At 35.2% G+C, this 94,293-nt stretch carries 113 protein-coding genes, 1 pseudogene and 1 riboswitch; of the genes and pseudogenes, 79 read left to right on the top strand and 35 right to left on the bottom strand.

The annotated features are described in order from the left end of the window. Window positions 1-106: 106 nt before the first annotated feature. Window positions 107-475, bottom strand: coding sequence for a hypothetical protein (locus ACVWXS_RS05000; protein ID WP_374966372.1), 369 nt, complete (start codon window positions 473-475; stop codon window positions 107-109). 173 nt (window positions 476-648) lie between these two features. Between ACVWXS_RS05000 and dacB the strand changes: the two genes are divergently transcribed. The 5 genes from dacB (at window position 649) to lepB (ending at window position 5,271) form a co-directional block, all read left to right on the top strand. Beyond that, a complete protein-coding gene (gene dacB / locus ACVWXS_RS04995; protein WP_456956564.1) occupies window positions 649-2,082 on the top strand; it encodes a D-alanyl-D-alanine carboxypeptidase/D-alanyl-D-alanine endopeptidase in 1,434 nt (477 codons plus the stop codon). A gap of 284 nt (window positions 2,083-2,366) precedes the next feature. Further along, complete coding sequence (locus tag ACVWXS_RS04990) at window positions 2,367-2,801, top strand: MarR family winged helix-turn-helix transcriptional regulator (RefSeq protein WP_456956562.1); 435 nt, start codon at window positions 2,367-2,369, stop codon at window positions 2,799-2,801. Window positions 2,802-3,064: 263 nt separating this feature from the next. Continuing rightward, window positions 3,065-3,997 (top strand): LCP family glycopolymer transferase, encoded by a 933-nt coding sequence (locus ACVWXS_RS04985; protein WP_368635088.1) that lies wholly within the window; start codon window positions 3,065-3,067, stop codon window positions 3,995-3,997. A 328-nt stretch (window positions 3,998-4,325) separates the two neighbouring features. Next, window positions 4,326-4,436: a transcriptional regulator gene (locus tag ACVWXS_RS04980; RefSeq protein ID WP_423471825.1), complete on the top strand. Its 111-nt coding sequence runs from the start codon at window positions 4,326-4,328 to the stop codon at window positions 4,434-4,436. 277 nt (window positions 4,437-4,713) lie between these two features. Beyond that, the gene (gene lepB, locus ACVWXS_RS04975) at window positions 4,714-5,271 is read left to right on the top strand and encodes a signal peptidase I (protein WP_068984571.1); all 558 of its coding nucleotides are present in this window, start codon (window positions 4,714-4,716) and stop codon (window positions 5,269-5,271) included. A 55-nt stretch (window positions 5,272-5,326) separates the two neighbouring features. On the opposite strand, the gene ACVWXS_RS04970 is transcribed toward lepB, so the two are convergent. Then, the gene (locus ACVWXS_RS04970; RefSeq protein WP_368635087.1) at window positions 5,327-5,533 is read right to left on the bottom strand and encodes a hypothetical protein; all 207 of its coding nucleotides are present in this window, start codon (window positions 5,531-5,533) and stop codon (window positions 5,327-5,329) included. Between the two features lie 220 nt (window positions 5,534-5,753). Next, window positions 5,754-5,853, top strand: a riboswitch (purine riboswitch). 91 nt (window positions 5,854-5,944) lie between these two features. Here ACVWXS_RS04970 and ACVWXS_RS04965 point away from each other — a divergent pair. The 3 genes from ACVWXS_RS04965 to ACVWXS_RS04955 all read left to right on the top strand — a co-directional run bounded on the left by ACVWXS_RS04965 (window position 5,945) and on the right by ACVWXS_RS04955 (window position 10,647). Further along, on the top strand, window positions 5,945-7,135 hold the full coding sequence (locus tag ACVWXS_RS04965) for an MFS transporter (RefSeq protein WP_374966376.1): 1,191 nt from the start codon (window positions 5,945-5,947) through the stop codon (window positions 7,133-7,135). Window positions 7,136-7,408: 273 nt separating this feature from the next. After that, window positions 7,409-7,663 (top strand): hypothetical protein, encoded by a 255-nt coding sequence (locus ACVWXS_RS04960; RefSeq protein ID WP_456956559.1) that lies wholly within the window; start codon window positions 7,409-7,411, stop codon window positions 7,661-7,663. Window positions 7,664-8,040: 377 nt separating this feature from the next. Continuing rightward, window positions 8,041-10,647, top strand: a complete 2,607-nt coding sequence (locus ACVWXS_RS04955) for a cation-translocating P-type ATPase (protein ID WP_456956557.1) — start codon at window positions 8,041-8,043, stop codon at window positions 10,645-10,647. A gap of 43 nt (window positions 10,648-10,690) precedes the next feature. Here ACVWXS_RS04955 and ACVWXS_RS04950 read toward each other — a convergent pair whose 3' ends face one another. The 3 genes from ACVWXS_RS04950 to ACVWXS_RS04940 all read right to left on the bottom strand — a co-directional run bounded on the left by ACVWXS_RS04950 (window position 10,691) and on the right by ACVWXS_RS04940 (window position 12,578). After that, entirely contained in the window at window positions 10,691-11,176 is a 486-nt protein-coding gene (locus ACVWXS_RS04950; RefSeq protein ID WP_456956555.1) for a DUF3231 family protein, read from the bottom strand. Window positions 11,177-11,507: 331 nt separating this feature from the next. Continuing rightward, window positions 11,508-11,795: a hypothetical protein gene (locus ACVWXS_RS04945; protein WP_456956553.1), complete on the bottom strand. Its 288-nt coding sequence runs from the start codon at window positions 11,793-11,795 to the stop codon at window positions 11,508-11,510. 114 nt (window positions 11,796-11,909) lie between these two features. Then, a complete protein-coding gene (locus ACVWXS_RS04940) occupies window positions 11,910-12,578 on the bottom strand; it encodes a cupin domain-containing protein (protein ID WP_402985848.1) in 669 nt (222 codons plus the stop codon). Window positions 12,579-12,987: 409 nt separating this feature from the next. Between ACVWXS_RS04940 and ACVWXS_RS04935 the strand changes: the two genes are divergently transcribed. The 6 genes from ACVWXS_RS04935 (at window position 12,988) to ACVWXS_RS04910 (ending at window position 16,545) form a co-directional block, all read left to right on the top strand. Next, window positions 12,988-13,209, top strand: a complete 222-nt coding sequence (locus tag ACVWXS_RS04935) for a transcriptional regulator (RefSeq protein WP_368635080.1) — start codon at window positions 12,988-12,990, stop codon at window positions 13,207-13,209. A 41-nt stretch (window positions 13,210-13,250) separates the two neighbouring features. Next, the gene (locus ACVWXS_RS04930; protein WP_456956551.1) at window positions 13,251-14,465 is read left to right on the top strand and encodes a Y-family DNA polymerase; all 1,215 of its coding nucleotides are present in this window, start codon (window positions 13,251-13,253) and stop codon (window positions 14,463-14,465) included. A gap of 57 nt (window positions 14,466-14,522) precedes the next feature. Then, window positions 14,523-14,861 carry a YolD-like family protein gene (locus ACVWXS_RS04925; RefSeq protein ID WP_456956549.1) on the top strand — a complete coding sequence of 113 codons (339 nt, stop codon included), beginning with the start codon at window positions 14,523-14,525 and terminating at the stop codon, window positions 14,859-14,861. Continuing rightward, window positions 14,854-15,201, top strand: a complete 348-nt coding sequence (locus ACVWXS_RS04920) for an aconitate hydratase (RefSeq protein WP_368635077.1) — start codon at window positions 14,854-14,856, stop codon at window positions 15,199-15,201. The genes ACVWXS_RS04925 and ACVWXS_RS04920 overlap by 8 nt, the downstream gene beginning before the upstream one ends. Window positions 15,202-15,429: 228 nt before the next feature. Beyond that, complete coding sequence (locus tag ACVWXS_RS04915) at window positions 15,430-15,828, top strand: VOC family protein (protein ID WP_456956547.1); 399 nt, start codon at window positions 15,430-15,432, stop codon at window positions 15,826-15,828. A 306-nt stretch (window positions 15,829-16,134) separates the two neighbouring features. Further along, on the top strand, window positions 16,135-16,545 hold the full coding sequence (locus tag ACVWXS_RS04910) for a DUF6508 domain-containing protein (RefSeq protein WP_456956545.1): 411 nt from the start codon (window positions 16,135-16,137) through the stop codon (window positions 16,543-16,545). Between the two features lie 568 nt (window positions 16,546-17,113). Here ACVWXS_RS04910 and ACVWXS_RS04905 read toward each other — a convergent pair. After that, on the bottom strand, window positions 17,114-17,590 hold the full coding sequence (locus ACVWXS_RS04905; protein WP_456956543.1) for a GNAT family N-acetyltransferase: 477 nt from the start codon (window positions 17,588-17,590) through the stop codon (window positions 17,114-17,116). Between the two features lie 508 nt (window positions 17,591-18,098). On the opposite strand from ACVWXS_RS04905, the gene ACVWXS_RS04900 reads away from it, so the two are divergent. Next, the gene (locus ACVWXS_RS04900; RefSeq protein ID WP_456956541.1) at window positions 18,099-18,266 is read left to right on the top strand and encodes a hypothetical protein; all 168 of its coding nucleotides are present in this window, start codon (window positions 18,099-18,101) and stop codon (window positions 18,264-18,266) included. Window positions 18,267-18,649: 383 nt separating this feature from the next. On the opposite strand, the gene ACVWXS_RS04895 is transcribed toward ACVWXS_RS04900, so the two are convergent. From ACVWXS_RS04895 to ACVWXS_RS04885, 3 genes are all read right to left on the bottom strand, one after another. Then, window positions 18,650-19,198 (bottom strand): hypothetical protein, encoded by a 549-nt coding sequence (locus ACVWXS_RS04895; RefSeq protein ID WP_456956539.1) that lies wholly within the window; start codon window positions 19,196-19,198, stop codon window positions 18,650-18,652. Window positions 19,199-19,209: 11 nt separating this feature from the next. After that, a complete protein-coding gene (locus ACVWXS_RS04890) occupies window positions 19,210-20,445 on the bottom strand; it encodes a DUF6138 family protein (RefSeq protein WP_456956537.1) in 1,236 nt (411 codons plus the stop codon). An 87-nt stretch (window positions 20,446-20,532) separates the two neighbouring features. Further along, window positions 20,533-21,396: a YwqG family protein gene (locus ACVWXS_RS04885; RefSeq protein ID WP_456956536.1), complete on the bottom strand. Its 864-nt coding sequence runs from the start codon at window positions 21,394-21,396 to the stop codon at window positions 20,533-20,535. Window positions 21,397-21,707: 311 nt separating this feature from the next. On the opposite strand from ACVWXS_RS04885, the gene ACVWXS_RS04880 reads away from it, so the two are divergent. From ACVWXS_RS04880 to ACVWXS_RS04835, 10 genes are all read left to right on the top strand, one after another. Continuing rightward, the gene (locus ACVWXS_RS04880; protein WP_456956535.1) at window positions 21,708-22,079 is read left to right on the top strand and encodes a hypothetical protein; all 372 of its coding nucleotides are present in this window, start codon (window positions 21,708-21,710) and stop codon (window positions 22,077-22,079) included. 202 nt (window positions 22,080-22,281) lie between these two features. After that, window positions 22,282-23,214 (top strand): hypothetical protein, encoded by a 933-nt coding sequence (locus ACVWXS_RS04875; RefSeq protein WP_456956533.1) that lies wholly within the window; start codon window positions 22,282-22,284, stop codon window positions 23,212-23,214. A gap of 54 nt (window positions 23,215-23,268) precedes the next feature. Beyond that, window positions 23,269-23,643, top strand: a complete 375-nt coding sequence (locus tag ACVWXS_RS04870; RefSeq protein WP_456956531.1) for a DUF4240 domain-containing protein — start codon at window positions 23,269-23,271, stop codon at window positions 23,641-23,643. Between the two features lie 322 nt (window positions 23,644-23,965). Continuing rightward, window positions 23,966-24,586: a hypothetical protein gene (locus tag ACVWXS_RS04865; protein ID WP_456956529.1), complete on the top strand. Its 621-nt coding sequence runs from the start codon at window positions 23,966-23,968 to the stop codon at window positions 24,584-24,586. A gap of 294 nt (window positions 24,587-24,880) precedes the next feature. Then, on the top strand, window positions 24,881-25,483 hold the full coding sequence (locus tag ACVWXS_RS04860) for a hypothetical protein (protein WP_456956527.1): 603 nt from the start codon (window positions 24,881-24,883) through the stop codon (window positions 25,481-25,483). Between the two features lie 67 nt (window positions 25,484-25,550). Continuing rightward, window positions 25,551-26,090, top strand: coding sequence for an SMI1/KNR4 family protein (locus ACVWXS_RS04855; RefSeq protein ID WP_456956525.1), 540 nt, complete (start codon window positions 25,551-25,553; stop codon window positions 26,088-26,090). Between the two features lie 325 nt (window positions 26,091-26,415). After that, window positions 26,416-27,045: a hypothetical protein gene (locus ACVWXS_RS04850; protein WP_456956523.1), complete on the top strand. Its 630-nt coding sequence runs from the start codon at window positions 26,416-26,418 to the stop codon at window positions 27,043-27,045. Between the two features lie 111 nt (window positions 27,046-27,156). After that, on the top strand, window positions 27,157-27,687 hold the full coding sequence (locus ACVWXS_RS04845) for a hypothetical protein (RefSeq protein WP_456956521.1): 531 nt from the start codon (window positions 27,157-27,159) through the stop codon (window positions 27,685-27,687). Between the two features lie 296 nt (window positions 27,688-27,983). After that, entirely contained in the window at window positions 27,984-28,541 is a 558-nt protein-coding gene (locus ACVWXS_RS04840; RefSeq protein ID WP_456956519.1) for an Imm26 family immunity protein, read from the top strand. Between the two features lie 170 nt (window positions 28,542-28,711). Next, a complete protein-coding gene (locus ACVWXS_RS04835) occupies window positions 28,712-28,771 on the top strand; it encodes a hypothetical protein (RefSeq protein ID WP_456956583.1) in 60 nt (19 codons plus the stop codon). Window positions 28,772-29,014: 243 nt separating this feature from the next. On the opposite strand, the gene ACVWXS_RS04830 is transcribed toward ACVWXS_RS04835, so the two are convergent. Genes ACVWXS_RS04830 through ACVWXS_RS04820 form a run of 3 tightly spaced genes read right to left on the bottom strand, consistent with a single transcriptional unit; the run spans window position 29,015 to window position 32,243 of the window. Beyond that, entirely contained in the window at window positions 29,015-29,956 is a 942-nt protein-coding gene (locus tag ACVWXS_RS04830) for an alpha/beta hydrolase (RefSeq protein WP_456956517.1), read from the bottom strand. Window positions 29,957-29,986: 30 nt separating this feature from the next. Then, a complete protein-coding gene (locus tag ACVWXS_RS04825; protein WP_456956515.1) occupies window positions 29,987-31,060 on the bottom strand; it encodes an LLM class flavin-dependent oxidoreductase in 1,074 nt (357 codons plus the stop codon). Between the two features lie 22 nt (window positions 31,061-31,082). After that, entirely contained in the window at window positions 31,083-32,243 is a 1,161-nt protein-coding gene (locus ACVWXS_RS04820; protein ID WP_456956581.1) for an MFS transporter, read from the bottom strand. Window positions 32,244-32,552: 309 nt separating this feature from the next. Between ACVWXS_RS04820 and ACVWXS_RS04815 the strand changes: the two genes are divergently transcribed. The 22 genes from ACVWXS_RS04815 to ACVWXS_RS04710 all read left to right on the top strand — a co-directional run bounded on the left by ACVWXS_RS04815 (window position 32,553) and on the right by ACVWXS_RS04710 (window position 49,970). After that, window positions 32,553-33,134, top strand: coding sequence for a TetR/AcrR family transcriptional regulator (locus ACVWXS_RS04815; RefSeq protein ID WP_456956513.1), 582 nt, complete (start codon window positions 32,553-32,555; stop codon window positions 33,132-33,134). Window positions 33,135-33,685: 551 nt separating this feature from the next. After that, window positions 33,686-34,087 (top strand): DUF2750 domain-containing protein, encoded by a 402-nt coding sequence (locus ACVWXS_RS04810; RefSeq protein WP_374966405.1) that lies wholly within the window; start codon window positions 33,686-33,688, stop codon window positions 34,085-34,087. Between the two features lie 281 nt (window positions 34,088-34,368). Beyond that, window positions 34,369-34,674, top strand: coding sequence for a hypothetical protein (locus tag ACVWXS_RS04805; RefSeq protein WP_456956512.1), 306 nt, complete (start codon window positions 34,369-34,371; stop codon window positions 34,672-34,674). Window positions 34,675-34,901: 227 nt separating this feature from the next. Further along, entirely contained in the window at window positions 34,902-35,420 is a 519-nt protein-coding gene (locus tag ACVWXS_RS04800) for a hypothetical protein (protein ID WP_456956510.1), read from the top strand. Between the two features lie 482 nt (window positions 35,421-35,902). Then, window positions 35,903-36,295 (top strand): DUF4240 domain-containing protein, encoded by a 393-nt coding sequence (locus ACVWXS_RS04795; RefSeq protein WP_456956508.1) that lies wholly within the window; start codon window positions 35,903-35,905, stop codon window positions 36,293-36,295. A gap of 87 nt (window positions 36,296-36,382) precedes the next feature. Continuing rightward, window positions 36,383-37,237: a hypothetical protein gene (locus ACVWXS_RS04790; protein WP_456956506.1), complete on the top strand. Its 855-nt coding sequence runs from the start codon at window positions 36,383-36,385 to the stop codon at window positions 37,235-37,237. A gap of 70 nt (window positions 37,238-37,307) precedes the next feature. Beyond that, window positions 37,308-37,811: a DUF6630 family protein gene (locus ACVWXS_RS04785; protein ID WP_456956504.1), complete on the top strand. Its 504-nt coding sequence runs from the start codon at window positions 37,308-37,310 to the stop codon at window positions 37,809-37,811. Between the two features lie 226 nt (window positions 37,812-38,037). Beyond that, window positions 38,038-38,565 carry a DUF4303 domain-containing protein gene (locus tag ACVWXS_RS04780; RefSeq protein ID WP_456956502.1) on the top strand — a complete coding sequence of 176 codons (528 nt, stop codon included), beginning with the start codon at window positions 38,038-38,040 and terminating at the stop codon, window positions 38,563-38,565. A gap of 59 nt (window positions 38,566-38,624) precedes the next feature. Next, window positions 38,625-39,083, top strand: coding sequence for a hypothetical protein (locus ACVWXS_RS04775; protein WP_402985607.1), 459 nt, complete (start codon window positions 38,625-38,627; stop codon window positions 39,081-39,083). Window positions 39,084-39,155: 72 nt separating this feature from the next. Continuing rightward, window positions 39,156-39,482, top strand: coding sequence for a DUF5713 family protein (locus ACVWXS_RS04770; RefSeq protein ID WP_456956499.1), 327 nt, complete (start codon window positions 39,156-39,158; stop codon window positions 39,480-39,482). A 990-nt stretch (window positions 39,483-40,472) separates the two neighbouring features. Beyond that, window positions 40,473-40,769 (top strand): DUF2089 family protein, encoded by a 297-nt coding sequence (locus ACVWXS_RS04765; RefSeq protein ID WP_068984527.1) that lies wholly within the window; start codon window positions 40,473-40,475, stop codon window positions 40,767-40,769. Further along, entirely contained in the window at window positions 40,769-41,053 is a 285-nt protein-coding gene (locus ACVWXS_RS04760; protein WP_456956497.1) for a hypothetical protein, read from the top strand. The genes ACVWXS_RS04765 and ACVWXS_RS04760 overlap by 1 nt, the downstream gene beginning before the upstream one ends. 710 nt (window positions 41,054-41,763) lie before the next feature. Further along, entirely contained in the window at window positions 41,764-42,102 is a 339-nt protein-coding gene (locus ACVWXS_RS04755; protein WP_456956495.1) for a DUF4870 domain-containing protein, read from the top strand. A 21-nt stretch (window positions 42,103-42,123) separates the two neighbouring features. Continuing rightward, window positions 42,124-42,900, top strand: coding sequence for a MerR family transcriptional regulator (locus ACVWXS_RS04750; RefSeq protein ID WP_456956493.1), 777 nt, complete (start codon window positions 42,124-42,126; stop codon window positions 42,898-42,900). Between the two features lie 402 nt (window positions 42,901-43,302). Next, the gene (locus ACVWXS_RS04745; protein WP_368635045.1) at window positions 43,303-43,887 is read left to right on the top strand and encodes a hypothetical protein; all 585 of its coding nucleotides are present in this window, start codon (window positions 43,303-43,305) and stop codon (window positions 43,885-43,887) included. 390 nt (window positions 43,888-44,277) lie between these two features. Further along, a complete protein-coding gene (locus tag ACVWXS_RS04740) occupies window positions 44,278-45,078 on the top strand; it encodes a hypothetical protein (protein WP_456956490.1) in 801 nt (266 codons plus the stop codon). A 37-nt stretch (window positions 45,079-45,115) separates the two neighbouring features. Further along, window positions 45,116-46,177 (top strand): suppressor of fused domain protein, encoded by a 1,062-nt coding sequence (locus tag ACVWXS_RS04735; RefSeq protein WP_456956488.1) that lies wholly within the window; start codon window positions 45,116-45,118, stop codon window positions 46,175-46,177. Window positions 46,178-46,261: 84 nt separating this feature from the next. After that, window positions 46,262-46,963 carry a DUF4274 domain-containing protein gene (locus tag ACVWXS_RS04730; protein ID WP_456956486.1) on the top strand — a complete coding sequence of 234 codons (702 nt, stop codon included), beginning with the start codon at window positions 46,262-46,264 and terminating at the stop codon, window positions 46,961-46,963. A gap of 91 nt (window positions 46,964-47,054) precedes the next feature. Next, window positions 47,055-47,708, top strand: coding sequence for a hypothetical protein (locus tag ACVWXS_RS04725; RefSeq protein ID WP_456956484.1), 654 nt, complete (start codon window positions 47,055-47,057; stop codon window positions 47,706-47,708). A 73-nt stretch (window positions 47,709-47,781) separates the two neighbouring features. After that, the gene (locus ACVWXS_RS04720) at window positions 47,782-48,579 is read left to right on the top strand and encodes a hypothetical protein (protein ID WP_456956482.1); all 798 of its coding nucleotides are present in this window, start codon (window positions 47,782-47,784) and stop codon (window positions 48,577-48,579) included. Window positions 48,580-48,606: 27 nt separating this feature from the next. Next, a complete protein-coding gene (locus tag ACVWXS_RS04715) occupies window positions 48,607-49,449 on the top strand; it encodes a metallophosphoesterase family protein (protein ID WP_456956480.1) in 843 nt (280 codons plus the stop codon). Between the two features lie 125 nt (window positions 49,450-49,574). Further along, complete coding sequence (locus ACVWXS_RS04710; protein WP_456956478.1) at window positions 49,575-49,970, top strand: DUF4259 domain-containing protein; 396 nt, start codon at window positions 49,575-49,577, stop codon at window positions 49,968-49,970. A gap of 147 nt (window positions 49,971-50,117) precedes the next feature. Here ACVWXS_RS04710 and ACVWXS_RS04705 read toward each other — a convergent pair whose 3' ends face one another. Beyond that, complete coding sequence (locus tag ACVWXS_RS04705) at window positions 50,118-50,822, bottom strand: hypothetical protein (protein ID WP_456956476.1); 705 nt, start codon at window positions 50,820-50,822, stop codon at window positions 50,118-50,120. Window positions 50,823-50,874: 52 nt separating this feature from the next. Here ACVWXS_RS04705 and ACVWXS_RS04700 point away from each other — a divergent pair, with 52 nt between their 5' ends. Continuing rightward, window positions 50,875-51,348 carry a hypothetical protein gene (locus tag ACVWXS_RS04700; protein WP_456956474.1) on the top strand — a complete coding sequence of 158 codons (474 nt, stop codon included), beginning with the start codon at window positions 50,875-50,877 and terminating at the stop codon, window positions 51,346-51,348. A gap of 35 nt (window positions 51,349-51,383) precedes the next feature. Here the strand turns inward: ACVWXS_RS04700 and ACVWXS_RS04695 are convergent, their stop codons facing one another. Continuing rightward, window positions 51,384-52,541, bottom strand: coding sequence for an immunity 26/phosphotriesterase HocA family protein (locus ACVWXS_RS04695; protein ID WP_456956472.1), 1,158 nt, complete (start codon window positions 52,539-52,541; stop codon window positions 51,384-51,386). A gap of 291 nt (window positions 52,542-52,832) precedes the next feature. Here ACVWXS_RS04695 and ACVWXS_RS04690 point away from each other — a divergent pair, with 291 nt between their 5' ends. Together ACVWXS_RS04690 and ACVWXS_RS04685 are read left to right on the top strand one after the other, a co-directional pair. After that, window positions 52,833-53,117: a GNAT family N-acetyltransferase gene (locus tag ACVWXS_RS04690; protein ID WP_456956470.1), complete on the top strand. Its 285-nt coding sequence runs from the start codon at window positions 52,833-52,835 to the stop codon at window positions 53,115-53,117. 161 nt (window positions 53,118-53,278) lie between these two features. Then, a complete protein-coding gene (locus tag ACVWXS_RS04685; protein WP_427500445.1) occupies window positions 53,279-53,758 on the top strand; it encodes a nucleoside 2-deoxyribosyltransferase in 480 nt (159 codons plus the stop codon). A gap of 320 nt (window positions 53,759-54,078) precedes the next feature. On the opposite strand, the gene ACVWXS_RS04680 is transcribed toward ACVWXS_RS04685, so the two are convergent. Further along, window positions 54,079-54,858 carry a DUF4085 family protein gene (locus ACVWXS_RS04680; protein ID WP_456956467.1) on the bottom strand — a complete coding sequence of 260 codons (780 nt, stop codon included), beginning with the start codon at window positions 54,856-54,858 and terminating at the stop codon, window positions 54,079-54,081. Between the two features lie 409 nt (window positions 54,859-55,267). On the opposite strand from ACVWXS_RS04680, the gene ACVWXS_RS04675 reads away from it, so the two are divergent. Continuing rightward, window positions 55,268-56,245, top strand: a complete 978-nt coding sequence (locus ACVWXS_RS04675; protein ID WP_374966427.1) for a helix-turn-helix transcriptional regulator — start codon at window positions 55,268-55,270, stop codon at window positions 56,243-56,245. 104 nt (window positions 56,246-56,349) lie between these two features. Here the strand turns inward: ACVWXS_RS04675 and ACVWXS_RS04670 are convergent, their stop codons facing one another. Continuing rightward, entirely contained in the window at window positions 56,350-56,778 is a 429-nt protein-coding gene (locus ACVWXS_RS04670; protein WP_456956465.1) for a hypothetical protein, read from the bottom strand. A 93-nt stretch (window positions 56,779-56,871) separates the two neighbouring features. Here ACVWXS_RS04670 and ACVWXS_RS04665 point away from each other — a divergent pair, with 93 nt between their 5' ends. The 6 genes from ACVWXS_RS04665 to ACVWXS_RS04640 all read left to right on the top strand — a co-directional run bounded on the left by ACVWXS_RS04665 (window position 56,872) and on the right by ACVWXS_RS04640 (window position 63,150). Continuing rightward, window positions 56,872-58,560, top strand: coding sequence for an AAA family ATPase (locus ACVWXS_RS04665; RefSeq protein ID WP_456956463.1), 1,689 nt, complete (start codon window positions 56,872-56,874; stop codon window positions 58,558-58,560). Window positions 58,561-58,823: 263 nt separating this feature from the next. Next, on the top strand, window positions 58,824-59,348 hold the full coding sequence (locus ACVWXS_RS04660; RefSeq protein ID WP_456956461.1) for a TetR/AcrR family transcriptional regulator: 525 nt from the start codon (window positions 58,824-58,826) through the stop codon (window positions 59,346-59,348). Window positions 59,349-59,439: 91 nt separating this feature from the next. Further along, the gene (locus ACVWXS_RS04655; RefSeq protein ID WP_456956459.1) at window positions 59,440-59,862 is read left to right on the top strand and encodes a DUF3995 domain-containing protein; all 423 of its coding nucleotides are present in this window, start codon (window positions 59,440-59,442) and stop codon (window positions 59,860-59,862) included. A gap of 29 nt (window positions 59,863-59,891) precedes the next feature. Beyond that, window positions 59,892-60,506 carry a histidine phosphatase family protein gene (locus ACVWXS_RS04650; RefSeq protein WP_456956457.1) on the top strand — a complete coding sequence of 205 codons (615 nt, stop codon included), beginning with the start codon at window positions 59,892-59,894 and terminating at the stop codon, window positions 60,504-60,506. Window positions 60,507-60,595: 89 nt separating this feature from the next. Continuing rightward, the gene (locus ACVWXS_RS04645; RefSeq protein ID WP_456956455.1) at window positions 60,596-61,432 is read left to right on the top strand and encodes a D-alanyl-D-alanine carboxypeptidase family protein; all 837 of its coding nucleotides are present in this window, start codon (window positions 60,596-60,598) and stop codon (window positions 61,430-61,432) included. Between the two features lie 452 nt (window positions 61,433-61,884). Then, entirely contained in the window at window positions 61,885-63,150 is a 1,266-nt protein-coding gene (locus ACVWXS_RS04640) for a polysaccharide deacetylase family protein (RefSeq protein WP_456956453.1), read from the top strand. Window positions 63,151-63,211: 61 nt separating this feature from the next. Here the strand turns inward: ACVWXS_RS04640 and gltS are convergent, their stop codons facing one another. After that, complete coding sequence (gene gltS / locus ACVWXS_RS04635) at window positions 63,212-64,396, bottom strand: sodium/glutamate symporter (RefSeq protein ID WP_368635023.1); 1,185 nt, start codon at window positions 64,394-64,396, stop codon at window positions 63,212-63,214. Beyond that, on the bottom strand, window positions 64,396-65,358 hold the full coding sequence (hutG, locus tag ACVWXS_RS04630; protein WP_456956450.1) for a formimidoylglutamase: 963 nt from the start codon (window positions 65,356-65,358) through the stop codon (window positions 64,396-64,398). The genes gltS and hutG overlap by 1 nt, the downstream gene beginning before the upstream one ends. Before the next feature lie 140 nt (window positions 65,359-65,498). Here hutG and ACVWXS_RS04625 point away from each other — a divergent pair, with 140 nt between their 5' ends. Continuing rightward, window positions 65,499-66,383: a LysR family transcriptional regulator gene (locus tag ACVWXS_RS04625; RefSeq protein WP_456956448.1), complete on the top strand. Its 885-nt coding sequence runs from the start codon at window positions 65,499-65,501 to the stop codon at window positions 66,381-66,383. 478 nt (window positions 66,384-66,861) lie between these two features. Here ACVWXS_RS04625 and ACVWXS_RS04620 read toward each other — a convergent pair whose 3' ends face one another. Both ACVWXS_RS04620 and ACVWXS_RS04615 read right to left on the bottom strand, forming a co-directional pair. Beyond that, window positions 66,862-67,347 carry a tetratricopeptide repeat protein gene (locus ACVWXS_RS04620; protein ID WP_456956446.1) on the bottom strand — a complete coding sequence of 162 codons (486 nt, stop codon included), beginning with the start codon at window positions 67,345-67,347 and terminating at the stop codon, window positions 66,862-66,864. 82 nt (window positions 67,348-67,429) lie between these two features. Further along, complete coding sequence (locus tag ACVWXS_RS04615) at window positions 67,430-67,651, bottom strand: hypothetical protein (protein ID WP_456956444.1); 222 nt, start codon at window positions 67,649-67,651, stop codon at window positions 67,430-67,432. 378 nt (window positions 67,652-68,029) lie between these two features. Between ACVWXS_RS04615 and ACVWXS_RS04610 the strand changes: the two genes are divergently transcribed. From ACVWXS_RS04610 to ACVWXS_RS04600, 3 genes are all read left to right on the top strand, one after another. After that, complete coding sequence (locus ACVWXS_RS04610) at window positions 68,030-68,890, top strand: metallophosphoesterase family protein (protein WP_374967543.1); 861 nt, start codon at window positions 68,030-68,032, stop codon at window positions 68,888-68,890. Between the two features lie 311 nt (window positions 68,891-69,201). Continuing rightward, the gene (locus ACVWXS_RS04605; RefSeq protein WP_456956442.1) at window positions 69,202-69,528 is read left to right on the top strand and encodes a hypothetical protein; all 327 of its coding nucleotides are present in this window, start codon (window positions 69,202-69,204) and stop codon (window positions 69,526-69,528) included. 294 nt (window positions 69,529-69,822) lie between these two features. After that, on the top strand, window positions 69,823-70,527 hold the full coding sequence (locus ACVWXS_RS04600) for an alpha/beta hydrolase (RefSeq protein WP_456956440.1): 705 nt from the start codon (window positions 69,823-69,825) through the stop codon (window positions 70,525-70,527). A gap of 215 nt (window positions 70,528-70,742) precedes the next feature. Here the strand turns inward: ACVWXS_RS04600 and ACVWXS_RS04595 are convergent, their stop codons facing one another. Then, the gene (locus tag ACVWXS_RS04595; protein WP_456956438.1) at window positions 70,743-70,898 is read right to left on the bottom strand and encodes a hypothetical protein; all 156 of its coding nucleotides are present in this window, start codon (window positions 70,896-70,898) and stop codon (window positions 70,743-70,745) included. Between the two features lie 276 nt (window positions 70,899-71,174). Between ACVWXS_RS04595 and ACVWXS_RS04590 the strand changes: the two genes are divergently transcribed. Then, window positions 71,175-72,023 carry an alpha/beta fold hydrolase gene (locus tag ACVWXS_RS04590; protein WP_456956436.1) on the top strand — a complete coding sequence of 283 codons (849 nt, stop codon included), beginning with the start codon at window positions 71,175-71,177 and terminating at the stop codon, window positions 72,021-72,023. A 194-nt stretch (window positions 72,024-72,217) separates the two neighbouring features. Here the strand turns inward: ACVWXS_RS04590 and ACVWXS_RS04585 are convergent, their stop codons facing one another. Next, entirely contained in the window at window positions 72,218-72,733 is a 516-nt protein-coding gene (locus ACVWXS_RS04585) for an excalibur calcium-binding domain-containing protein (RefSeq protein WP_456956433.1), read from the bottom strand. A gap of 513 nt (window positions 72,734-73,246) precedes the next feature. Between ACVWXS_RS04585 and ACVWXS_RS04580 the strand changes: the two genes are divergently transcribed. Next, window positions 73,247-73,855 carry a DUF4304 domain-containing protein gene (locus ACVWXS_RS04580; protein ID WP_456956579.1) on the top strand — a complete coding sequence of 203 codons (609 nt, stop codon included), beginning with the start codon at window positions 73,247-73,249 and terminating at the stop codon, window positions 73,853-73,855. A gap of 99 nt (window positions 73,856-73,954) precedes the next feature. Here the strand turns inward: ACVWXS_RS04580 and ACVWXS_RS04575 are convergent, their stop codons facing one another. Both ACVWXS_RS04575 and ACVWXS_RS04570 read right to left on the bottom strand, forming a co-directional pair. After that, a complete protein-coding gene (locus ACVWXS_RS04575) occupies window positions 73,955-74,149 on the bottom strand; it encodes a hypothetical protein (protein WP_456956431.1) in 195 nt (64 codons plus the stop codon). 64 nt (window positions 74,150-74,213) lie between these two features. Continuing rightward, window positions 74,214-74,426 (bottom strand): hypothetical protein, encoded by a 213-nt coding sequence (locus ACVWXS_RS04570; protein ID WP_456956429.1) that lies wholly within the window; start codon window positions 74,424-74,426, stop codon window positions 74,214-74,216. A gap of 104 nt (window positions 74,427-74,530) precedes the next feature. Between ACVWXS_RS04570 and ACVWXS_RS04565 the strand changes: the two genes are divergently transcribed. Together ACVWXS_RS04565 and ACVWXS_RS04560 are read left to right on the top strand one after the other, a co-directional pair. Beyond that, window positions 74,531-74,887, top strand: coding sequence for a hypothetical protein (locus ACVWXS_RS04565; protein ID WP_456956427.1), 357 nt, complete (start codon window positions 74,531-74,533; stop codon window positions 74,885-74,887). Window positions 74,888-75,030: 143 nt separating this feature from the next. Then, a complete protein-coding gene (locus ACVWXS_RS04560; RefSeq protein WP_456956425.1) occupies window positions 75,031-75,492 on the top strand; it encodes an NUDIX hydrolase in 462 nt (153 codons plus the stop codon). 65 nt (window positions 75,493-75,557) lie between these two features. On the opposite strand, the gene ACVWXS_RS04555 is transcribed toward ACVWXS_RS04560, so the two are convergent. Both ACVWXS_RS04555 and ACVWXS_RS04550 read right to left on the bottom strand, forming a co-directional pair. Then, window positions 75,558-75,800, bottom strand: a complete 243-nt coding sequence (locus ACVWXS_RS04555) for a hypothetical protein (protein ID WP_456956423.1) — start codon at window positions 75,798-75,800, stop codon at window positions 75,558-75,560. Window positions 75,801-75,900: 100 nt separating this feature from the next. Further along, window positions 75,901-76,293, bottom strand: a complete 393-nt coding sequence (locus ACVWXS_RS04550) for a ribosomal maturation YjgA family protein (protein WP_456956577.1) — start codon at window positions 76,291-76,293, stop codon at window positions 75,901-75,903. Between the two features lie 143 nt (window positions 76,294-76,436). Here ACVWXS_RS04550 and ACVWXS_RS04545 point away from each other — a divergent pair, with 143 nt between their 5' ends. After that, a complete protein-coding gene (locus ACVWXS_RS04545) occupies window positions 76,437-76,757 on the top strand; it encodes a hypothetical protein (protein ID WP_456956421.1) in 321 nt (106 codons plus the stop codon). A gap of 299 nt (window positions 76,758-77,056) precedes the next feature. On the opposite strand, the gene ACVWXS_RS04540 is transcribed toward ACVWXS_RS04545, so the two are convergent. Both ACVWXS_RS04540 and ACVWXS_RS04535 read right to left on the bottom strand, forming a co-directional pair. Continuing rightward, on the bottom strand, window positions 77,057-77,263 hold the full coding sequence (locus ACVWXS_RS04540; RefSeq protein WP_456956419.1) for a hypothetical protein: 207 nt from the start codon (window positions 77,261-77,263) through the stop codon (window positions 77,057-77,059). Between the two features lie 204 nt (window positions 77,264-77,467). Beyond that, window positions 77,468-78,052, bottom strand: a complete 585-nt coding sequence (locus ACVWXS_RS04535) for a GNAT family N-acetyltransferase (protein ID WP_456956417.1) — start codon at window positions 78,050-78,052, stop codon at window positions 77,468-77,470. Between the two features lie 412 nt (window positions 78,053-78,464). Here ACVWXS_RS04535 and ACVWXS_RS04530 point away from each other — a divergent pair, with 412 nt between their 5' ends. Continuing rightward, a complete protein-coding gene (locus ACVWXS_RS04530) occupies window positions 78,465-79,223 on the top strand; it encodes a class I SAM-dependent methyltransferase (RefSeq protein ID WP_456956415.1) in 759 nt (252 codons plus the stop codon). Window positions 79,224-79,301: 78 nt separating this feature from the next. Here the strand turns inward: ACVWXS_RS04530 and ACVWXS_RS04525 are convergent, their stop codons facing one another. Then, the gene (locus ACVWXS_RS04525) at window positions 79,302-80,054 is read right to left on the bottom strand and encodes a DUF1266 domain-containing protein (RefSeq protein WP_456956413.1); all 753 of its coding nucleotides are present in this window, start codon (window positions 80,052-80,054) and stop codon (window positions 79,302-79,304) included. Between the two features lie 599 nt (window positions 80,055-80,653). On the opposite strand from ACVWXS_RS04525, the gene ACVWXS_RS04520 reads away from it, so the two are divergent. From ACVWXS_RS04520 to ACVWXS_RS04505, 4 genes are all read left to right on the top strand, one after another. Next, a complete protein-coding gene (locus ACVWXS_RS04520; RefSeq protein WP_456956411.1) occupies window positions 80,654-80,788 on the top strand; it encodes an MBL fold metallo-hydrolase in 135 nt (44 codons plus the stop codon). A 197-nt stretch (window positions 80,789-80,985) separates the two neighbouring features. Beyond that, window positions 80,986-81,534, top strand: coding sequence for a PadR family transcriptional regulator (locus ACVWXS_RS04515; protein ID WP_368635013.1), 549 nt, complete (start codon window positions 80,986-80,988; stop codon window positions 81,532-81,534). Window positions 81,535-81,671: 137 nt separating this feature from the next. Next, on the top strand, window positions 81,672-82,367 hold the full coding sequence (locus tag ACVWXS_RS04510; RefSeq protein WP_456956409.1) for an ABC transporter ATP-binding protein: 696 nt from the start codon (window positions 81,672-81,674) through the stop codon (window positions 82,365-82,367). A gap of 11 nt (window positions 82,368-82,378) precedes the next feature. Then, entirely contained in the window at window positions 82,379-83,089 is a 711-nt protein-coding gene (locus ACVWXS_RS04505; protein ID WP_456956407.1) for an ABC transporter permease, read from the top strand. A 434-nt stretch (window positions 83,090-83,523) separates the two neighbouring features. Here ACVWXS_RS04505 and ACVWXS_RS04500 read toward each other — a convergent pair whose 3' ends face one another. Further along, window positions 83,524-84,723, bottom strand: a complete 1,200-nt coding sequence (locus ACVWXS_RS04500; protein WP_456956405.1) for an alpha/beta hydrolase fold domain-containing protein — start codon at window positions 84,721-84,723, stop codon at window positions 83,524-83,526. A gap of 412 nt (window positions 84,724-85,135) precedes the next feature. On the opposite strand from ACVWXS_RS04500, the pseudogene ACVWXS_RS04495 reads away from it, so the two are divergent. Both ACVWXS_RS04495 and ACVWXS_RS04490 read left to right on the top strand, forming a co-directional pair. Next, a pseudogene (locus ACVWXS_RS04495) lies at window positions 85,136-85,562 on the top strand (VOC family protein). Then, window positions 85,555-85,932: a VOC family protein gene (locus ACVWXS_RS04490; protein ID WP_456956403.1), complete on the top strand. Its 378-nt coding sequence runs from the start codon at window positions 85,555-85,557 to the stop codon at window positions 85,930-85,932. The pseudogene ACVWXS_RS04495 and the gene ACVWXS_RS04490 overlap by 8 nt, the downstream one beginning before the upstream one ends. A gap of 178 nt (window positions 85,933-86,110) precedes the next feature. Here ACVWXS_RS04490 and ACVWXS_RS04485 read toward each other — a convergent pair whose 3' ends face one another. From ACVWXS_RS04485 to ACVWXS_RS04475, 3 genes are all read right to left on the bottom strand, one after another. Then, window positions 86,111-86,464, bottom strand: coding sequence for a cupin domain-containing protein (locus tag ACVWXS_RS04485; RefSeq protein ID WP_368635007.1), 354 nt, complete (start codon window positions 86,462-86,464; stop codon window positions 86,111-86,113). A gap of 22 nt (window positions 86,465-86,486) precedes the next feature. Continuing rightward, window positions 86,487-87,401 (bottom strand): class I SAM-dependent methyltransferase, encoded by a 915-nt coding sequence (locus ACVWXS_RS04480; protein WP_456956400.1) that lies wholly within the window; start codon window positions 87,399-87,401, stop codon window positions 86,487-86,489. Window positions 87,402-87,689: 288 nt separating this feature from the next. Further along, the gene (locus ACVWXS_RS04475; RefSeq protein ID WP_374966459.1) at window positions 87,690-87,839 is read right to left on the bottom strand and encodes a penicillin-binding protein; all 150 of its coding nucleotides are present in this window, start codon (window positions 87,837-87,839) and stop codon (window positions 87,690-87,692) included. Between the two features lie 580 nt (window positions 87,840-88,419). On the opposite strand from ACVWXS_RS04475, the gene ACVWXS_RS04470 reads away from it, so the two are divergent. Beyond that, on the top strand, window positions 88,420-88,977 hold the full coding sequence (locus ACVWXS_RS04470; RefSeq protein WP_456956398.1) for an isochorismatase family protein: 558 nt from the start codon (window positions 88,420-88,422) through the stop codon (window positions 88,975-88,977). 215 nt (window positions 88,978-89,192) lie between these two features. Here ACVWXS_RS04470 and ACVWXS_RS04465 read toward each other — a convergent pair whose 3' ends face one another. Beyond that, a complete protein-coding gene (locus ACVWXS_RS04465; protein ID WP_456956396.1) occupies window positions 89,193-89,498 on the bottom strand; it encodes a hypothetical protein in 306 nt (101 codons plus the stop codon). Window positions 89,499-89,983: 485 nt separating this feature from the next. Between ACVWXS_RS04465 and ACVWXS_RS04460 the strand changes: the two genes are divergently transcribed. From ACVWXS_RS04460 to ACVWXS_RS04440, 5 genes are all read left to right on the top strand, one after another. Further along, window positions 89,984-90,451 (top strand): GbsR/MarR family transcriptional regulator, encoded by a 468-nt coding sequence (locus ACVWXS_RS04460; RefSeq protein WP_456956394.1) that lies wholly within the window; start codon window positions 89,984-89,986, stop codon window positions 90,449-90,451. Window positions 90,452-90,462: 11 nt separating this feature from the next. Then, window positions 90,463-91,281: an alpha/beta fold hydrolase gene (locus ACVWXS_RS04455; RefSeq protein ID WP_456956392.1), complete on the top strand. Its 819-nt coding sequence runs from the start codon at window positions 90,463-90,465 to the stop codon at window positions 91,279-91,281. Between the two features lie 24 nt (window positions 91,282-91,305). After that, window positions 91,306-91,872, top strand: a complete 567-nt coding sequence (locus tag ACVWXS_RS04450) for a DUF1697 domain-containing protein (protein WP_456956390.1) — start codon at window positions 91,306-91,308, stop codon at window positions 91,870-91,872. Window positions 91,873-92,181: 309 nt separating this feature from the next. After that, a complete protein-coding gene (locus ACVWXS_RS04445) occupies window positions 92,182-92,925 on the top strand; it encodes an amidohydrolase family protein (RefSeq protein WP_456956388.1) in 744 nt (247 codons plus the stop codon). Window positions 92,926-93,380: 455 nt separating this feature from the next. After that, window positions 93,381-93,593 (top strand): hypothetical protein, encoded by a 213-nt coding sequence (locus tag ACVWXS_RS04440; protein ID WP_368635000.1) that lies wholly within the window; start codon window positions 93,381-93,383, stop codon window positions 93,591-93,593. A 99-nt stretch (window positions 93,594-93,692) separates the two neighbouring features. Here ACVWXS_RS04440 and speG read toward each other — a convergent pair whose 3' ends face one another. Next, window positions 93,693-94,208, bottom strand: a complete 516-nt coding sequence (speG, locus tag ACVWXS_RS04435; RefSeq protein WP_368634999.1) for a spermidine N1-acetyltransferase — start codon at window positions 94,206-94,208, stop codon at window positions 93,693-93,695. Between the last annotated feature and the right edge of the window lie 85 nt (window positions 94,209-94,293).

Below are 94,293 nucleotides of genomic sequence, written 5' to 3'. Positions count from 1 at the left end.
CTTTGCGTTATTCATCTTAATTGAACCGCCGTATACGGATCCGTACATACGGTGGTGTGAGAGGTCGGGAGCTAATCACTCCCTCCTACTCGATTTGAGATGTACATTATTTTACATGTTTAAAGACATTGACAACAAAGAATAGCACTGAAATTGCTACAGCGATACCGCCACCAGATACGAACAGCTCAAATAACCAGTGTGGCACATCCATATGAACCATCATCATACCGATTAAGAGGAACGGCAAACCGAGATTGTAAAACCAAAATTGTGCTTTGGCCAGCCCCGTTTCCGCTGCATCTTTATAAATTGAATAAATTAAACCGATAAATCCAGTTGTCAGCCAACCTACTACACCAATGTGGGCATGTGTAGCCGTCCATTGAAGTTGAATTGTATAATGCATAAATAGTCCAAAAGCGAAAACAAGCATCAAATACATGACTGAAATTTTTATCCATTTAGCACCCATCGTAACCAACTCCTTTCTCGAAAGTGATTTAGCTAGCTACTACAGTTTATTCTGTCGAAAAAAAAAGATGACATATTATACTCTGAAAAATTAAAAAGTGTTTCATTGTAAAATACTAAATTTTTCCGTAGAATAGAAGCGTGAAAAGGAGAAATTTGTTATTAGGAGGTACTATGAAAAAGAAAATAATTTTATTAACGATGATTTTGACGGTTTGCTGCTTACCAATAACCTTTCTCGAAAAGGCTGAAGCAAGCGAGCAAACCATGACAACAAAGGTGGATAGTGTCCTTGCGAAAAATTGGAAGAATAATGAGTACAGCATTACCGTACGAGATATGGAAACCGGGGATGTACTTTACAATAAAAACGGTGAAAAAATGATACGTCCTGCTTCTACTCATAAGCTTTTGGTTAGTGCTGCTGCATTAGATTTACTTGGACCTGATTATCGCTTTGAAACGAAGGTCTATGTCGATGGTCCAATTGAAAACGGTGTACTTCAAGGTAATATTTATTTACAGGGTGGGGGAGATCCAACGCTGTTGCCTTCTCATCTAGATTCTTTTGCCAGTGGATTGAAAAAAATGGGCATATCGAAAATTACAGGTTCCTTAATTGCGGATGATACGTGGTTTGATACAGATCGCTTACCGAAGGGAATTGTACCGCAAGAAGAAGCATTACCTTATGCCTCACGTATTTCTGCATTAACGATTTCGCCAAATGAGCAATACGATATTGCGACTGTCCAAGTTAAAGTGACTGGTTCAAAGGTCGGCACTACAGCGAATGTTCAGCTTGTACCGTTTGCTAGTACAATTCCCATTGTTAACAAAACAAAAGTTGTTAAAAAGGGCGAGAAAAGTACGGTAAAGATTACACGAGAGTATGGTAAAGATCGAATTGTTGTGACAGGGAATTTACCCGCAGGTTCAGAGAAAAGTACATATGTCACTGTCTATGACCCAACCTTGTATACACTCGATGTATTTCGGGAAAAATTAGTGGCAAAAGGTATTCAAACAATGCCTCTTAAGATGGGACAAGTACCTGAAAATGCTCAGCAAGTAGGTATTTCTTATTCAAAGCCATTAAAAGATATTAACTTTAAATTTTTGAAGTTAAGCAATAATGGTATGGGTGATATGTTTACAAAACAACTTGGACGAGAACTACTTGGAGAAGGAAGCTGGTCTGCTGGCATTCAAGCAATTCGTACATACGGTAATGATATTGGGCTAAATATGGATCAATGGGTTTTTGAAGATGGTTCAGGTTTAAGTCATCAAAATCGAGCAAGTAGTATGCAAGAAAGTTTATTATTATATAAAGTTCGAAGTAAATCCTGGTATTACTCATATTTAGATGCATTACCGCATGCAGGGAGAAAGGGTAAGCTTGTTGGTGCAACTTTAGAAAATCGTATGAAGGGCTATAGTGTATCTGCAAAAACAGGCTATATTTCTGGTACACATTCTTTAAGTGGCTATGTAAAAGGAAAAAGTGGCAAATGGTATATTTTTAGTATTTTAACACAGGGCAATAAAACTTCAGCAATCCCAACTATTGATGAGATTGTCAAGCAGATTGCAAATGAAATGTAAGGATGTTGAACAACGTAGTTTCATTACATTTAGTTTAATGTTAAACTAAATGATGAAATTAGTTACTTGCTAATTGATCAGGTGTACAAGGGTTGAAAAAACAGACATTGAGTATTACGAAGTGGCTAAAAATAAGATCCCTTTAGTTGCTTTGGTGATATTCAATAAAATTAGATGTGCAGCTGTTTTCTTAGCTCCAGATAATTCTCAATATATCACTCAATTATTGTGGACAGGGAGTCAGTAAGCTTCATTAATTTCTCAGGTGTTTGAGGAGGATTTTTTTGAAAGAAACAAATATTTTTAAGCTTATCCATATGGTTGAACAGATGAATAATGCCAATATTATACGTTTTACAAAAGCGTTTCCGTATCCGTTAGGGATCTCACCAATTTTAGTATTAAATGAGTTACACGCGAAAGGTCCGCAAAAGCAGGCTGAGTTAGCAGGAACGCTCGGCTATACAAAAGGGGCAATGACGAGTATTGCTGAAAAATTAGTAAAGCTCGGTTTAGCGGAAAGACTGTATGACTCATCTGACCGTCGTATTATTCGATTACAAATAACGGATGAAGGTGAAAAAGCCTTAGCGAAAGCCCAATCAATTGGCCAAGAGGTTTTTATGCAGCTTTTTGATGTATTGACTGATGAAGAAATTGCGCAATATTTGCTGATTCAAGAAAAATTAGTGCAAGGAATACAAGACAAAAGCTTATAGAAAAAGAAGTTTTACTCAGTAACATTAAAGACAAGTAATGGATTATGATGGTTTATTTCCTCATTACTTGTTTATCGGATTATGATCAATGTTAGTTGAATGAGGAATAATTTGCAAATAGAGGAAGCCTGTCGTACATTTAGTAAATACTAGTGTACGTCTTTTTTTCGTCTAGTATGCATATAAATAGACCATATAAACTTTTTTTCAACTTAAAACGTCAAAAAGAGGGGTAAATTTGGTCAGTAAGAAAGGACTTATGTATGGAAAAAAACATGAAGCGCTCTAAGGAAAAAAAGAGCAAGAAAAAAATCTGGCTTTGGATAGTAGGTAGCTTAATAGCAATTTTTTTAATTTTTATAGGTACTGCTTATTATTCGATCCATAAAACGATGAATAAAATAAATACACCATTAGAAACGACAGATAGTGGAGAAAAAGAACAAAAAACAGTGACAAAAAAAGAGCCGTTTTCTGTGTTAATGCTTGGAGTGGACGAACGCAAAGATGATAGTGGACGTTCAGACACGATGATTGTCGTTACTGTAAACCCTGAGAAACAAACGATGAAGATGCTTAGTATACCTCGAGATACTCGTACAGAAATTATCGGCCATGATTCCGTCGATAAAATTAATCATGCTTATGCATTTGGTGGTGTCCCAATGGCGGTGGATACGGTGGAGCATTTTTTAGATATTCCTATTGATTATTATGTGTATATCAATATGGATGGCTTCCTGCAAATTATCGACACGATTGGTGGGATAACAATCGAAAATGACATGGATTTAACCTATGATTCGTATCATTATCCAAAGGGAGAGATTACTTTAAACGGTGAGGAGGCATTAATTTTTTCACGTATTCGTTATGAAGATCCTCGCGGTGATTTTGGTCGTCAAATTCGCCAACGACAAATTATTGAGGCGGTCCTGAAAAAAGCTTCAACGACACCATCTATCTTATTAAAGGCTACAGATATGCTTGATGTAGTAGGCGATAATGTCCGTATGAATTTTACGATGAAGGATTTAATCCAGCTACAAAGTATTTATAAAAAAATGGATCGCAATATTGATCAGCTGTCATTTGAAGCGGAGGGTGGCGAAAGAATTAATCACATATGGTATTACATCCCTGATGAGACTGAGCTAGGCAAAATCCAATCGGAATTAAAAGCCCATTTGCAATAAATTATAAGAATGAATTAATTCGGTATGATAGCTGTAAATCTTTTGGCAAAGAAGGGAGGGAGATGAATGAATGCGAGGACCCAGGTGCTTAGGTATACAGCTCTCAATAATTGCATGCAAAGCTATGTACCTAAACGAAAAGTTCAAAAAAATCCAGTCAGTTCAGCTATACGACATTTACAACTATTGTGCTTAAAAATTTTCATGTGAAACATAAAAAATCATTCAGGTAGTGTGCATGCCTAGTTGAATGATTTTTTTATTTTGTTTGAAATATCAGAAAATTGGGTGTATAATAATATTAGAAATGGTTGAGGGAGTGATTGTGATGATTATAGGCACAATTTTATTAGCAGTTGCATTACACGCAGGGATTGTTTTAGCAGTAGATTTATTGAATGAGCAGCATCACTCTACTACGCAAAGTAACCATTCATAATCGTGAAAACAAAAAATAGAAGACATCTAGACAAAGTGATCATGTAGCTTTGTCTATTTTTTGTGGCTCATCAGCAAAAATTGACGACGACATTTGATAAGAAGTATGCCTTATATCAGGCATGTTGATTAGGGAAAAAATAGGTTTATTATTGAGCGACTCCTTGGGGATCAAGGTGATGAACCTTTTCTGTGAACTCGAAACTATTTATGTGATTCATTCGTCAATATACTGTATAAAATGTTATACTATAAAAAAACAGTATCGGGGAATGAACATGCAAGAAGAGAAAACAAGTTTTAAAAAAGAGTTACTATCCTATCTTAAAATTATTGTCATTACAGCTATAGTTGTTTTAGGATGTAAGCAATTTTTATTTGCACCGATTAAAGTGCAAGGGGCTTCTATGTACCCTACTTATCATGATAAGGATATTATTATTGTAAGTAAAATGAGTAAAATTGATCGCTTTGATCAAATTGTTTTTCAATCACCAACAGAAGATGAACTATATATTAAACGAGTAATTGGCCTACCAGGTGATACAGTTGAAATGAAGGACGATGTTTTGTATGTAAATGGTAAAGCCTATAAAGAAGATTATGTGAATCGTCAAACAGATGATCCTAATCAATTACGTATTACAGAAAATTTCACGTTAGAGCAATTATTAAAAGAGAAAAAAGTGCCTGAAGGTATGTATTTTGTACTTGGGGACAATCGACTAAAAAGTTACGATAGCCGCCACTATGGTTTAATTTCTGAGGATGCCATTTACGGTGAAGCGAAAGTAACACTTTATCCGTTTAGTAACTTCCATCTTGGCTCAAAATAATAAAGACTTTCAGTAAGAAAGAGGCTACGCATGAGTGGCCTCTTTTTTTGATTTTTTAGTTAGCGGATAATGCCGTACAAACTTTATAGTCGGGATAATGGACACAAACTGTTGAATTTTCAACAGTTTCTTTTATGGGGATTTGCTGTTTGCTCAGACTAGGGGAAATGATTGTTGGCTCATCGATTGTGAGCTCTTCTACTACTAGTTCTACGCCATAAAACAACATCAGAAAATAGCATACTAAACCTAATATACGCAAACAATCACCTCGCAATTTTCCGTTCTATTATTATGTATGGTCAAACTTTAAAAAATATAAGTAAAATCTAAAATTTCTCTCTTTTGCATGGACTTTTTTTACGGAATGATTGGCGTTTAATGAGGGAAAGTGCTATAGTGAAACGATTTTATGGATGATAAAGAAGAGAGAAGAATGACAATAAAAAATTGTTGTCATGTAAAATTCAATATGCTACTATAGCTAAAGTAAATATTTGAACTGTATAACCTCAATGATATGGATTGAGGGTCTCTACCAGGAACCATAAAATCCTGACTACAAAAATTTTGCTTCATTTTTGTAGTCAGGATTTTTTTGTCTTTATTCGGTAGGTGTTTAGACATATTGAAAACCCTCTCTACAAAAATGAAGGTTAGAAGGGTGATTTTTATGAATTGGAGAGTTTATATTCTTGCCGTTACTACCTTTACAGTAGGACTGGTGGAATTGATTGTTGGAGGTATATTACCAAAAATTGCAGAGGATTTAAATGTGTCCTTAGCAACAGCAGGACAATTAATTACTATTTTTGCTCTCGTCTATGCAATATCTGCGCCTGTCCTTTTATCATTAACGGCAAAAGTGGAAAGGAAGCGCCTTTATCTTATTTCTTTGTTTATTTTTACTTTAGGAAATGTGATGACTTTTTTTAGTACGACATTCTTGACAGTTATGATTGCTAGAATTTTTACCGCGATGAGTACAGCGTTGGTCATTGTGTTATCCTTAACGATTACAACAAAAATTGTTGAGCCAAGACATCGTGCAAAAGCTCTAGGTCTTGTTTTCGTAGGTGTAAGTTCGGCACTTGTCATCGGTGTCCCAGTGGGGATATTTGTGACAGAGGCATTTGGTTGGCGAGCTGTGTTCTTAGGGATCGCTCTTCTTTCAGCTATCTCCATGATTCTTAATGCGTTACTACTTGAAAAAATGCCAGTTGTAGAAGTTGTTCCATTAAAGGCACAAATTAAATCATTAGCAAATTTAAAAATCCTTAGTGCGCAATTAACAACAATGTTTATGCTAGCTGGTCATTATATGCTATATGCTTATTTAACACCATTTTTAGTAGAAGCATTTGATATGAACGCCTCTTGGATTAGTATTTGCTATTTGATCTTCGGGATCTCTTCTGTCAGTGGGAATGCTCTCGGTGGTTGGTTAAGTGATACAATTGGTACTGGAAAAGCAATTTTAATTGTTGTTTCAACATTTGTGCTTGTATTATTTAGTATCCCTTATACGATTGTCGCTTTACCACTCTTTTTAATCGTGACGGTTTTATGGGGTGCACTTAGCTGGGCACTTACACCTCCATTACAAAATTATTTAATACAAATTGATCCAAAAACATCGGATATTCAGCAAAGCTTAAATACAGCTGCGTTACAAATCGGTATATCCATAGGGTCAGCTGTTGGTGGAGCTATGTTTACTGTTACTGGTTCTGTTATGCACTTAGCTAGCTTCGGTGCCATTTTAGCTTTATGTGCTTTAGGCTGTGCTATTTTCTCTCTAAAAAGAGCACCAGTTTCACATGACACTGAGCTAGGGTTGAACTCCGCTCACAATAACTCATAGTTTAAAGTAGAAAATTTTTGGCTGAAATATCCAAAAATACTACTGGAAAAGAAGGACAATCTTATAGAGAGGTAGAATGTAAGTTTAGGAGGAGGTTGGTAAATACATGCAGATAGATTTAACTTCTTTCAGCGGTTCCAAACATCCGCTGAAAGAAGTTAAAGCCTCCGGCGGATGTCAAGGAATCGGAAAGGAGTTCTTTGTGCAAGCACAAAGCCGATTCCGGACGCAATTATGCCGAGGCATAATTGATTAGAGTTTAAAAGTTCAAATGTGAAAGTTGTCGCAACAATTGACCAGACGCTTTATCGCAATGTGGGTGCTATTATTTTATATGAAGAAGATTCCCACACTTTATCTGTACGAAAACTAAAACGAAAAATCGCTGATGAATATATACCAACAGACGAACTCGAAAACTTCATGTTTGACTCTCAAGCGGATGCTATAAAGTTCACGCATAAACTTACTAGAATGAGTGCACTTGATTATTTATTAGTAGCGAATAAAGAGAAACAAGTAAAATAATAAAGTAATTGCAAGACTGGCCTAATAGGGAGTCCATGCATGTGACAAAGGCATTTGGAATAGCCATATTCCAAATGTCTTTTTTTAGTGTTATAGCTAGCAAGAGTAGATTGAATTTACGTCATATTTTCACCTATCTGACAAATAATTAATTTCCCTATCGATTATTATCATACTGGAATAGGACAAGGAATAGATTGTTGTAGTTACAGTATTTTAGAGGCCAAGTAGATAGAGATTCTGATGATTGATGACTATTTTTAGGATGTATATTCAAGCGAATTTATACTCTCCCTAAGAGTTCAGAATAGGGTGGATACTGAGAGTTTCTTTAATTGGCAGGATCATCTAATCATTTCAAATGGAGGGGGAATCGAATGTCAGAATATCATCAACAATCGTCAGCTGAAGTTATGAAAACTTTGAACGTGACAGATCAAGGATTGAGTGATTATGACGTTCAAAAGAGACAAGAAGTATACGGCTATAATGTATTAGAGGAAGGCAAAAAAACAAGTACATTTGCCGTTTTCTTTGGACAGTTTAAAGATTTATTAGTCATAATTTTAATTATTGCTGCTTTGGTTTCATTTCTATTAGGGGAAGTAGAAAGCACGATTGTGATTATGATTGTCGTTATTTTAAATGCTATTCTAGGCACTGTACAACATGTCAAGGCAGAACAGTCTTTGGATAATTTAAAAGCCTTAACTTCTCCAATTGCAAAAGTCATGCGAAATAATCAGCTAATAGAGGTTTCTTCGGAAGATATAGTCGTAGGAGATCTTCTTTATTTGGAGGCTGGCGATTATATAAATGCGGATGGGAGATTATTAGAAAGTTATAATTTGCATATTAATGAAAGCTCACTAACAGGTGAATCAATTGCTGTCGCGAAAATGATAGACCCCATCAAAGAAAACAATATAACTGTTGCTGATAAAAAGAATATGGTATACTCTGGAAGTTTTGTGACGAATGGTCGCGGTATCGTCATGGTTACAGCAATCGGTATGCAAACTGAAATCGGTAAAATTGCCAATTTACTAGATACGGCGAAAGAGAAGAAAACGCCTTTACAAATAAATTTGGATCAATTTGGCGAAAAATTAGCTTTAGGTATTACGCTAATCTGTTTAGCTATTTTCACAATTGACCTTATTCGAGGACGTGCATTAGTAGAATCATTTATGTTCGCCGTTTCACTTGCTGTTGCAGCTATTCCAGAAGCATTAAGCTCGATTGTTACGATCGTACTAGCTTTTGGGACACAAAAAATGGCCAAGGAAAGTGCCATTATACGAAAGCTCTATGCCGTTGAAAGTCTTGGAAGTGTATCTGTCATTTGTTCAGATAAAACAGGAACATTAACTGAAAATAAAATGGTTGTGCAAGAAGTATATGTGGACGAAAAAATTATTCCATATGATCGTTTAAACACTAGAAATGCAGTTGAGAAAAACCTTATGGTAAAGGCAATATTATGTAATGATGCTGTAGAAAGGGACCGTAAAGAAATCGGTGACCCTACTGAAATTGCTCTTGTTAAATTAGGGAAGCAATATGACTTGGACGAATTACTGGTAAGAGATCATTATCCAAGAATGGCCGAAATCCCTTTTGATTCAGATAGAAAGCTTATGAGTACGGTAAATACTTTCAATCAGCAAACCATCATGATTACAAAAGGAGCATTAGATGTCCTTTTACCTAAAATTGTAAAAATTGAAACTTCAAATGGTATTTTTAATATTACAAAACAACAGCGTCAAAAAATCGAAGCAGTGAATCGCGATTTCTCGATGAATGGGTTAAGGGTGCTAGCTATTGCCTACAAAGAGGTAAAGGGAAATCAAGCAATTGATGTAAGAGCGGAAAAAGATTTAATCTTTGTTGGCTTAGTGGCCATGATGGATCCTCCAAGAAAAGAATCCAAAGATGCGGTTGAAAATTGTATAAAAGCGGGTATCAAACCGGTGATGATTACTGGTGACCATAAAATTACAGCAATGGCCATTGCTAATCAAGTCGGTATTTTAAATGATCCCTCAGAAGCGATTGAAGGTCATGAAATTGCAGGATTAACGGATCAACAACTACAAGAAAAGGTGAAAGATTTCTCTGTTTATGCCCGAGTCACACCGGAACAAAAAATTCGTATCGTTAAAGCATGGCAGGAAACCGGCAAGGTCGTTGCCATGACAGGAGATGGTGTGAATGATGGCCCTGCCTTAAAACAAGCCGATATTGGTGTGGCGATGGGCATCACCGGCACAGAGGTGGCAAAAGATGCCTCTTCTATGATCTTAACGGATGATAATTTTTCAACGATCGTCAAAGCTATTGCAAACGGCAGAAGCATCTATACGAACATTAAAAATGCTATTTTGTTCTTATTATCGGGGAATGCTGGTGCCATTTTTGTTGTTTTATATGCAACAATATTAGGCTTGCCAGTTCCTTTCGCACCTGTACATCTTTTGTTTATTAACTTACTAACCGATAGTCTGCCAGCGATTGCAATCGGTCTAGAGCCGAATAATAAAAAAACAATGAAGGACAAGCCTCGAAATATTCATACACCATTATTAAATAAAGCATTTACTACTCAAGTGGTGCTCGAAGGATTACTAATTGCTATCTCTACAATTATTGCTTTTCAGATCGGATTGTCAACGGGAGATACGTTAACGGCGAGTACTATGGCATTTACAACATTATGCTTGTCACGATTAGTGCATGGCTTCAACTCCAGAGCTAAAGAATCGATCTTCGCCATTGGAATATTTTCGAATAAATATACTTGGCTTGCATTTTTAATCGGTTTATTAAGTTTACACGCAGTATTGTTTATTCCAATGCTGACAGGTGTGTTTGAAGTTGCTATCTTAAGCCCTGCGCAATTAGGTTTTATTTATAGTTTGTCTGTGTTGCCATTCCTAGTGAATCAGTGGTATAAGCTGTTGTTTGTGAGAAAAAGATAATATGTAAAAGAGCTCTCGTTGTGGAAACGAGAGCTCTTTTACATTAAGTTATAGCAGGGGCCATTAACCACCCTTTATCTTTACTTAGCTGTATCAGTTTAGCACCGAGTATGGCATACCTCATATGAAGCTCTCCATATTTTGTAGTATGTTTCTTCTTAACAGATATTTCTAAAGTTTGGCTGACTGTAATAACAGAAGAAGCAATATTCATCGATAAGATGGCGCTAATTTCGGTATCATTAATAGCCGTTTTTCCTCGAATATCTCTCATTTTCAACTTTTCGTATTCGATTGCTGTAGGTGGGGCCAGCACGCCATTGTCCTTTAATAACGCTGTTAGCTGTTTATTTTCCTCTTTTAAACATTGAATAAATTCTACGATGATAGCCTTCAAATTTTTATCAACAGCGTGTTTGAAAAATGCATGATTTGAAGCTATGTAACCATTATTAACGCCGAGCTGTGTCCAAATCTTAAAAATCTCTTTAAAACGTAATGATTCTAAAGTTCCGTTTGCCAATTCCATAGTGACACTTCCTAACACATGTTATCGTTCATTTATTTGAGATTAGGATGTGCTGATAAATGGAATTCTAATCATATTTTACAATAAAAGGTTCTGGTAGGGGCGTCCGATGAGCTGCGTAAAAACTGAAATTGTTCCGATGAAACAAGAAAATATACCGATAAAAGCTAAAATTGTTCCGATAAAATGAGATTTTGTTCCGACAAATCTTAAAAGTATTCATATAAAAATGAATTCACCACAATAACGTGGAGTTGATTTCCGTTCCGACTGAGTCTCTTCACTGCAGGGTCCATCTGTGACGCTAATCCTCAAACACTCCAATCAACAATTATTCCTTTAATTTCTTGCTTTTAAAGCTATTAATGGTTGTTTTTAATGCAGCAAAGTTTCCGATAGCTGCGTACCCATAAAAAAAGCCCATAAATATTCCTGCAATAAGATTGTGTCTATGGCTAATGAAGATAGAAATAATCAAGCCAATAGCCAGAGCGATTGCTGGAACATATTTAGGCTGAACATGCATTAATACCTTAATGAGCTGTGTAATAATCAACACAGCTGGAACGGCTATTACGGCATCCCAAAAATTTGTATGGATCACTGGAAATAATTCCATTTTCTACACCTCTTTTAAGTAGTCACAAAGCTATAACTTTAAGTTATGGTTTTTCCTGTTTACTTATTTTTATTCGATGAAGGTGTAGAGCCGTTAAGCTATATTGTTTAGCAATTAATAATAGGAGCCATAAGGATACACATATGGGTAGTGATATGGATATGGGTTCATATAATTTGGCTGTTTAGGCTTAGGTTTATGTTTACATTTACAATCAGATTCTTTTTGTTTTTCAGAAGCCGATTTTACACGATTGCAGTTTTTAGGCGGACCAATATATGTTGACGGTACAATTGGCGCAATGGTTTTCTTCCACTGTTTTTCATCTAAACAATAAGTGTGAGCCATAATATTGGCAGGTGTAAATGTTAATATATCTGAACCTAAAATGACTTCAGGAGTTGGAGCATCAAAAATAGCTAGTAAATGCGTGTCATCCTCAGTAGCTACTTCATAATGCCACCAGCCTTGCGGTACATTGGCAACTTGACCAGGCTTTATAGGATAATTCTCAATTTTTTTTGTAAAGGGATTAAGTATAGATACGATAGCAGCACCCGAAATACAATAAACAAGTTCGGCTGCATTTTGATGATAGTGAGGTTCTACCACATTGTCCTTACTTAGGAAAATATCAAGCAAGGACGTATTTTCTAATGTATTTAATTGTTCTACACCTAAGATATTAATATAATTCTGTTGATCTTTTTTAAAAAGAGTACTGTCATTTACATCAAAAGTGAACTGTGTTGACGGAGAAGTATAATCAATATTTGAGCTAATAATTACATCCTTTCTAATTAATTTTCAATACTTGTCATCAGCACAGAATATGTACCAACGTTAGTTTAGGCTTACATGAACGCCCATTTTATTTTCATTCAGAGAAGACTCCTATCACTGAAGGTGTAGAGATGAATGGGGATGTGGTTTCTTTTCAGTGGATATCCAAACACCTACTGAATGAAAATAAAGCCTCCGGATGCAATTACGCCAAGGCGAAATTGAATTGTCCTCTTGAAGACCTCCTTTAAAAATTAGTTTAAATTACCACTTCTAATTAAGAACATATGTGCGTATAATGGATATACAAACATTTGTTCTGTAATGAAAAACAGCTCTGTTATACTTACTTGTTTTTTGGGGGAGGGAAGTGAAGATCTAACAGAGCTAGTGAAAAGGAGCAACTAAGATGAAAGAACAGTTAATAAAAGCAATGCAGCGTCAACAAGTAGTTCGCATGATGTATGTAGCCAAGTCTGGTGCCATTACGAAAAGGCGTGTGAAAATCATGAAGATTGTTGGTGATTCCTTTACAGCATTTTGCTTTACGAGGCAGGCAAAGCGTACATTTATTATTAACAATGTTCTAGCAATACTCCCGGTTACACATCGGAAGCGTGAGGTGATTTGAATTACGACAATCTGCCACACAAGGACATTTTTTGTATTGACATGAAATGCTTTTACGCAAGCTGTATTGCCATGCTAGAAGGTCTAGATGTCTTGAAAGATGCTATTGCAGTTATTGGGAATTTTGAGCAACCAGGTAGTATCGTACTCGCAGCTTCACCAGTGATGAAGGAAAAATTTAAAATCAAAACGGGAAATCGTCGTTATGAGATACCTAAGCATCCAGATATTAAGCTTTTTGAGCCTAAAATGTCATTTTTTCTCGACATGTCAATGGCAATCACTCGCCTTATAGCTGAGTATGTACCTGCTGAGGCGATTCATGTCTATAGTGTCGATGAAAGCTTTGTGGATTTAACTGGTACAGAATGCCTTTGGGGTTCGCCTGAGCAAACGGCCAAAACGATTCAACAGGCGATTTACGAGCAATTTCGCATTCCCTGTGCAATCGGTATGGGACCCAACATGCTAATAGCGAAATTAGCGTTAGATTTAGATGCGAAAAAATCTGGCTTTGCTAAATGGACATATGAAGATATTCCTAAAAAACTTTGGCCGGTACGACCTCTGTCCGAAATGTGGGGCATTGGCAAACAGATGGAAGCAAACTTGAAAGCAATGGGGATACAAACAGTCGGTGGGTTGGCTAATGCGGATTTAGAGGAATTAGAAAAGCGCTTTGGTATTATGGGCAATCAATTATATTACCATGCATGGGGGATTGATCTTTCCACATTAGGAGAGCCTTTAGTGAAGAATTCAGCGTTAAGTTTTGGTAAAGGACAAATGTTAATGAGAGATTATCACACGCGAAAAGAAATTGCCGTCGTCCTACTTGAAATGTGTGAGGACGTTATGAGACGAACACGGGAAGCGGGATATGTTGGGCGTACGATCAGCTTAGGCCTTTCTTATAGTCGAAATGCTATGACAAAAGGATTTCATCGCTCTAGGACGATGGAAGTCCCAACAAATGAAACCCTTGTTATGTATAAAGTCTGTCTTGGGTTACTGGATGAGCACTTTGCTGGTGAGCCAGCACGTCAATTGTCAGTGAGAGTAACGAACTTGGAGCCAGAGTGCAGTATCCAATTGGATTTATTCGATGAGCGCAAGGAGCAACGTCAGGTAATTGGTCATGTGATGGATGCCATCCGCAGAAAATATGGCGCTGTGGCATTATTAAGGGCAGTATCTTATACGCAAGCTGGCACAGCCATTACACGTAATCGCTTAGTAGGCGGGCACTTAGCGTAAGGGGGGAATGAGAGAAGAAGAGATAGGAGAACGATTAAGAATTCGAGGAGTGTTTAGATGATACGTGACCGTGGATCAATGAAATGGACGGCGATGATGCTTCCTGAGCATCTTGGCCTCATTAAAGAGTGGAAGCAAGAGCAATTTTACGATAAAAAGCGAGAATTAACTGAGTGGGAGTTAGAAGAAATAGAACAGACCATACAACGTGCTTTTAAAATGCAAAAACCGATTACATTAACGCTATGGAACAACCATAATTTGCACGACGAGACAGGGCTAGTTACAGGAACTGATATATTCAAAAAGGAATTGCTACTAGAGACGGATGTAGCTATCAAGCGTATTGCATTTGATAAAATCAAAGACGCAAAGATGGTGGACGTTGATGATTAATGGTGAGGATCGCAGTATTTTGTATGAGTTTATAAAATTAGATATGGCAATCAGGTCATTACAACAAGACTATTCGTCGCTTGAAAAGTTAAAAATGTCCAAAATCTACATCCAGATTGTAGAAGGTTTATTAAAAGATATAAGAAATGATTTCTACAACAAAAAACGAGCCTTAGTTAAGAAAAATATTGCCGTTGTAAAATGGGTTAAAATTGATGAATATTTCAGCGATGTAATCATCAAAACAGCCGGTGAGGATGAGGTGCTACGTTATGCTAATCAAGCACTAAAAGCACAGGTAGAGGAGCTCATTCATAGCCGTTTAAACAAATGTGTGTAGAGATAGTTTGAAATCGCAGAAAACGACCCTATGGGAATAGGGGATATACAAAACTGGTCTGATGTCCAACTAAATACGCACCATTTTTAAAACCTTCTTATCACATTTACTGATACAGTTAAAGTTGACGAACCAAAGAAAAAAGTTATAATCCAAAATTACGTTTAATAAAGGGTTTTTAATCAACTGTATTGAAAAATATATATACCATAATCTGGAGGGGGTAAAATGATTTTTGAAATGACTACTCAAGTACGAGTATCTAATGTCGAAGAAGGGCATAAATGGTATGAAACACTGTTAAACAAAAAACCTGATTTCATACCACACGATGGTTTTGTAGAGTGGGAACTCATACCTGGTTGTTGGTTACAAGTAGCAGAGGGTAATTTTACTGAAGGAAATGGTCCTTTACGTTTAGGGGTTACAAATATCGAAGCGGAAAGAGAAAGACTAATAAAAGAACTTAACATTGATAACTTTGAAATTTACTCAAGACCAGAAGTTTCAGCTAAATGGGGAACATTTACTGACCCTTGGGGAAATCGTCTTGGTTTTTTTGAATACTTAGATAAGACTGAAGAACAAGCACGGATAAAAGCTATTATGAGAAAAGAGGGAGTTTAAGTATTGTATTAACGGGTGCTTTACGTCAAGACGGTTTCTTTAGATTTGGCATTTGCAAGGTATTTTGCGATATTTTCCAAAACCTTTTTAAGACTAAAAAGAAGAAGGTTATATATTGGAGAATTTACTAGAAATGGAACTAATAGAATCCACTCAAAGAATAGAGGTTGCAAATAAAAAAGCAACCTCTATTGCGGAATAGTAGAAAACGCTAAAAACTAAAAAAGACTCTCAATTTCAAACTGGAATCTAATGGAGTGTTGTTCAAGATGTTATTTGGCATGGACGATACTGAGGAGGACGATGATGAGTAAATTCAATATTTTGGCGAAATATATACCTATGATCCAGACAGCGAGCATAGGTGAATGGATTATTGATAAAGAAAACGATGGAACGCCAGAGCATCCGATACATACGCCTTTTGTGGGCTATTCCGAAATGGTGCATAACTTCATCAACGATGTTTACACCTTTGAAGAAAATAATAAAAATATGGAGCTTACCCGCTATGGAGATATTCTCAAAGATAACGACCTTGAATGGGATACGGATTCTATGAAGAATGCGGACGTTTCAAATTTGAATGCACAGTGTGTGCTTGCGCTTATTATGGGTGCTGTTAGAGCTGAGCGCTTTTGCGAGGGTGCATTATTAGATTTCTTTAAGAGTGGCTGCATATTGAAGTGGCTTGAAAGATTAAACAGTATTGAGTAAAGAAGGATTGACTTTGGATATAAACAAAATGAAAGTCCTATCGTATGATAAATTGCGTGCTTCTTATAGGAACTTCCTACATAGCCATTGTTGGAGTTAGTATAAAAATAGATATAGAACGAATTCCTATTATTGGAATTCGTTTTTTAGTTTGTGGAACATATTGAACTTATGGTGCAGGTTAGTAGAAGGTTATAGCTGCTTATGACGGTGGGGGACAGCGATGTTACCGATTCAGATTAAACTTCTTACGGAGTGGGAGCAAGAGAGTTACCACGAGAACCTGCCAAATAGAGGGATGATAGAATAAAAATATTATGTAAACTATTAGAAAGAACTTAAAGATTTGATATGAAGTGGAATAATTCAATTAGAACATCCAAAAGAGTATGTAATACTTACACATATCATTGACATTTTCTTCTTTAAAATAGCTGATTATCAAAACAGTATATCCGCAATGACAATCATATGTGTAGGTTCAAATTCCTTATATCCTGATGCCCGTCAGTAAGGGGTAAACAGAAAAAAATCACTCATGTCATGACGAGTGATTTTTGAAAATCTATTAGAAGTTTAGGTTCATAACAATTTGCTCGCCAATAGGTCCCATTCTTCTTTCCCCGTTATCGACAAAGCCAACTTTTAAATATAAATTTTGAGCGGGAATATTTTTATGGTTGACCACTAAAACCACTTCATTACATTCTTTAAATACTCTCTTAATAAATTCAGATAATGCCAGCATCCCTTTTTTGGCATACCCATTTCCTTGCTGTTTATGATCAATAGATAATGCCGTTAGCAGCATAGCATTTGGATTGTTAGAATACTCTTTTACTCTTTCTGTTGCGTGCAGGACAAAAAATCCTACAGGTACATTATCGCTCAAAATAACAATTGGATACTGTCCAACCATTTCAATCGAAATCTCTTTTGGAAGGGCGGTAAATTGACATTGTTCTTCCGGAAGTTCAAAGTCATTCAAAACATCCACAAAGTCTTCTGAGAAATGTACTAATTCAATGGTGTTAGTTTTTTGCATAAAAAATTGCCTCCTTTGTAATCATTTTAACAATAGAACAAATGTTCGTCAAGGTACATAAAATGAATCCTAACCAAATTCGTATAAAGGCAATGCCGATCTTCACATAGTGCTGCTAACTAAACAAGCTTCCAAAAAATAATATAAAGGATATGATGCTAGCTAGAAGCAATGTGAGAACGATTGAAATAAAGCTTCTAATCATAGACGTTATATTGTTAACATCTTTCATTCCAATGAGAGTTAAGAAAAAACATAGGATTGTTAATAGTAAAACAACACTCAATGGATGGAAATGAAGATAGGAGACAAAAAGGTTTATAAAAGTGGCAGAAAAACTTGCTATGAAGAATAAAAAAATGCAGCATAAAGACATGAAGAATGACCACAAATTTAAATTGATTCCCATACATTTCCTCCTTTTTTACTTAAACGAACTTAAATGAATCTTTGTTCCTGAAGTTCTTTCCATTCAAAAATGATCAATAAAAAAGACGCATGATAAAAAATGGCTAAAATACTACTATCATATGTTTATCCAGAGGCAACGATAGAGGATGTAATGAAGAGGCTACATTTACCTATTTTAAAGGTGGATGAAGTGGGCGGACGCTTTACCTACATTGAATTTGTGGGTGTAATGGAAAGCTTTTTTTCTGTAGAGGTGGATGGCTAAAATATATTAAAAACCAGTAAGCTTAAGCTCGTAGTCAACTAATGCATTAACACTTGTCATGTAACACTAAATCCTTTCATTTAGAAACCTTCAATAGAGGTGCATTAATGGAAATTATTGTACAAAAGAAATCATTAGAGCGGAGGTTAACAGGTGTGGCGTATGAGTTGCCACAGAATCCAAATACGTTACGCGAACAACCTTGCCGATGTGCCAACAGTGCAAAAAATGGCGAATAGCATTCCACATTTGACTGTCGAATAGGTGTAGCAATATTTTATAGTGATTGTGTCAGCATATATGCAAAATAGCCAGCTATCCGAAAAAAATTCAGATAACTGGCCATTTGTTGTGCGTATCATAAAGGTACGCTCTTTTTAATGTTAAATAGTTTCCCATAGCTTTTGGCGGTTCGCCAATAGCTCAAGTAGCTCTATCAAACTCGGAGCTAAATCTTTTCGCATATTTGCGATATTTTGGAATAAGGGTATCGCTGAACGCATTTGATATTCACTGTAAACATAGTAGCTAATAAAAGCACATTCTCCATAGCCGCGTGGTTCATTCTCTTCCCATTCTTCCTCATCTTCCTCTTCAACTACTGAACAAAGCCATTTTTCCTGTAGCAATTCATCCATATGCTGCACAGGGATAGATGTCAGCTCCTCCCAAGTAAAAGCAGAAGCAACTGCAATATATAACTGTATTTCTTCCTTCTTTACACTTTCTACAGATCGATTCGGCAATGTGTGTAAAAGCTGTTGAATAACCCATGGTGTAACCTGCCATAGCGTGCCTTGATGTTCAATTAATTGTGCAAGCTTATCATATTGCTCCATCTTTATTAATTCTGGAATTTTTGTACCTCTTCCGTATGCAGTTGTTAAACAATGCCAAGGTAAAGTTAGCATTTCTTGATAGGCAATTTGCATGAAAATACTCCTTATATAAGTTCTTTTATAATCGCCTCAAAGCGTGTGCGATATGGTTCTGGGATGCGCATGAATGCTGAGCTTGTAAAGTCATTCAAATGGATGATGCCAAAGCATGTATATAAAAGCTGCGCTACAGCCAGATCTTTAAATTCCTCAATTTCTTCGTTTTGTTCGAGAGGAATATATGGACAAAGCTCTATAAGTGGTGTCGTCATAAATTTTTCGAACCATAGTAAGTTATCATCTGTGCTCATAGCTTGTTCAAAGAAAGCATCATACGGAACTTCTTGTACAGATTGTACCGTACATACAAAGACGGGTAATGTTTCCGGTGTTAGCCCAAATGTTTCAACATAGGCTTTCGCAAAGTATTCAGGCATTGGTGAATGGTCACCATCGCATTCATACATATAGTCGATAACGAGCTTGCTATAGGTTTTATCGTATAAACCAAGACCAAAAACGGCGAATGTACTTGGCATCGCAGCCTGTTCCTCATCGACATCTTGATAAAAATGATATTGTGCCATCGCCTTATAGCTATACTCGGCTAGTGCGGCATGTAGGCTAGGGTAGCTGACAGCTTTAGCGAAGAAGTGATGTGATGATGTCACAGGTAAATGCTCGATTGGTAGCACTAAGTTACTCTTACCTTCATAATGAATGCTATAGCTTTTAGGGAAATCTTCTTCTAATAAAGCATTCAAGTAGGCTAATACTTGGCGATAAGCCTCTTCGCTTTCCTCTTTAATTTGAATCGTAATCTTTGCCAGCACATCATTTGCTTGGCAAAAAATTAGATCGGATTCCATTTGTTGTTTATGTACTGGCAAAGTGCCAGAGCCAATTGTGATTAATGAGTTGTAAGTTTCTGTATCTAATTCTTTAATGGTTGCTAACAATTCTTTAACTGTTAAATATTCAAAACTTGCACCATACTTTCTTAGATTTATTGCATAGTAGCTTAACAATGGTAGGTAGGCTAATGATTGGTGCTTGTTAGTGAAATTAGAAAGGCAGTAGCGCTGTGTCTCAAAGCCAAGCTCTTGACGAAATGCATCTAACAATGCGAGCTGCTGATAGTGGCAAAGTACTTCATGCAGCGTGATGTCGTTTAGTGAAAAAGAAGGGGTGATGATTTCAGAAGTATAGACGTCTGTTTCAATTTTATATTGTTTAGAAAGTAGCTCTTGCTCAAGTTGTAGCCATACTGTTTCATTTTTGGTGAAATGTTCAACTTTCATGGTATTGCCTCCCTCTGTAAATTAAATGAGTTAATGCCTGATGTAACATCACGATTAAAGCCACTGAAAATCATTACATACAACTAGTCAATAGCACTGCAAAACAGTCCATGCTTTATCGAATTTTTTATTTTTGCAGTCTTCCTTGCGAATCCAGAAGTATAATTTCCCGCTATCGCCCCACATATAGCCGAGGTCATCTTCCGAATCAAGCTGTAATAGGAGATGCCAATCCTTTACGTGTGGTTCAAGCTCCCTGCGTAACGGATGATTGTAGGCTGTTGAATCCCCACAATATAAACCATTTGTGACAAGCTGGCATTGTAAATACATATCCCCTTGAATCGTATCAGGATGACCATCTATGCGATGTGTCGTTTGTTCCATTGACTCTTCATCGACCCAATCATATAAAAAATCATTGTAGGCATCCTGTTGTTCCTCTGTTAAAAGGTCTTCTAAATTTTCAGCATAGGGAGACTCCCCTGAGGGTAGTGTCCATTCATTTCTAAAGTGTAACGCCGCGCTATTAATATGCTCATCTAATGCTGCGGGTTGCTGCATTCGTTGTAAACGGTCAGGCGTTTGTGTGAAATGGAAAACGTGAAAGCCATCGCCATTATTTGGATCATAGCCCCAAGGCTGTCCAGCAGCATCATAGAAAAAGGATAACAGCCCCTCGTCTGGTAATAAATTGTATGAATCATAGGGCTTTACTTCCATTAAATTGAGCTGACATAGAAAGTATAACGGTTGATTATTATTTGTATAGGGCCATACAAAATCTGTCGGTACATCGGGAGCACCGCCAATTTTAGAATGTCCGATTTGAATGGCGTCATCTGCTGTTGGTGTTGTCGTAGCACGAATTGAATTTTTTGCGAACTGCAAAATTTGCTCTGCCACCTCTCCAAGCTCGAAAGCATGCAATGCAGCACGTAGCTTTTCCATGTGTATTCCCCCTCATTTTTGTCTAATATCAATATAGCACATACGTTCTTGTTTTGTAAAATTTGTATTTTGAATTATGGGAATATTGTTGAATCAATAGCTAGAGAATAAAGGTGGCGCATTTTGAGTATATAAAGATGATTTATGTCAACTTGAGATGGAAGGATGGAATGAAAATAACAAATATTTAATGGCTAATAGATTGGAAGCGATGGAACGTTGATGATAAACCGATTATTCAAATATTACAATTCCTACCTTTATATGATATAAATAACATAACATGCATTCAGTTTAACGGAGGTTTTTATTTGAAAAGAATTATAACTATTTTAGGGATATTAATTGTTGTTTTGGTACTATTTTTAATAATTAGACACCAGCAACTTGAATTTCCTACAAATGAGATAAACTCTTCAGATGCAATGGATAAACTTGAAAAATCTAATAAAAAAATCGAAATAGTTGGAGAAACAGAGGAATATGATTGGTATCTTACTTTTTTCGAACAAGGTGATGGACAAAAGAGATTTATAGAAGAAATAGAGAAACAAGGATGGATATTCGATTCTCAAGAAGGAGCAGGGCTGATATTTAAAAGAGATAATGAAACATTAATAACAAAATGCGGTCTTTGGAATAGTAATAAATATCTCGTATGTAGCGCGCCTTCAAGAAAATAAATGCCTAGCTTTGTCAAATTACCTTTGAAATAGTTTATTTACATAGGTAAACCTAAATTTGCTCTATAACAAGTAGTAGATTCAAATAAAGATTTAACGTAACTAAAGAAAGCCGCAGCGTATTGTTGCAGAAAAGAAATAATCATTGGTATGTATATGTAAGTGATCAGAATAAATGTGGATAAGAGGAGGGGAAGATTAAGTGCAAGTAAAACAATACAATCATAAACTTATTCAAAAGGCTTTAAGAAGGTACAAATATAACGATGATATTAACCAAGAGGAAACAAATGAAGATTTTTTGCATAGGTATTCTTTTTTTACAAAACGAAGAAAAAAAAATCTCAATGATCTCTATATTGTTTTAGGTGGTACACCAAATTGTAATCATATTGCAGCTAAAAATCTTCTTTTTCAAGGTAATGATGAATGCTGGAAATTCTTTGAACGGACTGCACTATTCTGGGCATACGAATATACAGGTGGTAGTTTTCCTTTTATTGATCCAGTTGCATCATTATTAAATTATGCGCTATATGTGGAAAGAATAGATTTAATAGAACTACTATTAACAAAAATTGTTGATGATTTAAAAAGAGATGAGTATAAGAATAACAAGGAATACATTAAGCAAAAGGTATACCCAAGTACATATTTGACACACTTCTTAATTGAGAAATTAGGGATAGCGAATCCTGTAAAAGATAAGGTCATGCAATACGGTGATGGATTAGGGATCTATGAGCGAATTGTAGCTGAGTGGGATACTCAATTCAATGAAATTGAGGATGAGTATTGGAATAGCTTATGTGAGTATCATTTAAATGGAATTGGTGTTTCGGGAACTAAATGGAAAAATGAGGAGTTTCTATATTTTGGTCTTGTTCCTATGGAATTAATTAATCTGTTTAAAGTGAGACAAAAGCTAGGATTAGATGTCCCTATAATTAAACATGAGTTATTTTCGACGCCAATGGCTACCTATCCCACGATTCCTACTGGTTATAGTTCAGACCTAGACGTAAAGTTTCAACTTGTTGAGAGAACTATGGAAGATGCAAAGATCTATACATTTGAAGAAATAGCGGAGCAATTAAAAAATGAGCATGGGGAGAATGCTGATCTTTTTTACTAAACTTCTCAACTAATAAAAATTGAAGAAAAAGATTTAAAAGGTGGTTTAAGATGGATGGCTGAACGAATTGGACGAATAAGCGATTGGTTTTGGGATATAGTAAATGAGTCAGATCAGGATGAGAACAAGCTCCAAGAAATACTAACAGGAATGGATAAAAATGATATATATAGGTTTCAAGATCTTTTTGTTGAGGCTGCAGTTGAATTAAGATACGAGCCGTTCACAAACTTTACTGAGAGTTCGGAAGACGGCATTGAGGATATTAGCAATTGGGTTGTGAGTCAAGGTAAAGCCTACTATGCTGAAATTCTAAAACACCCTGAAAGAATCCCTTATTCCGTAGAAGATAGGACAAATGAAAGTATTGCCCATGTTGCAGATAAGGTATATTTTGACAAGTATGGTGAAACTACAGGTATTTATTAGATGGTGGCTTTGTAAACAAAATAGTAGCATTTGGTGGATATATTTGTAATAATTACCTTATCAAAGAGTAGCGTAAAATTCCTTAAAATTGGATTTTTATTGCTACTCTTTTGTCTCTAGTTCAACTTTAAATACTAATGGTACATAAGTTTTTGTTAGAAATGGAATTGTACGATACGTTTCCCCTAAGTGCATAAGCAAAATGGGAGGATAAAACGGTACTTGTTCGATGGAACTTAGGACTACAGCTATCGAGCATGGAAAAAAGGAAAAAGCATGGGCTTGTACCATGTAATGCGAAAAATATACGAGGGGGATTATAATGGGAGATTTAAAAATCCTTAAAGAACGAAAAGAGTGTATGATTTTTCAAGCGAGTGAAAATGATAGCAGCAATGGATGGATTGGAGGGAATGCACCAACTTATTTTGATGAATTGGAAGCCAAAGTAAATAAAGAAACTGAGTTGCATTTTTATTTGTCTATAGTTAATCCTTTTGATAAAAACGAAATGATTTCCATTTTTGCTCCTAATAATTTTGAAGAACGTATTTCTAAAAATAAGTATCCAAATTGTTCATTAGTAACAATTAAACACCCTAAAACAGAAGAAAGTAAATTTGATACTTTTACCAACCCTGATTTAGTGAAGCATTTTATTTCGGAAGCTAATATTGTAAGCGATAAAAATGCATTGAAAGAAAGTTTTCTTATCAAATTTTTGGGAACTCCAAAGCATATTCAGCAAGAAGACTATTATTATAAGGAATTGCATGATGATGGGTTTAGTTTCATATTCCAGGTCGATGAGGAAGGGTATCCAGACACTCTGATAAAGCCAAGAAAAAGTTATCCCTTTGCGTTCGGTGCTATATATTTATATGCACAGATTTTAGAAGATTCGATTGAGAATCCCATAAAAAGTTATTGGCAATATTCTTAATGTGAAGAGATGAAGAATACGTTCACACGAACTACTTTTACATATGTTTTTTTAAGTCGCTAGAAGTTTTGAGATATTAAAGCGTTCGCAGAGTATTAATAGCTTCGGAGCAAAAGTGTTGGAATATATCCAAATTGGACTTACTGGTGGAAATCCGACTCTACATGCATAGGTAAGAATAGAAACTAGATCAGTAAACTCTGGATATTAATATTCATATAATTCACAAACGCTAGGGGAAGGCAGGGATGAAAAAGGGAAAACAGTTCATATAGATGGAAAGGAGGATATTAAATGTCCAGGTTAGAATACGGCAAAGAATTTTTAAAACTACTTGATGAATTAGAAGTGACTTCACCAACCGAAGTTCTCCCGCTAATAAAAAAAATTAATAGAGAAACATGTGTGGAGATGGGAGTAGAGACAATTACCTTCTTTTCCAATACGTTCGTTGTTGAAAAATTAATAGAAATAGCATACAAATATGAGTCCGATGAAAAAATTTTAGTTTGGTTTTTAAGGTCGATAACGAGAATTTCTCAAAGATATAATGTTAATACCCAAGAGATCTACGATTTTTTGTTTAAACATTTCAAGTCCAGTAGTAAGGAGATAAAGTTCGTAGTCGCATCACGAATAATATCCATGCCTCAATTTGATAGATATGAAGGAAAATGGGATTATATTATTTCGACTGCAAAGATTCCACCGAAAAGATATTCCATGGACAATTTTTTATTTGAAATTGAAAAGAAAATTAGTGAAATTCCTATTGAGAAAATAGAAATCATTACTAACATTTTGGCAAAATATATTAATTCTTCAAAACTGGATATAACTACACATAATCGTTATGTTGATGTAATAGAGAAGTTAAAAATAATAAAAAACTTGTAAAAAGGCTACAGAGGGTATCAGTTTAGCAGATGAAATTAGCAGTATCACGAAATGTTAGGAGGAAACGATGTCTTTTGAAAAATTAAAAACCATTCTACCGGTACCTAATTTAGCAATTTCTTCAGATAACTCTTCGAAATGGAGTGAAGTTGAAAATAAATTAGGTGTAGTATTACCTTCTGATTATAAAGAGTTGATCGCTTTATATGGTTCAGGTATTATTGGAAACTTTATAATGATATACTCTCCAGTTACAGAAAATGAAAATATGAATTTTTTTATTCAACAAAATTTGTATAAAGATGCATATCTAACTTTAAAAGTGAGTTTCCCGGTGGACTTTCCATATGAAGTATTCTCAACAAATGGAGGAATACTGCCTTGGGGACGAACTGAAAATGGAGATACATTAAATTGGATTGTGGATACTAATCAAGGTGACTGGGCTATTTTGGTAGATGGTGGATCAGGTGATTATTTTGAATATAAAGGTTCTATGACTGGATTTCTCTATGATGTATTAAGTGGGAGTATTGTTTGCCCTATATTTCCAAAGGATTTTCCTGATAAAGATAGCAAAATTACGTTTGTTGGTTTAAAGGATTAATGCTTATATGGTTGTTCGGCGATATTCTTCTACTATCTGATTGAGCTGGTAGGAATGGCTACCTATCCCACGATTCCTACTGGTTATAATTCCGACTCAGACGTAAAGTTTCAACTTGTTGAGAGAACTACGTAAGATGCAAAGATCTATACATTTGAAGAAATAGTGAGGCAATTAAAAAATGAGCATGGGGAGAAAGCTGAAATTTTTTACTAAACTTCTCAACAAATATCGCAATTAGTGGTAAAAAACATGGTCTTAATCCTTGTAATGCTTAGAAAGGGAGAAGAAGCCAGTTAGTGAAAATATGGTTTCGAATAAATAGATGGAAAATTTGAATTATTTACTAAGTGATAGGTCAAAAGCGCTTGTTTTTATGGGAAGAAAATTCAATGACGGTGATACTAGCTGGATTGGAGGGAATGCCCCAACGTACTTTGATGATCAGGAAGATTTTCAAAGCAAATACGGGTCTAAATATTACTTTTACTTATCATTAGTAAATCCACTAAATCCAACTATGATGTTTACAATTTTTTTTCCTAGAGATTATGATGAATACTTAGAAAATAACAAGTATCCTAATTGTGCAATTCTACTAGTTGAGCACCCTGTATCTAATGAAAGTAGCACAGATGTGTTCACTAATTCAAATATGAAGAAGTATGCAATTGGTAATTGTGGAGTAATAAATAACGATACAAGTGAAAATCAAATTTTTTTGGTAAAATTCGGAGGAACTCCAGAACACATCCAAAATAAAAACTTTTATACTAAAGAGTTAGTAGCCGATTCGTTTGAGTTTTTATTTCAAATTGATGAACAAGGGTATCCAGAAGAAGATGATTTTATCCAAGGGAACTATCCATTTTCATATGGTGCCCTATACATATATGCACAAATTAAGAATGAAAATGTTACAGATCCTGTTGTTGGATATTGGCAGTTCTCTTAAATGATTTAGACATTAAGATGGTGGGGAAATACTTCCATAGAAACTAAAAGTAATCCGATTATTGTATGAAAGGAAGTGTTTACAGTGATATTTAATGAATTTAAAAATACAATGGATAATCAAACATTGGGGATAAAAGATGAAAACGCTCTATTCTGGAAACTGTGGTGCCTAACTTTTGCATTTGACAAAATTGAAAAAAATTATAGTAAATATAAAATCATTGAAGATTGTTATAAGTTTCTATGGCAGATAAATGATGGTGAAAACAAGAATCTAAATCTTAAAAATAGCCCTTTAGATTCAATGGGGAAATTTGGAGATATGGAATATGAGGATTTAGACGATTTTGATGTTTCAGAGTGTGCTGTAAAAGAATTTATTAATGGCGCTGATGTAATTAGTAGAGATTTAAAAAATGGCCAAGTTAGTAATGGAGGACAAGCAATTTATTTAATTCCATTAAATATTATTGATATTATCCTTCAAGATGATGGCACGGATATTCTTGATGAAGATGGTTTTAATACTCCCATTTGTTTGAATGAAATTAATGCACAGTTAAAATTATCTGTGGAACTTTCACATAATAATAGGGAATTTTCGTTTTCAGATAGGAATATTTTTAGGGCTACTACGTGATTATGAATATGAATATATACGAAGATCCTTTTTTAAAAATTTTAGTGGATAAACTTAAATAATATATTGTTAAAGTAGTTTGTTTTATTGAGTAGAACACTTATACAATACAAGAAAATCAGGAAAAGTTAGATGAAATGACTATAGCTATCAATGAGCTACAAAAAGAGTTTTATCAAAATGATAGCGAACTAATTCTCTATTAAAATATTTATATAGTATAGATGAACTGTATTAAATTTGTGTTTATCAATTTAAAAATCCTACAAAATAAGGCTTAAAAAGGAGTGCAAGCGATGAAAACGCCTAAAAGTAAGTTTCAAGTGGGAGATATTTTTAGTGTAAAACAAGATAATCGTGAGTACGCATTTGGACGCTGTATTTCTCAAATAAGTGTAGGACATATCGTTGAAATTTTTGATTATTTCTCAGAAGAAAATATTTTTGATACAAATATCACCACCAAAAGGCTTTTTGAGCCAGTTCCTATAGATACTTGGGGATTATTCGGTAAAAGAAAGAGAGAAGGAATTTGGAAGGTAATTGGTCATGAAGATCATTTCATACCTGAAAATGTTGATCATTTGCGCTATTGGGGGATGGCTGCTGAAAAGGGTACAGATACGAAACTAATGGGTGTTTTTGATAATGATTGCGGAGATATAAAATACTCTATAGTTAATGGCGATGAACATCGAATTCAATCAGTAGGCTTACATTTTAAAATTAAAGGTAGAGAGAATGAAGTGTTTTTACTTAGAAGTCAATGGGGAGACATACAGGTTAAGGAAGAAATTAAAAAATATAGACAAGTGATCAATCAGTTGTTGATTAACGGTGAAGGGAAAAAGTAAAAAACAGCTTGATGAGCCATCATTTGATTATTCTGTACTTTTTAAGGAGTTTATTAAGATGGAAATTTGTGCAGGAAAATAACCTTTTGACTTGTGATAATATAAATTTTAAAGTCTATCATTAAAAGTAATGTAGCTACAGATGGCTTTAAGAAAAACCTTTCTTCTTAATTTCAATTGGATTTTTATTGTTCTTCTTAGGTATTGTGTCATTAGTGGTGTGGCTTTGATTTCAATGTTTAAGAAGACACAAGTTTCAAACTAATAAGATTCATTTTTGTAAAAAAGGCTACAATCATTTAAACAAAAGAACCAGGCACTCATGAAAAGCTGAGTACCTGGTTTTTAGATTAGTATATAAGGATTTCCTCTGTGAAGTTGCCAATAAAGTTGAACTAGTTAATTACAGTCCGACTTTTTCAAATCAGTCAGTAAGGAAGAGGGCTTCATTTGAAGTTTCGGGTTATCCGATATTAAGAATGAAGAGCGTGTGCCATGGCATCTAAATAATTCTGACTAGCTCGTTGACTTACTTCCGCATCTGGCACAAAGACTTCAAAGCAATGGAAGCTACCAGGGTAGAGTTGGAATTCAACATCTACTCCTGCTTGGGCAAGACGTGTCACGTAGTCAATGGTTTCATCTCGGAATAAATCGAGTTGACCGATACATGTATAAGCTGGAGGTAATCCTGCTAAGTTATCTGCTCTTGAAGGGACCGCATACGGAGATAGCTCATGGGTGTCCTTTTCCTCACCTAAGTACATACGCCAAGCGGTTAAATTATTAGTTCTATTCCATGTTGCATGATCCTCAGTAATCTCGTAGCTGGAAGGTGCTTCATTTCGATTATCAAGCATTGGATACAGTGGCATCTGGAAGATAATTGAGGGTCCTCCTTTATCGCGAGCCATTAATGCTAGAGCTGCTGTTAGCCCTCCGCCACTACTTGCACCTGCAATCGCCACCCGGTTGACATCGATGCCAAGTAATGGTGCCTCGGTTGTCATCCATACTAACCCTGCATAACAATCTTCTATAGCTGCCGGGTAGGGATGCTCAGGAGCCAGTCGATAATCAACCGAAACGACCACGCAATTAGCAGTCTGAACAAAGCGTTCACATAAAATATCATCCATATCAGGGTGTCCCATAATGAAACCACCGCCATGAATCCAAAGCATAGCTGGAAGTTGATCAATATTTCGTTCAACTGGTTCATAAATTTTAACCAACATCTCGTCTCCATCACCTCTAGGAATCATACGATTTGATGTGTGTACAAGTTCTGATTTCTCCGAAGGTGGGTTGGACAAGAGACTTCGACTCCACGCTAAATCTTTCTCCAACCGAAAACCTGGAAATTGGGAGTAAACCTGTCTTAATTCTGGCAAGACTCGGTTGTTGATCGTCATATAAATTCCTCCTGTTTAAATAATGATATCTTAAAGAAATGGAAGTCCTTCTAGTGCCATTTCCGCCTCCCATTTGGCAACTTCCTCACGTACACGAGGAGCAACTTTTGTTCCGAGCAATTCTATAGCTTGCATGACTTGATCATGTGGCATTGTACTTAATGGTACGTACAGCATAAAACGTGTAATCCCTACATGTTTACGAAGATGGATGATTTTTTCAGCAACAGTATCTGGATCACCTACATATAACGCCCCTTCAAAACTTCGTGCAGCATCGTAGCTAGAGCGATCATAATATCGCCAACCCCGTTCTTTGCCCAATTTATTCATGCCTGCCTTTGTTGATGGGAAAAATGTATCTGCTGCCCATTCAGTATTCGGGCCAACAAAACCTATTGAATGAGATCCCACCTGAAGTTTTGATAGATCATGTCCTGCTTGAGCAGCTGCCTTTTTATAGAGCTGTACGATTGGTGCAAACTGCATTGGACTGCCACCAATGATTGCTAGCAAAAGTGGTAATCCTAAAAGTCCTGCACGGATGGCAGATTGTTGATTTCCTCCACTACCAACCCATATTGGTAAGGAGTTTTGAACGGGTCTTGGATACACACCTAAATTATTGATTGCTGGTCGATGTCTACCTTCCCATACTACTTTTTCTGATTCGCGAATTTTGAGGAGTAAGTCCAAATGTTCCTCAAATAGTTCATCGTAATCATTTAAATTGTAGCCAAACAAGGGGAAGGATTCGATAAAGGAACCACGACCTGCCATAATCTCAGCACGCCCATTTGATAGTCCATCTAATGTGGAAAAATCCTGAAAGACACGTACTGGATCAGCTGAAGATAGAACTGTTACAGCACTTGTAAGTCGAATCTTTTTTGTTTGTGGAGCTGCAGCAGATAGCACCATTGCTGGAGAGGATGCAGCATAATCTTCTCGATGGTGCTCGCCAACACCAAACACATCCAGCCCCACTTGATCTGCAAGTATGATTTCTTCTACCACTTCACGTAAACGTTGTGCATGACTAACCACTTCACCACTATGAACATCTGGTTTTGTTTCTACAAAAGAGGTAATTCCTATTTCCATTCTTTATCTCTCCTAATCAAATTTAATTTTTTGTTAACCGTTTAGTCATAGCCCAAAAAATAAGAGCAATTGCACTGATTAAAGCTCCGAGGAAACAAACCCCTCCCCAACCAAAGTGTGCATACATCTGTGTAGAAGCAATTGAGCCACAAGCACCGCCGATGGAATAAAACATCATATATCCGGCAGTAAGTCGACTCCGTGCCTCTGTACGTAATGGAAGAATCATCGTCTGATTAGTGACATGTACTGCCTGCACGGCCAAATCAAGCAACACAATACCTACAATTAATGCCAATAACGACTGTTCTAGATAGTTGATAAACAACCATGAAATCAGTAATAGAACTAAGGCAATACCTGTTGTTCTTTGTCCGTAACCTCGATCGGCCAGTTTCCCTGCCTGTGTTGCAGCTAACGCACCAGCTACTCCAACAAGACCAAATGCGCCAATGACACTATGTGAAAGAGCTAATGGTGGTGCACTAAGTGGAAGAACAAGTGAAGTCCACAAAATACTGAAATCAGCGAAAATTAGCATGGCTAGAATTGAGCGGATGCGTAATGTTCTTTCTTGCACAAACAGAGTGAATACGGATTTTATTAGCTGATGATAGGGGAGTGATTTTACTTCACGCTCCACCTTTGGTAACACCTTTAGAAACATACAAACCATTACAAGCATAAGGGCGGCAGAGACTAGATAGACGGAACGCCACCCTGTAAGGTCTGTTAATAGACCAGCGAAGGTTCGAGCGAGCAGAATGCCAATGACAATCCCACTTGTGACGATCCCAACGACACGTCCGCGCTCTGTAGGGGAAGCCATAGTTGCTGCAAATGCTACAAGTGTCTGCGTCACAACTGCAAGTAGACCTACTAAGGCCATACCTGTAAAAAGCACCACGCTAAAAGAAGCAGTACCCACTATAACCAAAGCCGTTGTGGATAATAGCATCTGTCCGATAATCAAGCGTCGTTGGTTAAGTAAATCTCCAAGAGGCACTAGAAGTAATAAACCCAATCCATAAAAAATCTGCGTGATGGTAATTACAACACCAATTATCGAGTGATCAATATTAAACTCATTAGACAATTGATCAAGCAACGGCTGTGAGAAATAAATATTAGCGACAGACATTCCACAGGCTGTTGCGAATAATAAAGTTACAGCTCTAGACATAGAAGGCTGTAGATTCACCACAGATGCACCAACTTCTTGCTTCGGATCATTGTCCACACCGTATCCTCCTTTCATCATTGGTTTTTAATTATAACATACCGTTCGGTACAGTATAATTATTGGTAAATATATCTTAGGGTTGTTTATAATGTCAAGGATTTATTTGAAATTATTTTACTCTTCATTTACCTAATACAACGAAAATTGACAATAAAAGCAGCTGATTATACAATGTTTACATACTGTTTGGTATTTAAAATTTTATAGTCACCAACTCACTAACCCTTAAATAATGGAGGTGGATTTTTTATGGCAAGAACCCGTGAATTTGATGAGGAAAAAGTATTAGAGGCTGCCATGCAGTTATTTTGGGAGAAGGGATATGAAGCTACTTCTTTAAGTGATCTCACTGCTAGAATGGGGATTCAACGTCCGAGTATTTATTCAACCTTTGGTGATAAAAAGGAACTATTCGAAGCAGCACTTCGTAGATATACGACATCTCGTGCAGCTGATATACGTGCTAGACTTCAAAATCATACCTCTGTAAAACAGGCATTTGCTATTTTTTTTGAAGAAGTGATTGCTGCTGAATATACGAAAGATCTTAGTAACGGCTGTTTTTGCATTAATACAATGGTTGAACTAGCTCCGCATGATGGGAGATTTGAAATCTTAACGAGAGAACATCAACTTTATCTAGCTGTCATTTTTCAGGAGACAATTGAACGTGGAATCCAATCGGGTGAGTTAGAGAAAGACACGGATGCAAAGTATTTAGCACAGGCTCTAATTGTGGCGTTAATTGGATTAACGGTCATGATGAAATCTCAACCACAAAAATCATTTGTTGACAATGCAATCGCAACAACTCTCACATTACTTAAGTAAATTTTGTAAACTATTAAATGAATAAAAATCAACTAAAATATGCGACAAGATGGTAAAGTCTTGTCCATCTTTCAAAAAAGTGAAATCGACGACGCGATTTCACTTTTTTTACTTCTTCTCGAAACTATTTATGTCCCAGTTTCCTTTTTTTTGATGGAATTTATTTTCTTTTTTGGTAAGTGATTTTCTCGTATGTTATCCTTAAAATAAACTAATATCATAATAATTTGATAATTTAACTAATGATTAAACAGGAGTCCCGAGTATACCTGTTTCATTAGATTGTGAATAGTTATGATGATTAGGCAGTAGTTCACAGATCAAGAGTAGCTTAGGTAAGTGCAAAAATTGATGTGTAGCTCGTAATGAAAAGGGGGAATGTGTCTCCAATCATTGCTTCTCGCTTAGAGCAATTGGATAGTAACTTTACAGTACAATGAACTTGATAAGAAATTGAGAGAATCATCACTTGACGAAAAAAGAAGAGAAAATAACAAAGGCGCAGGTAACAAAGCCCCTTGTTTAATAAAAATAGAAATGAGGAGTTTACTATGGGTAAGGGATTTGAATCGAGTCCAGAGTTTAAAGCCATGATAAAAAAATCAGCTAGGGATAGATATATTTACTCTGTAAAACGTATTGCAGACTGGGAAGAGGCATGGTCTTTGAAACTAAATGAAGGGTTTGTTACAACTTCAGATAAAGAGGGAAATCTGTCTATGCCTATTTGGCCATTTAAAGAGTATGCTATGAAATGTGTAGGAGATGAATGGGAAAACTGTAAAACACAAAAAATAGATTTACATACACTCATAGAAGAAATATTACCTAATCTATCAGAAGAAGGAACGCAAGTAGTTGTATTCAAAGTTCCGGAGAATCCAGAAGTTGTAAGAGTATCTGCTGATGACTTTAAGAATAATTTATTATATGAATGTTCTCAATTAGAATAGAATATGAAGTGAAAATATGGATATCAAAACTTTTTAATAAAATCCACATAGAATAACTCGCAGGCTTGAAAATTTTTTGACAAGCTTTCAATCAAGAAAATGACTAACTTACTGATAGTGTTGACATAACACCACAGGATAGAAATGTTTATGAAAAGATATAGTCAGAAACAGTTAAAAGTTTTGTTGAGTAGACCTGCTATAAAATCAAAAGAAGGATTAGTTCAAAATCAAGTACCAGCTTCAGCGATTACATAATATCAATAAAGGGGGAGAAGTCAATGAGTATAGATGAGGCACTTAATGTAGTTTATGATTACACAATTGGTGATCAATCAATACTGGTGGAGTTACGAGCGGGGGAAGGATTAAACCAAGAAAGCTATAAACTCTTAATTGAAGCAATGACAAAACTGATTGAAGAATATAAAGATCAATCTGAAGTTCCTAAAAAACTCGCCTTATGCTTTGTAGATATAAGTAATTATTTTTATTTTCACGAGGGCAAGTACACTAAAGAAGAAGAAGAGCTATTTGAAGATGCAGTTCACGAAATATCTAGATTGGCTGAGATGCTATTTGAATAAAGTGTAGAACCATATTTTTAGTTTCGAATTACAGAGAGTTATACCATATAAGGCTATGTTGAAGGATATATGAACATTTATATGGTGAGAGAGGCCATATAAATGTTATGGCAATGCAACTACGACCGACTAATTGATTGCCAAGCAATGATAGAAAACCACCGTGGGGGGCTGTAAAAAATGAATTACCTAGCTCATTCGATTTCTAAAAATGAAATGGGAATCCAGTGATTGCAGATATAAGTAAAGTTGAAACTCCAATTTATTATGATTATATTGGAGGAGAATTTTCCCCAAAACTCTTAGTAGATTCACTGGAAAAGTTCGACTATTTTTTAGCTGTGTGGCTTGATAAACATGATGATAGGTACTATAAAAGTGGAGAATATCAATCTAATTTTTATGAAGTAATGGAGAAGGAATGGAAAATTAAATTAACGAATGAGGAAATTAAAAATATCTGCGAATTCCTTCCTATTGCAAAATCAAAAGAAAATTTCTCTCCAATTGAGCAACGAATTAAAGAAAAAGTAAAAAAATATTTTGTGTATCTTGATGATCCAGGTGAAAATAAATCAAAAGTGATTTTAGCAATAAAAAAAGAAATGGGTCTATCATTCGATGAAATACGAAGCCGATTAAATAGTTATGAGTTTCTTATAGCTGAGGGATATGGGGAAAATACTTTAATTTTAGCTGACTATTTTATGACGTTGGGTGCAAAAGTAAGAACTGAGACAAAATAAAATATTTTAATGAAAATACGTGCTTTCCTTGACGAAAACAATTAATAAAAGTTTTGTAGTAGTAAGTAAGTAAGTAAGTGCAAGTGAGCTAGATGGAAGCAGTGATTTTTAAATACTGTGCAGAAATGATTATAGTACTTTATTCTATTAGTACCTTCTGAATTGAATCGATTCAATTCCAAAAAAACACCTAGAACTTTCAATTGTTCTAGGTGTTTTTTTGCTATGCAGAGATTGGAATAAAATCAAAGTAATAAACTAGTGGGATCAACAATTCCGATACTAATTAGCAATGCTGAAAGGAAGATACTAATAGGACATTATGGCTTTGGATAACACAAATTGTAGACTCAGAAGACTAGGTCAAGTAGTGCTATCTACTAGACTATCAGGAAAACTTGTAAAAATCATGATTGGGATGGAAAAGGTGATTTTGTTTGCGGAAAAATGGTAATATTAAGAAAAACCAAATGGAGTATATTATGGGAAATTTTAATTTTATTTTATCAGAAGAAATCAGTGACATTGTAAGCGATTGGTTTTGGGATATTATTAGGAACGCAAATCAAAATGCGGATACATTAAGAGAAATATTAAGAGAAATGGATCAAGCGAGTATTATAAAGTTTCAGGAACAATTTTTAGATGCGGCAGCTGTATTACAAGACGAACCATTTTTGAATTATATAGAAGAGTCAGAGGATGGAATTGAAGATGTAAGTTATTTGGTAGTAAGTAGAGGGAAGAAATACTATGCAGAGATACTTAATAATCCTGAGAAAATCCCTTTTACAGCTGAAAATTGTGAAATTCTATTTGGTATCGCAGATGAAATATGTATTGAAAAGTTCGGCGAGTCAACGGAGGTATATTAACATTTAATCTGTCAAATTAGATGACAATAAAATAAACCTTAAAATCAATTTTTTATTGTTGAATGGACATCAAAAAGAGGTGGAAATATGCGTACCAACAAGTATTGGAAGTACTTTAATCGAGTGATGAAAGATTACAAAAAAAGAGTGGTTTCAGACGAAGAAGTGAAAGAAATACTAGATGATCGAATGAAGGAAATGAAGGACTTAATTCAAAAAAATGAACGAAATTGTTTAGCTGAGAGCTTAGGTTTATTAATAGGTGTACATCTTGAAATGAATGCAAAAAATAGAATACTAAATGGAGAAGCATCAGCATGGATTTTATTAGAGCAGCAACTTTTTTGGTTAAATCAAATCATCAAAAGCAATCCAAGTGAAAGAAATGTATCGGACAGGGAAATAGGAGGACTGATTGGGCTTTCTTTATTATGGGGTTATGAAGATATTGCTGAGCTAACATACAAATATGCAACTAATATGATCACGAAAGATCGAGATTTTTATTCTGAGAATAAGACACATCATGTTTTTATGACATGCCTATATCATTATTGGAAAACTGGGGAAATGCCTGAATTGTTTAATATTTTACCAGAAGATCATGTCTACCAAAAATTAATGCGCAGTTGGAACAATACAAATGATTTTGGAGAGCATCTTTATGAACTATGTGATTTTCACATCTATAGCCTAAGCGACACACCAGATAAATCAAGTGAAATTTTATCATTCGACTGTATTCCTTACGATTATTATTGTATTCAATTAATAAGAGAAAAAGAGGGACTAGCCACACCTAATATAGGGCATCCTTTGCTTCAAACACCCCTGGCAGAAATTCCAAAGGATAAACCTGGGTACAAATTTGAAGAGGATGAAGTATTGCAATTCGTCATTCAAAATGAAAAAGTACCGGATGCACAACGAATTATACGTTAAAGGCATTTGATTGTGAAATTTAAAAGAATATGAGATACCTTAAACTGTTAGGTGGAAAAGGAGTAATTGTATGAATGCAATGTTATTACTTGTGCAAAAGCTTTCATGTGATGCGGAAGAACAAATTTATTCAGAGGTTTCATTAGCTATAGAAAAGCCAGAAGCCTATTTCGAGAAGTTCAAAGACCGACTTGATGAAAGAGGAATAGATAGTCCGATTGAACAAATGGCATGGATTTCTTTAGTGGATGCACTTCTTGAACAAGATTTAGCATATGAAATCGATTGGAAAGAAACAGGGTTATACATTTGCGATGTTGTTGACGAATTATTGGATAGGAAAAAAATGGAGTGCGTAAGCTGGGAAGAGTTTGAAGATGGAGAATTTGATGAGCTGCCAACGTCTGAGTTTTTAAATGAAGTTTCCAAAAAATTAAAGGAAAAGGGAATATCGTTGGCATGTTTAGATATTGAAAGTGACTGTTACGTTCTGATCACTGTTCCATCATCTGACATCGATGAAATTGAGAAGTTGGCACAAGAAGCGGGATATAGAATTCAAGATTCATTTTGAAGTAGCGAGCCTCATTGTGGATTGAGTTTGGTGTAAATTCCTTTTTAAACATTTGAAATACGATAAGTAGATGGAATGTGGTAAACCCTTTGCAATAGTTGAAAATATGGCACTTGCGGTGAAATCAAGAGCTCCCACTGGGATATATTCAAAGAGGTACTTTTCATGCTGAAGTATTAAAGCGTCTTCAATATGACGAATTCAAAGTGAAAAAGGGGAAATGTAGATGGATAAAGATATAAAATTATTAGTTGATGAAATAGCGCGCGCTACAGAAAAATCCTTTTTAAATTTATTTCAAAACAAAGAAATTTATTATTATTGTGCACTGGTGACCACAGGGGAGGCTGTTGCACCAGCTATTTCAGCATGGTCTTGGGAAGCATCGGAGAATGTCGCAAAAAAATATTCAATGGAAGATGCAGATTTAATAAAATGGTCCTATGCAGATTCACCATATTGGAATTTTGGTTGCGAGAATTTTGAAACTGTAAGAAAACTATTTAATGAGCGTTTACTTGACTATACTGATGAAATTAAATGGTTTAAAGAAATAGACTTTAGATTAGAAGCTATGGTTTTAGCTTTGGAAAAATTAGATAAAAAAGAAATGTTTTCTTTAAATCAACCAAGAAGTAAAGTGTATGTGAACGTTGAGGTGATGCCTCCTGATGAAACAAACACAATCAGAGCATTACGTCTAAATAAAAGAGAAAATATTTTGGATTGGCTTAATGAAGCTGCAGAAGAATAGTATTTTTTGTAGTTGGAATCTTTATAACCTACGGGAATAAAAATGGAGGAGTGCGTTAAATGGATTTTTCAATAGTTACAGACACTGCAGGTGCAAGAGTTGGTGAATTAGCTAGTGAATTAATACACGCATTGGAATCTAATATAAATTCAAAATATAGGAATGTCGATGTTTCGATCGGAATAGCCTTTAGATGCTTACCTGAATCCTATGGAAGAAAGTCATTTATTCGATATACTAAAAAAGATAACTATTTGACAATCGATATGGCAGTTACGGTAGAAGAATATGAAAAAATGTATAAAGTAGAGCAACGGTATCATTTGGGGAATCTATTTTTAGAGTTTCTAAACAGGGCGTTAGAAAAACACAATTTTGAAGGGCTTGAAAAAGAGATGTTCATAAGTGATATTAAAATGTGGGCAAGAGAAATCCCTTTGAAAATGGATAATGGTTCAACAAAATTGTGTAATTGGTTTAATGAAGAGGTTGATTGGTCTGTAGATCTTGATAAATAAAGATAGTTTTAAAATAGTAGAAGAAATGTGGTATTCTACTACTGATTACATCAACAACGAGGAGGAAACATTGTGAAGAAACTTAATTCTGAATTCAAATATTTAGTGGATATGTACGAAGATCCTTATTTTCCAACATTTTTAGTGGATAAACTTAAATTACATATTGTTAAAGTAGTTCATTTTATTGAGGAGAACACTTATACAATAGAAGAGATTCAGGAAAAGTTAGATGAGATGACGCTAGCTATCAATGAACTACAAGATGAGTTTGATCAAAATGATAGTGAAATTGAAACGGTTGCACGTGATTCAATTGGTACAACTGTAGAAGAAATTTTACAATATTTTGAGCTGGATATCGATATTGAAGAAGCTATTAGAGAACGCGAATGGTGAATTAAGTTCGTATATATTTTGTTTAGAAACTCTTGTTAGGGCATAACAAGAGTGTAAATAAAACAAAAATGTAGTCAAGAGAAATCCCTTTAAAGTCAATTTATGAATGCTATTTTTTAACATCCTTCAAAAGAAAAGCTGTAGCGTACGGTATCGCTACAGCTTAAAATTGGTTTTTGTCTTACATAGGTTAGTCAGTAAAGGAATTATAACATATATTAAGGCAAACTAAAAATAACAACAGCTATTTTGGATGAAAAAGCACAGGAAAAAGAATCGATATTATGTAGAGATAATAGCTATAAATTTGCCGCTCTAACGTTTTTCTGCCCCTTTATTATTAAACCTTGGTATAAAAATCTAATTCCTTCTACCAGTTATGTTCAAGAGACACTACAGGGGAAAATGTAGTTAGAACGTGATAAATTTGAACTTGAAGAAATAGCATATGCATTAAGAGAAGCAAAAGAAGAAGGTAAAAATAAGTTTTCACAGTCTATAAATTTCGTACGCATGATATGGAATGAGGTGAAAATTAAAAAGGGTCACTGGACCAGAGTGACCCCAGCCAACAAATCGGAAGGTGCAAAGCTGAATTGCTTTACACTACTATTATTATGCTTCGAATGTTATGTTTATATAGTGAATTGCCTGAGAAATAAAATTAAAATAAAAAGTAAGTATAAAATAGATATTTATAATTTAGAAGTAAGCAAAAAAGGAGCAGTACTCGATTAAATATGAGTATCTGCTCTTTTTTGTAAATGGAAAACTTTATTACATTGGGTGATGAAAAAAGCTGGATGGTACAAGCATCGCATTAAGTGGAACAATGGAGCGGATCCTAGGATTGTACATGACGATTCTGAGCGATGTTATTAGCAAAGAATGAAGTATTCTTTTTAAAAAAAATAAATAAAATTAAATAAAAGTTGAATAAAGTTAAAAATAATGATGAAGTAAAGTTAAATAATGTGAAGGAGGGGTAATTTGAATAATAATGAAATTCCAAGTTGGCTTTTATCTTTAGAAAAGGAAGATGTGGAGTTTATTAAAAATTTTGTAATAAATTCAGGTTCATTGAAAGAGATAGCGAAATATTATAACGTTTCCTATCCTACTGTAAGAATTCGGTTAGATAAGCTGATAAATAAAATTAATGTGAATGAGAGTTCTGAAAATGAAGAATTCATAAGTTTTATAAAGAGGCTGTCAATTGATGATCGAATTAGCTTAGAGGACGCTAAATTAATAATTGAAAAATATAAAATGGAGGTACAAAAATAGTGAGCGATTGGTATAGATTACTATTAATTTTAATTGTTTTTGCAGTGCAACATTTTTTATCTACTAGAAATAATGTGTATTGGGGAGGTTTGTTACCAATTATATACATAGCAACGCTAATAAGTGTACAGTTTTACGGGATATTTGAATGGTCTATGATGCAGTTCATTTTATTTGCAATTGTCGGTGAACTATTTTTAGTAGGATATTGGATGAGTGGCAGAAAAATTTTAGCTAGTAAAAGACAGAGAGAATTAGAAAAGATGAAAGCTTTTGACTTATAATCGGTAGTAATGACTAAGACCAAGATGCTAAACTGCACCCTTTGTTAGATTTGTCTAGCAATGGGGGGCAGTTCCGTATCTTGTCTTTTTTATTTTCATCTAGTGAGTGTTGAATAACAAAAATTATACAATTAGATGATTGAAGTCCAAATGAAACATCAGGATTTTTTACCATCAGTCTGGCGACAGCAATAAACACATCTGAGTTTATAAAAATTAATCACCGAAAGATAGATACAAATCACTAAAACCCAAACGCTAATTCTGTTATTTGAGAGTTTAATAAAAAAATTCAGGCGTGTTGATTAGGGAAAAATAGGTTTATTATTGAGCGATGAAAAGATTTTTTTGTTACCACTTTGCCAATATATTACCCTTTTAACTGATTGTAGTGTAGGGCTACTCGACTCCCGCGGGAAAGCGAGACAGACGAGACCCTGCACGGAGCGGATGTTTTCTGTGCGAAAGCGTGAGTGCTAACGTAGCGGCAGCGACACAAGCGGAGGAAGCGGCTCGACGCTCGCCCGCAGGAAAGCGAGTAGCCCGTAACGGAAATCAGCCTCTTCGAATGTATAAAAATGGTTAATCAACACATCTGAAAAAAATTATCATTTATCCTTGAATCTCCAGTAACGTCACCTTTTATGATGAATTTGGTTACTTACTTTAAAAGGTAAACAATCAAATAATGATATTGGAGGAACAGCACGATGAAAAAAGAGAGTTTATTGAACCGAGGATTGGCAAGTTTAATGCATCTGTTCTCGCTAGTACTAACTTTTGTTTTACCTATATTGGTATACTTAGTAACAAGGAATAAGAATAAATATTTTGCTGATCATGCAAAAGAAGGGATGAATCTTCATTTTACTTTCTTCCCAGTATTTTTGTTATTAACTTTTATTTCCGAAAAATGGAGTGCAGCTTCTACCCTTTCTTTTGTCCTTATTATACTTGAAACAATATTAATCGTAATTGCAGCAATTTATACTTTCAATGGAAAAAAGTTTTCTTATCCCGTTATCCGTTACTTTAAAGTCAATCATTAAGTGAATAGAGGAGAGAATAATTTGTCGGGAAAAGGTATATTTACGATAGGTGAACTTGTGCAAAAGTCTGGTGTTAGTATTAGGACACTTCGATATTATGACAGTATAGACCTACTTAAGCCAAGTGATTATACAGAGGGTGGACATAGACTTTATTCAAATGAGGATTTAACTATTCTACAAAACATTAAGTCATTACAGTTCCTCGGTTTGTCGCTAAAAGAAATTAAAGACATGCTTCAAAAAAATACTGTTAAAGGCGAAGTGATCTTAAAATCTCTAATCGATCAAAAACAGTTATTTGAAGCAAAAAAACTTGAAATTATTAATACATTATCTGATTTAAATCATCTTATTGAAACAGTAAAAGATGAGGAAGTTATCAATATCGACATATTTTGTGCGATGCTACAAAAATTAATATTTGCTGAAAATACTGAAACATGGTTTAAAGAACACTTTTCACAAGATATAACTGATGAATTATTTAATATAAATAAATCCGAAGAAATCGATTTAGATAAAAAATGGACAAAGGTATTATTTGAAATTAAACATTTAACGCTCACTGAAGCCATACCTTCTTCTAAAGAATCCCAAGAAACTGTTGGAACACTTTTAGTACTTATGAATGAAACCTTGAAAGGAAAGTTAGATTTGATTGAAGAAAAACTACCATCCACAGAATCATTCAAATTTCCGAATCCTTTTACAGAAAAAGAACAAATATTTTTAAAAGAATCGATAAAAATTTATCAAAATAATTGTAGCAACACTCAGGAAACGATGAAGAATTAAGATATGACAATCCTGCATTGAAAACACAAGTTGAAAAATTGCTAATATGAAGAAGTCACTCATTTTTTGAAAAAATAATGAGTGACTTTCTTTAATTTATAAATATCTACCGTAGCTATCTGATTAAGTTACATGCCTGATAGGATATTTTTTATACCCAACTCCCCCAGTAAAAAATCATTCACACCCCATCTGTGCACCACATAAGATTAAGATTCAAGACATATAAATAAAGGTAGTAGAAAAATAAAAGGCATGCAAACATTGATTCCTGAGTTAGTAGATTAAAAATACAAAAAAATTAAGAAATTTTTAAGTTTCTATAGAGGAAAAAATTAAGATTTGAATTATATACTTATAAAAAAATGGAATTTACGAAACTATTTGAAGATTTAATCCGTATTGGTAGTAGTAAAGAATATTGAAGTAGGTGAAGAAATGGCATACACCATTTACATAGTATTAACAAAAACAGGAACATTATTATCAAAAGCTATTGGAATGTATACTGGGAAAGAGATGAATCATGCATCTATTGCGTTCGATGAGGAGCTTTTCGACATGTATAGCTTTGGACGTAAGCAGCTAAATAATCCTCTAAGCGGCGGTTTTTTGCGAGAAGATGCAGAAAGAGGATTGTTTGAGACAGCAGATTGTGTCATTTATCGTTGCAGAGTTTCACATTATCAATACTTAGAAATGATGAAATTTGTACGTTATATGTATTGTAATCGAGATCGCTATAAATATAATTTTATTGGACTCTTTGGGGTTGTCATGCAAAAGGAGGTTCGAAGAGAGCGTGCCTATTTTTGCTCACAATTTGTGGCGATGCTTTTAAAGGTTGGTGGTTTGAAAATTTATCAAAACCCAGCATTAATGACACCACATTGTATCGCACAATTACCCTATTTAGAAAAAGTATATGCTGGGAAGCTTGCAGACTATTTACAAGGTGTTCGTGCACCAGCCATGTTATATGGATAAAACTTACATCATTAACCTTATTTTTTACCTCGCTTTCAAAAAAGCCTCGGAGAGATTAGCAAAATTCTAACATCTACCGGGGCTTACCTCTTTATAATCTCACTAGCATTTTACCTCATATCGCTAAGTGAACATTTTTCCTTTAAGTGGTTATACCCTTGAATCGCACTTATTTACCAGATGTCCGCTAACGAATACATGAAATTAAACCTATTCCGTTATAATATTGAGGTAATGGAATGGGTAATATTCTCTTTAATGTGTAAATCAATGTTTAATTAGTAGAATTCTAGGGGGAAACCATGCTTTAATTAATCATATGAAAGATATACATAACGAGAAATCCTCCGTAGTTAAGCATTTTTCATTTTTATGAAGGAGGTAATACATTTGTGTACAGGTGTTGCGCTTTACGACACGAGTGATAGTAGTCCATTGGCCGCTTTTCACATTGGAACATCTTTTTTTGCTGCCATTGGAATGCCTATTACAGGAGCTAGCTATTACGAGTATTTAAGTGATGGGGATCATGAAGGGGATCATGATCTTTTTGAGGTGCCTATAGAGGAACTAGAAGAGCGAATTATAAATGGAAAGGTTACTTCTTACTGGATTTACAGTGATTTACGAGGTGGATTACCCTGGGATGCCGCTTTTACCTATCAAACTGGTGAATATGGTAATTTTCCGCATATAGGAGCACATTGTGACGGGAACATTGAAGAGGTTTACGGGGCAATAACTGATTGGCTTAATAAAGTAGTGAAGCCATTTCATGTTCCATATGGCATTGTATATACAGCAGAAAAAATCACAGCTGCATTGCATTATGCAGCGGGAGAAAATTGCACATCTATGTTCCCGTTTGAGAATGGCTTTGCTTTTCAAAAAGAAGCGCCTGGAATGTATGCCGGTCTTGGGCGATATACGACAAGTATGCTGAGAATGGTGTATTCATACAATGTGTTAAATGGGAAGCATTTGCAAATCAAAGTAGTTCATCAAACATTGCTCGATTGGATCCATGATGACAAAGAGCGAGGAGTACTTCGTCTACTCGGCAAAGATCGCTGGATATGGGAAGTGAAGGACGAGCATCTGACGGCTGTTAATATGGCATTAGGTGAAATAGGAATTTTAGTAGCCTGGCAGCCTGAAAGATCAAAAAAACGAATTCGTAAATTACCTTAAAACAAAAAATTTTAAAAATACATAGGAGGCGTTATTGATGAGCGAAGAGGTAAAGGCAACTGGCTGGGACGCAATTGATGAGGAGTTATTAAAAATTTACGGGGAACAGGAGCCAAAGCATTATGGAACCATTCTTCCATATTCATTAGGAGGCGACGATCCACTGCAAGGAATCAGCGCTTATAAAAGTGAGACACCAGTTCCGCACTGGCATTTTGTAACATATGGGTTTTCTGAGTTATATGAAAAAGAATCAGAGGATGCTGACTACAGTGGATATGGGTTTGAGCTAACATTTCGTCTTGCGCGTAATGAAGATGAGGAGGAGCCACCAGCTTGGGTGTTGAATTTGCTACAAAACATGGGAAGATATGTTTTTAATAGTGGCAATGTTTTTAAATCTGGTGATTATTTGGATGCAAACGGTCCAATCTGCCTAGGTGAAGACACGCTTTTAACGGCTCTTGCCTTTATTTTTGATCCTGAGTTGCCTGCTATTAATACACCAAATGGACAAGTGGAGTTTATTCAAATGGTAGGTATTACAGGTGATGAGCTTGAAGCGATGCAAACATGGAATACATTAGGTGTGCTAAATGCAGGTCTAGCGTATATCCCAAGCTACGTTACTGATTTAGATCGGGCATCTCTTTTACAGATTTCATCAATTGCAGAAGCAGTAGAAAAAGGAATGAATGAAGAAGGCTCGAACACCGGCTTTTTATTCGTGGACCAACTGGCATGGGAACAAGGGAAAAAGGGATGGTTCAGCAAACATCCTGATAAAGTCATGCTAGGGGCAAAGCAGGCAGGAATCATTGGCAAACTACTGCGCGGCAGAATTTTAAAAGGAAAAAACCTCACTCTCGTTGGTCGGGAAATTCGAGTTGTATTTAAACCAGGGGAAAAATCCGAGTTCCGTGTAGAGGATCAGGATATTATCATTTCGTTGAATGAAAGGGCCGCTATGGAACTTGGCCAAAGCTTGATACCGCAGGAAAAAGAATTCGAATTATCTTCTATAACGGGGCTTTCGTTCCAAATAATGAAAACCTACATTAAAGATCAGGAAGGAAACGTTGTAGAAACAATCGGATAAATATGAAGAGAATGGTCTCCCGCTAGTAGATTTAATTTGTGCGGGAGATTTTTTCATCAATGATTGACAGGTAAGGGGAGACAAATGGACTGGTTAGAAGTTAGTCAATCTAAAGATATTGAAATTGTTCGTGCAGGCGTGAATCAGCTTGATCCGAATGAACGGGATGCAAGGGGAAGAACGCCTATAATGCTTTTTGTCACGAATCGAATGCCGTTTGAAGGGATTAAACTTCTCCTTGAGAGAAACGTAGAGTTAGAGGCGGTAGATAAGTTAGGAGATACGGTCTTAAAGAAAGCGGTCAAGTTCAAGCAAGTAGAGGTAATTAAGCTACTACTTGAGTATGGAGTGGAGTTGAATTCCCCTAAAGGTATTTTGGCGACAGCTTGGAACGCAGCAAGAATAAACAATGTCATTGCTGATTTATTGCTGAATACCAAAGGGGCTATCCGACTCACGTTAGATTCTGAAGAACAACGCAAAGTAGATAATATTTTATATGAAGAATCGCTCGATAAGATGAGTAATATGATCAGAAAACTTTCTTCTCCGGTACTACTGCACGCAGTTGTTAACGGCTATAACTGGGATGACGGACCAGAGCCGATGATTGCAGCTTTTGAAAATCCAACTTGTGCAGAGATTACCCTACTTGACATGTATGAGCTGCTGGATGGCGATTATTGGCTGGAACAAGATGAAGAAGAATTGGCGAAGTCCTCGTGGAAATATTCTTGGAGAAGACTAGCAGAGGAGCTGGCGAAGAAAAGTCAATCTGTTAAATAATCGCATCTAGTGTTCAAAAAGAGAAAGATTTGTATAGGCATGAATGGGGCAAGGGATTAATGCTATAAAATTGATTAAATGTAGGTGATTTGTGAATATGAGATTGGATGCTGAGCTTTTTGAGCAGTTAAAACAATTGAAGATGGTAAGTGAGCAACTTGCAGCATGGATCGATGTTGAAATGTTTGATCCAGAATATTTAGAACGTGAGCAGTTAGGATATAGCATTGATCTGGAAGGGAACTCTCTTATTCATGATGAAGAGGGGTCATGGCAGGCTGATTGGCTTGTGATTGGGCATATGAAACTGACAGGCGATCCAATGATTATAGAGACTGCCGAACCTGGGCAACCAGTAGCTGTTCTCATGCATGGTATGGGAGACTGGGATGCAGGCAGTTATTTGGCTGGTTCAGTTTTAAAGTTTCAATTAGCTCTACAGCGGTTTCTACAGCTAATTGCTCAGAAAAATGATAATCAATCGACATGGAAAATAACGTGTATGGAGCTTGAACGAATAATTGAAGAGATTGTAACAGCAGATGAATATGCCGACAAAGATTTATGGGAGTCTCTATTGAACCCTGCTTTTCAAGCGGCCCGAGGCATGGAAGCTGAATTGACTAAGCAAGTGCTGATAATGAGCAAGCGTGGAATGTCGATCAAAGAAATTGCTGACATGCTGCAGTTACCGCTGAAAGAAGCGTATGGTTATTTGAAAAAGGCTAAAGAGCTTCAGTGTTGAAGTTGTAAAAATGAGCAAATGAAAGATAATAGAGCGCTTTTTGAGTTTTGAACCAATGAAAAGAGGGATATGAATGGATCGCAAAGCAAAGAAAATTCTGTTTAATACATTTTGGCAATCAGGCGGTTGGAGGCAAGGAGGATATACGTTTACAGATGAAGATTTCCAGTATGCCAAAAATCATGGACTAATGTTTGATCCACTAACGCTGACACATGGTGAATGCGTAAAAAGACTTCGGCAACTTCATCAAGAAGTCATTACGAAGGAAATTGTAGTGCAAGCATTTTTACATAGTTTATCTACTCGTAAAGTTCATTTACGCAGTGCTCTGTCAAGTTGGGCCCTCACGCATAAATTGCCTGAACATACATACTATGAATGGTTAGCAGAACAGCCATCTTACAGTGCCTGTGGGTATTGCAATGACCACAAATTGATGTCAGATGAAACTTATATTGACGAAGATTTGAATGTACTGAATTTCGAGCGTGTAAAGTGGGGAGGCGTTCGTTTAAACTGGCTGGTTTATTGTCTGTTGGATCTTGAATGTCTTAGCAAAGAACAGATGTTTACAGTTAGTGAGGAAGATGTGGACATATTGAAGCGGATGATTGAGGCTGTTGAATCTTGTGAAGATAAAGATGCAGCTCGACAGCTTGAGAAACGTTGGAAGGATATTTTACCGTCGAATCAGCATGAACGTGACGTAGTGCTGGAGATTTGGGGATATATCGGTTTACTAGAATCTAAGGATGATTACCGTAAGGAGCGTGGACGGGGTACCGATTTTATGTCAATGGCAACCTGGAGAGGTATAGACGGTTATTCGCAAGAAAAGATGAAACATTACTTTGGCACTTATTTGTAAGGGGAACTTTAAGAGTGATGTATTTAAATGAAAAAACATACTAAAAGAGCATTGAAAATTGTTGATATTGCTAGGAAGCCTTTAGAGAAAATACCATACGTTACCGCAACATCAAAGGGAACAGGGATTTCTTCTGAATTGCTTCCCGTTTATTGGGGAGAGATACTTGGATTGCCAGAGGAGCTAGATGCCCTAATTATTGCATCTGATTTACAAGGCATCGTGGATTATAAGCAAGAGCAGGTGGAAGAAGCACCAAAGTTACTAGGTGAGGAACTTGCGGAAGTGCTTTCCCTTTTGTTCCAAATCCATTTGTCAGATTTGGACCCAGCTAAGGTGATGGTGTGTTTATGTGGAGACTTGTATACTGATCTAACCAAAAGGGGTGCTAGTGGAAATCCTTTGCCTGTATGGAGTGCTTTTAGAAATTATTTTGGATTCGTCACGGGAGTAGCTGGGAATCATGATCTATTAACAAATGAGGAACAAGCTGAATTGGGTTCTACCACAGGTATTCATTACTTTTCGGATGGAGGGAAGATGATGTACGCTAATCTTGCAGTAGCAGGACTCGGAGGAATTATTGGTAGAGTAGATAAACCAAATCGAATGGAAGAAGACGATTATTTAGCAAGACTTCGACACATTTTAAGGCAAGTTCCTGACATCCTGCTACTTCATGAAAGTCCGAAGATTAGCTCACAAGGTCTACCTGGAAATCCACATATTTGGAAAGAACTACAGAACTCTGCTGAGCTTTTGGTCTGCTGTGGACATGTTCATTGGGATACACCATTGGTTGAAACGAATAACGGGCTACAGATTTTAAATGCGGATGGACGTGCTTTTATCTTTACAGCTCCACACTAGTTTAGAAATAATTCACAATTGAGTGAGCAACCCCATAATGTATATGATCCTAGCTGTTTCTCTCATAGTTTTTAGAAATGGTTAATCAACACACCTGATATTTTAAATATGAAAGGAGTCTTAATATGGGGGCATGGGGATACAAACCATTAGAAAGTGATGAGGGCTTGGATGTAGTCGATTTTTTAGAGGACTATATACATACTTTACAATCAAATCAGATGGAGCTGTCTGAGGTTATTAATGCGATGAAACAAGAGGGGTTTTTTGGAGAAAGCTTCAATGAAGTAGATTTCTTTTTCGATATAAGTGCAATGGCGCTTGCAGAGCTCTATGTTACGTATCTTGATACAGGGAAATTATATGACGCTGAAGACGAATTTGAAAAAATACACTCCATAAATGCGGATGAAGAATCATTGAAGTTTATAGTAAGATATTTAACAGATATTAGAGATGAATTTCCAGATGCTGATGGTATTAGGGAAATCGTTGAATTGTGGCGTGAATCAGAATGTTAGACTGAATGGAAATCTAACTTAGAGTTTCTAATCAATAGAGTTGAAAAGGAAATGATCCATTCTCTTAAATGACATTGGTATGGGTACCCAACATAGTGCTAATTTCCTCCCTTGAAATCTTATAGTGATCAAGGGAAGAAAAGCTCTTTACTTTTCCAACAAGGGAACAGAACTTTGCATTAGCTTATTTAACTCGTCTTCAGAGATGATTTTATTTCCGCCATATACGATGTTGTAATGAAACCCCCATTCTCCTAATGCAATAAGATGGTGGCGTTCATTTTTCTTTTTAATTAGAGCCCAAGTTCCTAAATCGCCTTGTATATTTGCGCTAAACATTAGCCATTCGTTGAAATGGATCATATGAATATCTCTAAACATATGAAAAGAGTCCATGCAACCAGTATCGTCTGAATCAGACCAAACATCGCAAGCTTCTTTTAAGAGAACAACATCCAGAATTCTGATTTCAATCCATGCGCACTCCTCATTTCTAGACAAAATCTGCTCAAAGCAACATTGAACAAATGCTGAGGAATCGATTTCACTAGGATGCTCTTCCCATCCGTTAAAGTATGAGAGGGAAGGCATAAACAACATCCAAAAGTTTTCACCTACTGTCATCTGAAACGGATAGTGAGCTAATACGATTCTTCTGCTTCCTTTGAGAGGAGGATTACTTGATCGTGCCCATATTTTTTCATCAAGAGAAGGCAAATTGTTGGCTTGAAAATCGGACCATTCAATTCCTTCCTCAAATCCTACGATTTCGAAATTATTTTTGTTTAATTTTATTTTCTCAGGTATTTCATTACATGCCGAACATGGAAAAGCTATACGGTTAACGTACATTATTAATCACCATTTCATTCTGTTTTATTAATTGGAAAAGGAGAGATTTATTTTGAATTATGAATTTTGGATTATGACATCGATTTCAGAACTAGTTCATTATCCCGACGAATGGAAAGATGAATACATACCTCACCCGAACTTTAAAGCGATTATGGATGCTATTGGTATTCGTGCACCAATCGAGGATATTTACGAACGTTATCTTAACCAGCCTGTACATACTGGTCATGTACTAGTGTTTTCCAATAAACATGAGCCAGATACGTGTATTGTTTTTGATACTTATCGAGACGCATTGGACCAGAGCGATATGATTAGATTCGGATGGAGAATCAGTGGAAAAGAAGCTATTGAATCAGTAAAACAATTATCACGGCACCTTTATGATGAATGCGAAGATGTTACCGTATTCTACAAGGAAGGTCAATGTGTTCTTTACGAGGTACTGAAAGAAGAACGTTATCCACGTAAAATTTATTATAAAAAGGTATTTAATCAGCAAATCAAAAGGTACCTAGTTTAAGATAATTGTCCTGACTACATGTGCATATAAATTTTTTATTTACGGGAGCGGGCATATTTTTTCGATAAGTAATCTAAATACTCCAGCCTAGTGAGCCCACCTGTTTGACGGTTGAATTCATCATATGTAATATCCTTTGGAAAGCCAAATTCCTCCAGTGCCTGTTTACGCTCCTTTGCGTATAACGGATTATCCAGTGAACGAGACTGAGAAGAAGTATCAAAGCACTCGACATCGATGCCTGCATGTACGTCGTAATTAGAATAACTGCTACCCGACTTAAAAGAAGTTTCTTGTTCCGACTTGCTAATTGTTCCTGTGCCCCAGGAAAGACGGTAGCGCTCTTCTTTTCCATAATCGATGCTTATACCGTAACCAAGTGGCAGGAGAATATCGGTTTCAGTTAGCGTTTTGTGTCCAACTTTTTCATAGCCACCGCGCATAAATAGATCGTCCATTACAATCAAGGTTTGTTCAGATAATTGGACTGATGTAATATCCTCAATACTTTGGAAACGATTTGTTGTTTTAAACAGATAAGGTCGAATAAAAAGTGGCATCGTCATGACATCGTTCCATAGGCTATCTTTCGAAAACAGACCATCTTTTTGCATTTGGCGTAAATCTCCGATAACAAGCACAAAGCCGTCTGTGAATAAATCAATTTCAACTCGGAAAATATCTCCTGGAACAGCTTTATAGCGCAAGCTTTTTTTCCTTGTGAGCTTTTCTAGGTGTAGATCATAGTCTGGAGGCAAATTTGAAGGATACTGATGTAGCCACTCAACGATTTCCTCTTTGCTTGTTAAATTCTTCATGTTGGCCAGTGGCAGTTCAAAAAAGGTTTTCATATTGCGAGCGGTAATGTAGCTGGATGGCTGGTCCTCGGTACGCACGCCAGCAGAAAAAACAACCCCGCTCGCTTTAACACTGGAAATATTGGTATAATTCATTTTTTTCTCTTTACCGCGGGCAGTTTGAGGGAGAATTACTTCACAATTTCTTGTCGTAATCTCTACATCTGCTTCTTGATAAGCTTGCTCATTAACGAAGATACGTTTTTTAATGATATCACCGTCCATGCAAATGTAATAATCATTTCGGATTTCCATTGTCCTCCAATGCTCTTCAATGGGATGTAATCCGAAATAAGGACGAAGCTTATTTGTTAGCCAACTGTTTAATGGTGTCATAAAATTACCTCCTTTTATTAATCAAACGTGATTATGTCAAGTATACTTAATGCGACTTGAAACGAAAATATATAATATAAAAATATCCATAAAATAGTTAATTTTGATTATTTAGAATGATCGCAGGAGGGCAAGGTAGGAAAAATAAACTAAGAATAACCCCTCAGCACTATGAGTTTAACTTTTGATGAAAACTTTTTTGCAGAAAACTAGAATGAATATGCAATGTTCAACTTTGTAGTTAAACCTTTTCTGCTATAATTAACGACTATACAGATAGGGGTGATACAAATGCATATCGTTACAATTGACGGTGTACCATTTGATTGGTTGAAGCAATTGCAGGATATTCATGCACATGTATTTGATGGAGCCAATCTACCACTAGAAAAACTGGAAAGTAAAGAAGGGTTAATTTGTTTATTAGCCGTAAAGAACGAGGATATAATAGGTTTTAAACTAGGCTACACTCATCCTGATGGTGTTTTTTATAGCTGGTTAGGTGGTGTCCATGAAACGCAACGTGGTCAAGGAATTGCAAGTCAGTTAATGAGACGGCAGCATGAACATTTATAGATTCTTGGCTTTAAAAAAGTTCGTACATATGGTAGAAATGAGCGAAAGGAAATGCTTATCACAAACCTTAAACATGGATTTGACATTGTTTCAACATTTGTTGATCATAAAGGTCGACATAAGATAGTGTTTGAAAAAAATATTGGAATAGGAGTTTTATCATGAAAGCATATTTAGCAAATGGATTATTTTCTTTAGGAGATCGTTTAGTCAACGAACAACTTGCTGCGGCAATTAGAGAGGCAGTGCCAGGTATTGAATTATATGTACCACAGGAGAATGATGCGATCAATGATAAAACCGCATACGCAGATAGTTTGGCGATTGCACAAGCGGATTTAGAGATGCTACAAAATAGTGATGTATTAGTAGCCGTTTTAGATGGTGTTGAGATTGATTCGGGTGTAGCAGCGGAGATAGGTGCATTTGCGATGCTGAATCGACCAATCGTTGGCGTATTTACAGATGTTCGTCAACAAGGTCGAGACAATATGATGAAAATCGAGGCACTTGTACGTGACGGAATGGAAAATCAATTTGTTTATCGCAATTTATTTGTCATAGGCTTGATTAAACGTAATGGAATCATTACATCTTCCATTGAAGAAGCTGTCCAAGCCGTTCAAAAATATAAAAAATAGAAGTTTTGTATGCTCAATAACAGATATTGTGGCAAGGTTTCATAATATGGTTGGCGCTTCATGGATGGCACATCAGAAGTATTAGCATACGGAACAGCAGTAAGAATAGAGGAATAATCCGATAAGGGCTTCAATCAACGAGATTGGAGCCCTTACTAATGTTGAAAAACAAAATGGTCAAGGATTTTTCCACAAATTATAAAAACACCCCCGCTAGCCCTACATGAAAACAAGACTTCACCACAGAGAGGGAAAAATAATTTCATTCTATCATGGTAGTTTAATGAGATTAGTAAAAGGCGATCCCTATAGTCGGGGAATTAAAAATGAATTTTTTTGTTACTTTTAAAGGAAACTTGATCCGCTGAAATAATAAAGTCGATTAATCCCATCTCTCCATTTTGAAGCAAGATGTGAAACTCATATTTGTCATTTACTTTATATACTTCCTCATACAGCCACCATGCATCTTCCAATAAATCATCTTGCTTTATTATATTAAAATTTTCAAAAGTAACTTCATCTATATCTGTAAATCCACCTGTATTATCAAGGAGTAATGTTAAGGACATGTCATTCTGAACAGATTTTATAATCGTACAATCGTGAAATCTAAACTTCTCAATAATATCTTTATCAAGTGTATTAGAGGCTGCTCTCATATATCTTCTATATTTCTCACTTGTGGCTGTTACAGACCTATTATTTTCCTCACAAAATTTAGTTACAGCGTTAATAACCGTACGAGTTGCTTTATTTAAAGCGAATACCCGTATATCAGCTATCTGTTTTAATGTAGTTTCTGGTAATTCCTTTTTCAAACGCTCTTGATCATAGATGAAACCATCATGAAAATGTTCTATTGCCTGTTCTCTATTAAAAGGTTCATATTCGTTATTACCGTCTGTATTTACTGTTTCGGTGGCTTCCATTATATGAGCAATTTCTTCTTGTAAATTAAGCCAACTATCTAACTCGGTGTGATAAAGTTGTTGAAAATATTCTTCTGAAAATGTTTCAGTTTGCTTTTCTTCCTCTAATTGTAGGTGGAAACTTGTTTTTTGACATAGTTCATACCATTCTTTAGTAAAATATTTCATTTTATTATCCTCGTCTCTCTAATGGTTTAAGGTTAGCATCCTCTTTGGCTCTTGTATTTTAATAGAAACTCTTTTTTGAAAAGATAATTGAAATCAATTATTGGAGTCTTCCCTTTTAGGTTTTGATAAATTTAGAACTGATATCAACTTACACCTTCACCTGGTGAACTAATGAAAGATGAATATCATTGCCCTCCAATATTCCTGGTCATTGTGTAGGGTTAATTGTAAAATTAAAGTTAATTATAACAAAAATATAGTATGTTTAGTCTGTTTAATGGTGTTTTGTTGATAAATTAGTATAGTACCAATTATACCTATAATATAGAAATTCCATAGTTAAAAGGACTAATAGTGTCCAACTCATTTTGTATAATGGGGAAGTAACTATGAAGAAAGAGTGGGATATATGGTGGATTCACAACAGAATAAAGGCTATCGTGTCATTTCGATGTTTGACAGACTGATGGATGGTCAAGGAATTAACAAAAAACAAGAAGCATTTACACATAATGTTGGTGAAAAAACCATACAACGAGATTTGAATGAAATTCGAGATTATATTGATAAAGCTAAATTAGATTGCCATTTAGAATATGTGCGAGTAGAAAAAGTGTACAGGCTGACGAATACAGGGAAAAGTATTTTATCAAAAGAGCAAGTGTTGGCGATTGTCAAAATTTTGATTGAATCTAGAGCCCTTCTAAAATCAGAAATGAGTGATATTATAGATAAACTTATTTCGATTGTTGCAGCCGATAAACAGGAGTTTATTCACAATATTATTTTAAATGAAAAACATTTGTACGTAGATTTAAATCATAAAAAATCTTTATTACATTTAATTTGGGGTCTTTCAGAGGCCGTTCAAAAAAAGAAAATCATTAAAATTGATTATTTGCGTGAATGTGAAACAATTCCTAGAGAAAAGATTTTAAAACCGCTCGCCGTTATTTTCTCAGAATACTACTTTTATTTAATTGCTTATGATAATAAACATGAAAAGGATTCGCCCATTGTCTATAGAGTCGACCGTATACAACATTTTCTTGAGCTCAATCAAAAGTTTCAAATACCTTATGCCGAACGTTTTCAAGAAGGAGAGTTTCGTAAACGCATCCAGTTTATGCATGCTGGCGAGCTGATGCGTATAAAATTTGTCTTTAAAGGAGCTTCTCCGCAGGCTGTATTAGATCGCTTACCAACTGCAAAAATAGTATCCAAGAAAGATGGACAATGTTTATTTGAAGCAGAAGTTTTTGGACGTGGCATTAAAATGTGGCTGCTGAGCCAAGGAGCAAACATAGAGGTGTTAGAGCCAATTGAGCTTAGAGAAGAGATCATTGAAACGATTCAATCGATGCAGCAAAACTATCGCTATATATAAACATTCGGACAGTCCATAAGTATGCTAGAAGCTTCCTATGTAAATGGTAAAAATCCGCGTAGACTTGAAGCGGATTTTTACCATTGGTATGGTATTTATAGTTCTTAAAAAAGTTCCTCAATAAAGGTCGTATTTAAATCCCCTAAAAGCTCATAATCTTTCATATAGTTTTCCTCATATAAATAAACAAATAGATGCTTTGCGTCATCCAAACGTAAGCCAATCTCACGATTATCGTTAATATGTAACGTTAACCAATAAGCCTCATCATAATCCGCATTAGCAAAATATACTTTGCGAAGTGGCTGGGCATCAAATTGTTGCATAATTTGATTGATTTTATTCGTATCTGTAATCGTGATTGTTTTTTCATCCGAAGCTCGAATTACTTCAATTTCCTTAATTTCCTTGATATCAAGTCGTTCAATAACCTCTTCATCAAAAGTTGAATCGCGAGTTAGTAGCAATGTTGAAACAAATAAAATGATAAGAGGTAATAGGATCGCAATTAGTATTTTGTATCTTTTTTTCATGTTAAACTCCTTAAATTCTAAAAAATTGCACATATGAATTATTTTCCACACTATAATTGAGCATATACTGAATTGATAAAGGATGGCAATCAAATGACACATAAATATGAAGAAAAAGAGATATTTTATCCAAATGGTACATTAATGTATCGTGGCGGTGTGAAGAAGAACGACTTTGGACATGACATTTATGATGGAAAGGGGACGATATTTGACCAGGAAGGTGAATTATTATTCGAGGGTGAATTCGCCAATCATATGAAGCAAGGTAACGGAATCATGTATTTAAAAGGACAAATGATATTTCAGGGCGAATTTATTCAAAATAAAAAACAAGGGAATGGAATTTTATATAAGGACGGAAAGGTCTATTACGAGGGACATTTTCGCAATGATTTAATGGATGGTTACGGAATTTTGTATTTTGAGGAAGATGTTATTACCCCATTTAAAGAGCTTCGTACACAGCATCCACATTTAAATCAGCCACTATTTGAGGGTGATTTTGTCCATGGCATGAAAAAAGGCAAGGGGAAGCAATATTATCCTAGTGGTTTTTTACAATATGAAGGTGATTTTATTTGGCACCATATGCAAGGAGCAGGAAGGCTTTACTATGCACCTGAGTCGCCAAGTGCCGAGGAGCTTGCAAATGGTGTAACAACACTTCAGTATGAAGGCTATTTCTTTGAGGATATGAAGCATGGAAAAGGAAAAATCTATTCTAGACTAGGTGAGCTCGAAGCGGAGGGTCAATTTAAAGAGGATGCGATGACAGGACATGGTACGCTTTATTATGCTAATGGACAGGCTTGTTATATCGGGGAACTTGTAAATGGCGAAAAGCATGGTCGTGGAGATTATTTTAATGAAGCAGGGAAGATTATTTATAGTGGTGAATTTATCAATGGTGAACGTTTACGAATAACACCAGAAATTGAGCGAGAGATTAAGAAACTACAAAAGCAGCTGGATGGGCTTGTGGGGCTTCCTAATGCCAAGAAGGAATTACATAATCTTATTAACTTCATTAAAATTCAAAGCTTGCGTGTCGACCATGGCTTAACAAGCTTCCCGATAACCTATCATCTTGTGTTTTCTGGGAATCCAGGCACAGGAAAAACAACAGTGGCGCGTATAATAGGTCAACTATATAAGCATCTTGGCGTACTTTCAAGCGGGCATTTTGTGGAAACAGATCGTGCGGGCTTAGTAGCAGGATATGTTGGTCAGACGGCATTAAAGGTCCAGGAAGTCGTGAGTAAAGCAAAGGGTGGCGTGCTTTTTATTGATGAGGCCTATTCACTAATTAATGATAAACAGGACGCATTTGGGAAAGAAGCGATTGATAGCCTTTTAAAGGCGATGGAAGATTTACGTGATGATTTAGTGATCATCGTTGCTGGTTATACAGAGCTCATGGAGGAATTTTTGCTTGCCAATCCAGGGTTTAAATCACGCTTCAATCATTTTGTCAAATTCGATAATTTTAGCACGGATGAGCTTTATGATATTTTCGCCATGCTATGTAAAAATAATGATTATCAATATGGTGAAGCATTTGCACACCATATGAAGGACCAGTTACATCAAATTCCAGTCGAGTCGATTCCAAATTTCTCAAACGGTCGTTATATCCGAAACTTATTTGAAAAGCTTGTGACCATTCAATCCAACCGCCTCATTCAACAGGAGAATATTACGAAAGAGGAATTAATGGAATTTAAAGAGGAAGATATTTTACTGGGCATAACAGAAAATCTATTTGATAATACATTCTAGTTGTTGTGAACCATGGCCAAGGTTTTTAAGTTACCTTGGCCATGGTTCACAAAGAAATAAGAAAAGAGGATGAATAATGAAAAAACTTGTGTCAATAATTTTACTATGTGCTTGTATTTTACCAAGGGTGATAACGATCAATGTTACGATTAACAATAACATTAAAGTTCATAAAAATAATCAGAATGAATAATTGACAAAAAATGAAAATAATTGTAATCTAACGTAAAACATACGCTACCGTATTTTATTGGAGAGATGACATGCAATTAACGAGGGAAGATTGGATAAAAGCAGGATTACAACAATTAGCTGAAGAAGGAATACATAAAGTTCGCATTGAAGCACTTGCTCGATTGCTAAAAATAAGCAAAGGGAGCTTCTATCACTATTTTCGTGATCATCAAGAGCTGTTAGATTCTATGCTCGACTATTGGGAAATGCATACAACAAAGCTAATTGTTCAAAGTATGGAGCAACAGGATGCATCATTAGAACAGCTACTACAGATTAGTTTTAATCGAGATAAAAAAATGGAAATTGGCATTTATACTTGGGCTAAATATGACCCTGTTGTGGCAGCGCGATTAGTGGATATTGAAGAACAGAGAATTTCTTGTGTTGCAAAATTGTATCAAAAAATCGGCATAAACGAGACTGAATCCATTGATCGAGCGAGACTTGCCTATTTAACGTATGTAGGATGGATGACAAGGTTCGAAGCAAATCCTAATTTTGATATTGATAAAATGGTTGAGCTTTTAACATTCGATAATAAACGTCCCTAATAGGGTTATAAAACCTGAAGGGACAAAATTTTTTACTATAACATACGGTAGTGTATGTTTTGTTTGAACTTATGACATGGGGGGCGAACGAATGAAATTATTATTAATATTATTAGCTTTAGGGCTTCTGTGGTTAATCAGTTTGTTGCATATTTATTGGGCTTTTGGAGGTCGTTGGGGTTCTGCTGTTGCTATTCCTGTAAAAGAGGGGGAGCAGAAACCTGCCTTTACCCCGAGGAAATGGGGAACATTAATCGTAGCTATTCTCATTCTACTGGCTAGTGTCATAATTGTTGTGCAAGCAGGTTATTTGCAGGAGTTCCAAACAAATAATTTATCTAAAATTGGAAGTATTGTTTGTGCTTTCGTTTTCATATTTAGGGCAATTGGTGATTTTAAGTATGTTGGGTTTTTCAAAAACATTAAACATTCGCAGTTTGCTAGATATGATACTTGGTTCTATAGTCCATTATGTTTGTTTTTGGGATTTGTCTATATTATTCTGTTATTTTAATAGTAGTAATAATTAGGGGGGAAGCAACATTGAATCAAACGATATACTTACTTCGTCATGGTGAAACTGAATACAATACACAAGGACGATATCAAGGAGAGTTGGATTCTCCGTTAACAGAATTTGGTATACACCAAGTTCAGCGAAACGCTCTAATGCTGAAATGTTTGATTGGCGATCCTAACGAATGGAAAATTGTGTCGAGTCCATTAGGAAGAGCCATGCAAAGTACTGAAATAATTTGTGAAACAATTGGATTTGATTTGAAGAATGTTAAAAAAGATGATCGTTTAACTGAGGTTGCTGTGGGGCAATGGGCTGGGTTAACAACGAAAGAAATAGAAAGTTCTTGGCCAAACCTTTTTCATAACACAGACGTGTATAACTGGTATTTTAATGCTCCTCAAGGAGAAGCCTATGACTCGGTAGTGAGAAGACTAAGTGCTTGGCTAGAAGACATTCAACATATACCGAAAGTTATTGCTATTTCACATGGTCTAACAGGTCGCATCTTACGTGGCGTATACGTTGATCTAAAAAAGGAAGATGCACTGAAGCTAGAAGTATCTCAGGATGTATTTTTTAAATTAGCGAATAAAACAATCACGAGAATTTGTTCAGATTTCGATGATTTTTATGAATGAAAAAATCAATTCTTAAGAATTTCTTCATAAATCTCCTACAGGAATATTCAGAAATGCCTCCTATTATAATGTGTGGGAGGCGTTTTTTTATGAAAAAATTTATCTTATTTTGTTGTATATGTGTGGCAGCAATCTTTTTTTATTATACAAATAACACAACGGAACAGTCGCAAATAGACCTATCTTCGTTACATAGCAAAAATGCTTTGTTACTGAATAAAAATGGAGATGTATTATACGAAAAAGATGCAGATGCCATTATTTATCCTGCATCATTAACGAAAATTATGACAGCAATCGTTGCCATTGAGATGAGTCCTGATCTACAGAAGCAAACAATTGTAGAAGCACAAACGATTTCAAAATTTACTGCTCAAAATGCATCCATGGCTGGCTTTCAGGCAGGGGATTTTGTGACGATAGAGGATTTATTATATGGGACATTGCTTGCCTCTGGGGCAGATGCTACAGGTACGCTTGCCGATGCCATTGCAGGTAGTGAAGAGGCATTTGTGACGTTAATGAACAATAAAGCGCAAGAACTCGGGATGGACGATACGCATTTTGTAAATGCCAGCGGATTGCATGATGACGCTCATGTCTCAAGTGTCCGTGATATTAGTAAGCTATTTCGTTATGCTATGGAAAATCCTACATTTTATCAAATTTTGACTTCTAAAAGCTATATAACCCATGTACCAAATGAGCTAACAATATCAAGCTCACTTTTTACTAAAATTCCAAGTGGAGAAAGTGCAATATTGGGGGGGAAAACGGGCTACACACCTGTGGCTGGTCTTTGCTTAGCCACTATTATCGAAAAACATGGTGAACAATATATTTTCGTTACGACTAATGCGGCAGGGCAAGCTTGGACACCACCACTTCATATTGAAGATGCACTTACAGCGTTTGATGCACTATAAGAGGAAAAAAATATGAAAAAATTAATAACTTTTTTAAGCCCTACAATCGTCTTATGAATAGGGTGACTTCATGCACCCAAAAAGAGAAGGCATTTTGGGAGCCTTTGATCGGCACAAATGTTGGGAATCATTTGGATGTCGATAAAATAGCTAACAATGTATTCACGCTAGGGGATACAATCAACCATTTTAATTTAAGAGGGGAGGTGTTACATGCTATCAAAATAACAATGAAAGATTTTTTAGAAAAGCATCAGTAAACATTTCAACAACATGCCGTTGTTCCTGGCTACCGAAAAATGTTAATAGAGAAATTTTTAATCACAAAAACTAGTTGATTCATACTATTTTCTGGAATAGTCTATTCATCTATAATAAGAGTCGAATCCTAGAATATTTTAGAGAAAACATACGAAAAAAGACTTCAGTAATGATAAGGGCGGTGTTGAACAATGAAAAAGCTTTTACCCTATGCAATTTTTTTGACATTTTTAATCAGCTTTGTATTTGTAGATTTTACTTCTGCAAAGGCTGAGGGTACAACCGTTATTCAATCAGTAGCAAAAGACGCAGTAGTTTATGCAGAAGCTTCCGTTGATAGTGCCGTAATTGGGCAAGTAGCAAAGGGAAGTTATGTAACTGCTACACCTGTAAATCAGGAATGGACTCATATTAAAGTTCAAAAGTTTGAGGGATACGTAGAAACGGCAACATTAAAAAACCTGACGTCTGAAAAATATGTAGTGACGAAAAAAGGTGGTACAACTTTATTTACATATCCTAGTCCAAGTGCACAAAAAATAGGACAGCTTAATGAAAACACGCTAATTTTTGTTTATGGATCAGCACCTGGAGGTTGGTCATTTGTCCAATATGGTCATGAAACAGGCTATGTTGCTACGAATTCTATAAAGAAACCAGTTGCAACAAAGAAACGAGTAAATGCTGTAAATGGTGCTGTGCTTCATGTAACTGCTAGTCCAAGTGGCGAGATTGTTGGGACACTTGCCAATAAAACGGTCGTTCAGCACTATACAACGATTGCAGGATGGGCTTATGTAGAAGCGGGTGACCAAAAGGGTTATGTGAAAGCCTCAGAGCTAGCAAATATTCAAATACTTGATAACAAAGTATACAATAAAGGTGTACCAGTAGCGAAAGGGCAAAAGAAGCGTGTGGCTTTAACGTTTGATGATGGGCCGGATGCAAAAGTAACGCCACAAGTTTTAGCGATTTTAAAGAAGTATGATGCAAAGGCCACATTTTTTATGGTTGGGACAAATGTATCGAAAAATCCAGCAATCGTAGAACAAGTTTATGAGGCCGGTCATGAAATTGGCAATCATACATGGAACCATCCGAAGTTAACAAGCTTATCGACATCAGCTGTTAAACAAGAAGTTGATAAAACTAGCAATGCTATATATAACGCAATCGGTCAGTATCCAACAGTTTTCCGTCCACCATATGGGGCAACGAATGATAAAGTTCGTTCAGTCATTACGACGCCTTCTATTCTATGGTCAATTGATACGCTAGATTGGAAGCATCGCAATGCTGATAAAGTTTTATCGTATGTGAAAGCGTCAGCGAAAGATGGAAGCATTATTTTAATGCATGATATTCATCAATCGACAGCCAATGGTCTTGAAAATGTTATTCTTTATTTGCAAAAACAAGGCTATGAATTTGTAACTGTTAGTGAAATATTACAATAATGTATAGGTTAATAGAAAAGCCGTGCAACTGTCTCTACATGACAATTGCACGGCTTTTTGATTATTTAAATAAATTGATCGTCGTAATTATAATCGGAATACCGAATACGTCGATTAAAAACGCTCCTACGATTGGTACGACAAGAAATGCTTTTTGAGATGGACCGAAACGTTGGACAACGGCTGACATATTGGCCATTGCATTTGGTGTTGCTCCTAAACCGTGACCTGCAAAACCAGCCACCATCACCGCAGCATCGTAATTTTTTCCTAGTAATTTAAACAATACAAAGATACTAAATACGACAATAAAGAATACTTGTGCGAACACAATGATGAATAGTGGAAGTGCTAAATCAGCGATTTCCCATAATTTAACACTCATAAGTGCCATTGAAAGGAAGATCCCTAAAGTAACATCGCCTATTATAGAAATGCTTTTCATGTTAATCGCTTCAGGTTTTACTTTATCCATAATATTGCGCACTAGCACAGCTACAAACATTGCACCGACATAGCTAGGTAATACGAAGCCAGTAGCTTCTGAGAATAATGTTCCAACATATGTACCTACTGCCATACAGAACGTAATTAATAATACTTGTGTAAAGAATGAATCAGATGTAATTTGTTCATGTTTATTTTCATATTCAATTTCTTCCGTTTCTTGTTCATCTGGCGTTAAATTATATTTACTAACTAAGTACTTCACGATAGGACCACCGATTAAGCCACCAGCGACTAAACCACATGTAGCTGCAGCCGCACCGATTGTCATGGCTGATGAAATACCTAGATCTTCTAAAGTTTGTCCAAATGCTGCTGCTGCACCATGACCACCTTCCATTGAAACAGCACCAGCCATCATCCCGATTAATGGATGAATGCCCATCAGCGATGCAAGTGAGACACCTATAACATTTTGCATTAAGGCAAGGAAACCACAAGCCAACCAATAAATAACTAATAATTTTCCACCAAGCTTAACAAGTTTAAAGCTTGCCCCTAAGCCAATTGTTGTGAAGAACGTAATCATAAATAAGCTTTGTAATGACGTATCAAGCGAAATTTCTAATACGCCAGTTGTCTTTAAAATAGTTGCCAAGGCGGCGAATAGTAAGCCACCAACAACAGGTGCTGGAATACAAAAGCGCTTTAAAAAACTTATTTTATTAATGAGCCAGCCGCCCAATGCGAATAGAGCGACTGCTAGAAATATTGTTGTGATTTGATTGAATTCGATCATTAACCTTGCCCCCTAAGTAAGTTGTTAAGTGCTTCATAGACAAAATAAGCACCTAATTTAACTGTGCGTCCGTTCTCATCAAGTGAAGGATTGACCTCACAAATATCAAAAGAATGTGTATTTGGGTGCGAAGTTACTTTTTGAAGTATCGTGCGTACAGTCGTTGGATCTAGTCCAAACGGTGATGGAGCACTAACACCCGGTGCAAATGCAGCATTTAGCACATCCATACATAGTGTTAAGAGAACGTAATCATGATGATCCATAAATTGTTGAAGATCATCCGTAATTTGCGCATTATTTTCTGGCGTCATATTTTCTTCTAACACATAGTTCACGTGCAATTCATCGGCCTTTTCAAATAGCTCTTTTGTATTGCCGTATCGTTGTATACCTAATACAAAATAATCTGCATGTGGGTCCTGCTCTAAAATCTGACGGAACATTGTACCAGACGATGGTTGTTCATCATATGGTCGTAAATCGAAATGAGCATCGATATTGACAATGCCGATTTTCGCGTCCTTTGGTAATGCGGCACGAACGCCTAAATAATGTCCGTATAGCGTTTCATGTCCTCCGCCTAGCACAACACATTGTAATTTATTATTTAGCAATGTTTTGACAATTTCACCGAGCTCACCCTGCGCTTCTTCTAATGCATGGTTAAGACAAATAACGTTACCGACATCTATAATTTGCTGCTCATCATTAAATGTCCAAGGTAAGCTAGATAATGCTTCACGCAGAGCATTAGGTCCACTCGCTGCCCCTATACGTCCTTGATTTCGACGTACACCTTCATCACAAATAAAGCCAACAATTCCCGCATGCGGATGATTTGAAGCGCTTACATCATTAATCGGAATTCTCTTTACTTTTTGATGTAAACGAAAGCTACTCGAATTTGTCGTTGAATCTATACGGCCTTTCCATTGTTTTTGTTCTGTCATTGTATACATAGTTATATCAACTCCGTTTTCAATATTATTGTAGTGTTAATATTGTTATAAATTTATTATATATTCGCATAATTATAATTACTAATATATAATTAATATTAATCTATAGCTTTTAACTATAAATAGGGGAGAAGGATGTTTTGGATTTTAAACAATTACAATATTTTATAGCAGTGACGGACCAAATGAATTTCTCAAAGGCAGCTGAAAAACTACATATTTCACAGCCTTCCTTAAGCAATGCTATAAAGAAGTTAGAGCATGAAGTTGGTTCACCATTACTTGAAAGAAATACGAGAAATCTGCAATTAACAGAAGCAGGTGAGCTTTTATATGAACGGGCAAAAGTTATATTGAAAAACATGGAAGTTTTAAAAATAGAAATGGATGAGGTCAATGTACATGGCACAAGTGAAATAACGATTGGCGCTATGGAATCGATTAAGCATTGGCTACCAAAAGTCATTACAGAATATAAAAAGGGATATCCACAAATGATGATTCATCTAGTGGATATTTTAGGAAGTAAGCGTGTCAAAAAATCACTCAAAAGCTATAAAACACACTTAATTATTACTAACCAGATCATGAATGATGAAGAGCTAGAAGTGAAGAGCCTATATGAAGAGCGACTTGTAGCTGTTTTACCATTAAATCACCCATTAGCGGAGAAGGATAAACTGACGATCGGTGATTTAAGTGAAGAGCCTTTTATTATTGGTACAGAGGGCTTTCAAACGAGACGTGACATTTTAGATGCATTTGACAAGGCTGAAAAAAACATTAATATCCAATTTGAAATCGAACGTTTTGAGACGGCTGTGTCTCTCGTTCGTGAAAACTTAGGGATTACCATTCTACCTGAAAATTATTTAAAAGGCCCTACAGCTAAAACTATTGTACAAAAAGAAATAGACTGTCCAAATTTACGACGCAATGTGTATGTGGTGTATTTAAAAAATCGTCATCTTCCTTTGGCTATTCGTCAATTACTTACGGATATAGTGCAATTTTTTGAGCACTAAAAGATCAAGATAAAGCTATTGTATGAAAATAATTCATTATACAAGAATTGTAGTGTTGTGTATGAATTTTCCTTGCAACACCATTTTTTATTCAATAGGGCACCTAAACCTAAAATGGAAAAATACAGATTATCCGACAGTATATATTATACTTAAGGATATATTCTCGCACCCAATTTATTTTTATAAAAAAACAAAATATTCCCGTGAAGAAATTAAAAGAGGGGGAATATATGTTCTTATTATATCATATTATCATTCATGAAGAAAATGTTAACAGCATAAATTGTGAGAAAACGAATTCTTCCATTAAGAATCACTTTCTTTACTCATTTTATCGAGAAGAATACTAAATTTATCGACTAATATTGTGGATTTATCGATACTTTTTAGCGTTTTATCGAGAAACTCTAAGTATGTTCAAAAGACAAAAGATCAGGTCCACAAATAGGTCCTGATCTTTTATGATTTTGTGCTACTAATCCCACGTTTGATCTAGCTTATCACTGTAAAATTTAATAGCCTTACTGTAATCTTTTATCTCTTTATGATTTGTTGTAAGTAGTAAAGTATTCAATATAGTTTCCATCGCCTTTAAATGTTCACCAAGATTATAGAGCGTCATAGCATAAAAAACCTTTAAATGTTCAGCTTCTGGAAACTCGCTTATGGCTTGTTCAAAAATATGTTTCGCCTGTTCATATTGTCCTAATGTACGATAGGTGCTACCTAATCCTAAATAAGCATCTACTAATATTTCGGGTTTTAGCCCTAATTGAATTGCTTTTTCATAGTGAGGGACAGCTTCTTTTTCTTTTCCTAATGAACCATAAGTCCATGCACATTGAAATTGGTAGAATCCATTTTCAGGATCTTCTTTAACTAGAGCTACCATTAATTGATTTGCTTCTTCTAGTCGACCTTTTTTTCTTAATGTGATTATGTGTTGTAATCGCTTATTCATATCATTTATCCTTTGCTTCATTTTTAGTAAAAGTAGTATCAATCTGAGTTTCTAGAATCTAATTATTTAAATAAGAGGCTGATTACCATTCAAAAAAATTTTCATCAATCATTTCCTCGAATGAATCAGCTAATAGCTCGATTTCTCCCGTATCGTTATTACAAATAAAAACTTGTCCTGCCTGATTGATAAAAATTGGATTGCCTGAACCTTCCAAAGAGATTACATAACTGGTATTTAAAATCTTTGCAGGAGAATGATTTTTGAATTGCTCTCGGAATTCAAGCGTTAAATCACCAACCATTTCCTTTTCTAGACTTGAGCCATTGGAAAAACATGAACTGTTAGTCCTGCAAATGCCCGCCAAATGTTTAAATAAAATGCACATAGTCCTTATGAAAACATACATTTAGCTGACTTTGTGCATCTCTTATTTCTTTTTTTGCTCGCTGGATGGCCCTCTAGTGTATGATGATCCTCACGATAAAGGATAGTAGATAATCTTTTCATTACATAAGATAATTGCCCTTCTAGTAATTAATCCACCATTATGGTATAAGGTTTGTCTTAAACTAAGGGGACAGGTTAAATAAATTTCATAAAATACCATAAAAGGATAAAATAAGAATATACATTCTATTTTGATTATATTGTCAATTTTAGGGGAGGGCAAATGAAAGACATGAAACATAGGATTGCTTTACTAGCAGATGTCCATGGGAATGCAAGTGCTTTAAAAGCAGTTATCGAAGATTCGATCAAAGAAGGTGTCACTGAATATTGGTTTTTAGGGGATTTAATCATGCCTGGGCCTGGGGCAAATGATTTATTTGAAATATTAGATAGTATTAAAGTTGCTACTTATGTTAAAGGAAATTGGGAGGACTGCTTCCTTGACGTATTGAATAAAGAGATTGACTTTGATAATGCTTCTGATATCTATGTTTCTAGGTTAGTCCAGTATCAGTGTGAAAATTTGGATGAAAACTATATTAATCTTATTAAGAATTTACCATTACATCTAACAAGACAAGTTAATAATCTATCTATCAGTATTAGCCATAATTTACAAAACAAAAATTATGGAGGGGATTTATGGCCCACTAATAATCAGAAAAATTTTGATCATTTATTTGAGCATGATTACGATATTGCAATTTATGCTCATACCCATCACCAATTGTTACGCTATAGTAGCAAGGATCAATTGATTATTAACCCAGGAACTATAGGACAGCCCTTTTATAAATGGGACAAGTTACATTCTGACCTACGTGCTCAGTATGCAATTCTTGAAATTGATGAGACGGGGATTGCTGAGGTGAGATTTAAAAAAATTTCCTATGATGTAGAAAAGGAATTAAACAACGCTATTAATAATAAACTTCCTTATATTGACTTATATCGAGAAATGCTTGAGACAGGAAAAACTCATACTCATGATATTGAGTTATTACAAAAGCTCAATGATAAATTTAACTATAAAGATGAGATAATTAATTTTTTTGAAAAAAATTACTGGAAATTTAAAGGGATAAAGTGAACTTTTTCAACTAACGACAGATTAATTGTATAAGACATGTACTTATGATCTTCCACAATCGGAGCGATTGTTTAATAAGCGTTGCTGTTCTCTTAAACTCCCATGAAAGAACTTAATCATCTTTCATTTTCTGTGGTGTGGCGCTGGTTTTTGCGCTACATGGATGGCTAACGGGCAGTTTAATGTGATAAATATATACTTAAAATGGATTAATATGGAATAATAATGATGATGTAAGTTCATGAATGATTGTTGTAAAAACCATAATAAAGGAGAAATGTAGCATGGGAGTTTCTGTTTATTACACTTGTATGAGAAACCATAACCTTACCAACAGTGAGGAGCAAGAGATAACGGCCATCATTGATAAATACAATGCGGGTTTTGAAATGAAGGATATTGGAGAAACATTTTGTGTTTATGACTATGATCAGGATGAACCAACAGTGATTTTTGCAGGTTCAACAAAGCTACCCTTTTCAGATGATTTTGAAGATACATTGCATGCGCTGTTTTATTGGTTGACTTGTTTGACGGATATTAGAAGAAGTCTTTCTAATGGGGATTGGCATGTGCATCTAGATGATACGGATGCCATTTGGGATGAGGAAACGGGTTGGCAAATGCCGGAAGATTAGTGCTCATATTCCAAACAAAGTGATGGAAGGTTCTTATTTAAGTGCATGTGCGAGACAACACGAAAATGCGTCAATTATTAACTGAAATAAGAATGGGAGACATTCCGCTCTTTACTGTTTTCTTCATACTGTCTGTTACTGAACTAAAGTAGACTATGTTATACAGATATAGAGAGATATTATAATTAATTTGCGGTAAGTTATGAATAGTTTGATTTATTGAAACTAAGTAGAAGAATATAAAATGGATGTGATTTTTTGCAAATCCCATACGTCTTATTCTATGGAGGGAATATGTTTAAAGACAATTTTAAAATTAGTAATATTCCCGCAGTTTTATGGGGAGAAAAGAGTGAAAAAATTTTTATTGCAGTACATGGAAATATGTCAAATAAAGAAGATACAGTGATTCAAATATTAGCTGAAGAAGCCAATAAAAAAGGTTATCAAGTATTAAGCTTTGATTTACCTGAGCATGGAGAAAGAAAAAATGATAATACTCCTTGTAAAGTACAGTTTTGTGTTAGTGAATTATCTATAATTATGAATTACGCAAAAGAACATTGGAAAGAAGTAAGCGTGTTTGCATGTAGTATGGGAGCTTATTTTAGCCTTTTAGCTTATCAAAACGATGTGTTAAAAAAGGCATTATTTTTATCACCGGTAATTAATATGGAACGAATTATCGAAAATATGATGAAATGGTTTAATGTAACACCAGAGCTTTTGCAAAAAGAAATGACTATAGAAACACCTATTGGTCAAAAGTTATATTGGGATTATTTATGCTATGTAAAAGAAAATCCTATTAATACATGGAATACAAATACATATATTATGTATGGAGCCATGGACGAACTGTGCGAATTTGAAACTATTAACTATTTTACAAAAAAACACAGTTGTGAATTAGAAGTCATGGAAGCAGGTGAACATTACTTTCATACTGAAGAACAGTTGAAAGTATTTGAGCAGTGGTTACACAAGCACATCGATTAAAGTGAATAAAGAATAACTACCTTAAATTTTTATTCCTTCATGATTAGTTGTCGGAATTACTGTATTTAATAAAGTTTCCATAGCATTTGAATGTTCACCGAGATTATAGAGCGCCATAGTATAAAAACCTCTAAATGTTCAGCTGCTAGAAATTCGCTTATTGCTTGTTCAAAAAACGTTTTGCCTGACCATATTGCCCTAATGTACGACAGGTGCTAACCAATCCTAAATAAGCTTCTATTAAGCCCTAATCGAATCGCTTTTTCATATTGGGGAGCAGCTTCTTTTTCTTTTCCTAAGGAATCATAAGTCCATGCACATTGATATTGATAGTATCCATTTTCAGGATCTTCTTTAACTAGTGCTACCATTAGTTCATTTGCTTCTTCTAGTCGGCTTTTTCTCTTAAAGTTTACTAAAAACGTATGTAAGGCTATAATTTATTATTGCATAATTAGGGAATAAGTGCTTATTTTAAAAATTCTATTTTGACTATAAATATTACATAGAAAATATTAATCGAGGTGAGTCAGAATGCTAGAACGTTCTATGGAGAAAACGCGGGAATGTAAAAAAGAAAGGGTGTGATAGAAAGAAGAGCACTTACGATCGCTCTTCTATATAAAAAAGAAAAGAGGACTATTATTATGAATAATTATCAAAGCTTCTTTAGTGAAGGATTTGATTTAAAATATTGTGTGAAGGGGCAAGGTCAGCCGATATTGGTAATTGGCAGCAGTGTGTATTACCCACGCTTGTTCTCGGAAAACTTATATAAACATTTTCAATTTATTTTCTTAGATCATCGAGGTTTTGTGAAGCCTCCTCGTTCTTTAAAGCAGGAAGATTATACTTTGGATAAAATTGTAGAGGATATCGAAACAGCAAGACAATTGCTTCAGCTTAAGGATTTTATCATTTTAGGACATTCCGGACATGCATTTATGGCCATGGAGTATGCTAAAAAATATCCTCAGTATGTTCAAAAGGTTATTTTATTAAATTCTGCACCAACAAACAGTCAAGACAGACAAAATCAAAGTTTTTCCTTTTATACTGAGACGGCCAGTGCTGAACGAAAAAAGCAATTTGAGCATGATATTGCTTTCTTAGAAAATGATATACACAATGATCCGGAAAGACGCTTTGTGCATATGTGTATCCGGATGGGAGCCCATAGCTTTTATGATTATACGTTCAACGCTGCTTCTATGTGGGATGGTGTATATACCAATATGGAAGTTATTGATTACCTCTGGGGGATAGCATTTGCTGAACGAAATCTAATCCAATCAATGGCTCATTTCGATAAACCTATTTTTTTAGGATTAGGTCGGTATGATTATTTAGTAGCTCCTGTTTCACTCTGGGATTCAATAGATAATTCCTATGAAAATGTGAAGAAAGTCATTTTTGAAAAAAGTGGCCATAATCCAATGTTTGAAGAACCAGATACTTTTGATCGAGAATTAATTGATTGGATGAATGAATCGTAGTTATGCTTTATAGGTGATCATTGTTCATCAGAATGTCAAGTAACATTTATGTTTGTTGTACAAATAGATAAGGTGACGCTTTAGGCAGGCACCCTAAAAATAAAATCGCTAGAGAAGTAATATAATTCTCTAGCGATTTTCCATTTAAAGTTAATGACCCAATTCCTTAAGACGAGCACATTTGTTAATATCTCTTAGTTACAAGCAATTCCGTCTCCGTTTCCATCCAAACGATGGTATCCGAAGCCAGCAGCCTTTGATTCTTTCATAAATTTAGTTGCTTCAGAAGCGTTACTAAAATCGGAACAATCCTTATCATCTTTAAAATTGTAAATAGGAGTAGACGAGGCATTGGCTTTTTCATTTTGTTTAGATTCGTCTTCTTGTACCTTTCTTTTAGCAAGATCTTCCTGTGTTTCTTCATGAACTTTCTTCATATCTTCTTCCAATTCTTTTAAGTACTTTTCACCTTCAATTTCTCTTTGTTTTTCTTCTAACTCTGTTTTCTTCATTTCAGCAATATGTCGTTCGTAGACACAGGGGCCAATAAACCAAATGGCTAATAAAATTAATATTATAAGTAAAAGGATTCCTTTGGCATATGTTTTTTCTTTTTTCTTTCTATAATAGCACCATACTACTGTGAGAATGATTGTAATAAATAATAAGAGATTCCAAATTGAACCTACAATACATTCTAATACAAGCATAAGCATGTATAGGCACACGAGTATAAGCAATAATTTTAGTACATATATAAAATCCTTGTCTTTCATTTGTTCCCCCGTAAATTCTAAAATCAATTAGCACCAATTCATTTTATTTGTAAACATCTGATAAGTAAATTAGAAATTTATTCCAAGTAAAATAAGGCTTCAATTTGAAACATCTTTCCCACGGCCAATCATATTAGAGGCTGGTGTATCAACCTAAATAGGATGAATTTCCCGTGAGTGCTTCCCATAAAAGAGCGACAGTCAGTGATGCACCGTGGTCGTTGGAGTCAGACTAACGGAAGGGCTCAAGGCAAGATATTGCAGTGACTGTTAAATGGGCAGTGGGGTAAGAGAGTTACCGGATAAATGTTATAATATGGACAAAATAAATATTCTTCTAGAATGCGAGCTACTATATTGTATTTAGAAGTAGCAATAAAATCTTCGAAAGTCTTAGCAAATACGTATTTAAAACAAAAAATCTATAGTAATCTTCTAGGAGGTAACATATTGCAACAGCTCTTTAGTGATATGATTAAGCAGGATATTAAGCCGTTCCTTTCTAAATGTGGCTTCGCAAAGAAGAGTTTGAATTTCTATAAGAAAACAGAAAGCCTCATCTACATGTTCAATTTCCAAAAATCTTCTGGTAATTCAGCGGACAACATAATGTTTTATGTTAACTGCAGTATTTATGCAGCAGAGTTGGCACAGATACAATCGAGAGAGATTGTGACAGCACCTAAAGAAGCAGAGTGTCACTTCAGAGCAAGAATTGGGGAAATTGTTGAGTCTGTTCCAAATCGATTTTCAATCACTCTTGATACCAATATGGATGATTTAAGAAAAACGCTGCTAAGTGGATTAGAGGAGGCTATTCATTTCTTTGATACTATGACTAGTACCAGATCCATTGTTGATTATTACACTTCAGGTCCATTTTTACATTTGGGCGAAGAGAACTTTCATTTATTATTACAATCCAATGATGTAGCAGCGGCTAAAAATTATTTCAAGGCATTGCAGGAAAAGTACGGAACGGAAAAGCGATGGCCTATTTTCGAAAATAAATACAATGCAATCTTCAATAAATACGGAGTGGAATTGGATAAGTGATGAGTCAGCGTAGAAAACGTAAGTGAGAAATGATGTGGTGGCAAAAAAACTTGATGATACCTAACTCATCAAGTTTTGTACTTTATTGTATAATTCTCCTTATTGACTATTTTGGATAGGAGAAGTTATGAGGATTTTTAAATTAGCCTGTATATGTACATTTATTATACTCTTATCAGGGTGTAATGCATTTTCATCTAAAACAAATGAACCATCTTCAAAAGTAGCGTCAGAAGTTGTAAATAATGAACCAAACGACTTAGATTCCACTTCCCACTCGCTATAATTTAACATTAAATCCCATTTTACTTGTTCAAGTATTCTGCGCCGTTAGCATGAAAAACACTTATATAGTACTTTAAGGAAGTAACTCTACCTTTACCTTAAGTTTTATATTTGCAGGAGGCTCTTCCTCTTGTACAACGTAAGATATGACATAAGTTCCTTCAGGTAATCCATCAAATATCCGCTCAAAACTTTCATTACTTTTTAAAACTCCATTTGTTACATTTGTATCTTTATTTACATTTTGAATTTTGTATAAAAAGCTTTCAGCACCAGTATTTAACAAAGATATTTTAAATGGAACACTACCATCATAAGTAAAATATGATTCACCTTCACCATTATGAGACGATTTCTCTTCATCGATTTCAAGAGGATAAGAACCTCCTATTGGTTCCTCTTCTTTCTCCTTATTGGGTTAATGTGAGTTATAATTTTCATATTACAAGAGCAGATGATTGGGCGGACAGTGTAGATAACCCAATTACTTTAGAGGAATTAATAGAATATTTTAATGGAAAAAGTGATTTTGAATACTCCGAAACATTCTCAACATCTGCCCCTGTTTGTCTGTTCATTGGTGGAGATTTTTTTATATGGACATACGGAAATATAAAAGTTCCTTTTTTATATAACAACGGACAGATTACCGTTTCGCATGCTAAAGATAAAATTATTGAAAAAATGAAAGAAATAGCATCAGAAATAGATGCAATGGTACAAGGTGATGATGGAGAACTGTATTAAACAATTACAAATGATGGGGGCGATTACGAAATTAAGGTAATTGCTTTTTTCTTTTCTGATTATAGGAACAGGATAGTTGAAGTAGGATCCCGAGTAAAATGCTTTGTATATTAATCAAAAATTAGAGATTCCTGGAGGAAATGATGAACTACATACAAACAATTCGTAAGTTAATTGGAAATGAAATGCTAATGACTGTAGGTTGTGGAATTATTATTGAACATGAGAATCAGATTTTACTACAACATCGAAAAGATCGAGATGTTTGGGGCATCCCAGGGGGAGTTATGGAGCCTGGAGAGACGTTTCTTGAAACTGCTGTACGAGAAACATTTGAGGAGACAGGGTTGATAGTTGAACAATTAAAGTTGTTTGGTCTTTATTCAGGTGAAGAAGGATTTTCAGAATACCAGAATGGAGATAAGGTTTTCAGCGTTCAGATTATTTTCCATTCAAGTTGTTTTTCAGGGGAATTAACTCATAACACAGAAGAAAGTCATGAACATCGATTCTTTCCTCGTAGTAACCTACCTCATTTGAATTCGCATCAAGAGCGATTCATAAAGGATTGGGTAAATCAGATGACATTGCCCGTAATAAAATAATCTGACGAATTTTCACCACAATAAAAGACAGAGACAACCAATGTCCTTATTCAACTATAGTTGGCTTAAGTTGAATAAGGACAACTGGAAATAATTACACTTTTGAAAAATATATGGTTCTTCACCAAAACGTGTGGTTGATTTCCGTTCCGACTGGGCGCTTTGTTGCTGTCGCTTCGCTGTCGCTTCGCTTTCGCACAGAGCAAAGCTTCCTGGGGGCGTCCGATGAGCCGCTTCACTCGCGTTGCTCGCTCCAGGGTCTCATCTGTGACGCTGATCCCCAAGGAGTCACCCAGCCTCCACTCCAATCAACTTATTTACATAGTATATGTTTTAACAAATGTCATCCACAGCTTTCGGTGATGAGCCAAATATATACTACATTACAAGTATCGTTAGTTATTGAAATTATAATTTAAAATATTGAATGACTATTTTAAGTGCCGCCTTATCTAATACAGTAGCGATTATTATCCCTGCTGTATATCGAATCAAATCCACTGCAAGAAAACCTTTGCCCAATATCAAAGCCCCGAGCGATGTCCCGCGAATCTGATTAATCCAGTCTTCCTGATACAGCTGGCTAAATTCAATGACGAAGCTAAACAAAAAGCTGAGCACAATGGCAGGGAGGATGTTCTTACGTACTAGCAACAATCGAAATCCGAAATAGACCATCATAGCCCATAGTATGTCCCCTGCGTTCTGCGCAACAAATGACAGAAGCAGATGGCTCCATTTTCTAGAAGCTAGGCCTAATATAATGGTGATCACAATAGCGATCAAATAAGCTATTCGCATGTAACGGTATTGGGGGTTAATAGGTTTTTGCTCTTTAGTCAATTGAATCACTCTTTCGGCGTGTTGATAGTATGTATTAAGTTGGCTCTTCACCATAACATATAGTTAATTTCCATCCCGACTCGGCGCTTTCCAGGGACAAAATGTTTTCTGTGCGAAAGCGAAGCGTCAGCAATAAATATTTTCTGTGCAAAAGCGAAGCGTCAGCAACAAATTGTTTTCTGTGCGAAAGCGAAGCGTCAGCAACAAAATGTTTTCTGTGCGAAAGCAAAGCGTCAGCAACAAAATGTTTTCTGTGCGAAAGCGAAGCGTCAGCAACAAAATGTTTTCTGTGCGAAAGCGAAGCGTCAGCAACAAAATGTTTTCTGTGCGAAAGCGAAGCGTCAGCAACAAATGTTTTCTATGTGAAAGTGAAACGTCAGCGAACAGGATGTTGGTCACGAAGGCATTCTCACAGGACATGATGGTTTTATTTCATTCCAAAAAGGCTGCTTCTAGATTAGAAGAGCCTAGATTGTTACTTTTTTATCCTTATTATCCAGAGATTAATTACGAATGGCTTCTATTTTTTCGCAGTCAATCATCAGTCGCATGGCAGTTGCTCCAATTTCTAGGAAGTGTGCGCTGCAGCTTTGGTTATCAAAATATAGGAAGAATATGTTGATAAAACTACTGCCATTCGATAAGAAAACATCTACTAATGTTCCAGGTTCAACGTATTTTAAATGATTGCAAACGCAACCCTTACAATGATCGTCATTTTTCATTTTTTTTTTTCTAGTTCTTGACTATAATCTTTACTTTTTTGTTTAACATCCTTATGATTGTAATATTTTATTTTATAATGATTATCTTCGACAACTTCATAGTTGTCTTCTTTGCTATGATATTGATCATAATAAAACTTCTCAAATTTATGGTAATTGTTAAAATCCCTTTCCATCCGCTCTAAATATCGATTATCACCCATTTTTTCACCCTTTCTGTATGAAAGTAATGCTAGCGCCAGCCAGATATTATTAATTTATGTTGAAAAACCTAGGTGAATTGGTAATTTGTCTATCATCAAAGGCCCATTACGATTGCGATAAGAGGGGAGAATATTATAAAATTTAGATTCAAGTCGAAAAACGTTTCAAAATCTAAAAACTTGGACGAACAGTTTTTAAGAAAATTATCTATTTAATGATTTTGCATTGTACTCTTCTTTAAGCAATCCGTATATTTCTAAATCCACTACACCTTTACCAGACCAAAACGTTGCTTGCCTTAAAAGTCCTTCTTTTAAAAAGCCATTTTTCAGGAGAACCTTTTTAGATGTTTCATTTAAAGGCATAACCTCAGCCTGTATTCGGTTAATATTAACTTCCTCAAATAAAAATTTTATGAGAATTTTTACAGCTTCAGATGCAATGCCCTTACCCCAATAATCCTCTGCCAAAAAATAACCAATCGTTACCATATTCACTTTTTGATTAAAGTCTATTGCTTCGATCATGCCAACCAACGTATCGCATTGAGGCTTTTGGAAAATGCCCCATTTTACTCTGTGTTTTTTCTGATAATCTCTGTCAAAATGCCCGATCATTTTACTCACAGTTTGTAGGTTATGTTTAGGAATTATCCCACAATATTCAAATACTTTGTCATTATCATAGATTGCAAATACTTCCTGTAAATGTGCATCTTCAATTTTTTTCAGCACTAGATTTTCTGAGCTTAATAATGGGAAAGCTGCAAACACTTTTTCTACATTCATATGATTCTCTCCTTGCTTTTTATCGTAAATAACTGGCAGTAAGAACTCCACTTCAAGTTGATGAAGTTGAATCAAAGCGATTAAACGGGGACAACTGCTACTAAATGCCTGATTGGTTCGGGCAACAGTTTTTTTTGATAATTTGTGTTAATTCGTACATTATATTGTATAAATGATTGAAAATAAATCCTTTTTTGGAAGGAAGATCTTTGAATTAACCAAATTCAAAATCATTCGCCCGTATAAAATAGTCAGATTGTGTTATATTGATTAAAAGTATATAATTTACCTATATTTTCCTGAAAGTGAGTGATTTACGATGATAGTCAGCTCTTTTATTCCATCAAAAAAAATTAAGGTGTGGAAGAACTAAGAATAATAGATTCTTCTGCGCGAAATCGGAGGAATTGACATGTATAGTTATTACGGTCCTTTATGTACAGAACTTTATGATTTGACAAAACCAGTAGGATATTCTATTGGTGGGGATATTGAATATTATCTTGAACGATTAAACGGAACAAAGGGAAGAGTACTTGAAGCGGGAGTTGGCTCTGGACGCTTCTTAATCCCTTTACTCGAAAAGGGATATAATGTTGAGGGGATCGACTACTCGCCTGAAATGTTAGATTTATGCCGAAAACGCTGTAAAGAAAGAGGATTCAAGCCAAATCTATATGAAGGTAACTTGAGCAATTTTTCATTAGACTCGAAATATGAAGTGATTGTAATGCCGACAGGTTCGTTTTGTTTAATAGAGAATTCAAAAGATGCGATGAATGCATTAAAATGTATGTATAATCATTTAATACCTGGAGGACGCTTAATTGTAGACTTGCTTTTACCTACAGACTGGCGAACAGGGGAAATTGCTTCATCCTACTATGAGATTTCGAAAGAGGAAGGAATTGCATTAGAAAGAAAATCCGTTGAAATTAACTGGATCGATCAATATACGCTAACCATTTTAAAATATGAAAAATGGAGAAATGGAAAATTAATTGATACAGAATTACAAAGGTTTCCGATACGTTGGTACGGAATAGTAGAATTCCAGTATATATTAACAAGCATTGGTTTTTCTGATATCTCTTGCTCCGCTGAATATGTTTACAACAAAAAACCTTCAAAAGAACATTCATTACTTACCTTTGAAGCAGTTCGTAAATAAATAAACCTGCTAGATTTTAGCTAAGAAAATAGCTAAATATCTAGCAGGTTTTTAGATTTAATTATAATTCTTTTTTTCTCATACCTTGTCCAATGTTACAGATTCCTGTACCGTTGATCGCTTAATATTAAATTCATTCCAAATTGAGTCCTTTTCATCTAGCAATTCTTTTCCATTCCAAATGATGTCGTAAATGTCACCCTCGTAAGCAATGGCACGGCCAAATGCGAATGAAATAAAATAGTCCTTCCAGGATTGGAAGAAATGGCTTCCGGCATCAGCTGCTCGTGTTATATAGCCCCATGCCTGTTCCTCAGTAATATAACCAACTATGTAGCTCCATCTTGCAACATTTACAGCTCGGTCAAAATCCCAGGCAGCAATGGTGTTCACCTGCTCAAAATCGGATTTCGCGAAGGAAAGCTTCTTCATCATCGCTTCTTGGGCTGATTCATAGCATTCCTGGGATTTTCCCACTTCCTCCTCTATAAAAGACTGGCCAGCTTTTAATGCCATAAGAAGCTGATCAAACCTCGTACGATGTCCTTCCGTAAGCAACCATTCCAGGGTTTCTGCAGCCTCATCCTGATTATGAACGTTCCAATATGAAGAAAGGACCTCCCTCAAAGTTTCATTATCTACATCTATAGGCAGTATCCGTGGCGAATCAGTGCGGTAAAGAGCGAGATTAGCACCGTAGGCAAGCAAATGCTGTTTTTCCTTCGGCAAAGGGTTAGCCTTCTCCATTTCTGCTCGCATGTTTTTATTCTGTTTTTCAATTTTCTTGCTCGATGTGATCAAACCGACGATAAGTAAAATCACAATTGCCACAATAATGCCTACAATAATTAGAAAAATCTTCAAATTGTCACATTCCTCTCCATGTTTTTATTTTGCGCCATTTAAAATGGAATCACTCACTTTTAGTAAAGTATAGTAAAATTATACATTTGCTGTATTAGTTTTACAATGTGACTATTTTATTACTTATTATCATTGGTGAGGATGACAATTGTTGATTGATATAGAGGTGTTTGCACGATGGATTACTAAAGGGAGGGGACATGAAGAGGAAGTTAGTTAACAAAGTCGCTAGTTTTGATTTTTTGCTTGCTATATTTTTACTGTATAAAGAAAAAATATGATTGTCTACAATTCAATGGGGAAGAAGGGTTTTCCATGCATAAAGATATGAAGTATGGTAGCGACTTTAAATATATTCCAACAACTTCAATTTGGAGTGGAGAAGGTGTAGTGGTATTGTCTGATTAATACCAGCATACGATTCAAATTGTTCATATCGTACACTACGTTGAACCTCATAAAAGTGAATTTGTATTGGTGGATGCTGGTATGCCAAAAAGTGCATATAACATTATTTCAATAGCAGATAGTGGTTTGGATCAAATAATCGGCCTCAAGTATTAATTTTGACTCACGGTCACTTCGATCATGTAGGGGCGATAATTGATTTAATTGAATACTGGGGGATGGCGGTTTATACCCATCCTTTAACTGAGGTTTGGCGATTTTCCTTCATGAATGTAAAAAGCTGTAGCAAATAAATTTGCTACAGCGAGAATTGAATCATGCCCTTTGATGGCGCAATATGTTTTATTTTATCATAAAAAACTTTATTACGATGTATTTAGTTTTTTACAAAATTTCAATGTAGTCTGAAATAATTAAAAACCTATTGACAAAAAAATGCAGAATCGTTATAGTCAATTTATTCAACGTTGAATATAAAAAGGTGATTATTATGACAAGGTTATTAGTTCTTGCTATGTTGGGTCTAAAACCAATGACTGGCTATGATATTAAAACAATGCTTGAATTAAATGATGCTGAACGATGGGGTGGTGTACTAATCGGCTCTATCTACAATGCCCTAAAAAAGCTTGAAAAAGATGGCTATATAGAGGTGGCTAGTATTGAATCGACGGGTCATAGGCAAAAAGCAATTTACCAAATTACTGAAAAGGGAAGGGCACATGAGCAAGAATTGATTATCGAGGCTCTTGAAAAATCTTCTGTAGTTTATCCCACAACTTTGTATTCTGGTGTATCATTTGCATTTAAATTGCCAAACGCTCGAGCAGTTGAAGCATTAGAAAAGCAGAAAAAGATTTTAGAACATGAAGAAAAGGCTATCAATGCTGGTTATGAGGCTAAACTGATTGCTATGCAAGGTGAAATGCCAGCGTTAACACAACTAGCATTTGATAATATGCTAGAAATTGTAAAAGTACAATCGAAGTTTGTTAATCAAGCGATAGACATTATGAAAAAAAATAACTCTCTCGAATGAGGGAGTTAAAAAATAGCCATATAGTCAACGTTGAATATACAACATTAACTTATTTCTACAGGCTTTTAGTAAGTTAAAGCCTCGGCTGATTCCCGACGCAATTATGCCGAAGCAAAATTGATAGGAGGAGAGAAAATATGAAAAGGCTAATTAGCGCTAATCAATTAACGAAAAATTATAAGGCAAGGTGTGTCGTTGATCATATAAATGTTGATATTCAAGAAGGTGAAATAGTAGCTTTAATTGGCTCAAATGGTGCTGGGAAAACAACAACCATCAGTATGCTTCTTGGTATTATTCCTCAGGACAGTGGAACAATTGAATACTGGACATCCGATTATAAAAAGGAAATAGGCACCCAACTTCAATCAACACCATTTTTCGAAGGCTATTCCGTAGAAGATAATATGAAATTATTTGCTGCATTTTATGGAATTACATTAACGAACAAGATGATTGATGACAAGCTCGCAGCCTTTGATTTACTGCATGTTAAAAAAACGCCTGCAATCAAACTGTCACTAGGACAGCAAAAACGCTTAGCCATCATCGTGACAAGTTTGCATAATCCAAAGCTAGTCATTTTGGATGAACCTTCTGCAGGTTTAGATCCAAGGGGGCAAAAGGCAATTCAACATATCATTAAGCGCTTAAAAGAAAGTGGCGTTGCCGTGTTATTTTCTTCCCATGATATGTTGGAGGTTATGAATGTGGCTGACAGAATTTTAATCATGCATCACGGAAAAATAATAGCAAATGGTTCACCTGACGATTTAATAGCGCAATACCAAACTCAAAATTTAGAGGATTTATTTTTTGAATTAACAAAGTGAGGAGTGAGAGGATGAAAACTGTTTTTTTATTAAATTTAAAATCCAGCATGAAAGATATGTATTTACTATTTTGGTCAATTTTGATGCCATTCGCGGCGATTATTGCGTTAAGGATATTTTTACCGAACTATTCAGGAGATTATATAGAAGGAATCGTTGCTGTTAGTGTATTTTTTTATTCATTTATGACTACAGCTTTTATAGCGTTATCTCAAAGAAAACGAGGCGTTTATAATTTACTGCACGCAACACCCTTGCCTTTATGGAAATATATCGTCAGTGTTTCGAGTTCATGGTCTGTCATAGCTATTATCCTGTCATATATAGTGCTGTTATTCGCTTTAGTCATCAATCAATTGAAATTTTCCATATATGTTCTTCTCTATATGACACCAATTATTTTAATAGCTTCGTTAAGTTTTGTTTTTTTAAGCTTTTTTATTTCAAGTCTCGTGAAAAATGAAGGACATTTGAGTATGACAGCTAATGTTCTGATGATTCCAATGCTCCTTTGTAGTAATGCATTTTTTACAATGGAAAAGGCGCCAGACTTTATACAATATATTAGTCTAGTAAATCCATTTGAATGGTTTTTAAATGGCATTAAAGCTGCGTTTCTAAATAATTTTAGTTTATGGGGAGAATCTGTACTTCACTTACTAGGATGCCTTGCTTTGACACTTATTATTTCCTTAAAAACATTTAAGTATAGTGATCAATAATTGTAAAAGCAATAAATTAAATGACCAGAACTCAAAGTCTGGTCATGTTGTAATATGCACCAGCATACTCAACAACTAGGTGGTGAAAGTCCACTACAGGCTTTATAGCTCAGGTTACTTCGTTTCGTTTTTTTAAATTTTGTCTACCTGACAGGGGACACTTTAACTTCTTTCAACAGGAGTCTAAACACCCGCTGAAAGAAGTTAAAGCCTCTGGTGGATGTCACGGAATCGGAAAGGAGTTCTTAGGCTAACTGACCTGCATCGGTAAAAACGCCACGTCCTGTGGCATTACCGAAATGACCGACATCGTGTCGGCCCTCGTGCAGGCCTAAGTACAAAGCCGATTCCGGAAGCAATTATGCCGTGGCATAATTGCTATATTCAGGGCTCTTTTGAAAATCAACTTTATCTACAATTTTTTCTGTATCATTTTATTTGTTATATTTCTGAAGGAATACCTTGAGCTTCTCGTAAGTAATTTGGGTATTCAAACTACCTAGTACTCCATCATAAACATGTTCAGCTTTCGGAAGATAATAGATTTCATGAGAAACATTATTCTTTGAAAGTTCCCTGTCCAATATTATAGCTTGTTCTGTTGGGACAAGACTATCGCTCGTTCCTAAAAACATAATGGTAGGTGGTGTGTGTTCACCAATATAATTGACAGGAGAAAGCTTTTGATAACGATCAGGAAATTGTGAAGGTGTGCCTCTTATATACTCTTTCATAACATTTTGCACATAGCCCGGACTAGGGTTATTCTGATAAAACTTTGTCATATCTGACGGTCCATAAAAGTTAATCACGGTATTAATAGGTACTGAAGGTACATCGGTGGACGGTGGTAAAGTTGTGTCACCCATACTATAAGCAGCAAGCATAGCTAGATTTCCACCTGCTGAATCACCCATTAAGTTTATTTTTTCAGGATCAATTTTGTAAGTATCCGCATGTTCTACTACCCATCCTATTGCTGATTTCACATCAGCTACCTCATCTTTCCATCCTGCTTGGGGAGGCATGCGATATTCTATATCAAAAACAGTAAATCCTAATTCACTTAACCATTGATTCCAATAAGGGGCACTCGCTTTACTACCTTCAACCCATCCGCCTCCATGTACCTTTATAACAGCGGGGGTACGTGTGTTTTTAAATTTTTCATTGGCGGGCCACATATCAAGCTTTAACTCTACGCCATCTGTAGTTTTTCCGTATACGATATCTTTTATAAACGTTGATGATATTTCAGTTTTGTTAAAAAAGTGAGAGTAAAGTGAAACTTGAACATTTTCTTTTTTAGCATAGTTCTCCATTTCTATAATTGGCTCTATAATTAAAAATACATTTATTAGCAATAGTGAGGTCGAAATAAATTGAGCGATTTTAGCTTTCTTCCAAGAAGCAAGTATTAATAGCACTATGATAAAAAATGTTAGAATTAATAAAAACCATGGAGTGTACAATGCTAGCGATCCAAGGAAACCAACAACACTAAGAATATTAGTTGTATTAAAAATGGCATATGTGATCATGGCAATAAGAAGTGTTAGTACCATTGAAAAGCCTGTAAGTAGCCACTGAAAAAAACCTTTAGGGCGCCATAAGGTTAACTGTTTTTGTTCCATATTTCAAAATTCCTCCATAAAGAATATATTTTATCTCCGACAGTACATATCCTCCAAAAAAATTTATGAACCAAATACACTCGGATATTAAAGTGCCTTATACAATTCTCTCTTAATATTATATATAGAATCAATTTTTTTATTAGTATAGTTAATCTACAAAAAAGAAATATAGATAAAAAATAATAGATAGTGGATTTACGTATTAGACGCACACATAAATTATTTATGATTGAAAATGTTATAGATTCTTTAAAGTTTATGAGACCAGAACTCGGAATTGAGTCTGGTCATTTCCCTGTAGACAAATGCAACTTTACAATTTGAGAGCGTGGAAATTGTAGAATGGCCTGAAGGGATATAAAAGTTAAAAATAGAATAATTCACTAAAGACATTAGAGAGGGTGATGGGATGAGTGAAACGCTAATAAGAATAGGAACTACTTATATTCCAGTCAGCAATGTAGGACTGTCATGTGAATGGTATGTAAATAATCTGGGAGCAGAATGTAGTTATCAAGATATTGATAAAGCCATTCTTAATTTTGCCAATCAAAGTTTTTTTCTTGTTAGATCAATGAACAATCAAAGCGCCAATTTCATTGATTGCTATGGGGAAGAACATTTTTCACTTACATTTGAGGTGGATGGATTAAGTGCATTAAAAGACTATCCATAAAGATTTTATCGATAAAGGAATTACAGTTGGAGAAGTTGAAAATAGGGGACATGCGGGAAGAAATTTTGTTTTTTATGATGTAGACGGAAATAAATTCGATGTATGGAGTGAGCTGAGTCCTACTTTTAAAGAAAAATTCAAGGAGGAGAAATATGAGTAAACCTATATTGAAAGGAATAGAAGCCATATTTATTCCGATTAAGGATCCTGAATTATCTGCTACATGGTATGAAGAGAAACTGGGATTTACACTTCTATATATAGAAGAAGGCGCGGCAGTTATGAAAATTGATGAAGAATCTCAAACGGTCGTATGTTTAGTAAAAGCAAAAAATCATACCCCGCTAAATTTCCCAGACAATTATTTTGGCGTCGGAAAATACTTCAATTTTATTTCGCAAAATATTGAAGAAACTTATCAATCATTAATTGAAAAGAATGTAAAAGTTAATGAAATAGATGGAGACGGACAGACGAAATTTTTCACCTTTTATGATCCTGATGGAAATCCAGTAGGAGTTTGTCAATAAACTATAAAGCAACTCCATTCCTGAACAGTAAATTTATAGAGGGTCACTTATTATTATAAGTGACCCTTAGTAACGAAGCTTGGAGGTGTAAGACTAAACCATCTTACATTACTAACATATGATACGATGTTATTCTTACATAGTTAATTGCCTGAGAAATATTTTGAAAATAAGTAACTCACTTTAAAGCCATAAAAGTTGCAGGGTTCAATTGTTCAGATTCTATCACGATGGCAGTTAATCCTTTATCTGATTTTGTTTCATGCCATTCGTCCTTCTCCCAAAAAATTGCGTCACCTGTTTGGACTTTAAAATATTGTTCCTGTTCGTTTCTTACATACCCCTCACCATCTAAAATTAAGAGAAGCTGGGGGACTACAGCTTGATGATAGCCTATAATACCGTTTTCTTCTAAATACATACAACCGATACTAGCTGATGCATCGGTGTTGATAATCCGAGACATGATAAATTTTGAGTTAAACTGTGAGATGTTTTTACCATGTACTTTAGAAAATTGATAAAACTTCATTAAATTCCCCCAAAACTTCAATTTATTTTTTTACAGCATGCACGTAATGAATCGTTTCAAAGGCTGTTAAATAATCTTTTCGATTGTCAAAGTAAAGCTCATTAATGTTACTTGGAGATAAATGCTCATAAATAAGTAGTCCTGATTTTTCTAACATCTTTTCCATTTCCTCATAAGTAAAACACGATTTCATTGGTTCACCACTTGCTGCAGCCATTTTTACCATGTTGTCCACTCGATTAGAGAGTCCTTTTTCTTTAAATAAGTTTTCGTCTGCATAATCTATTACTATAGAGCTTCCAGATGGTAAATTGGCAAACAAATGCTCAATCAAGCTTGAAGTTTCCTCTTTCGTTAAATAATAAGAAACACCTAGCAGACTAAAGAAAGTTTTTTTGTTGTCAAAGCCGCTATTTATTAGAGTTTGATGTAAAAACCTTTTTGTGAAGTCCATCGCAACAAAATGTACATTACTAGGAAGTATAAAATGAGCTTCATTTAATCTAGTCTTTTTAAATTGCTGTGTTGCTGGATGATCGATTTCAAAGATTTCCAAAATGTGTCCAAGTTCTGGGTGTCTAAAACTAAAAGTATCTAATCCTGCTCCGAGAATGACATATTGTTGTAAGCCTAGCATTACTTCATTCAGTAAAACTTTTTCACAATATGCTGCACGTGCTAAGGGCGTAGGGGAGAGTTGAATTTGCACAATCCATTTTAATAGTTCTTCCGTATTTCCGTTTAGTTTTTCTGCGATTTCTTTGTTAAAAAACTGTATGCCTTGCACCATATTTGTTTGAATATCATTAAATTCTTTTTCTGTGATTAAATCTTTCGCTAAATAGTCATCAAAAATTTTAGGGGTATCGAATTGGCTATGATAAGCTCTGCTAAAGGCTGAGATTAATGAAGTTAAACTGGATTCACCTTTGTTCATGCAAATACACTCCTTATAAAAAAAATAGGATTCCCCCGGCCAGGAGAATCCTATTATAATAATTTATTCTATAAAAGTAAATTATTGCATAAAATATTTTTTTTGTCAAGTTTTCGGTATTGGGAGCATTGAAATTTGAGTTTCCTCATTCTTAAATTTCCAAAAAAATCTATTCACAAGTTCTACGTAAGTGAAAGTAAATACTAGGGCCACTTAGACTTCAGGGACCCTAGTAATAAGTTTCATAGGTGTAAGGGCTATATTAGTTGAAAGAACCATTTCTTTAAACTAGTCAGATTCAATTCGGATAGCTTGAATGTCTTGGCAATCGACAATAATTGTTGAACCAGGTTCAGTGGTTGGATCTGTGAAAAACGCGCAACAATCTTTTTGATCGAAGTTAATAAATACAACATCTTCAATAATTTGACCCCCCAATAAGAAAAGATCTACATCTGTCTGAACTGGTAATTTCCTTAATTGATTACAAACTTTTTACGCATATTACTATTAACATTTCTATTAATGCTCATGTTCAAACTTCCTTAGTTTATTAAAGAAATAATAGCCTTACACTTGTAATATATGATTGCAAGATGAAGATTGACTGGCAATTTGTCTATGAACAATTAATTAAACAATAAAGGCGTGTAATGACGGAAGTATTAGCAAGGGCATATAAAAAATACCGTAACGGAGGATGCTGTATATCTTCTATTGATTACCTCTTAGTGATCAATATTGATATAGTAGGAAATCATCATTATTTCACATAACCTACTAAATAGTAATTTATTAAAACAGGCGTGTTGATTAGGGAAAAATAGTTTGTTATTAAAGTTTCTTATTATGGAAAATTATGATAAAATTTTATTGTCTGAAAATTATTTAAAGACAATTTTGTTTAGGGGGTATGTATGATGACAAACAAAAATAATGTTAGCGTGATAAATAAAAAGAGGAAAACGTCTAACTAATGATTATATAGCGTTTCCTCAAATTGAAAGGGGAAAATTGTGTGAATCAAGCATTACTTATTATTGATGCTCAACAAGAGTTAATTGACGGTAATCAGGAGGAAAGAGCTGTTTTTAATAAGGAACAGCTTGTTAGGAATATCAATTTAGTCATTGAGAAAGCAAGGGAATCCAATGTTCCGGTTGTGTTTGTAAGGGATCTCGATGTTGCAGAAGGTAAAGATACTGGGTTTGATATTCATAATGGAATTAATGTACCTATAGAAGCAAAGATTTTCGATAAAAAGGCAACAAATTGCTTTCATGGGACAGGGCTTCTAAATCATATACAGTCTCAATCGATTATACATGTTGTTGTGATGGGCTGTTCAACGCAGCACTGTATCGATAGTGCAGTAAGAACCGCGACAATTAATGGTTTAGATGTTACCTTAGTGGGTGATGGGCATTCAACAGTTGACAGTGATGTTTTAAGTGCAGAGCAAATTATCAAGCATCATAACAGAACTCTTCATGGTCATTACAATGTTGACCATTTTTCTGTTGTTAGGAATGCAGAAGAAGACTTATTTCAACCTACACATGATTCGTATCGATAAAAATATCAAAGGGCACTCATATTTGATTACGGGTTCGGCTGATGGGGAGAAAAACACTAAAAGTAATGTGAAAAACAACTTAATTGACACTCATTTTAATAGTAAGTTAGTAGCATAAACGGCAGAAAAAAAGCGCTTAGTAATCTAAGCGTTTTTTTGTGTAATAATTTATTAACCTAATTGAACTAATGTCCCCGTTTGACTGACTAAGGTTATTAAGTATCACCGTAGTATTCTGCAAAATGTAAAAATCCAAATTTCCTTACAAGAAAGTTTTTTAATTCGCCCTGAGTAGCTTTTTCTATTGGAGGATTTGTTAGGGTGTATGCTTTGGCATTTAATTCAGCAAATTTATCTTTATCTATTTCATTATGTTCTTTATCTTCAATAATTCCTGAAGAAATTGCGGCTTTTGGATAACCCATAAAAAATATATGTGTTCTTAATGCCATACTTGGTGTTGAATGCAACAAGATAATTACAACCAAAAAAGAAACAATAATTATAACCTTTTTCTTCAAGTCATCCTCCCCACCAATTGACGTTAATAATCTATAAAATATTTTAACATAAATTTTCCATTACATCGAAAAATTAGGTCTCTTAAAAAAGCTAAACACCTAAGATAAATTATATCTTTTAAATCGAATTTTTTATCAGTAATTCCTAATTGTTGTTCGGACGTTTCCATTGTTCTGTTAGATTTATATGCGAAACAAAAATTGTAATAGGTTCGACGGATTGTGATGGATATTCATACTATTTTATCCAGTTTTGGCACATAGTATATAATTAAAGTAAAAATAAAAAATTTCAAATTAAAAAAGCGCGAGAAATAAACGTTTCTAAAATTGATTTCTCGCGCTTTTTATGTTATCCCAGCCTACTTCAATTTGTATGCTGATTAGCGCATTAAAACTTTACTGTACATTATATTGACTATTGCAAATTACATTCATTGTGTTTAATATATATTAAACACAATGAATATAAAGAGGTGTACGACATGGAAAACACTATATTAAACGATAAGCAGAAGGTATTAATAGAGGATTTTGGAACTTATATAGAATCCTCAGGTGGTGCAAGATCACTTGGCAAGATATGGGGATACTTGTTGATATCAGGTATTCCAAAGTCACTTGATGACATGGTGAACGATTTGCAAATTAGCAAAGGAATGGCATCATTGTCCGTTCGGCAGGGTGTTCAAATCTCTTTATTTCGTAAAGTAGGGATTCCTGGTAGCAAACGAGATTTCTATCAACTGCATTCAGACGCATGGGCATCGACTTTGCATACGAGCATTGCTCAGGGTGTATTGATGGGACAATATTTGAGTAGAGCGAAGGAGTTAGTTCTTGAAGAACAGGCTGTATCAACCATCGATGAGAGTATCGAGTTTTTTGAATTTGTTATTCAACAGACGCAGCAAATTTTAGTTCAGTGGGAAGAGAGAAAGGGTAGTAAGTAGGAGGAATCTTTATGCCAAAAGTTAATGCGAACGGTATCACGATCCATTACGAAATTAAAGGTCAAGGGACGCCCATATTGTTTTTGCATGGGAGTGGAGCATCATGGAAAATGTGGGAGCCTCAATTTGAAGCATTCACTTCACGCTATCAAATGCTTATGCCCGATTATAGAGGACATGGTGAAACGACAAAGGAATTTCCTCATAATAAATACGATCATCATATTATTGTGGAGGATATCAAATGTTTTCTAGATGTACTTGGAATTAGCAAAATTCATGTAGTCGGTGTATCGCAAGGCGGCCAATTGGCTACACTCCTCGCGATAAAATATCCAACATATGTAGATAAGCTTGTAGTCTCTAATAGTTATAGTGAGATGCCCACAATTGCAGCTAACTGGGTACTGACGATATCAAATTTTATATTCAGTCTGCTTCCATACCGTACAATTATAAATCTCATGATGAAATTTTATAAGGACGACGATTATACTCAGCGGATTTTAAGGGAGTCTTTTTCAATTGATAAGAAAATGCTGCTTGCAATGAAAAAAGCACCATTTCCAACCCATACTGATCAATTGCATCGAATAACGTCGCCTACGCTTGTAATGGGTGGTGAAGGAAAAGTTATGACAGGCGTTGATGAAGGGAAAGGATCCCGAACTATTTTTAACCATATTCAACATGCACAACTAGCATTATTCAAAAATGCATTCGATCCATTAAGTACGATGCGCCGAGATATATTTAACGAGATGATTATTGACTTTCTAGAGGATAAACCTTTGAAGCAATATAAGGATGTAGATATTTTCAGTAAATAAAATGGAGATAAAAGGCGGGATAGTATGACCATTTATATCGCACTACTTAGAGGCATTAATGTAGGCGGACACAATAAAATAATCATGGCCGAATTAAGAAGTTCCCTTGAGCAACTAGGATTACAAAATGTGAAGACATATATCCAAAGTGGAAACATCCTTTTTGAATCAAATGAATATGAGGACATTTTGCAAAAGAAAATTCACGATAAAATTAAAGAAGATTTTGGGATATCTAGTGTTGTTGTCATTAGGACAGCAGAAGAATTACAGCAAATTGTTCGTCAATATCCATTTTCAAAGGAAGAGGTTTCAGAAGCGAGTAATTCCTCTAAAGGGGAATGTCTGCATGTTGCTTTGTTACCTGCAGCTCCAACTAAGGTCGATAGTGACAAGTTCTTAACTTTTACAAATGAAAGAGAACTGGGTGTCATAAATGGAAGAGATGTGTATCTTTTATTCTATGACAGCATTCGAAATTCCAAACTTATTAATAATCTAAAAAAGCTTGAGGTTCCAGCAACTGTCCGTAATTGGAAAACGCTCATGAAACTTTCTAATATGGTCGAAGAACTCAAACAATCTAAATAAAGTGATCGACAGTAAATAATTTCATGATCTGTTCAGAATCTGTTGTGAATGATGTGGAAACCTATCAATGTCATGGTGAACAAATGAACACGCATTAACCCAAAAGCCCGGTCAATCACCAATTTTTGTGTGCCTGGCATTTTTTCGTTTTGATAAATTGGGCATTATAAGGTTGTATCTGGTAGCTAAGCAGAGCGGCTTATTAAGATGACCTGTATCTTAATAAGATAAACTTATGTGATTCTAGAAATATTCATCACTTTTCTTTATGTTATATATTTGATAACGTAAAAGAAAGGAGGCGGAAAGATGAAAATTTTTGATGCACACTTTCACATTATTGATTTTGATTTTCCTATTACTGAAAATCAAGGATATGTACCACCGAGTTATGTTGTAGAAGATTACCAAAAAGACACAGCGACTTATACTATTGGAGGGGGTGCTATTGTATCTGGTTCTTTCCAAGGTTTTGACCAAAATTATTTAGTGAATGCTTTAGAGAAAATGGGTTCGGCATTTTGTGGTGTTACGCAACTACCATTTTCGGTGACCGATGATGAGATTATTGATTTACATAAAAAAGGAGTACGCGCACTACGATTCAATGTGAAGCGTGGGGGCTCCGAAGATTTATCGAAGCTCGATTACTTTGCGAGACGAGTTCATGATTTAGCTGGTTGGCATAGTGAACTCTATATAGACGCAAAAGACTTGCCTGACATTGCCCCAACGATTGAAAAATTACCAGCTATTTCGATTGATCATTTAGGGCTCTCCGAGGAAGGCTTACCTCATTTGTTGAAGCTCGTAGAAAAAGGTGTACGAGTAAAGGCGACAGGTTTTGGTCGTGTGGAACTTGATGTAGAAAATGCTTTGAAATCCATTTGTGCTACCAATCCTGAAGCGTTAATCTTCGGTACAGACTTGCCATCCACACGAGCAAAAAGACCTTTTGCTTATGCAGATGTTGAACTGATTCAAGAATTGTTTGATGCAATGGCTGCGGAAAAAATTCTTTATCAAAACGCGATGAATTTTTATTTCAAGTAATTAAGATAGATGAAACAAATGAAATCGTAGAAATTGCTAACTGCCTTTCACATGATTGTGGAGGGTTTTTATTATGCGTTATGAGAGTAATCGAGAAGGGAAACAGTACGTCATCTCTATACAAAATGTTTTAAACTCTCCGAACAAATTCAGAAGAGAAAATAACAAAATGGTATGATTTCAATAAAAATGGCTTCTACGAAAAATAATATACTTGCCTGGCTGGCTGATGTTCAGTTGGGCTCTTTGCTTTTTATAAAAAATGGCTCTTATATTCTGCATTTAGAAAAATAGTTGTTGGGGGTTAAGAAATGATAGGAACCTGTTTGTAAATTTTTTGATGGGCAATTTAGTCACTTAACCATATAATGTGTAAGAGGCGTTTAAAAATAGTCTTAGTCCGTAGTTCTAAGATTACGCAATTGATTCTTAAAGTGTAGGAGTGTTATTTTGAAATGTTTATAGTGGCAATAGTGATTACTTTAATTTTCGGCAGTATTTCTTATATGCTGTTGAAGCATCCTGAGGGTGCAATACAGATGAGTTCCTTTTCAGATAAATTCAAAAAGAAACCATTTTTAAAGACGTACATAAAGTTTATGGGTTGGTGGTTTTTATTACTTGTGATAGCAGCGTGGATTGTTGCAATCATCTCCTTATTCGAATAGCTTCGTACATACGCTACAGCTTAGCATTGGTTATGCCCTTCTATGGCTGGTTCGTCATAGGAGGGCATAACTATAGAAAAAACACAATTAAATGTATAGTTATTTTTTATTATCAAACTCATATTGGAATACACACATGCGATAGGCGTCTCGATATTTGCCTTCCGTAAAAAATTCTTCTTGAAGTTCTCCCTCGATATGAAATCCTGCTTTTTTGTAAACGTAAATAGCTTTTTCGTTTTCCTTATCAACAATTAAATATAATTTGTGTAGGTTTAAAATATGAAAGGCGTATTTCATTGCCAAAGTAGTAGCAGTATAGGCATATCCTTTTCCTTGGCAATTAGGATCAATAATAATTTGAAATTCTGCATTGCGGTGGATCAGGTCAATTTCAACTAATTCCACTAATCCAAGAATTTCATTTTCTTTTTCAAGTATAAAACGTCTTTCACTTTGTTTGTGGATATGCTTTTCAAATAGGTCTTGGAGTTCTACAAAAGATTCATACGGTTCTTCAAACCAATAGGACATGATTCTAGAATCATTATTTAATTTATGAACATACTTTAAATCTTCTCTTTCTAACGGTCTTAACTTAATACTTTCTCCCATAATCAATGATCCTCCTAAAATTATAAAGTTGTATGTTTTACATACAATCAATTATGTCCGTTTCACACTTTAAGCTATATGGTAA

The sequence above is a fragment of the Lysinibacillus sp. TE18511 genome (genome assembly GCF_054062295.1).
The sequence above is the reverse complement of the archived record's forward strand: the minus strand, read 5'-3'. Positions and strand labels throughout refer to the sequence as shown.

Excerpts from the sequence above, each read along its gene's own strand:
- ACVWXS_RS04780 (WP_456956502.1), top strand. The coding sequence starts at position 38,038 with ATGGATAAAGATATAAAATTATTAGTTGATGAAATAGCGCGCGCTACA.
- ACVWXS_RS04675 (WP_374966427.1), top strand. The coding sequence starts at position 55,268 with ATGGTGGATTCACAACAGAATAAAGGCTATCGTGTCATTTCGATGTTT.
- ACVWXS_RS04885 (WP_456956536.1), bottom strand. The coding sequence starts at position 21,396 with ATGGAAAAGCTACGTGCTGCATTGCATGCTTTCGAGCTTGGAGAGGTG.
- ACVWXS_RS04840 (WP_456956519.1), top strand. The coding sequence starts at position 27,984 with ATGAAAACGCCTAAAAGTAAGTTTCAAGTGGGAGATATTTTTAGTGTA.
- ACVWXS_RS04915 (WP_456956547.1), top strand. The coding sequence starts at position 15,430 with ATGATTTTTGAAATGACTACTCAAGTACGAGTATCTAATGTCGAAGAA.
- ACVWXS_RS05000 (WP_374966372.1), bottom strand. The coding sequence starts at position 475 with ATGGGTGCTAAATGGATAAAAATTTCAGTCATGTATTTGATGCTTGTT.
- ACVWXS_RS04910 (WP_456956545.1), top strand. The coding sequence starts at position 16,135 with ATGAGTAAATTCAATATTTTGGCGAAATATATACCTATGATCCAGACA.
- ACVWXS_RS04440 (WP_368635000.1), top strand. The coding sequence starts at position 93,381 with ATGTTTATAGTGGCAATAGTGATTACTTTAATTTTCGGCAGTATTTCT.
- ACVWXS_RS04930 (WP_456956551.1), top strand. The coding sequence starts at position 13,251 with ATGAAATGCTTTTACGCAAGCTGTATTGCCATGCTAGAAGGTCTAGAT.
- ACVWXS_RS04850 (WP_456956523.1), top strand. The coding sequence starts at position 26,416 with ATGGAAAATTTGAATTATTTACTAAGTGATAGGTCAAAAGCGCTTGTT.
- ACVWXS_RS04670 (WP_456956465.1), bottom strand. The coding sequence starts at position 56,778 with ATGAAAAAAAGATACAAAATACTAATTGCGATCCTATTACCTCTTATC.
- ACVWXS_RS04515 (WP_368635013.1), top strand. The coding sequence starts at position 80,986 with ATGACAAGGTTATTAGTTCTTGCTATGTTGGGTCTAAAACCAATGACT.
- ACVWXS_RS04980 (WP_423471825.1), top strand. The coding sequence starts at position 4,326 with ATGATTATAGGCACAATTTTATTAGCAGTTGCATTACACGCAGGGATT.
- ACVWXS_RS04640 (WP_456956453.1), top strand. The coding sequence starts at position 61,885 with ATGAAAAAGCTTTTACCCTATGCAATTTTTTTGACATTTTTAATCAGC.
- ACVWXS_RS04825 (WP_456956515.1), bottom strand. The coding sequence starts at position 31,060 with ATGGAAATAGGAATTACCTCTTTTGTAGAAACAAAACCAGATGTTCAT.
- ACVWXS_RS04790 (WP_456956506.1), top strand. The coding sequence starts at position 36,383 with ATGCGTACCAACAAGTATTGGAAGTACTTTAATCGAGTGATGAAAGAT.
- ACVWXS_RS04455 (WP_456956392.1), top strand. The coding sequence starts at position 90,463 with ATGCCAAAAGTTAATGCGAACGGTATCACGATCCATTACGAAATTAAA.
- ACVWXS_RS04845 (WP_456956521.1), top strand. The coding sequence starts at position 27,157 with ATGGATAATCAAACATTGGGGATAAAAGATGAAAACGCTCTATTCTGG.
- ACVWXS_RS04920 (WP_368635077.1), top strand. The coding sequence starts at position 14,854 with ATGATTAATGGTGAGGATCGCAGTATTTTGTATGAGTTTATAAAATTA.
- ACVWXS_RS04560 (WP_456956425.1), top strand. The coding sequence starts at position 75,031 with ATGAACTACATACAAACAATTCGTAAGTTAATTGGAAATGAAATGCTA.
- ACVWXS_RS04855 (WP_456956525.1), top strand. The coding sequence starts at position 25,551 with ATGTCTTTTGAAAAATTAAAAACCATTCTACCGGTACCTAATTTAGCA.
- ACVWXS_RS04710 (WP_456956478.1), top strand. The coding sequence starts at position 49,575 with ATGGGGGCATGGGGATACAAACCATTAGAAAGTGATGAGGGCTTGGAT.
- dacB (WP_456956564.1), top strand. The coding sequence starts at position 649 with ATGAAAAAGAAAATAATTTTATTAACGATGATTTTGACGGTTTGCTGC.
- gltS (WP_368635023.1), bottom strand. The coding sequence starts at position 64,396 with ATGATCGAATTCAATCAAATCACAACAATATTTCTAGCAGTCGCTCTA.
- speG (WP_368634999.1), bottom strand. The coding sequence starts at position 94,208 with ATGGGAGAAAGTATTAAGTTAAGACCGTTAGAAAGAGAAGATTTAAAG.
- ACVWXS_RS04830 (WP_456956517.1), bottom strand. The coding sequence starts at position 29,956 with ATGACGATCAACAACCGAGTCTTGCCAGAATTAAGACAGGTTTACTCC.
- ACVWXS_RS04735 (WP_456956488.1), top strand. The coding sequence starts at position 45,116 with ATGAGCGAAGAGGTAAAGGCAACTGGCTGGGACGCAATTGATGAGGAG.
- ACVWXS_RS04690 (WP_456956470.1), top strand. The coding sequence starts at position 52,833 with ATGCATATCGTTACAATTGACGGTGTACCATTTGATTGGTTGAAGCAA.
- ACVWXS_RS04575 (WP_456956431.1), bottom strand. The coding sequence starts at position 74,149 with ATGTTAAATTATAGCGAGTGGGAAGTGGAATCTAAGTCGTTTGGTTCA.
- ACVWXS_RS04895 (WP_456956539.1), bottom strand. The coding sequence starts at position 19,198 with ATGCAAATTGCCTATCAAGAAATGCTAACTTTACCTTGGCATTGTTTA.
- ACVWXS_RS04810 (WP_374966405.1), top strand. The coding sequence starts at position 33,686 with ATGGGTAAGGGATTTGAATCGAGTCCAGAGTTTAAAGCCATGATAAAA.
- ACVWXS_RS04545 (WP_456956421.1), top strand. The coding sequence starts at position 76,437 with ATGTTTTCTGTGCGAAAGCGAAGCGTCAGCAATAAATATTTTCTGTGC.
- ACVWXS_RS04820 (WP_456956581.1), bottom strand. The coding sequence starts at position 32,243 with ATGTCTAGAGCTGTAACTTTATTATTCGCAACAGCCTGTGGAATGTCT.
- lepB (WP_068984571.1), top strand. The coding sequence starts at position 4,714 with ATGCAAGAAGAGAAAACAAGTTTTAAAAAAGAGTTACTATCCTATCTT.
- ACVWXS_RS04775 (WP_402985607.1), top strand. The coding sequence starts at position 38,625 with ATGGATTTTTCAATAGTTACAGACACTGCAGGTGCAAGAGTTGGTGAA.
- ACVWXS_RS04600 (WP_456956440.1), top strand. The coding sequence starts at position 69,823 with ATGTTTAAAGACAATTTTAAAATTAGTAATATTCCCGCAGTTTTATGG.
- ACVWXS_RS04685 (WP_427500445.1), top strand. The coding sequence starts at position 53,279 with ATGAAAGCATATTTAGCAAATGGATTATTTTCTTTAGGAGATCGTTTA.
- ACVWXS_RS04510 (WP_456956409.1), top strand. The coding sequence starts at position 81,672 with ATGAAAAGGCTAATTAGCGCTAATCAATTAACGAAAAATTATAAGGCA.
- ACVWXS_RS04500 (WP_456956405.1), bottom strand. The coding sequence starts at position 84,723 with ATGGAACAAAAACAGTTAACCTTATGGCGCCCTAAAGGTTTTTTTCAG.
- ACVWXS_RS04935 (WP_368635080.1), top strand. The coding sequence starts at position 12,988 with ATGAAAGAACAGTTAATAAAAGCAATGCAGCGTCAACAAGTAGTTCGC.
- ACVWXS_RS04680 (WP_456956467.1), bottom strand. The coding sequence starts at position 54,858 with ATGAAATATTTTACTAAAGAATGGTATGAACTATGTCAAAAAACAAGT.
- ACVWXS_RS04705 (WP_456956476.1), bottom strand. The coding sequence starts at position 50,822 with ATGTACGTTAACCGTATAGCTTTTCCATGTTCGGCATGTAATGAAATA.
- ACVWXS_RS04695 (WP_456956472.1), bottom strand. The coding sequence starts at position 52,541 with ATGACACCATTAAACAGTTGGCTAACAAATAAGCTTCGTCCTTATTTC.
- ACVWXS_RS04870 (WP_456956531.1), top strand. The coding sequence starts at position 23,269 with ATGGCTGAACGAATTGGACGAATAAGCGATTGGTTTTGGGATATAGTA.
- ACVWXS_RS04585 (WP_456956433.1), bottom strand. The coding sequence starts at position 72,733 with ATGCTTGTATTAGAATGTATTGTAGGTTCAATTTGGAATCTCTTATTA.
- ACVWXS_RS04900 (WP_456956541.1), top strand. The coding sequence starts at position 18,099 with ATGGCTAAAATACTACTATCATATGTTTATCCAGAGGCAACGATAGAG.
- ACVWXS_RS04865 (WP_456956529.1), top strand. The coding sequence starts at position 23,966 with ATGGGAGATTTAAAAATCCTTAAAGAACGAAAAGAGTGTATGATTTTT.
- ACVWXS_RS04595 (WP_456956438.1), bottom strand. The coding sequence starts at position 70,898 with ATGGTAGCACTAGTTAAAGAAGATCCTGAAAATGGATACTATCAATAT.
- ACVWXS_RS04550 (WP_456956577.1), bottom strand. The coding sequence starts at position 76,293 with ATGCGAATAGCTTATTTGATCGCTATTGTGATCACCATTATATTAGGC.
- ACVWXS_RS04450 (WP_456956390.1), top strand. The coding sequence starts at position 91,306 with ATGACCATTTATATCGCACTACTTAGAGGCATTAATGTAGGCGGACAC.
- ACVWXS_RS04945 (WP_456956553.1), bottom strand. The coding sequence starts at position 11,795 with ATGGAATTATTTCCAGTGATCCATACAAATTTTTGGGATGCCGTAATA.
- ACVWXS_RS04815 (WP_456956513.1), top strand. The coding sequence starts at position 32,553 with ATGGCAAGAACCCGTGAATTTGATGAGGAAAAAGTATTAGAGGCTGCC.
- ACVWXS_RS04480 (WP_456956400.1), bottom strand. The coding sequence starts at position 87,401 with ATGAACAAAGGTGAATCCAGTTTAACTTCATTAATCTCAGCCTTTAGC.
- ACVWXS_RS04805 (WP_456956512.1), top strand. The coding sequence starts at position 34,369 with ATGAGTATAGATGAGGCACTTAATGTAGTTTATGATTACACAATTGGT.
- ACVWXS_RS04905 (WP_456956543.1), bottom strand. The coding sequence starts at position 17,590 with ATGCAAAAAACTAACACCATTGAATTAGTACATTTCTCAGAAGACTTT.
- ACVWXS_RS04445 (WP_456956388.1), top strand. The coding sequence starts at position 92,182 with ATGAAAATTTTTGATGCACACTTTCACATTATTGATTTTGATTTTCCT.
- ACVWXS_RS04720 (WP_456956482.1), top strand. The coding sequence starts at position 47,782 with ATGGATCGCAAAGCAAAGAAAATTCTGTTTAATACATTTTGGCAATCA.
- ACVWXS_RS04610 (WP_374967543.1), top strand. The coding sequence starts at position 68,030 with ATGAAACATAGGATTGCTTTACTAGCAGATGTCCATGGGAATGCAAGT.
- ACVWXS_RS04605 (WP_456956442.1), top strand. The coding sequence starts at position 69,202 with ATGAGAAACCATAACCTTACCAACAGTGAGGAGCAAGAGATAACGGCC.
- ACVWXS_RS04955 (WP_456956557.1), top strand. The coding sequence starts at position 8,041 with ATGTCAGAATATCATCAACAATCGTCAGCTGAAGTTATGAAAACTTTG.
- ACVWXS_RS04620 (WP_456956446.1), bottom strand. The coding sequence starts at position 67,347 with ATGAATAAGCGATTACAACACATAATCACATTAAGAAAAAAAGGTCGA.
- ACVWXS_RS04590 (WP_456956436.1), top strand. The coding sequence starts at position 71,175 with ATGAATAATTATCAAAGCTTCTTTAGTGAAGGATTTGATTTAAAATAT.
- ACVWXS_RS04715 (WP_456956480.1), top strand. The coding sequence starts at position 48,607 with ATGAAAAAACATACTAAAAGAGCATTGAAAATTGTTGATATTGCTAGG.
- ACVWXS_RS04795 (WP_456956508.1), top strand. The coding sequence starts at position 35,903 with ATGGGAAATTTTAATTTTATTTTATCAGAAGAAATCAGTGACATTGTA.
- ACVWXS_RS04535 (WP_456956417.1), bottom strand. The coding sequence starts at position 78,052 with ATGAATGTAGAAAAAGTGTTTGCAGCTTTCCCATTATTAAGCTCAGAA.
- ACVWXS_RS04965 (WP_374966376.1), top strand. The coding sequence starts at position 5,945 with ATGAATTGGAGAGTTTATATTCTTGCCGTTACTACCTTTACAGTAGGA.
- ACVWXS_RS04660 (WP_456956461.1), top strand. The coding sequence starts at position 58,824 with ATGCAATTAACGAGGGAAGATTGGATAAAAGCAGGATTACAACAATTA.
- ACVWXS_RS04985 (WP_368635088.1), top strand. The coding sequence starts at position 3,065 with ATGGAAAAAAACATGAAGCGCTCTAAGGAAAAAAAGAGCAAGAAAAAA.
- ACVWXS_RS04530 (WP_456956415.1), top strand. The coding sequence starts at position 78,465 with ATGTATAGTTATTACGGTCCTTTATGTACAGAACTTTATGATTTGACA.
- ACVWXS_RS04645 (WP_456956455.1), top strand. The coding sequence starts at position 60,596 with ATGAAAAAATTTATCTTATTTTGTTGTATATGTGTGGCAGCAATCTTT.
- ACVWXS_RS04925 (WP_456956549.1), top strand. The coding sequence starts at position 14,523 with ATGATACGTGACCGTGGATCAATGAAATGGACGGCGATGATGCTTCCT.
- ACVWXS_RS04785 (WP_456956504.1), top strand. The coding sequence starts at position 37,308 with ATGAATGCAATGTTATTACTTGTGCAAAAGCTTTCATGTGATGCGGAA.
- ACVWXS_RS04655 (WP_456956459.1), top strand. The coding sequence starts at position 59,440 with ATGAAATTATTATTAATATTATTAGCTTTAGGGCTTCTGTGGTTAATC.
- ACVWXS_RS04890 (WP_456956537.1), bottom strand. The coding sequence starts at position 20,445 with ATGAAAGTTGAACATTTCACCAAAAATGAAACAGTATGGCTACAACTT.
- ACVWXS_RS04615 (WP_456956444.1), bottom strand. The coding sequence starts at position 67,651 with ATGGTTGGTGATTTAACGCTTGAATTCCGAGAGCAATTCAAAAATCAT.
- ACVWXS_RS04485 (WP_368635007.1), bottom strand. The coding sequence starts at position 86,464 with ATGAAGTTTTATCAATTTTCTAAAGTACATGGTAAAAACATCTCACAG.
- ACVWXS_RS04665 (WP_456956463.1), top strand. The coding sequence starts at position 56,872 with ATGACACATAAATATGAAGAAAAAGAGATATTTTATCCAAATGGTACA.
- ACVWXS_RS04505 (WP_456956407.1), top strand. The coding sequence starts at position 82,379 with ATGAAAACTGTTTTTTTATTAAATTTAAAATCCAGCATGAAAGATATG.
- ACVWXS_RS04460 (WP_456956394.1), top strand. The coding sequence starts at position 89,984 with ATGGAAAACACTATATTAAACGATAAGCAGAAGGTATTAATAGAGGAT.
- hutG (WP_456956450.1), bottom strand. The coding sequence starts at position 65,358 with ATGTATACAATGACAGAACAAAAACAATGGAAAGGCCGTATAGATTCA.
- ACVWXS_RS04730 (WP_456956486.1), top strand. The coding sequence starts at position 46,262 with ATGGACTGGTTAGAAGTTAGTCAATCTAAAGATATTGAAATTGTTCGT.
- ACVWXS_RS04540 (WP_456956419.1), bottom strand. The coding sequence starts at position 77,263 with ATGGGTGATAATCGATATTTAGAGCGGATGGAAAGGGATTTTAACAAT.
- ACVWXS_RS04490 (WP_456956403.1), top strand. The coding sequence starts at position 85,555 with ATGAGTAAACCTATATTGAAAGGAATAGAAGCCATATTTATTCCGATT.
- ACVWXS_RS04755 (WP_456956495.1), top strand. The coding sequence starts at position 41,764 with ATGAAAAAAGAGAGTTTATTGAACCGAGGATTGGCAAGTTTAATGCAT.
- ACVWXS_RS04860 (WP_456956527.1), top strand. The coding sequence starts at position 24,881 with ATGTCCAGGTTAGAATACGGCAAAGAATTTTTAAAACTACTTGATGAA.
- ACVWXS_RS04950 (WP_456956555.1), bottom strand. The coding sequence starts at position 11,176 with ATGGAATTGGCAAACGGAACTTTAGAATCATTACGTTTTAAAGAGATT.